Annotated in this window: 110 protein-coding genes and 3 rRNA genes (2 of these 113 running past the window's edge); 85 read left to right on the plus strand and 28 right to left on the minus strand. The window is 62.0% G+C overall.

The features are described 5' to 3' along the window. On the minus strand, window positions 1-1,066 hold the 5' portion of the coding sequence (locus tag ACYU0X_RS05550; RefSeq protein WP_461902375.1) for an MFS transporter. It extends 254 nt beyond the left edge of the window; 1,066 of the gene's 1,320 nt are visible here — the first part of the coding sequence; its start codon is at window positions 1,064-1,066; its stop codon lies beyond the left edge, outside the window. Between the two features lie 9 nt (window positions 1,067-1,075). Next, window positions 1,076-2,293: a M20 metallopeptidase family protein gene (locus ACYU0X_RS05555; protein ID WP_461902783.1), complete on the minus strand. Its 1,218-nt coding sequence runs from the start codon at window positions 2,291-2,293 to the stop codon at window positions 1,076-1,078. A 144-nt stretch (window positions 2,294-2,437) separates the two neighbouring features. On the opposite strand from ACYU0X_RS05555, the gene ACYU0X_RS05560 reads away from it, so the two are divergent. From ACYU0X_RS05560 to ACYU0X_RS05570, 3 genes are all read left to right on the plus strand, one after another. Next, the gene (locus ACYU0X_RS05560) at window positions 2,438-3,451 is read left to right on the plus strand and encodes an Lrp/AsnC family transcriptional regulator (RefSeq protein WP_461902376.1); all 1,014 of its coding nucleotides are present in this window, start codon (window positions 2,438-2,440) and stop codon (window positions 3,449-3,451) included. Window positions 3,452-3,529: 78 nt separating this feature from the next. After that, complete coding sequence (dapB, locus tag ACYU0X_RS05565; protein WP_461902377.1) at window positions 3,530-4,288, plus strand: 4-hydroxy-tetrahydrodipicolinate reductase; 759 nt, start codon at window positions 3,530-3,532, stop codon at window positions 4,286-4,288. Beyond that, on the plus strand, window positions 4,288-4,746 hold the full coding sequence (locus ACYU0X_RS05570) for a hypothetical protein (RefSeq protein ID WP_309408097.1): 459 nt from the start codon (window positions 4,288-4,290) through the stop codon (window positions 4,744-4,746). Before dapB ends, ACYU0X_RS05570 begins: the two co-directional genes overlap by 1 nt. Before the next feature lie 61 nt (window positions 4,747-4,807). Here ACYU0X_RS05570 and ACYU0X_RS05575 read toward each other — a convergent pair whose 3' ends face one another. Further along, complete coding sequence (locus ACYU0X_RS05575; protein WP_461902378.1) at window positions 4,808-6,001, minus strand: heparan-alpha-glucosaminide N-acetyltransferase domain-containing protein; 1,194 nt, start codon at window positions 5,999-6,001, stop codon at window positions 4,808-4,810. Window positions 6,002-6,067: 66 nt separating this feature from the next. Here ACYU0X_RS05575 and dapA point away from each other — a divergent pair, with 66 nt between their 5' ends. The 9 genes from dapA to ACYU0X_RS05620 all read left to right on the plus strand — a co-directional run bounded on the left by dapA (window position 6,068) and on the right by ACYU0X_RS05620 (window position 15,576). Next, window positions 6,068-6,979, plus strand: coding sequence for a 4-hydroxy-tetrahydrodipicolinate synthase (gene dapA, locus ACYU0X_RS05580; protein ID WP_461902379.1), 912 nt, complete (start codon window positions 6,068-6,070; stop codon window positions 6,977-6,979). A 19-nt stretch (window positions 6,980-6,998) separates the two neighbouring features. Next, complete coding sequence (locus ACYU0X_RS05585) at window positions 6,999-8,705, plus strand: ribonuclease J (RefSeq protein ID WP_309408091.1); 1,707 nt, start codon at window positions 6,999-7,001, stop codon at window positions 8,703-8,705. A gap of 258 nt (window positions 8,706-8,963) precedes the next feature. After that, entirely contained in the window at window positions 8,964-9,635 is a 672-nt protein-coding gene (locus ACYU0X_RS05590; RefSeq protein ID WP_459275768.1) for a fasciclin domain-containing protein, read from the plus strand. A gap of 134 nt (window positions 9,636-9,769) precedes the next feature. Continuing rightward, window positions 9,770-10,363: an ECF RNA polymerase sigma factor SigK gene (gene sigK, locus ACYU0X_RS05595; RefSeq protein WP_461902380.1), complete on the plus strand. Its 594-nt coding sequence runs from the start codon at window positions 9,770-9,772 to the stop codon at window positions 10,361-10,363. After that, window positions 10,363-11,202: an anti-sigma factor gene (locus ACYU0X_RS05600; RefSeq protein ID WP_461902381.1), complete on the plus strand. Its 840-nt coding sequence runs from the start codon at window positions 10,363-10,365 to the stop codon at window positions 11,200-11,202. Before sigK ends, ACYU0X_RS05600 begins: the two co-directional genes overlap by 1 nt. A gap of 102 nt (window positions 11,203-11,304) precedes the next feature. Beyond that, entirely contained in the window at window positions 11,305-11,739 is a 435-nt protein-coding gene (locus tag ACYU0X_RS05605) for a DUF4383 domain-containing protein (RefSeq protein ID WP_461902382.1), read from the plus strand. Between the two features lie 68 nt (window positions 11,740-11,807). Beyond that, window positions 11,808-13,394 carry a molybdopterin-dependent oxidoreductase gene (locus ACYU0X_RS05610; protein WP_461902383.1) on the plus strand — a complete coding sequence of 529 codons (1,587 nt, stop codon included), beginning with the start codon at window positions 11,808-11,810 and terminating at the stop codon, window positions 13,392-13,394. A 145-nt stretch (window positions 13,395-13,539) separates the two neighbouring features. Further along, window positions 13,540-15,102, plus strand: a complete 1,563-nt coding sequence (locus tag ACYU0X_RS05615; RefSeq protein ID WP_461902384.1) for a molybdopterin-dependent oxidoreductase — start codon at window positions 13,540-13,542, stop codon at window positions 15,100-15,102. A 168-nt stretch (window positions 15,103-15,270) separates the two neighbouring features. Next, on the plus strand, window positions 15,271-15,576 hold the full coding sequence (locus ACYU0X_RS05620; protein ID WP_418908808.1) for an XRE family transcriptional regulator: 306 nt from the start codon (window positions 15,271-15,273) through the stop codon (window positions 15,574-15,576). Window positions 15,577-15,586: 10 nt separating this feature from the next. On the opposite strand, the gene ACYU0X_RS05625 is transcribed toward ACYU0X_RS05620, so the two are convergent. Then, entirely contained in the window at window positions 15,587-17,824 is a 2,238-nt protein-coding gene (locus ACYU0X_RS05625; protein WP_461902385.1) for an NHL repeat-containing protein, read from the minus strand. Window positions 17,825-17,992: 168 nt separating this feature from the next. Here ACYU0X_RS05625 and ACYU0X_RS05630 point away from each other — a divergent pair, with 168 nt between their 5' ends. Next, on the plus strand, window positions 17,993-18,409 hold the full coding sequence (locus ACYU0X_RS05630) for a hypothetical protein (RefSeq protein ID WP_461902386.1): 417 nt from the start codon (window positions 17,993-17,995) through the stop codon (window positions 18,407-18,409). Between the two features lie 19 nt (window positions 18,410-18,428). Here the strand turns inward: ACYU0X_RS05630 and ACYU0X_RS05635 are convergent, their stop codons facing one another. After that, window positions 18,429-18,791 carry an iron chaperone gene (locus ACYU0X_RS05635; RefSeq protein WP_461902387.1) on the minus strand — a complete coding sequence of 121 codons (363 nt, stop codon included), beginning with the start codon at window positions 18,789-18,791 and terminating at the stop codon, window positions 18,429-18,431. A gap of 336 nt (window positions 18,792-19,127) precedes the next feature. Here ACYU0X_RS05635 and ACYU0X_RS05640 point away from each other — a divergent pair, with 336 nt between their 5' ends. Continuing rightward, window positions 19,128-20,570, plus strand: coding sequence for a YfcC family protein (locus ACYU0X_RS05640; RefSeq protein ID WP_418908812.1), 1,443 nt, complete (start codon window positions 19,128-19,130; stop codon window positions 20,568-20,570). Window positions 20,571-20,585: 15 nt separating this feature from the next. Here ACYU0X_RS05640 and ACYU0X_RS05645 read toward each other — a convergent pair whose 3' ends face one another. Genes ACYU0X_RS05645 through ACYU0X_RS05655 form a run of 3 tightly spaced genes read right to left on the minus strand, consistent with a single transcriptional unit; the run spans window position 20,586 to window position 21,480 of the window. Next, window positions 20,586-20,750 (minus strand): hypothetical protein, encoded by a 165-nt coding sequence (locus ACYU0X_RS05645; protein WP_461902388.1) that lies wholly within the window; start codon window positions 20,748-20,750, stop codon window positions 20,586-20,588. 38 nt (window positions 20,751-20,788) lie between these two features. Then, a complete protein-coding gene (locus ACYU0X_RS05650; protein ID WP_461902389.1) occupies window positions 20,789-21,109 on the minus strand; it encodes a DMT family transporter in 321 nt (106 codons plus the stop codon). Next, complete coding sequence (locus ACYU0X_RS05655) at window positions 21,109-21,480, minus strand: DMT family transporter (RefSeq protein ID WP_418908814.1); 372 nt, start codon at window positions 21,478-21,480, stop codon at window positions 21,109-21,111. The genes ACYU0X_RS05650 and ACYU0X_RS05655 overlap by 1 nt, the downstream gene beginning before the upstream one ends. 126 nt (window positions 21,481-21,606) lie before the next feature. Here ACYU0X_RS05655 and ACYU0X_RS05660 point away from each other — a divergent pair, with 126 nt between their 5' ends. Genes ACYU0X_RS05660 through ACYU0X_RS05670 form a run of 3 tightly spaced genes read left to right on the plus strand, consistent with a single transcriptional unit; the run spans window position 21,607 to window position 25,726 of the window. After that, window positions 21,607-24,621, plus strand: coding sequence for an FtsK/SpoIIIE family DNA translocase (locus tag ACYU0X_RS05660; RefSeq protein ID WP_461902390.1), 3,015 nt, complete (start codon window positions 21,607-21,609; stop codon window positions 24,619-24,621). 4 nt (window positions 24,622-24,625) lie between these two features. Further along, window positions 24,626-25,228: a CDP-diacylglycerol--glycerol-3-phosphate 3-phosphatidyltransferase gene (gene pgsA, locus ACYU0X_RS05665; protein WP_309408063.1), complete on the plus strand. Its 603-nt coding sequence runs from the start codon at window positions 24,626-24,628 to the stop codon at window positions 25,226-25,228. Window positions 25,229-25,231: 3 nt separating this feature from the next. Beyond that, window positions 25,232-25,726: a CinA family protein gene (locus tag ACYU0X_RS05670; RefSeq protein ID WP_461902391.1), complete on the plus strand. Its 495-nt coding sequence runs from the start codon at window positions 25,232-25,234 to the stop codon at window positions 25,724-25,726. Between the two features lie 141 nt (window positions 25,727-25,867). On the opposite strand, the gene ACYU0X_RS05675 is transcribed toward ACYU0X_RS05670, so the two are convergent. After that, window positions 25,868-27,739: an HNH endonuclease signature motif containing protein gene (locus tag ACYU0X_RS05675; protein ID WP_461902392.1), complete on the minus strand. Its 1,872-nt coding sequence runs from the start codon at window positions 27,737-27,739 to the stop codon at window positions 25,868-25,870. Window positions 27,740-27,926: 187 nt separating this feature from the next. On the opposite strand from ACYU0X_RS05675, the gene ACYU0X_RS05680 reads away from it, so the two are divergent. From ACYU0X_RS05680 to dapF, 9 genes are all read left to right on the plus strand, one after another. Further along, window positions 27,927-28,388, plus strand: a complete 462-nt coding sequence (locus ACYU0X_RS05680) for an SRPBCC family protein (RefSeq protein WP_461902393.1) — start codon at window positions 27,927-27,929, stop codon at window positions 28,386-28,388. 297 nt (window positions 28,389-28,685) lie between these two features. Then, on the plus strand, window positions 28,686-29,114 hold the full coding sequence (locus tag ACYU0X_RS05685; protein ID WP_309408056.1) for a helix-turn-helix domain-containing protein: 429 nt from the start codon (window positions 28,686-28,688) through the stop codon (window positions 29,112-29,114). A gap of 103 nt (window positions 29,115-29,217) precedes the next feature. Then, window positions 29,218-29,439, plus strand: coding sequence for a DUF3046 domain-containing protein (locus ACYU0X_RS05690; RefSeq protein ID WP_459275752.1), 222 nt, complete (start codon window positions 29,218-29,220; stop codon window positions 29,437-29,439). 200 nt (window positions 29,440-29,639) lie between these two features. Then, entirely contained in the window at window positions 29,640-30,695 is a 1,056-nt protein-coding gene (gene recA / locus ACYU0X_RS05695; RefSeq protein WP_309408052.1) for a recombinase RecA, read from the plus strand. Window positions 30,696-30,850: 155 nt separating this feature from the next. Continuing rightward, window positions 30,851-31,558 carry a regulatory protein RecX gene (locus ACYU0X_RS05700; RefSeq protein WP_461902394.1) on the plus strand — a complete coding sequence of 236 codons (708 nt, stop codon included), beginning with the start codon at window positions 30,851-30,853 and terminating at the stop codon, window positions 31,556-31,558. Window positions 31,559-31,612: 54 nt separating this feature from the next. Beyond that, window positions 31,613-32,263 carry a pentapeptide repeat-containing protein gene (locus ACYU0X_RS05705; protein WP_461902395.1) on the plus strand — a complete coding sequence of 217 codons (651 nt, stop codon included), beginning with the start codon at window positions 31,613-31,615 and terminating at the stop codon, window positions 32,261-32,263. A 121-nt stretch (window positions 32,264-32,384) separates the two neighbouring features. Continuing rightward, window positions 32,385-33,893 carry a tRNA (N6-isopentenyl adenosine(37)-C2)-methylthiotransferase MiaB gene (gene miaB, locus ACYU0X_RS05710; protein ID WP_461902784.1) on the plus strand — a complete coding sequence of 503 codons (1,509 nt, stop codon included), beginning with the start codon at window positions 32,385-32,387 and terminating at the stop codon, window positions 33,891-33,893. A 4-nt stretch (window positions 33,894-33,897) separates the two neighbouring features. Continuing rightward, window positions 33,898-34,824, plus strand: coding sequence for a tRNA (adenosine(37)-N6)-dimethylallyltransferase MiaA (miaA, locus tag ACYU0X_RS05715; protein ID WP_461902396.1), 927 nt, complete (start codon window positions 33,898-33,900; stop codon window positions 34,822-34,824). Continuing rightward, window positions 34,824-35,756: a diaminopimelate epimerase gene (gene dapF / locus ACYU0X_RS05720; RefSeq protein WP_461902397.1), complete on the plus strand. Its 933-nt coding sequence runs from the start codon at window positions 34,824-34,826 to the stop codon at window positions 35,754-35,756. Before miaA ends, dapF begins: the two co-directional genes overlap by 1 nt. Window positions 35,757-35,766: 10 nt before the next feature. Here the strand turns inward: dapF and ACYU0X_RS05725 are convergent, their stop codons facing one another. After that, the gene (locus ACYU0X_RS05725) at window positions 35,767-36,378 is read right to left on the minus strand and encodes a class I SAM-dependent methyltransferase (RefSeq protein WP_461902398.1); all 612 of its coding nucleotides are present in this window, start codon (window positions 36,376-36,378) and stop codon (window positions 35,767-35,769) included. Between the two features lie 427 nt (window positions 36,379-36,805). On the opposite strand from ACYU0X_RS05725, the gene hflX reads away from it, so the two are divergent. From hflX to ACYU0X_RS05740, 3 genes are read left to right on the plus strand one after another with little or no spacing between them, the layout of a single operon-like run. Continuing rightward, window positions 36,806-38,377 (plus strand): GTPase HflX, encoded by a 1,572-nt coding sequence (gene hflX / locus ACYU0X_RS05730; RefSeq protein WP_309408041.1) that lies wholly within the window; start codon window positions 36,806-36,808, stop codon window positions 38,375-38,377. After that, window positions 38,370-40,361: an ATP-dependent DNA helicase gene (locus tag ACYU0X_RS05735; protein ID WP_418908825.1), complete on the plus strand. Its 1,992-nt coding sequence runs from the start codon at window positions 38,370-38,372 to the stop codon at window positions 40,359-40,361. Before hflX ends, ACYU0X_RS05735 begins: the two co-directional genes overlap by 8 nt. An 18-nt stretch (window positions 40,362-40,379) precedes the next feature. Further along, a complete protein-coding gene (locus ACYU0X_RS05740) occupies window positions 40,380-41,414 on the plus strand; it encodes a glycoside hydrolase family 76 protein (RefSeq protein WP_418908826.1) in 1,035 nt (344 codons plus the stop codon). On the opposite strand, the gene lexA is transcribed toward ACYU0X_RS05740, so the two are convergent. Beyond that, the gene (lexA, locus tag ACYU0X_RS05745) at window positions 41,411-42,127 is read right to left on the minus strand and encodes a transcriptional repressor LexA (protein ID WP_418908827.1); all 717 of its coding nucleotides are present in this window, start codon (window positions 42,125-42,127) and stop codon (window positions 41,411-41,413) included. The two genes, ACYU0X_RS05740 and lexA, sit on opposite strands and share 4 nt — an antisense overlap. A gap of 261 nt (window positions 42,128-42,388) precedes the next feature. On the opposite strand from lexA, the gene ACYU0X_RS05750 reads away from it, so the two are divergent. The 9 genes from ACYU0X_RS05750 (at window position 42,389) to ACYU0X_RS05790 (ending at window position 49,057) form a co-directional block, all read left to right on the plus strand. Beyond that, window positions 42,389-42,739 carry a LysM peptidoglycan-binding domain-containing protein gene (locus tag ACYU0X_RS05750; RefSeq protein WP_461902399.1) on the plus strand — a complete coding sequence of 117 codons (351 nt, stop codon included), beginning with the start codon at window positions 42,389-42,391 and terminating at the stop codon, window positions 42,737-42,739. 76 nt (window positions 42,740-42,815) lie between these two features. After that, window positions 42,816-43,922: a histidinol-phosphate transaminase gene (locus tag ACYU0X_RS05755; RefSeq protein WP_461902400.1), complete on the plus strand. Its 1,107-nt coding sequence runs from the start codon at window positions 42,816-42,818 to the stop codon at window positions 43,920-43,922. Between the two features lie 27 nt (window positions 43,923-43,949). After that, entirely contained in the window at window positions 43,950-44,570 is a 621-nt protein-coding gene (hisB, locus tag ACYU0X_RS05760; protein WP_309408029.1) for an imidazoleglycerol-phosphate dehydratase HisB, read from the plus strand. 2 nt (window positions 44,571-44,572) lie between these two features. Continuing rightward, window positions 44,573-45,208 carry an imidazole glycerol phosphate synthase subunit HisH gene (gene hisH, locus ACYU0X_RS05765; protein ID WP_461902401.1) on the plus strand — a complete coding sequence of 212 codons (636 nt, stop codon included), beginning with the start codon at window positions 44,573-44,575 and terminating at the stop codon, window positions 45,206-45,208. A 1-nt stretch (window position 45,209) separates the two neighbouring features. Beyond that, window positions 45,210-45,359: a hypothetical protein gene (locus ACYU0X_RS05770; protein ID WP_309408025.1), complete on the plus strand. Its 150-nt coding sequence runs from the start codon at window positions 45,210-45,212 to the stop codon at window positions 45,357-45,359. Window positions 45,360-45,382: 23 nt separating this feature from the next. Next, complete coding sequence (gene priA, locus ACYU0X_RS05775) at window positions 45,383-46,120, plus strand: bifunctional 1-(5-phosphoribosyl)-5-((5-phosphoribosylamino)methylideneamino)imidazole-4-carboxamide isomerase/phosphoribosylanthranilate isomerase PriA (RefSeq protein WP_461902402.1); 738 nt, start codon at window positions 45,383-45,385, stop codon at window positions 46,118-46,120. A 159-nt stretch (window positions 46,121-46,279) separates the two neighbouring features. Further along, a complete protein-coding gene (locus ACYU0X_RS05780) occupies window positions 46,280-47,161 on the plus strand; it encodes an SseB family protein (RefSeq protein WP_418908833.1) in 882 nt (293 codons plus the stop codon). 23 nt (window positions 47,162-47,184) lie between these two features. After that, entirely contained in the window at window positions 47,185-48,519 is a 1,335-nt protein-coding gene (locus ACYU0X_RS05785) for an MFS transporter (protein WP_461902403.1), read from the plus strand. A 172-nt stretch (window positions 48,520-48,691) separates the two neighbouring features. Further along, window positions 48,692-49,057: a hypothetical protein gene (locus ACYU0X_RS05790; protein WP_309408019.1), complete on the plus strand. Its 366-nt coding sequence runs from the start codon at window positions 48,692-48,694 to the stop codon at window positions 49,055-49,057. An 84-nt stretch (window positions 49,058-49,141) separates the two neighbouring features. Here the strand turns inward: ACYU0X_RS05790 and ACYU0X_RS05795 are convergent, their stop codons facing one another. Further along, window positions 49,142-49,507 (minus strand): DUF1844 domain-containing protein, encoded by a 366-nt coding sequence (locus ACYU0X_RS05795; protein ID WP_309408018.1) that lies wholly within the window; start codon window positions 49,505-49,507, stop codon window positions 49,142-49,144. Between the two features lie 310 nt (window positions 49,508-49,817). Between ACYU0X_RS05795 and infC the strand changes: the two genes are divergently transcribed. From infC to ACYU0X_RS05850, 11 genes are all read left to right on the plus strand, one after another. Continuing rightward, window positions 49,818-50,477 (plus strand): translation initiation factor IF-3, encoded by a 660-nt coding sequence (gene infC / locus ACYU0X_RS05800; RefSeq protein WP_418909314.1) that lies wholly within the window; start codon window positions 49,818-49,820, stop codon window positions 50,475-50,477. A gap of 170 nt (window positions 50,478-50,647) precedes the next feature. Next, complete coding sequence (gene rpmI, locus ACYU0X_RS05805) at window positions 50,648-50,842, plus strand: 50S ribosomal protein L35 (RefSeq protein ID WP_309408017.1); 195 nt, start codon at window positions 50,648-50,650, stop codon at window positions 50,840-50,842. 96 nt (window positions 50,843-50,938) lie between these two features. Continuing rightward, entirely contained in the window at window positions 50,939-51,619 is a 681-nt protein-coding gene (rplT, locus tag ACYU0X_RS05810; protein WP_309408016.1) for a 50S ribosomal protein L20, sunset domain variant, read from the plus strand. Window positions 51,620-51,711: 92 nt separating this feature from the next. After that, on the plus strand, window positions 51,712-52,608 hold the full coding sequence (locus tag ACYU0X_RS05815; protein WP_418908835.1) for a TrmH family RNA methyltransferase: 897 nt from the start codon (window positions 51,712-51,714) through the stop codon (window positions 52,606-52,608). Then, complete coding sequence (locus tag ACYU0X_RS05820) at window positions 52,605-53,033, plus strand: (deoxy)nucleoside triphosphate pyrophosphohydrolase (protein ID WP_461902404.1); 429 nt, start codon at window positions 52,605-52,607, stop codon at window positions 53,031-53,033. The genes ACYU0X_RS05815 and ACYU0X_RS05820 overlap by 4 nt, the downstream gene beginning before the upstream one ends. Before the next feature lie 144 nt (window positions 53,034-53,177). Beyond that, entirely contained in the window at window positions 53,178-53,834 is a 657-nt protein-coding gene (locus tag ACYU0X_RS05825; RefSeq protein WP_461902405.1) for a hypothetical protein, read from the plus strand. A gap of 128 nt (window positions 53,835-53,962) precedes the next feature. Beyond that, window positions 53,963-55,042 carry a phenylalanine--tRNA ligase subunit alpha gene (gene pheS / locus ACYU0X_RS05830; protein WP_309408006.1) on the plus strand — a complete coding sequence of 360 codons (1,080 nt, stop codon included), beginning with the start codon at window positions 53,963-53,965 and terminating at the stop codon, window positions 55,040-55,042. Window positions 55,043-55,045: 3 nt separating this feature from the next. After that, window positions 55,046-57,586 carry a phenylalanine--tRNA ligase subunit beta gene (pheT, locus tag ACYU0X_RS05835; RefSeq protein ID WP_461902406.1) on the plus strand — a complete coding sequence of 847 codons (2,541 nt, stop codon included), beginning with the start codon at window positions 55,046-55,048 and terminating at the stop codon, window positions 57,584-57,586. A gap of 165 nt (window positions 57,587-57,751) precedes the next feature. Further along, window positions 57,752-58,432, plus strand: coding sequence for a cyclase family protein (locus ACYU0X_RS05840; protein ID WP_461902407.1), 681 nt, complete (start codon window positions 57,752-57,754; stop codon window positions 58,430-58,432). Window positions 58,433-58,457: 25 nt separating this feature from the next. Beyond that, window positions 58,458-58,955, plus strand: coding sequence for an aminoacyl-tRNA deacylase (locus tag ACYU0X_RS05845; RefSeq protein WP_461902408.1), 498 nt, complete (start codon window positions 58,458-58,460; stop codon window positions 58,953-58,955). A 96-nt stretch (window positions 58,956-59,051) separates the two neighbouring features. Beyond that, the gene (locus ACYU0X_RS05850; protein WP_461902409.1) at window positions 59,052-60,341 is read left to right on the plus strand and encodes an MFS transporter; all 1,290 of its coding nucleotides are present in this window, start codon (window positions 59,052-59,054) and stop codon (window positions 60,339-60,341) included. Window positions 60,342-60,400: 59 nt separating this feature from the next. On the opposite strand, the gene ACYU0X_RS05855 is transcribed toward ACYU0X_RS05850, so the two are convergent. Next, on the minus strand, window positions 60,401-60,922 hold the full coding sequence (locus ACYU0X_RS05855; RefSeq protein ID WP_418908842.1) for a phosphoribosyltransferase: 522 nt from the start codon (window positions 60,920-60,922) through the stop codon (window positions 60,401-60,403). Window positions 60,923-60,982: 60 nt separating this feature from the next. After that, window positions 60,983-61,357, minus strand: coding sequence for a PH domain-containing protein (locus ACYU0X_RS05860; protein ID WP_418908843.1), 375 nt, complete (start codon window positions 61,355-61,357; stop codon window positions 60,983-60,985). Window positions 61,358-61,450: 93 nt separating this feature from the next. Here ACYU0X_RS05860 and ACYU0X_RS05865 point away from each other — a divergent pair, with 93 nt between their 5' ends. Together ACYU0X_RS05865 and ACYU0X_RS05870 are read left to right on the plus strand one after the other, a co-directional pair. Continuing rightward, window positions 61,451-62,971: a DUF5129 domain-containing protein gene (locus tag ACYU0X_RS05865; protein ID WP_461902410.1), complete on the plus strand. Its 1,521-nt coding sequence runs from the start codon at window positions 61,451-61,453 to the stop codon at window positions 62,969-62,971. Window positions 62,972-63,050: 79 nt separating this feature from the next. Next, entirely contained in the window at window positions 63,051-63,554 is a 504-nt protein-coding gene (locus tag ACYU0X_RS05870; protein WP_461902411.1) for a hypothetical protein, read from the plus strand. Here the strand turns inward: ACYU0X_RS05870 and ACYU0X_RS05875 are convergent. Then, entirely contained in the window at window positions 63,468-63,776 is a 309-nt protein-coding gene (locus tag ACYU0X_RS05875; protein WP_461902785.1) for a GNAT family N-acetyltransferase, read from the minus strand. The two genes, ACYU0X_RS05870 and ACYU0X_RS05875, sit on opposite strands and share 87 nt — an antisense overlap. Window positions 63,777-64,018: 242 nt before the next feature. Here ACYU0X_RS05875 and ACYU0X_RS05880 point away from each other — a divergent pair, with 242 nt between their 5' ends. After that, window positions 64,019-65,224, plus strand: a complete 1,206-nt coding sequence (locus tag ACYU0X_RS05880; RefSeq protein WP_461900383.1) for an IS110 family RNA-guided transposase — start codon at window positions 64,019-64,021, stop codon at window positions 65,222-65,224. Window positions 65,225-65,229: 5 nt separating this feature from the next. Here the strand turns inward: ACYU0X_RS05880 and ACYU0X_RS05885 are convergent, their stop codons facing one another. The 5 genes from ACYU0X_RS05885 to ACYU0X_RS05905 form a co-directional block, all read right to left on the minus strand. Further along, window positions 65,230-65,400: a GNAT family N-acetyltransferase gene (locus ACYU0X_RS05885; protein ID WP_461902412.1), complete on the minus strand. Its 171-nt coding sequence runs from the start codon at window positions 65,398-65,400 to the stop codon at window positions 65,230-65,232. A gap of 42 nt (window positions 65,401-65,442) precedes the next feature. Beyond that, window positions 65,443-65,853, minus strand: a complete 411-nt coding sequence (locus tag ACYU0X_RS05890) for a hypothetical protein (RefSeq protein WP_461902413.1) — start codon at window positions 65,851-65,853, stop codon at window positions 65,443-65,445. A 108-nt stretch (window positions 65,854-65,961) separates the two neighbouring features. Then, window positions 65,962-66,060, minus strand: a complete 99-nt coding sequence (locus tag ACYU0X_RS05895; RefSeq protein ID WP_461902786.1) for a hypothetical protein — start codon at window positions 66,058-66,060, stop codon at window positions 65,962-65,964. After that, window positions 66,038-66,376 (minus strand): hypothetical protein, encoded by a 339-nt coding sequence (locus ACYU0X_RS05900; RefSeq protein WP_461902414.1) that lies wholly within the window; start codon window positions 66,374-66,376, stop codon window positions 66,038-66,040. Before ACYU0X_RS05900 ends, ACYU0X_RS05895 begins: the two co-directional genes overlap by 23 nt. A gap of 1,048 nt (window positions 66,377-67,424) precedes the next feature. Beyond that, window positions 67,425-68,393 carry a quinone oxidoreductase family protein gene (locus ACYU0X_RS05905; protein ID WP_461902415.1) on the minus strand — a complete coding sequence of 323 codons (969 nt, stop codon included), beginning with the start codon at window positions 68,391-68,393 and terminating at the stop codon, window positions 67,425-67,427. A gap of 174 nt (window positions 68,394-68,567) precedes the next feature. Here ACYU0X_RS05905 and argC point away from each other — a divergent pair, with 174 nt between their 5' ends. Genes argC through ACYU0X_RS05935 form a run of 6 tightly spaced genes read left to right on the plus strand, consistent with a single transcriptional unit; the run spans window position 68,568 to window position 74,470 of the window. Further along, entirely contained in the window at window positions 68,568-69,599 is a 1,032-nt protein-coding gene (gene argC / locus ACYU0X_RS05910; protein ID WP_461902416.1) for an N-acetyl-gamma-glutamyl-phosphate reductase, read from the plus strand. Further along, window positions 69,596-70,786 (plus strand): bifunctional glutamate N-acetyltransferase/amino-acid acetyltransferase ArgJ, encoded by a 1,191-nt coding sequence (gene argJ / locus ACYU0X_RS05915; protein ID WP_461902417.1) that lies wholly within the window; start codon window positions 69,596-69,598, stop codon window positions 70,784-70,786. Before argC ends, argJ begins: the two co-directional genes overlap by 4 nt. A gap of 28 nt (window positions 70,787-70,814) precedes the next feature. Continuing rightward, the gene (gene argB, locus ACYU0X_RS05920) at window positions 70,815-71,738 is read left to right on the plus strand and encodes an acetylglutamate kinase (RefSeq protein WP_461902418.1); all 924 of its coding nucleotides are present in this window, start codon (window positions 70,815-70,817) and stop codon (window positions 71,736-71,738) included. After that, the gene (locus ACYU0X_RS05925) at window positions 71,735-72,991 is read left to right on the plus strand and encodes an acetylornithine transaminase (protein ID WP_461902419.1); all 1,257 of its coding nucleotides are present in this window, start codon (window positions 71,735-71,737) and stop codon (window positions 72,989-72,991) included. The genes argB and ACYU0X_RS05925 overlap by 4 nt, the downstream gene beginning before the upstream one ends. Beyond that, entirely contained in the window at window positions 72,992-73,966 is a 975-nt protein-coding gene (gene argF / locus ACYU0X_RS05930; protein WP_461902420.1) for an ornithine carbamoyltransferase, read from the plus strand. Next, window positions 73,967-74,470, plus strand: a complete 504-nt coding sequence (locus ACYU0X_RS05935) for an arginine repressor (RefSeq protein ID WP_418908854.1) — start codon at window positions 73,967-73,969, stop codon at window positions 74,468-74,470. A gap of 66 nt (window positions 74,471-74,536) precedes the next feature. Here ACYU0X_RS05935 and ACYU0X_RS05940 read toward each other — a convergent pair whose 3' ends face one another. Further along, entirely contained in the window at window positions 74,537-75,094 is a 558-nt protein-coding gene (locus tag ACYU0X_RS05940; RefSeq protein WP_461902421.1) for a macro domain-containing protein, read from the minus strand. A 201-nt stretch (window positions 75,095-75,295) separates the two neighbouring features. On the opposite strand from ACYU0X_RS05940, the gene argH reads away from it, so the two are divergent. The 9 genes from argH to ACYU0X_RS05985 all read left to right on the plus strand — a co-directional run bounded on the left by argH (window position 75,296) and on the right by ACYU0X_RS05985 (window position 88,407). Next, window positions 75,296-76,723, plus strand: a complete 1,428-nt coding sequence (gene argH / locus ACYU0X_RS05945) for an argininosuccinate lyase (protein WP_461902422.1) — start codon at window positions 75,296-75,298, stop codon at window positions 76,721-76,723. A gap of 77 nt (window positions 76,724-76,800) precedes the next feature. Continuing rightward, the gene (locus tag ACYU0X_RS05950; RefSeq protein ID WP_461902423.1) at window positions 76,801-77,541 is read left to right on the plus strand and encodes a maleylpyruvate isomerase family mycothiol-dependent enzyme; all 741 of its coding nucleotides are present in this window, start codon (window positions 76,801-76,803) and stop codon (window positions 77,539-77,541) included. Window positions 77,542-77,584: 43 nt separating this feature from the next. After that, window positions 77,585-78,127: an adenine phosphoribosyltransferase gene (locus tag ACYU0X_RS05955; protein ID WP_418908858.1), complete on the plus strand. Its 543-nt coding sequence runs from the start codon at window positions 77,585-77,587 to the stop codon at window positions 78,125-78,127. Window positions 78,128-78,228: 101 nt separating this feature from the next. Further along, on the plus strand, window positions 78,229-80,520 hold the full coding sequence (locus tag ACYU0X_RS05960; RefSeq protein ID WP_461902424.1) for a HelD family protein: 2,292 nt from the start codon (window positions 78,229-78,231) through the stop codon (window positions 80,518-80,520). 85 nt (window positions 80,521-80,605) lie between these two features. Further along, on the plus strand, window positions 80,606-81,925 hold the full coding sequence (tyrS, locus tag ACYU0X_RS05965) for a tyrosine--tRNA ligase (RefSeq protein WP_461902425.1): 1,320 nt from the start codon (window positions 80,606-80,608) through the stop codon (window positions 81,923-81,925). Between the two features lie 529 nt (window positions 81,926-82,454). Then, window positions 82,455-83,982, plus strand: a 16S ribosomal RNA gene (locus ACYU0X_RS05970). A 540-nt stretch (window positions 83,983-84,522) separates the two neighbouring features. Then, a 23S ribosomal RNA gene (locus tag ACYU0X_RS05975) occupies window positions 84,523-87,653 on the plus strand. A gap of 139 nt (window positions 87,654-87,792) precedes the next feature. Beyond that, a 5S ribosomal RNA gene (gene rrf, locus ACYU0X_RS05980) occupies window positions 87,793-87,909 on the plus strand. Together the 16S, 23S and 5S rRNA genes form the textbook arrangement of a ribosomal RNA operon. 174 nt (window positions 87,910-88,083) lie before the next feature. Continuing rightward, entirely contained in the window at window positions 88,084-88,407 is a 324-nt protein-coding gene (locus tag ACYU0X_RS05985; RefSeq protein ID WP_461902426.1) for a hypothetical protein, read from the plus strand. 261 nt (window positions 88,408-88,668) lie between these two features. On the opposite strand, the gene ACYU0X_RS05990 is transcribed toward ACYU0X_RS05985, so the two are convergent. Further along, the gene (locus ACYU0X_RS05990; RefSeq protein ID WP_461902427.1) at window positions 88,669-89,553 is read right to left on the minus strand and encodes a hypothetical protein; all 885 of its coding nucleotides are present in this window, start codon (window positions 89,551-89,553) and stop codon (window positions 88,669-88,671) included. Window positions 89,554-89,643: 90 nt separating this feature from the next. On the opposite strand from ACYU0X_RS05990, the gene ACYU0X_RS05995 reads away from it, so the two are divergent. The 11 genes from ACYU0X_RS05995 (at window position 89,644) to ACYU0X_RS06045 (ending at window position 100,443) form a co-directional block, all read left to right on the plus strand. Then, on the plus strand, window positions 89,644-90,468 hold the full coding sequence (locus tag ACYU0X_RS05995) for a tetratricopeptide repeat protein (RefSeq protein ID WP_418908863.1): 825 nt from the start codon (window positions 89,644-89,646) through the stop codon (window positions 90,466-90,468). A gap of 15 nt (window positions 90,469-90,483) precedes the next feature. After that, complete coding sequence (locus ACYU0X_RS06000) at window positions 90,484-91,491, plus strand: HAD-IIA family hydrolase (RefSeq protein WP_461902428.1); 1,008 nt, start codon at window positions 90,484-90,486, stop codon at window positions 91,489-91,491. Further along, complete coding sequence (locus ACYU0X_RS06005) at window positions 91,488-91,670, plus strand: hypothetical protein (protein ID WP_461902429.1); 183 nt, start codon at window positions 91,488-91,490, stop codon at window positions 91,668-91,670. The genes ACYU0X_RS06000 and ACYU0X_RS06005 overlap by 4 nt, the downstream gene beginning before the upstream one ends. Further along, the gene (locus ACYU0X_RS06010) at window positions 91,667-92,461 is read left to right on the plus strand and encodes a TlyA family RNA methyltransferase (protein WP_461902430.1); all 795 of its coding nucleotides are present in this window, start codon (window positions 91,667-91,669) and stop codon (window positions 92,459-92,461) included. The genes ACYU0X_RS06005 and ACYU0X_RS06010 overlap by 4 nt, the downstream gene beginning before the upstream one ends. Window positions 92,462-92,549: 88 nt before the next feature. Beyond that, window positions 92,550-93,593, plus strand: a complete 1,044-nt coding sequence (locus ACYU0X_RS06015) for an NAD kinase (protein ID WP_461902431.1) — start codon at window positions 92,550-92,552, stop codon at window positions 93,591-93,593. A gap of 9 nt (window positions 93,594-93,602) precedes the next feature. Then, window positions 93,603-95,333 (plus strand): DNA repair protein RecN, encoded by a 1,731-nt coding sequence (gene recN, locus ACYU0X_RS06020; RefSeq protein WP_461902432.1) that lies wholly within the window; start codon window positions 93,603-93,605, stop codon window positions 95,331-95,333. Window positions 95,334-95,611: 278 nt separating this feature from the next. Next, entirely contained in the window at window positions 95,612-97,297 is a 1,686-nt protein-coding gene (locus ACYU0X_RS06025) for a CTP synthase (RefSeq protein ID WP_418908867.1), read from the plus strand. A gap of 90 nt (window positions 97,298-97,387) precedes the next feature. Beyond that, window positions 97,388-98,053, plus strand: coding sequence for an NUDIX domain-containing protein (locus ACYU0X_RS06030; RefSeq protein ID WP_418908868.1), 666 nt, complete (start codon window positions 97,388-97,390; stop codon window positions 98,051-98,053). 17 nt (window positions 98,054-98,070) lie between these two features. Further along, window positions 98,071-99,060 (plus strand): site-specific tyrosine recombinase XerD, encoded by a 990-nt coding sequence (locus tag ACYU0X_RS06035; protein ID WP_461902433.1) that lies wholly within the window; start codon window positions 98,071-98,073, stop codon window positions 99,058-99,060. Between the two features lie 45 nt (window positions 99,061-99,105). Then, window positions 99,106-99,597: an 8-oxo-dGTP diphosphatase gene (locus tag ACYU0X_RS06040; protein WP_461902434.1), complete on the plus strand. Its 492-nt coding sequence runs from the start codon at window positions 99,106-99,108 to the stop codon at window positions 99,595-99,597. Window positions 99,598-99,681: 84 nt separating this feature from the next. Beyond that, the gene (locus ACYU0X_RS06045) at window positions 99,682-100,443 is read left to right on the plus strand and encodes a VOC family protein (protein ID WP_461902435.1); all 762 of its coding nucleotides are present in this window, start codon (window positions 99,682-99,684) and stop codon (window positions 100,441-100,443) included. A gap of 54 nt (window positions 100,444-100,497) precedes the next feature. Here the strand turns inward: ACYU0X_RS06045 and ACYU0X_RS06050 are convergent, their stop codons facing one another. From ACYU0X_RS06050 to ACYU0X_RS06075, 6 genes are all read right to left on the minus strand, one after another. Further along, on the minus strand, window positions 100,498-101,631 hold the full coding sequence (locus ACYU0X_RS06050) for a bifunctional 2-methylcitrate synthase/citrate synthase (RefSeq protein ID WP_461902436.1): 1,134 nt from the start codon (window positions 101,629-101,631) through the stop codon (window positions 100,498-100,500). Window positions 101,632-101,645: 14 nt separating this feature from the next. Further along, the gene (prpB, locus tag ACYU0X_RS06055) at window positions 101,646-102,575 is read right to left on the minus strand and encodes a methylisocitrate lyase (protein ID WP_418908873.1); all 930 of its coding nucleotides are present in this window, start codon (window positions 102,573-102,575) and stop codon (window positions 101,646-101,648) included. Next, a complete protein-coding gene (locus ACYU0X_RS06060) occupies window positions 102,576-104,093 on the minus strand; it encodes an MmgE/PrpD family protein (protein WP_418908874.1) in 1,518 nt (505 codons plus the stop codon). Continuing rightward, entirely contained in the window at window positions 104,090-104,743 is a 654-nt protein-coding gene (locus tag ACYU0X_RS06065; RefSeq protein WP_418908875.1) for a GntR family transcriptional regulator, read from the minus strand. The genes ACYU0X_RS06060 and ACYU0X_RS06065 overlap by 4 nt, the downstream gene beginning before the upstream one ends. Window positions 104,744-104,836: 93 nt before the next feature. Then, the gene (locus tag ACYU0X_RS06070; RefSeq protein ID WP_418908876.1) at window positions 104,837-105,562 is read right to left on the minus strand and encodes a response regulator; all 726 of its coding nucleotides are present in this window, start codon (window positions 105,560-105,562) and stop codon (window positions 104,837-104,839) included. Then, window positions 105,559-107,280 carry an ATP-binding protein gene (locus ACYU0X_RS06075; RefSeq protein WP_461902437.1) on the minus strand — a complete coding sequence of 574 codons (1,722 nt, stop codon included), beginning with the start codon at window positions 107,278-107,280 and terminating at the stop codon, window positions 105,559-105,561. The genes ACYU0X_RS06070 and ACYU0X_RS06075 overlap by 4 nt, the downstream gene beginning before the upstream one ends. Window positions 107,281-107,462: 182 nt before the next feature. Here ACYU0X_RS06075 and ACYU0X_RS06080 point away from each other — a divergent pair, with 182 nt between their 5' ends. From ACYU0X_RS06080 to ACYU0X_RS06110, 7 genes are all read left to right on the plus strand, one after another. After that, window positions 107,463-108,758, plus strand: coding sequence for a cation:dicarboxylate symporter family transporter (locus ACYU0X_RS06080; RefSeq protein WP_461902438.1), 1,296 nt, complete (start codon window positions 107,463-107,465; stop codon window positions 108,756-108,758). 136 nt (window positions 108,759-108,894) lie between these two features. Further along, complete coding sequence (locus tag ACYU0X_RS06085; protein WP_461902439.1) at window positions 108,895-109,377, plus strand: cytidine/deoxycytidylate deaminase family protein; 483 nt, start codon at window positions 108,895-108,897, stop codon at window positions 109,375-109,377. Between the two features lie 113 nt (window positions 109,378-109,490). After that, window positions 109,491-110,387: a ParA family protein gene (locus ACYU0X_RS06090; protein ID WP_309407925.1), complete on the plus strand. Its 897-nt coding sequence runs from the start codon at window positions 109,491-109,493 to the stop codon at window positions 110,385-110,387. After that, a complete protein-coding gene (locus tag ACYU0X_RS06095) occupies window positions 110,387-111,283 on the plus strand; it encodes a segregation and condensation protein A (protein ID WP_461902440.1) in 897 nt (298 codons plus the stop codon). The genes ACYU0X_RS06090 and ACYU0X_RS06095 overlap by 1 nt, the downstream gene beginning before the upstream one ends. Continuing rightward, window positions 111,276-111,866: an SMC-Scp complex subunit ScpB gene (gene scpB, locus ACYU0X_RS06100; protein WP_418908881.1), complete on the plus strand. Its 591-nt coding sequence runs from the start codon at window positions 111,276-111,278 to the stop codon at window positions 111,864-111,866. Before ACYU0X_RS06095 ends, scpB begins: the two co-directional genes overlap by 8 nt. A 56-nt stretch (window positions 111,867-111,922) precedes the next feature. Further along, window positions 111,923-113,011, plus strand: a complete 1,089-nt coding sequence (locus ACYU0X_RS06105) for a pseudouridine synthase (protein ID WP_461902441.1) — start codon at window positions 111,923-111,925, stop codon at window positions 113,009-113,011. A gap of 2 nt (window positions 113,012-113,013) precedes the next feature. After that, window positions 113,014-113,435: the start of a prephenate dehydrogenase gene (locus ACYU0X_RS06110; protein ID WP_309407920.1), read on the plus strand. Its footprint extends 682 nt past the window's final position; 422 of the gene's 1,104 nt are visible here — the first part of the coding sequence; the start codon lies at window positions 113,014-113,016; its stop codon lies beyond the right edge, outside the window.

A 113,435-nucleotide genomic window follows, 5' to 3' on the forward strand; every position in this document is an offset into this window, starting at 1 on the left:
CGAATCCGGCGATGAAGATCAACATGATCGACATCGACACCGCCAGCTGCACCGCGGAGTTCTGCAGGATCGCGCCGGCCGGGAAGTAGCACGCGATCGTGCCGATTGCACTAATCAGCAGCACCGGGCGCCGGCCGATCTTATCCGAAAGCCGACCCCACAACGGAAGCGCGGCGATAAAGACCAGGTTCGCGACCACACCGGCCCAGAGCGCGCCCTTGGCGTCGATCCCCAGCACGTTGATGGCGTAGGCCGGGGTGGAGACGCCCCAGACGTAGTACACGACGGTCAGGCCGATGGTCAGGCCGATCACCTGCAGCGCCTGGCGCCAGTGCCGGGCCATGTCGGTCAGCAACTTCGGCTTGGCGGCAGCCGGTGCCTCGGGGCTGCGCAGTTCACCTTCGAAAACGGCCGACTCTTCCATCCGCGAGCGCATCAGCAGGGCCACAAACCCGAACAGCGCACCGATGGCAAAGGGGATACGCCAGCCGAAGCTGGACATCTGCTCGGCGCTGAGCACCGTGGAAAGAACCGCACCAAGCAGCGTGCCGAAGAGAATGCCGGTGGTGCCGGAGACGTAGATCAGCGAGGACCACAGGCCGCGGCGCTCACGCGGGGCCATCTCGGAGAGGTAGGTCTGCGCGCTGGGCAGTTCGCCACCGTGCGCCAGCCCCTGAATCAGGCGGGCGACCACCAGCAGGACCGAGGCTCCGGCCCCGATGCTCGCGTAGCTCGGGGTCAGCGCAATGGCCAAGGAGCCCAGGGAAGCCAGCGCCACCGACAGCGTCATCGACGCCTTGCGTCCGACCTTGTCACCGATCCAGCCGAAGAGGAATCCACCCAACGGTCGGGCGACGAACCCCACGGCAAACACCGCCAGCGTCATCAGGAACGCACTGGAGGGGTCCGCCGGGCTGAATAGTTGCGAGGCGATGAAGGAGGCGAAGGTTGCGTAGACCGCCCAGTCGTACCATTCCACGGCGTTACCGGCGCCGGTGCCGATCAGCGTGCGGGTGACGCTGTGACGCTGCTGGGTAGGCGAAGAAGTCGCAAGTGTGTTGCTCATGTCGAATCCTTAGTTTGAGGCGGCGAGGTTGAGTCGGTCGAGGGCAAGCCGTGCGTAGGTGGCCGCACCGTCGGGCAGCACGGCGTCGTCGAACACGGCATAGGGGGAGTGGTTGTAGGGGCTCTGCCGGTAGTCGGTCCCTTCGGGCACCGCGGAGAGGAAGAGGAACGCGCCGGGCACCTCTTGCAGCACGCGTGAGAAGTCCTCGGAGCCGGCCAGCGGGTGGGCCATCTGCTGGTGGCGGTCCTCGCCGAAGAGCTCACGCACCGTGGACTGCGCGAAGTTCGTTTCGACGGCGTCGGTCACGGTCAGTGGGTACTCCTCGATATATTCGACGCTGGCCCAGAGTCCGTGCGCGGCGGCAATGGATTCGATCAGCTGCGGAATCGCGGACTTCAGCCGTTCCTTGGCCGCCGGGGAGAAGGAGCGGATGGTGGCCTCCAAATGCGCGGTCTCCGGAATGACGTTGCGCTTGGTACCGGCCCGGAGCACACCGACGGTCAGCACCACCGGGTCGAAAACATCGAACTGGCGGGTCACCATGGCCTGCAGGGCCGAGACGATTTCCGCGACCACGGGGACCGGGTCCTTCGCGGCGAAGGGCGCCGAACCGTGCCCACCGGCGCCGTGCACCGTCACCACGAGACCGTCGGAGGAACTCATGGTGGCCCCCGGGCGGGAGAGGAAGGACCCGCCATCGGCCATCGAGCTCATCACGTGCAGGCCATAGGCGGCGGTGGGGCGCCGACCGGCCGCGTCAAGGACTCCCTCGCGCAGCATGACACCGGCACCGTCGAACCCTTCCTCACCGGGCTGGAACATGAACAGCACGTCGCCGGTGAGTTGATCGCGGCGGGCCGCGAGCAGTTGCGCGGCGCCGACGAGCATGGCGGTATGCAGGTCGTGGCCGCAGGCATGCATGGCCCCATCGATCCGCGACGCGTAACTCACCCCGGACTTCTCCTGCACCGGCAGCGCATCCATATCGCCGCGCAGCAGGACGGTGTGGCCGGTGGCGCCGCCGGTGTTCGCCGTGCCGCGCAGCACCGCGGTGACCGAGGTGGTGTCGGTGCCCGTGGAAATTTCCAGTCCGAGCCCGTCGAGCGCCTCGAGGACCTTTTGCTGAGTGCGCGGCAGCTCGAGTCCGATTTCCGGCTCCTGATGCAGGCGGTGGCGCAGGTCGGTGATCTGCTCGGCTAGTGCGCTCGCGTCGTCGCGTAGCGACACCGTCAGATCGGCGGAGGATACGGAATGTGTCATCGCGGTCCCTTCGTTTATGTGATGCTCTACATATCGTGAAGTGACCCACTTCACTGCGTCGCATAAACTAAGAAAACTGTTAAAGCCACCCCGAAAACCGAAGGATCCTGCATGGAGCTGCCACAGGCCGACCTCGAACTGGTGCACGCCCTTCAGATTTTTCCGCGTGCTTCCTGGGCTCAGCTCGCCCCCATACTGGGACAGCATCCCACCACCCTCGCCGCGCGGTGGGAGCGGCTTCACGCAGAGGGCAAGGTCTGGGTGACCGGCCACCTCGGGGCCATCTCCACCAGCGGCACGGCCACCTTCATCAGCATCCAGTGCTATCCCGAGATGCGCGACGAGGTCATCGCCCGCATGTGCGCTATTCCGGAAATTGGCAATGTGGAGGAGTCCGCCCGGTCCTGGGATGCCCGGCTGACCGTGTTGACCGACGACTGGTCGCAACTAACCCACGAAATCCTTCCCGTGGTCCGCGCCGACCCGGGCATTATCCGTGTGCACGTCTCGGCGATGACCGGGTTGTATGCCACCGGTGGGCATTGGAGGCTCGATGTGCTCTCCCCGCAGCAACAAGAGCGGCTACGCGAGATGAACCCGACGAATGCAACCCATGGCGCCGAACTCGGTCCCACCCACCCGCAACTACGGCGCCTGCTGTCCATCGACGGACGCATCTCCGCCGCCGCGATCGCCGCCGAACTGGGCATCCACCCGACCACGGCCGCACGTCACCTGCGCCAACTGCTCGACTCGCGCACCATCTTGCTCCGTTGTGAACTCGCACAGGATTACTCGGGGTATCCGGTCTTCTGCCACTGGTACGCCCGGATCCCGCCCTCGCAGCTGGAATCGGCCGTGCGGCACCTGCGTTCGCTACGCACCCTGCGCCTGTGCGCCACCATCACCGGAGACGCGAATCTCACCTTTGCGCTCTGGCTGCGCAACCCGGCGGATATTGCCGAGGTCGAACGTCAGCTGCAACACGCGGCGCCGGGGCTGCAGATTATCGAATCCGACGTGGGGGTACGCACCCATAAGCGGATGGGCTGGATGCTGCGGGCCGACTCCACGGCCACCGGGGAAGTCATCACCCACCCGGCCGACCACCCAAGCCACCACTAGTTTCAACCTGCCCGCGCACGGTCATATGCGTCGTTATCGGTTTCTGCCTCTTACCGCCATGGCGCTAGGCTTAAAGTCATGAGTTCTACGATCAAGGTCGCCGTTTTGGGCGCCAATGGACGAATGGGGTCCGAAGCGGTCAAGGCGGTGCGAGCGGCCGAGGGTATGGAGCTGGTCGCCAGCCTCGGGCGCGGCGATGACCTTGAGCAGATTCTGCAGGCCGGAGCCACCCACGTGGTGGATCTGTCGGTGCCCTCGGCTACCGAAGACAACGTGCATTTTGCCGTCTCCCACGGGCTGCACGCGGTCATCGGCACCACCGCGTGGGACGATGAGCGACGCGCTAACCTGCAGTCCCTGCTGGCCGAGCACCCCGAAGTGGGTGTGCTGATCGCCCCGAACTTTGCCTTGGGGTCCGTGCTGGCCAGCGCCTTTGCGGCCACCGCCGCGAAATACTTCGAGTCAGTGGAGATCATCGAACTGCACCACCCGAATAAGGTTGATGCCCCCTCGGGCACCGCGGTGCGCACCGCCGAACTGATCGCCGACGCCCGCGCCCAGGCCGGCGTTCCGGCGAGCCCGGACGCCACCGAAACGCAGATCGACGGGGCGCGCGGCGCCGATATTTCCGGCGTGCATGTGCACTCGGTGCGCTTGCGCGGCCTCGTAGCCCACCAGGAGGTGCTGCTCGGCGGCGAAGGGGAGCAGCTCACGCTACGCCACGACTCCTATGACCGTGCCTCCTTCATGCCCGGTGTCCTGCTGGGGTTGCGCACCGTAGCCTCGCGTCCCGGACTGACCTATGGCCTAGACGGCTACTTGGAGCTGGGGCAGTAGTGAAAACCAAGCTTTGGGTCGGCGGCATCCTGCTGCTGTTCGTCCTGTATATCGCCATGGCCTTTACCCAGGCCTGGCGCTTTATGCTTACCGAGGAGCCCATCGCGAAGGTTATGGGCGTGGCGATTCTGGTCATTCCCGCCCTGGGCGTCTGGATTCTGATTCGCGAGATACTCTTCGGTTTGCGCACCGAACGCATGGGCAAGGAACTCGAGGCGCTGGGTGAGCTACCGGAGGATAACCTGCCGCGCACCCCCTCGGGACGATTCGTGCGTGAGGCCGCCGACGCCGACTTCGTGAACCACCAGCGCGATGTCGAGCAGCATCCGGAGTCCTGGAAGTCGTGGTACCGCCTGGCCCTTGCCTATGAGGCCTGTGGGGATAAGCGTCGTGCCCGCAATTCCATGCGCACATCCATCGGCTACTGGCGTGCCGAACAGCGCTCGATAAGCCGTTAGGCACCGCTCAACCGCACACGATGAGGCGCCGGTCAGGACATGAGGTCCTTACCGGCGCTTTTTAGTCCCGCGCGGAGCGTTCGGCCGCCGTCGCGTCGCCCGGTGCATCTCGTGTAACCCCGCTGAGCCACCGCAGGAGAGCTTCGAGCGGACCTTGCGCCCCCGAGTAGTTCAGCCAGGCACCCGTGCCCAGCAGGCCGGCCACCAACACCCACCACGTGGCCGTCGTCGGCAGAAGCTCCAGCAAAATCGGCAGGATGAGCAGGTGCCCGACGTACAGGCTTAGCGGGGCGCGCCCCGCCGCGGAGAGCACCCTGCCGAACCAGCCAAGCCGCGGGGTCAGCCACAGGCAGAGCCCGATGATGGCCAGCGCGCAACAGGCGGCATGCAGTGTGAAGAGCAAGGAGTTGCTATGCGGCATCGGCAACCACGCGAAGACCGGATGCCCGCCGAGCGCGTTCTCGACCGCGGCACCGTACCGCCCGGTGACCAGCGCGGCCGGTAGCCTCTCGGATAGCTCCGGCACCAGGCGCTGCAGTTCATCGCCCAACCCGGCCACCTTCCACCAGCCCGCGGCGAGGCTGGACGCCGCACCCAGCAGGCCTGCGGCCAGTAACCCTAGCTGTGCCCCCAGACGCCTGAGCGGTAGTGTACCTAAGGCCATCCCGAGCAGCCCGAAGCCGAACCAGACCAGCAACGGGTAATAGCCGGTGACCCATAGGTCGGCCATGAGCCTCGCCGGGTCCAACAGGTCGGTGGGATTTGGGTTGTGATCCAGACGCAGGCCCTCCAACGAGGTGCTCAGCGGAAGTCGCAGCATAGGCATGGCCATTAGCCAACCAAGGGTAAGCAACCAGCGCGCTACCGGGGGTAGGAAGAGTGCCAAGGGCAAGAGGAGGAATAACATCGCGTAATGCACCAAAATGTTGGCTATGCCTTCGTTGGTCAAGCCGGTGATAAGCCCAAGTGCCGCTAGGGCTAAAGCGCGGCGCAGGTAAATCAACGCCCGCCGTCGCACCGGCACTCCGCGGGCCCGCAACGAGCGGTCGAAAAGCTCCAGTGAGAGCCCGGCCACCACCATGAAAAGCACCGAGGCTCGCCCCGAGGCCACTGATCCCGCGAAAGTTGGCTCCGCGCCACCAATCGAGGTGAGGACCAACAAGGGTAGCGCGTGCGCCGCAAACATGCCCAGCACGGCGACCGCGCGGGCGGTGTCCACGCCGGGCAGGCGCGTGGGGCGTGGTGCGGGTCTCATGCACTCATCCGATCACAAGGGGCCGTCGATATGCCACGACGACACCTGCGCGTGTAGATTTGGACTATGGCACTACGCGACACCGATCAGCAGGCATTCCCCTTTGGAACCGTTTTGACCGCCATGGTCACTCCCTTCACCAATGAAGGCGAGGTCGATTACGAGGCCGCGGCCAAGGTAGCGCGCAAACTGGTTGATGACGGTTGCGACGGCCTGGTGGTTACCGGCACCACCGGTGAGACCTCGACGCTCACCGACGAAGAAAACGTCGGCATGTTCCGCACCGTCGTTGAGGCGGTCGGCGATCGCGCGGCCGTGCTGGCCGGGTCGACGACGAACGACACCCGCCACTCGATCCACCTGAGCCTGCTAGCCAAGGAAGCTGGCGTCGACGGCATTCTGGCCACCACCCCGTACTACAACAAGCCGAGCCAGGCCGGGATCATCGCCCACATCGAGGCCATCGCCAACGCCACCAAGCTCCCGATCATGCTCTACGACATTCCCGGACGCACCGGTATCGCGCTGAGCCCGGAGACCATCATTCGGCTGGCCGAAATCCCCGAAGTCATTGCGCTGAAGGATGCCAAGGCCGACTACCAGTCGACCACCACCGTGCTGGCCAACACCGACCTGCACGTGTACTCCGGCGACGACGGACTGACCCTGCCGCTGATGGCCGCCGGCGCCGCCGGCGTGGTCTCCGTGACCGCCCACGTGGCCGCGGCCACCTACCGCAAGCTGGTCGACGCCATGCACGCCGGAGACCTGGCCACCGCGCGCGCCGCACACTTTGAGCTGGACCCGATCCAGCGGGCTCTGATGAGCCACATTCAGGGGTCCGTTGCCTCCAAGTACGCACTTCACTGGCAGGGTGTCCTGCCGAACACCGTCGTTCGACTGCCTTTGCTGGAACCGTCGGACGCTGAACTCGATGCCATCCGCGCGGACCTGCGTGAAGGCGGATGGGATCTCTAACGAAAGGGATTAACCGCATATGACCGAAACGTCAGTGGGTAAGGCGGATACCGCCCGCCTGCAACAACCCAAGAAGCTGAAGAAGGACACCCTGCGGGTGGTTCCGCTCGGCGGCCTGGGCGATATCGGACGCAACATGACGGTCTTCGAGATCAACGGCAAGCTGTTGATTGTCGACTGCGGCGTGCTGTTCCCGGAGGAGCACCAGCCGGGCGTGGACTTGATCCTGCCGGACTTCTCCTACATCAAGGACCGGATCGACGACATCGTCGGCCTGGTCCTCACCCACGGTCACGAAGACCACATCGGTGCCGTGCCGTACCTGTTGCGCATGCGCGAAGACATCCCGATCTACGGTTCCAAGCTGACCTTGGCATTCATCGAGGCGAAGCTTGCCGAGCATCGCCTGAAGGCCAACAGCACCGTCGTCGTCGAGGGTGAAGTGCGTGAAGTGGGGCCCTTCGAATGCGAATTCGTGGCCGTTAACCACTCGATTCCCGACGCCCTGGCCGTTTTCCTGCGCACCGACGCGGGCACCGTGCTGCACACCGGCGACTTCAAAATGGATCAGCTGCCGCTCGATGGGCGCATCACCGACCTGCGCCACTTCGCCCGCCTCGGCGAAGAGGGCGTGGACCTGTTCCTCTCGGACTCGACCAACGCCGACGTCCCGGGCTTCACCATGCACGAGAAGGACATCGGACCGGTGCTCGAGGCGAAGTTCGCCAAGGCTCGCCGACGCATCATCGTCGCCTCCTTCTCCTCCCACGTGCACCGCGTGCAGCAGGTGCTGGACGCCGCGGCAATCCACGGGCGCAAGGTGGCCTTCATCGGGCGTTCCATGGTGCGCAATATGGGCATCGCCGAACGTCTGGGATACCTGCATGTGCCGCAGGGCGTGATTGTGGACATGAAGGAAGTCGACAAGCTGCCCGAGCATAAGGTCGTGCTGATGTCCACCGGTTCGCAGGGCGAGCCGATGGCTGCCCTGTCCCGGATGGCCAACGGCGATCACAAGATCCAGGTCAACCCGGGGGACACCGTGATCCTGGCGTCGAGCCTGATCCCGGGCAACGAGAACGCGGTCTTCCGCGTGATCAACGGCCTGATGCGCCTGGGCGCCGAGGTGATCCACAAGGGCATGGCCAAGGTGCACGTCTCCGGGCACGCCTCGGCCGGTGAGTTGCTGTACTGCTACAACATCCTGCGCCCGAAGAACGTGATGCCGGTGCACGGCGAAACCCGTCACCTGATCGCCAACGGCCGCTTGGCCGCACAGTCCGGTGTGCCGGAGGATAACGTGCTGCTCACCGAGGACGGCTCGGTGGTGGATCTGAAGGACGGCAAGGCCGAGCTGGTTGGTCAGGTCGACTGCGGTTACGTCTATGTCGACGGCTCCAAGGTCGGCACCGTGACCGACTCGGACCTCAAGGACCGCGTCACCCTCGGCGAAGAGGGCTTCATCTCGGTCATCACCGTCATCAACCGGCAAAACGGCACCATCATCTCCGGGCCGGATATCCACGCCCGCGGTGTCGCCGAGGACGATAAGGTCTTCAACGAGATCAAGCCGAAGATCGCCGCAGCGATCGTGGAAGCGGTGGGGAATAACCCCTCGCACACCACCCATCAGCTGCAGCAGATCACCCGCCGCGTCATTGGTTCGTGGGTCTCCCGCAAGCTGCGTCGCCGCCCGATGATCGTTCCCGTGGTGCTCGAGGCCTAACCCGCCTGCCACACCACTGGTCCCCACCTCAATCATGTTGAGGTGGGGACCGCTGCTTTAACCCCACGCCACAGCGGCATAGCAGGTGTTGCTCTCGAGGCCGCGGATTCCATGGTGTGCCCGTTCGAGCGCCGACGCGCGAAGCGGAGAAAAATAATCCAATCCACTCGCGCCACCGCTCCGAACCTTCGATGACAGCCCACACCACGGGTACACCATTCGCGGTCCATCAGGTCCGCAGATCGAAGGAGCAACACCATGAAGAAGATTGCGCGCACCGCATTTGTTGGCCTGAGCCTCACTGCACTGTTTGGGCTCGCCGCCTGCAGCACCGGTGGCACCACGACCTCCCCGCAGAGTTCCTCGCCGGCCGCAACGGCTTCCACCCCGGCCAGCGAGTCCAGCGAATCGCCGAGCATGGACCCTGCGCAGTACCTGGTGGGTTCCGGATGTGCCAACTACGCCGAACAGGTTCCCGATGGCGAGGGATCGGTGGCCGGGATGGCGCAGGACCCCGTGGCCGTTGCCGCCTCGAACAACCCGCTGCTGACCACCTTGACCGCTGCGGTTTCCGGGAAACTGAACCCCGAGGTCAACCTGGTGGACACCCTGAACGGAGACGAGTTCACCGTTTTCGCCCCGGTCGACGAGGCCTTTGCCGCGATCCCCGAGAAGGACCTCGAGGCCGTGGTGCAGGACGCCGACACCCTGAGTACCGTGCTGACCTACCACGTTGTTCCCGGCCAAATCCTGCCTGAGGACCTGCCCGGGAAACACGCCACCGTGCAGGGCGAAGATGTTGAGGTCACCGGTTCCGGGGATGAGCTGAAGGTCAACGGCGCCAACGTCATCTGCGGTGGCGTGCAGACCGCCAACGCCACGGTCTACCTGGTGGATCAGGTGCTAATGCCCTCAATGAAATCCGAATAACGCACCACCGGGGCCGTCGATGGGCCTCGGGCTGAGACGAACGAGGTGGGGCGGGGTAGCGGCAGCTACCTCGCCCCATTTTTGCCCCACGCGTCGGCGGAGTGGGAACAGGGCCAGGCTAAAGGAGACGTGAGATGCTGATGCACATGGAGGAATCGGAAACTGGGCAGCGCTCTGCCGCACTCGATGCGACGCCCGAAGAGTTGCTCACACGCACCGCGCAGGGCGATGGGGCGGCCTTCGAAGCGCTGTACGACGCCGTCTCACCGATGGTGTACGGTGTGGCTCGGCGCATATTGGTCGATCCGGAGCTCGCCTCCGACGTGGCCCAAGAGGTATTCGTCGAACTCTGGCAACATGCCGCTCGCTACGATCGGACGCGCGGTTCGGCCCTGCCCTGGATCGCAACAATCGCGCACCGGCGAGCGGTGGATCGAGTACGCTCGGCCAACGCGAGCCGGAACCGGGATCTTCGAGAAGGCATCCGCGACTATCAGGAGTCGCACGATGATGTTGAAGACCTTGCCATAGTGCATGCCGATGCGCAGCGCGCCCGGCAAGCGCTGGAAACGCTGCCGGATGCGCAACGACAGGCGATTTCACTGGCCTACTACGAGGGCCTGACGCAACATGAAGTTGCCGAACGGCTTGGCGTTCCACTAGGCACGGTGAAAACACGAATACGTGATGGACTGAAACGACTACGAAACGGAATGGGGGTGGCCTGATGGAACAGCGGAAGAACTCTGAACACGCGGATGCCGCCGCCGCGTATGCGTTGAACGCCATGTCCAACACCGAACGAGCCGACTTTGAACGGTTGCTGGCCACCGATGAAGCCCTAGCGCAGGATGTGCAACAGCTTTCTGAGGGTGCCGCCGTTCTTGGCTACGCGGCCAGCGAACAGCCACCGGCGCAGCTAAAACGCAATGTGCTCGACGCGATTCGTGACTTGCCGCAGCAGCCCGCCGCAGATCCCACCTCGCCCACGTCCGCGGCCCAGGAACCCGCTAGCGGACCGGAAGCGGCGATGACCTCGGCACCAACGCCGGGGCCAGCCCGCGAAGAGCGGGTAGCGACCGAACCAGCACCGAGGGCACGACGAGGCCGAACCGCTTTTGCCTTGGCCGCGGCCACACTGCTGGTGGCAGCGCTCGGCCTTGGTGGCATACTCGTCGCCGAGCACCGGCAAGGCAACGAGCTGCGCGAGCAACTCAACGCAGCGCAGAATGAGGCGCAAGGGCTACGCTCGCTATTGCAGGCCCCGGATTTGCGGACCGTGCAGGCCCGCACCAGTGACGGCGCCACGGTGACCCTTGCCTACTCGAGCGCCTCCGGCCTGATGTCCGTCTCGGGGGAGCAACTGCCCAAGGCACCGGAGGGCCACGGCTATGAACTCTGGCTTATCGGGGACAGTGGCGCGACGCCGGCCGGGATGCTGGCCTCCGGAGAGGTAAGCCTGGTTGAAGGCAGCATGGACGGCGTGACGCATCTGGGAATTACCGTCGAACCGGCAGGCGGTTCTCCGCAGCCCACCACCGACCCGATCCTCGTTCAGGAGCTCTAGAAATTTTTCCCCCATCCGGCAATCCAGATGGGGGAGTGCTCCGAACCTCTTGTGTCAGCGGCGGCCAATACGTGGTCGCCGCCCAGCACGAGGGAGCACATCATGAGCGCGCAAACCACCGTTAAACGAAGTCCGCTGCAACTGGCCGCCGGCCTCTTTGGCGCAACTTTTCTACTCGTCGGGATCCTCGGCTTCGTGCCGGGTATCACCAGCGGGATCGAACATCTGGGCTTCGCCGGACACCACTCCGAGGCGATGCTCCTCGGCGTCTTTCAAATCTCCACCCTGCACAATTTGGTACACCTGATATTCGGTGTTCTGGGACTTGTCGCTGCCACCGCGGCACCAAGGTCCAAGATGTTTCTCGTGCTTTCCGGAGCCGTCTACCTGGTCTTGTGGATCTACGGACTGGCCGCCGGCTCTGGGCCGGCGAACTTCATCCCGCTGAATATGGCCGATAACTGGCTGCACTTCATCTTAGGTACCGTCATGCTGCTCAGCGGCCTGCTCCTGGGCCGCAAGGCCACACGCCACTAAAGCAGGTGCAATGCGGCGCCGCTACCTTCGGGCCGGCGCCGCATCGACGGCACGGAAAGTAGGCCATCATGAAGAAAAACCATGGGCTTGATAGCCGGCAGACGATACGCCGATGGCCGTTCGCCCTGGCCGGTATCGTTTCCGCCGCCCTGCTCTTTGGCGCGGCGGAACTCATCTCAGTGTTCTTTGCAGCAGCTGCCTCACCGGTCGTGGCCATAGGAGCCTGGCTGATCGATTTCTCGCCACCGGCAGTCAAGGACCTAGCCATTGCGTTATTTGGCGTTCACGATAAGGTGGCACTGTTCGTCGTCATCGGCTTGGTGTCGCTACTGATCGCCACGGCCATTGGACGGTTGGCTGCCGCTCGGCTACCGGCCGCACTTACTCTGGTCGCCGCATTGGGGCTGTTGCTGGTGGCCGCCGTGCTCACCCGCGCCTCCACCGGCCCGAGCGACATGCTACCCACGCTGTTCGGTGTAATGCTCGGCCTGTGCACATTGACTTTATTGACGGGCCGGGCGCGACGAGTCGCTAATGGCGCGCCGGTGGGGAACGCCGCGGAACAAACGGCGGGCCGAGGAGCGCACACTCGTCGCGACTTCTTGCGGTTGAGTTCACTGGGTCTGGTGCTCGCTGGGGTGATGGCAGCTTCGGGACGGGCTCTTTCGTCGGCGCATTCGACCTTCCGGGCCGCCGTCGACCAGGTGAAGCTTCCAGCCCCCGCTCGACGCGCTGCCGCATTCCCCGATGACGTGGCAGTCAAGCTGGCAGGGATGCCGCCCTTCGTGACCCCCAATGAGGAGTTTTACCGCATCGACACGGCGCTATCGATACCCCGGATTGATCCAACAACCTGGAGCCTGCGAGTCCACGGCTTGGTCGAACACGAAATCACCATGGATTTCGACCAACTGCTGGGCCAAGAGCTGGTCGAAAGCTGGGTCACGCTCACCTGCGTCTCCAACCCGGTCGGCGGTGACCTCGTCGGCCACGCCAAATGGCTGGGCTACCCGATCCGTGAGCTCATGGCCCGCGCCAAGCCGCTCCCGCAGGCAGATATGGTGCTCTCCACCAGCCACGACGGGTTCAGCGCTTCCACACCCCTTGCGGCGCTGACCGATCAGCGCGACGCCTTACTCGCCGTGGGGATGAACGGCGCACCGCTGCCTGCCGAACACGGATTCCCGGTGCGCATGGTCGTTCCCGGACTCTACGGATATGTTTCGGCCACAAAATGGGTGATCGACCTCGAAGTGACACGTTTTGCGGATAAACAGGCCTACTGGACAACGCGCGGCTGGTCGGCTCGTGGACCGATCAAATTCTCGTCGCGGATCGACGTGCCTCGCGGATTTGCCCAAGTACCGGCCGGAGACCTCATGCTCGGCGGCACCGCGTGGGCACAGCGTAGTGGAATTACCCGTGTTGAGGTGCAACTCGACGGAGGCCGCTGGCACGCAGCGCAACTAGCCGCGGCGGCAGGTATAGACAGTTGGAGACAATGGTCGTTACCCGTGCGCGGCCTGGCCCCGGGGACTCATACCGCCCGCGTGCGCGCCTACGACGGCTTGGGGCGATTACAGAGCGAACAACGCGCCAACCCTGTGCCTAATGGCAGCTCCGGCTGGCACGAAGTCTCCTTCCGGGTCACCTAGGAGCCGGGCACCGCTCGCCGCGTTCCGGTATGCGTCTCTCCAGCGGCGCAGAGGTCGAGTGCGCAGAACATTACGGTTCCGTTAGGAACCGGCCACGGGATTTGCTGCCTGCCTATGATGGGAGCCCAAGCCCGAGGAGTAGGACATGAACAGCACCGCATCACCGAACGTCCAGCGCTGGCGCTACGCGCTTGCCGGGGTGGTATCGGCCGGCCTTTTCTTCGGCGTGGCGGAGTTGGCCTCGGTGCCTTTCACGCGCGCCTCCTCGCCCTTGGTGGCCGTCGGCGCGTGGTTTATCGATATCACCCCGCCGTGGCTGAAAGATTTCGCCATCGCGGCCTTCGGCACGAACGACAAGCTGGCGCTATTCATTTCTATGGGGATTGTGGCCTTGCTCGCCGCCGCGCTGCTCGGGATTCTGGCGCGGCGGGCAAGTGCCTTTGCCGCGGGGCTAATTATCCTGCTGGCGATAGCCCTCGGCATGGCGGTCTGGTCTCGCGCAGCCACAGGAATCCTGGATTTGGTGCCCACCGCCGCGGGAGCCGTGGCGGGAATACTCGCCCTGAACTATACGGTGCGCGCCGCCGAAGCAACGGAGGGGAGCAACTCGTCGCATACGGCGCAAGAGGTGCCGCGCAGTTCGCGCCGTGAATTCCTGCGGGCTGTATCGGTTACCGCCGCCGGGGCCGTACTCCTAGGTGTTGGCGGCAGGGCCCTATCTTCGGTGCGCAATGTCGCATCTGCTATTCGGGAAGCGCTACGACTGCCGCGCGCTGCAACACCGGCCGCGGCGGTTCCCGCTGGAGCCCAAGTCAACGTCGCCGGTATGCCGCAGCACGTGACACCCAACGTCGAGTTCTATCGCGTCGACACCGCCCTGCGGGTGCCCGAGATCGACCCCAAGAATTGGCGGCTTCGCGTCCACGGGATGGTCGAAGAAGATCTGGAAATCGACTTTGCCGAGCTCCTTGCGCAGCCGCTGGTTGAAAGCCGGGTGACCTTGGCTTGTGTCTCGAACCCGGTCGGCGGGGAATTGATCGGAAACGCCAAATGGCTGGGCTACCCGATTCGTGAGCTACTGGCCCGCGCCCGGCCGTTACCCGAGGCCGATATGGTCCTGTCCACCAGCCACGACGGGTTTACCGCTTCCACGCCCTTGGAAGCGCTCACCGACGACCGCGACGCACTGCTCGCCGTCGGCATGAACGATGAACCGCTACCGCTCGAACACGGCTTCCCGGTGCGCATGGTGGTTCCTGGGCTTTACGGATACGTCTCGGCCACGAAATGGGTGATTGACCTCGAGGTGACACGCTTCGACCAAGCCTTGGCCTATTGGAGCACTCGTGGTTGGTCCACCCATGGTCCGATCAAGTTGTCCTCGCGGATTGATGTTCCGCGGGCCAAGGCCACGGTGTCTTCCGAGAAGCTCGCCATTGCCGGTACCGCGTGGGCCCAGCACACCGGAATCTCCAAGGTCGAGGTGCGTCTCGACGACGGTCCGTGGCAGCAAGCCGAACTGGCGGAGCAGGATTCGGTCGATACCTGGCGGCAGTTCGTGCTCCGTGTGGATTCCTTGGCGGCAGGGGAGCATACAGCCACTGTGCGGGCCTATGACCGTGAGGGCAAGCTACAAATCGAGGAGTCGATGAGCCCGGCCCCCAACGGTGCGACCGGCTGGCATCGGGTGAGCTTTACCGTCAAGTAGGGGAGCTCATTCCGGCCGAAATGCTGCCTCGAGGCGATATATTACGTGCTTTTCATTCTTGTTGGGCACGGTTCACTCGCCGTTCGGTGTCAGGACGTACGATAACCACAGCCCTCGGAGAACCTGTGCCGGAGGCCGAAGAAACGCCGACCCCGAGGAGTGGCTGCGATGCGACATGGATCCGATGACCTGAGCTCACTACATGAGGTGAACCGCGAATCGATTGTGGCTCACCAAAAGCGCATGAAGAGCGCGAACCGCACCCGGCAACTCTCGGATTTCCGGCAGGCCCACGAGATCACCCGCGAGCAGATGGCCGAGCAAATCGGAGCCAGTCTGGCGGAGGTCATCGACTTGGAAAGGGGCGCGCTCGACGAGGTATCCGTCGGCACCCTGCGTCGCTACACCGAAGCCCTAGGCGGATCCTTGGAACTGCGCGCCGTGCTCGTCGAACAGACCCTAGAGCTGGACTAGCAACAACCGTCTATGCGGTGGGTGTTGGTTTAGCGCTGGGTTTGGCCGTCGCCGCCGGTTCTGGCACCGGCTCCAGATCCAGCTGGGCTACCGACGTATCGTTGTAGGTGGCAAAAACCCGTCCGTCGGGGAACGAGGCCAGGCGCACGCCAAAACGTCGTTTCGTTCCGGGGCCACCGATGCGGTGGTGTGTGCCGGTGCGGAAGTTCAGCACCGTGGTCGTTCCCGAGGCACTGTGCACCACACGCTCCCCGTCGCCCACTACTTCGAGGCCAGCCGAAGCCCATCCCGGGCGGCGCGAAGCATTAAAGTGGGCGCTGACCTTATGACGAGCCTCGAGTTTGCCATTGCGTGGGTCGATCACGTTGATGCCCTCAATATCAGCGGCAAGTAGCCAGCCGGCCACCAGCTGCGGAGAGTACAAGGCCCCGGCGGTCTCTACCGGCTCGCTTTGCCACACTAGCTTCTTGGTCTTCACATCGAATTTGAAGACCTGGGACGGTCCTTCGGTGTCGGGGATTCCGTACCCGTTGCGCACCGAGGTGGTTCCATACACGTAGTCCTCGTCGGCCACCAGGCCGATAATAGAGTGGCCCGGAATGAAGCCCTTGCCGTTGCCATCAAGCACCCACGCCACACGGTCTTTTTCCGGGTCAATCATCCCGAACACGCCACCGGCCAACCCGTAATCCGGGACGGTGCCGAAGTACACCTGCGTGGAGTTCGCCGCCCACCCGTACGGGCGCGACTGATGGTACTCATAGCTCAACCGCGAGATCCGGCGGTAACTGTTGTCGTCGTCCTTTTGCGCGCTGTCCCAGCTGATCAAGTCCGCGGCACCATAGGAACCTAGGTAGCAGCGCGTAGGGGAGAACTCGATCATGTTCTCCACCTGATGGATGACCTGGCCGCCCTCCGGCGAGCGCCAGCGGTCGCCGGTCACCGGATTGAGACCGGAGAGCCCCGAACCCATGAACCCGCCGATATAGAGGTTGCCATCGGAAAGAGCGAGCAGGCTGTGCGCATCGAATAGGCCTTCGGTCAATGTCACCGCATGCTGCCCGACGGATTTGCGTGCTTTCAGGTCGAAGTGCTCGGTCCGGTAACCGGTAGCGGTTTCGCTGAAGACCAGAACGGAATTCGCCGTGGCGTGCAGTTCGATCGGGGCATTGGTGCCAATCGCCCCGAGGTCCAGGGCCGAGGCCGCCCCCGGCTTGTTGGCCGTGAGCCGACCCTTGACGACGGTGTAGTAGGTGTCGCGGCCGGGCAACCAGTTTGACGCGTTGCGCGAGGAGCCCTTCAAGTCCATCGGCGTGAGCCACTTGCGGGTCTTGGTATCGAGCACCAGCTGGTCGACGTGTCCGCTGGCGGTCACGAGCAGTTGCGAACCTCGGGCACGCAGCACCGAGACGAAGCCGTTCTTTTGCGGCGTCGGAAGTTGCACCTCGGTCCGGTCGCTGGGATCGGTGGTCGGGAAGGTGAAAATGCGTGGGTTCCGTGAGCCGGTGCCGACCCAGAGCCTGCCGGTGGGATCCAGTGCGAGCCGACGCACGTAGTCGCTATCCGCGGCCATGCGTGGGAAGACACGAATTTTTTGTGTGCCCGGGGTGTAGTTGAAGACCGTTCCGGTGGGGTAGGTTCCGCCCCACACCACGGAGTTCTCGTCGACGACGAGGTCGTAGAGGGTACTGGCCTTGGGGACATCTCCGAGCTTGGCCAAGGATTTGGGGGCGGCGTGACGCCATGCCCACAGTCTTCCCGAGACGGAGAGATACAGCGTCTTGCGTTTCGCGTCCCAGGTCATGGACAGTATTTCACCTTGAGCGTCCTCGGGAATGCTCAAGGTGTAGGCGGGGGTCGAGGCCCCGGACGGGATGATCTGAAGCTGATGGGAAGGACCGATGATGGTCGCCGCTACCCAAGGATCCTCGGCGGTTCCTAACCCGATGAGCGGAACGACATCACGCAGTGTGAGCGCGGGGAAGACACCGGTGTATTCGCGGTGCATCCCGCCGGTGTCCCTCCCGCGGGTGAGCTCGGCCAGGAAGTGTGGATCGCGTTCTTCCCAGATCGGTTCGGGGCTGGGCGTGGGGGAGGGCGAAGGCGTGGACTCGGGGACCGGCGCGGAAGCCCCTTCGCGGTTCGCCCAGAGCGCCCCGCCGGCAAAACCTCCTGCGGCGACGACAGAGAGGGCAAGGACGGAGCGTCGCGTGATGGACTTCGAAGGTTGCGTGGAGCCTTCTGGCACTAGCTCTCCTGGAGGTGGTCGGCACCGGAACGATCTACCAGCCTACCGTTTAGGCATGAGTAAACGCTGAAGATGCCTCGCGTGCCTGTCATCTCCACGCTCGGGCGTTCGCCGGCCGCGTCCTCTGGGGCCTTGAACTGTCCAGAGAGTACCGATAGCTTACCTTTCATGCGTATCCGCGGACCTCTTGGTCGTTTTGCAATCTCGGTGATGATTCTCGCCCCCATCGCGCTCGGCGCCACCGGGTGTGCTGGCGGAACGGAGATTCGTCAGGTGCAGGCCGGCGGACAGCGCACTTTTCTCTCCGACGCGAGTGGACAGGCTAAGTCGACCGCTCACCTTGAGGGGACGTTGGAAGTTGGCGATGGGGGCTGCTGGCTAGCGCGGCTATCCGACGATACGGCTGAGGTTCTGGTGATCTGGCCGCAACGTACCTCGGTGTCCGATGGCCACCCCGCGTTGCAGCTAGATGGCGATGAGTACTCGCAGGGTTCGCCGATTGCATTCGGTGGCGGCTATCGCGAAATTGCCGAGCGGGAACCGGCCGCAGAGTGCGGGGCGAAAGAAGCCTTCATCATCAACTGAACGTGGCGTACGCGTGCGATCAGTCTAGGTCGGCGTCAATATGCCGCCGGTGGATGAGCACCAAGTCTCGGACTAAAGCATCTGGTAGCGGCTTGTTGAGGGTAAACCGAATGGCGTGTTTGGTGCACTGGTAGTCTCCGAGCCGATCTTGGCACTCTTCGATGGCCCACGACGATGGGTAGAAGCTCAAATGCTTCTTCGAGGCCGTGAAATACACCAGAGCCCGACCCCGATACGTCAACGTGGGCATGCCGTAACTGATCGATTCGGCGACGTCGGGAACGGTTTCGGTGACGAGTGCCCGTAGGCGTTCGAGTTCATTTCTCGCCTCGGGGTTGATCCCCTGCAGGTATTGCTCGATGCTCGTTGCCTTCTCATTCATGGGGTCACCCTTCCGTTCCAGCTAGTCTTCTCCACGAACGCTTGCCGCGCAAGTATGGGGGACTCCTCTGTACCTTTGCAAAGACCGACGCCAATCACTGGCTGAGAAGGCTTTTCGCTGCCGGTGGGAGTTGACTAGACCCGTTGGTCCCACGGCGCTTCACAATTCGAGACAGACCATTGACAGCCAGCATGTGACCCTCGACACTTGTAGACATTCTAATGAAAAAAGTTTTCATAATGCGGAATTTGCGGAGAGTGCTTGGTTGACGAGGGTCGACTTGGCGGATCCGCGTATCAATCAATCACTCGTTCCGAGCCCATGAAGGTATAGACAATGGCAGAGCAAGAAGTCGAGAACGCAGAACCTGCGACGCGCAAACGCCGAAAAATCGGTGTACCCCACATCTACATCATTCTCTTCGCATTCATCGCGCTGGCCGCACTGGCCACCTACCTCGTTCCGGGCGGTCTGTATGAGCGCATCGACGGCCCCGATGGGCGAACCACCATCGACCCGGATAGCTTCACCTTTATTGACGCCCAGCCCACGACCCCGGTCGATTTCATGCTCGCGATTCCGCGCGGCATGGTTTCCGCGGCAGAGGTCGTCATCTTCACCCTGATGATTGGTGGACTCTTCGGAGTCTTGAAGGCAACCGGCCTGGTCGAGCACGCCGTGGCAGCGCTAAGCAAGCGATTCGCCCGTCGCGGCCCGGTACTCATCGCCGTGCTCATGGCGGTCTTCTCCACGGTCGCCACGCTCATCGGCACCCAGGAACTCGCCTTGGTCTACGTACCGGTGATCCTGCCCTTGATCATTGCGCTTAAATACGACTCGATCGTGGCCGCCGGTGTGGCACTCTGCGCGACGACGGCCGGATTCGCGGCCGGCGTGCTCAACCCGATTAACACGGGACTGGGCCAGAAGCTGGCCGGGGTTCCCCTATGGTCGGGTCTGGGGCTGCGCGCGGCAATCTTTGGTGTAACCGTCGCCGTGGCGATCTTCTTCGTCATCCGCTACGCCAACAAGGTCAAGCGCGACCAAACGGCCAGCTATGTGCACGGCAATCCAGCCGAGACCGAGAAACGCCGTGTGTACATCGAAACCGCACCGGGCGCGGTGAAGCACGTAATGACCGTGCGCCAACGCATTGCTGCCTTCGTTGCCCTAGCCTTCTTTGCGCTCCTCGTCTTTGGTGTGCTGAAGCTGGGCTGGTTCATGCTGGAAATGGCTGGACTGTTTATCGTCATTGGCGCAGTCGTCGGCGTGATCGCCGGGCTACGAGGCGAGGAACTGGCGGAATCTTTCAACGACGGTTTCCGCGCCGTACTCGTCGGCGCCCTGATTGCAGGTATCGCCCGCGGTGTCGCCGTCGTGCTGGAAAACGGACAGATCCTGGACACCATCGTTCATGGTTTGGGGGAGGCAATCGGTGGACTGCCACCGGCACTGGCCGCGGTAGGCATGTTCATTGGCCAGATGCTGCTGAACTTCATCATCCCTTCGGGTAGTGGGCAGGCGCTGGTGACCATGCCGATCATGGCCCCGCTCTCCGACCTGCTGGACGTCACGCGACAAACCGCGGTGCTGGCCTACCAGCTGGGTGATGGCTACGGAAATATTCTGTTCCCCACCTCGGGTTACTTCATGGCTACCCTAGCCATCGCCGGCGTGCCATGGCAGAAATGGGTGCGCTTCTTCTTCCCGCTGTTCCTGACCTGGCTCGGTATCGCCCTCGTGGCGCTCGTCTTCGCGCAAATTATCGGCTGGTCCTAGGCTTCATAGCCGTTCTCAGAGCGCGTCGTCGTCGACCATCAGGGTCGGGGGCGGCGCGCTCGCCGTGTGTTGGCTCGCCTCACCACCTTCGCTCGTCGCGTCCATAGATTTGATCTGCCAGTAGATATCGTCCGGTAGACAGAGCACGCCGAGAACGATGCCAATGGTGTGCTGTCCCACGCAGTCAAAGCGTGCGGCTCGAGTCCGTTCGTGGCAATTTAGCCATGTGGTGTGCCGAGTTCGATGAGCAGTACCCCGCCAGCGATGAGGACGATCCCCAGCGACATTAGCCAGGTGAGCGCTTCGCCGAAAAGAAATTTGCTGCAGATCGCCGTGAGCGCCACTCCACAGGCGGCCCACACCCCGTATGCCACACCCAGCGCCATACCTTGGGCCAATGCCCCCGAGAGGCAGCTAAAGGCAGTTACATAGCCTGCGACGACCGCCAGATACCATCGTTTGTTGGTCAACGACATGCGTAAGGACAAGGTCCCCGCAACCTCGCACACAATGGCCAGCGCCAAAAGCACGACCGACATTAGGAACCTACCGGCTGATTGGCGGCACGGGAGTGCTCCGCGGATTGACTGCCAAGTTCGACGCAGAGCACGCCAATAATGACGATCACGATTCCAAGAAGCATCACCGGAGTAAGCGCCTCACCCAAAAGCAACCACGAAAGGAGCGCCGTCAACGCCACTCCACTCGCGCCCCACACGCCGTACGCTACGCCCAGCGGAATTCCGCAACGCAGGACAAACGCGAGTAGGGTAAAAGCGGCTGCATACCCGAGGACAACCAGCAGATACAGCCACGGCGATTCGAGGGCCAGTTTCAGACTCAGCGACCCGGCAACCTCCGCGAGGATGGCCCCCGCCAAGAGCCACCACCCGGTGCGTAAGCGCTTCATGCTGCTTCTCCCTCCGTACTAGTCAGCCAGAAGCCCTGAGTATACCGGCCGGCGCTACGGGCCGGCGTGACCCGTATGACCGTGTAAATTCGGGTCCCTTCCAGCCCGGCGGGATACCCTTAACCTATGGCTGAAGCTTCCTCCAAGCAGGGGACGAAGAAGGCGGCACCGCGTAAACCGCGGGCTACCAAATCGTCATCCGGCAAGAAAACACCACCCAACCCCGAAGAGGAGTTGGCCCTTCCACTGCGCCTACTGCGTAGCCTCTGGATGGGCATCGCCCGGGTCGTGGGTGGCGCTTTCCGTAAGCTGGGCCCCAACGTACGCCCCGACTACGAACTGCGCCGCGACGGCACCGGACTATTTTTGGTGCTCGTCGCGGTTCTTGTCGCCATCATTGAATGGTGGGGCCTACGCGATGTGGGATGGTTTGGGCGCGGAGTACATGCGGTGGCTGGCGGTAGCCTCGGCTTCATGGCCACGGTGCTACCGGTCATCTTGCTGATCGGCGCCACCCGATTGTTCCGTCACCCCGAGGACGAACAGGCTAATCAGCGTATCGGCATCGGCCTGAGCATACTCACACTGTCCGGTGCCGCCTTGGCCTCGTTGATCCAAGGCTCGCCCGCGGTCTCTGACGAGTTCGAGGTGCTTTGGGCAGCCGGTGGTATGGCCGGGTCCATTCTGGGCACCCCGCTGGGCTTGCTGATCACCGTGCCCGGGGCCATGGCGGTCTTCATCTTCCTGATCTTCATGTCGCTTCTGATTATCACCGCCACCCCGGTGATGCAGATTCCGCAACGTATTCGCGCCGGGTACAACAAGCTGCTGGGCCAAGACCCCAATCAGCCTCGCGCGCAACAGAAGCCTGCGGCCAGCGCCCCGGCCACCGTGAATCTCGACCCGAACGCCCCGGAGCACGACCAGTCTTACCTTTACCCCAAAGAGGAGCCTGCCGCGGCGAAGCCGAAGAAGCGCGGCTTCTTCGAACGCCGGGCTGCGGCCAAGAAGGTCACCGAAGTGTTTGACGTGGACGGTGCCGAGAGCACGCCACGCCCCGGCGACGTGGCCTACGACAAGGCCGTGATCGACGCTAAGGACGCCGCAACCGACGATGAAGCCAGTCAGGCCGCCGCCGCGCGACTTGCCGCCGTACGCGGTAATCGCGGAGAGATTTACGACGTGGATGCCACCGAGGCTGCCACCCAGGCGATCTCCCGCCCGGAACAGCCGGCCGCCTTTGACTTTGACGCCTCCGAGCAACCCACCAGTGCCATGCCTTCGGCAGCAGACCGTGCCCCGGCACCAAGCACCGACGACGCTCCGACGACCGCTTTGCCCTCCGGCCCGCCTCCAGGCGTTAAGCGACCCACCGCGGAAGAAGCCAAGCGCGCCGCCATCATGGACAGCGTAGGACTGGCCGCGAAGTCTGAGCCGGAAGCCAGCACCTCGGCCATGCGTGTGGTGGCACCGCGTTCCGAACAGCTCACCGTCGCCGGAGACGTCACCTACACCCTGCCCTCCAGTGACTACCTGCCAGCCGGCCCTCCGGCTAAGGAAGCCTCCGCCGCCAATGAGGCAGTGGTGGCCGCCCTCACCGATACGCTCGCCCAGTTCAAGGTCGATGCGCAGGTAACGGGCTTCTCCCGCGGTCCGACGGTGACTCGCTACGAGATCGAGTTGGCTCCGGGCACCAAGGTGGAAAAGGTCACCGCCCTGTCCAAGAACATTTCCTATGCGGTGGCCTCCTCGGATGTGCGGATCCTTTCGCCGATTCCAGGCAAATCCGCTATCGGTATCGAGATCCCGAATACCGATAAGGAGATCGTCGCCCTCGGCGACGTCTTGCGCAGCAACAACGCCACGAAGAGCGAACACCCGATGGTGATGGGTGTCGGCAAGGACGTCGAGGGCGGTTTCGTCGTGGCCAACTTGGCCAAGATGCCACACCTGTTAGTGGCCGGTGCTACCGGTGCCGGTAAGTCGTCCTTCGTGAACTCGATGATCACCTCGATTCTGATGCGCGCTACACCGGATGAAGTGCGGATGGTCATGGTGGACCCGAAGCGCGTGGAACTTACCGCCTATGAAGGCGTGCCGCACCTGATCACCCCAATTATCACCAACCCAAAGAAGGCCGCCGAGGCCTTGGCCTGGGTGGTGCGGGAGATGGACACCCGCTACGACGATCTGGCGAACTTCGGTTTCAAGCACATCGATGACTTCAACAAGGCAGTGCGGGCCGGCAAGGTGCAGGTTCCGGCCGGATCGCAGCGTGTACTCAAGCCCTACCCTTACCTGCTGGTGATCGTTGACGAGCTCGCCGACTTGATGATGGTGGCTCCACGCGACGTGGAAGACGCTATTGTGCGTATTACTCAGCTGGCTCGTGCCGCGGGTATTCACCTCGTGCTGGCGACCCAGCGCCCCTCCGTGGATGTGGTCACCGGCCTGATCAAGGCCAACGTGCCTTCGCGCATGGCCTTCGCAACCTCGTCGGTCACCGACTCGCGCGTGGTGCTGGATCAGCCGGGTGCGGAGAAGCTGCTTGGCCAGGGTGACGCGCTCTTCCTGCCCATGGGTACCTCGAAGCCCATGCGTGTTCAGGGTGCCTGGGTCACCGAGTCCGAAATCCAGCGCGTCGTCGAACACGTCAAGTCGCAATTGCAACCCGAATACCGCGACGACGTGGTGCCGGTTGCCGAAAAGAAGAAGATCGACGAGGACATCGGAGACGATCTGGATCTGCTGTTGCAGGCCACCGAGCTTGTCGTGACCAGCCAGTTCGGTTCCACCTCCATGTTGCAGCGTAAGTTGCGCGTGGGCTTCGCCAAGGCCGGACGCCTCATGGACCTGATGGAGTCCCGCGGCGTCGTGGGGCCTTCGGAAGGTTCCAAGGCCCGCGATGTCTTGGTCAAGCCCGATGACCTGCCTGCAGTGTTGGCGACCATGCGTGGCGAGGATCCCAACGCGCATCAAGCTTCGGCGACCGAATCCGCGCTCGTGGAAGAGGCCAATGTGAATCATGCTCCGGTAATTGACGAGGTGGCCGCGGACCTCGATGCCCGTGAACAAGCGGTCGACTACTATGACTCGGACGACTCGAGCGAGGACGCCTGGGACCTGACAGGAAGAGGCTAAGCTCATGGCGGCAAATAATGAACAGGCGCCGGTACCGACGCTGAACATCGCCAATGTCCTGACCACCATCCGTATCCTCATGGTGCCCTTCTTCATTTGGGCGCTGGTGGCGGATGAAAATCACTATGGCGCATGGCGTTGGGTTGCTCTGGTGATCTTCGTACTGGCGATGTATACCGATAAGCTCGACGGCGACCTAGCCCGTAGCCGCGGCTTGATCACCAACTTCGGTAAAATCGCCGACCCCATCGCCGATAAGCTACTTACCGGTTCGGCGCTGGTGATGTTTTCCATTTTGGGTGAATTGCCCTGGTGGGTGACCATCGTGATCCTCGTGCGCGAGTGGGGGATCACCCTGCTACGCGTGGTGGTAATTCGGTATGGGGTTATCGCCGCCAATATGGGCGGCAAGATCAAAACGGTGATGCAGGCCGTGGTCATCGGGCTGTACCTATTGCCCTTTACGCAGACCATTTCTTGGCTGAACACCACCGCGTGGATCCTCATGCTGGCCACCGCAGCGGTGACCGTGGGCACCGGTCTGGAGTATGTGTACAAGGCCATCGTGTTGCGCCGACAGGCCCGACGCGACACTCAGGAGCAGTAAGAGATGACCACAACTCAGCGAGCCGGTCAGGTCATTGAGCGCGCCATAACCCAACACCTGAGCATCGCCACCGCGGAATCACTCACCGCAGGACTCATCGCGGCGGAACTAGCCACCGTGCCGGGGGCATCTGCAGTGCTTCGGGGCGGGGTTGTTTCCTATGCCAGCGAGGTGAAGTCCGCGCTTCTTGGCGTGGACGAAGAACTGCTGGCTACAGCCGGTTCTGTCGACCCTCAGGTGGCGGAGCAGATGGCTTTGGGCGCACGCCGTGCCTGTGGTGCGGATCTAGCAGTTTCAGCCACCGGAGTGGCCGGACCCGAACCGCATGACGGGAAGGGCGTGGGTACCGTCTATATCGGCTGGGCCTATGCCGGCGGAAGCGGAGCTCAGGCCCATCACTTCGTAGGTGGACGCGAAGCGATCCGCGCCCAAGCCACTCAGGCGGCATTGCAGCAATTGATTCAGCTCCTTGAGCAGTCCGGTGGCCACGCCGATTAATAGATTCGGTGCTGATTTCTTGCCCCCAGTGCCGGATTCTCAACGCACCTTCGACAAGTGATCTTGCAGGCACATTCCATTGCTCGGCCCATTGGGCTGGGTGATGTTTGTAGCCGGCAAGCGCGGGGGCGAGTCCTCAACTTATCTCGGGGTGAAATTGATCGTGTTCCGTCGCAATCGTTGCTCCGGATCCACATGCTTTGGAAATCGCACCCACGGGATGCCGTCTTTCATCACCACCTCAAACAATCCTGCATGCCGATCCACGTGATGCCCCGGATGCAGCGTGGCCCCATTGCCGACACTGGTCACCCCGCCATACTCCCATTCCTGCACATGATCGATTTCGCAGTTTTCGGCCGGGACCGTGCACCCCGGCACAATACAGCCCCGGTCACGAGCGAGGATCGCTCGTTTCATCACTGTCGGGAAATAGCGTTGCGAACGACCCACATCCAAAATCTCTGAGGCACCCCCGAGCACTAACGGGATAATGTTCGCTTCACACAACATCCGACGTAACGCCCCGGAATCGATCGCTAGGCCGTGTGCGGTAATCCCACCCACTGCCGGTAACCCCTCGATGATAGGTGGGGCCCCGGCCCCAGAGGTTTCCGGTAACGGGAGCCCGTGGCTTTGGGCGAGGCCGACCAGTTCGCGAAGCGGCATGTGCACGATGATGGTCGGCCGGAAAAGGCCTTTCGGTTTCCCCGTTCCAGCACCAGCACTAATGTGAGTTGCCTCGCCGGTATTGGCCTCGGCAACGGAGTTTTCCTTGGTGTCGGTCTCGGCGTGGGGATTAGTTTGGGTTGGCGGGGTGGCTTGGGTGCGCAGGAGATTGATCAGCCCCGCGAGGCGGCGTTGCGCCACCGTGGGCTCGGGGGCGTCGAGGGTGTCGGCGCGGGCGGTGGCAGCTTCCTCGGCGGTGAGGAAGTCCGGGAACACCTCACCGGCGCCCGGGTTCTTACCTTCTGCACCAGGAGCGTCGTCACTTGTACTGGCAGAGGCCATGCTACCGGCCCGGCTGGCGGTGGATTTCGCGGACTCGATCGCGTGGGCATGCGCCTGGGTTTTCGGGTGATCTACGTGTCCGAGTAGCGATTCGATTAGTTCGCTATCTTCTGCGGCCGCCTTGAATACATAGGTGGTGATCCCGTGCTGGGTACCCTTACGGAACAACCCCGTCATGCTCATCGGATCACTGCGTTGCGCGGTGGTTGCCGCGTGACGGAAGAACCGGTTCAGTCCCTCAGTGCGCGTGCGTGGGTTCTCTTCGGTGAGTAGGTTCGCGGCCTGGGTTTCTAACCCAGTGTCTCCGAGGGCGGCCGCACCCTCGGATGCGGTGTTCGGGTTAGTAAGTTTTTCGAGGCGGCGGGCCGCGTTCAGCACGCTACGCACATCCTGAGTGGTGGTGAAGTGCGTGGCAAGTTCCGGAAATACGGGCTGTGCGGGAATGTCGGTGCCTGTGGGACGGGCGATGAGCCGGTGCGCGTCGGTGACCCGGGTTTTGGCGGTGAAGTAGTCCTGATTCAGCCAGCTGGCCAGGAAGCTGGCCGCGTCGCGGTAGGTCGGCCGCCCGGAGACCGGTTCACAGGGATGCTGAAGAAGCTCGATGACCCGTCCGAACCCACCACGACCCATACCGTCTTCACTATCGCGATCGTCGTCGTTGTTAGCGGTGGTCCCGTTCTTCCCGGTGATGGTGCCGGTAGCGTTCTTCATAGCATCCAGAACAGGACTCGGCAGGGTGTGGGCGGCGGTTGCTTCGACTTGATGTGCTGCGTGGAGTTGGTTCCGCAGAAGCTGGTTGGCTAGGCGCTCGGTGGCAAGCGCGATCAGCGCGGCGGCACGCGGGTCGGTGTTCGTGGCCAGCAAGGCGGGTAGCTCTGTGAGGTAGGTGTTGATTTGGGTGAGGGCGTGCAGATGTGAAGCGACGGCACCCAATGAGGTGGTGTCGTGCTCCCGGTATTCGGTGGCCCGGTGCAGCGCGGTGGCCAGGTCGGTGATCTGCATGCCCACAGTTTGCACGCACGGGTCGTCGGGCAGGGGTAAACACCCACCAGCTGTGGACAACGACCAAGGAGACAGGACGAACGGTACTTCCGTCGTTTGAAATATGCGAGCACGCGGCACAAGGTGGGCGCATAATATGGAGATGGTTCATCCACGGAGCCAGCATTCGTTACCCGAGGAGGCCGGTATGGCTGAATTCAGAGTCTCGCGTCAGATAGATATCGCGGCGCGTCCGCGTGACATCGCCTCGGTACTTTCCGATTTTCGACGGTGGCCCGAGTTTTCAGCTTTCGAAACCACCGAGTCCGACATCGACCGCGAATTTCGCGGTGCGCCTCGCGGCGTCGGGGCCGTGTATGAATACAACAGCAATGAGGAACGTAGTGCAGGCATTATGGAAATCACCGAGGCTCGCGATGATCTCGTCGCGGTGCAGCTTCGTTTTCTGAAACCCTTCAAGTCCCAGATGGATCATCGTTTCGAGCTTACGGCCAAAGCGCCTGACCTCACGGAGGTGCGATGGGTGATGCACGGGGAACACAGGGGCCTGCTTGGGGTGCTCGCTAAATACCTGCTGCCCATGGAGAAGTTAATGGGTCCGCAAATTGAGCGGGGACTGCAGCGATTGAAGGACTTGCTCGAAGGGTAGAGCGCATCGGATGACCACCTTTGGCGAAGCGCTTGCTTAAGCCAACACTGCCTGTGGGCGATTTGACACGACCGGTAAAGTATCTTCACAGGTTGACCACTCACACTGGTCGAACGTAGTTTTCGGCAACATTCCTGAGAAATTTCTCCCGAGTGTGGCCTAGATCGCAGATTTGTGCATAGGGTAAAGGCATCGGGAACAAAATTTCCGGATACGCCGTTGTAACTATCGAGAGTCCCACCTAAGGGGAATCTCGAACCGAATATTTTCGAGAAGGACCAGGAGTAAGGCTCGCACATGGTGAAGCAACCCGTGACCGTCAATGGTGTTATCCGTTGGCAAGAGATGGGCGACGCGAACACGGTCCAGCCCGAGAAGGAGGAGCACAAAATGGTAGTACTCCGTCACGAAATTGGAGACGTGCTGCGTGACGTCCGTCAGCGTCAGGGACGTACCTTGCGCGAAGTCTCGCACAGTGCCCGTGTTTCCCTCGGATACCTCTCCGAGGTTGAGCGCGGACAGAAAGAAGCATCCAGTGAATTGCTGTCCTCGATCTGCGCGGCTCTCGATGTCCCACTCTCGCTAATGCTCCGCGAAGTTTCTGACCGCGTTGCTCTGGCTGAGGGCGTTGTCATTCCGGATACCGTTCCCGTCGACCTGACTAAGGAATTTTCCGGAGATGTTCCTAGTCATCTGAACAAGCCACTGGCTTCGGCCGCTAACTAATTGCTAACGCAGACCCCGCGACGGGGTCCGTTTGACACTAAGGGGTCCTGAAGTTGCGTCAAGCAGCTTTAGGACCCCTGTGCCGTGCAAGGAAGACTCAAAGTTGAAGAACTCAGATTTTTGGCGAAATATGGACGCCGAATTTGGTGCCAATTACTCGCGGATGCTCGCCGATACGTTAGCGCTGACAGAGCTGGAAAGCATGACCGCTACTGAAGCGCTGAACAAGGGCGTCAAACCCAAAGAGGTCTTTGCCGCGATATGCCGCGCGCAGGACGTGCCCGAGAATCGCTGGCTTGGCGTGGATATCGAACCAAAGCCGTAGCGGCAACACGGGTATTCGAAGTCAACTTGGACTTCGAATATCTGTTCGGATACTCTGGTCTATGAAACGATGACACCGGGCATGAACTCCACAGTGCGTGCGAGGCAACGCAAAGTGTCGGTAGACGCTCGTACTGTTTAGAGCAGTACAACAGATCCACTGGCAGGTCCGACAATGGCTTGCATGAACAAAGGTTGAACATGGCTGCTAACAATGATCGGGAAAAGGCGCTCGAGTCCGTCCTGGGCCAAATCGACAAGGCCTTCGGCAAGGGTTCGGTAATGCGCTTGGGTGACGATACCCGCGCACCTATCGAAGTTATCCCTACTGGTTCTGTCGCCCTTGATGTTGCATTGGGTATTGGCGGCCTGCCGCGCGGTCGCGTGATTGAGATCTACGGTCCCGAATCTTCGGGTAAGACCACCGTCGCCTTGCACGCAGTGGCTAGCGCTCAGCGCAATGGTGGCATTGCCGCCTTCATCGACGCGGAGCACGCCTTGGATCCCGAATACGCGAAGAAGCTCGGCGTGGACACCGATGCTCTGTTGGTATCTCAGCCAGATACCGGCGAGCAGGCGCTGGAGATCATGGATATGCTCGTCGGTTCGGGAGCATTGGATATTATCGTCATCGACTCCGTTGCTGCCCTGGTTCCCCGCGCCGAAATTGAAGGCGAAATGGGCGATAGCCACGTGGGTCTACAGGCACGCTTGATGTCCCAGGCGCTCCGTAAAATTACTGGTCGACTGAACTCTTCGAAGACTACGGCAATCTTCATCAACCAGCTTCGAGAGAAGATCGGTGTATTTTTCGGTAGCCCAGAAACCACCACCGGTGGTAAGGCTCTAAAGTTCTATGCTTCGGTTCGAATCGACATCCGACGGATTGAAACCCTCAAAGAGGGCACGAACCCCGTCGGTAACCGAACCCGAGCCAAGATTGTTAAGAACAAGATGGCACCTCCTTTCAAGCAGGCGGAATTCGACATCCTTTACGGTGTCGGAATCTCCAAGGAAGGTAGCTTGATTGACATGGGTGTAGAGCACGGGTTGGTCAAGAAGTCCGGTGCGTGGTTTACCTATGATGGCGACCAGTTGGGGCAGGGCAAGGAGAATGCCCGACGCTTCCTGCGTGACAACCCGGACCTTGCCAATGAACTCGAGCGTCAGATTTTGCAGAAGCTCGGCGTCCTCTCCACCGAGGAAGAAGTGGACGAGGAAGGCGAGACCGAACTGCGCGTTGTCGAAGGTGAGTAGTTTTCGTGAGCGGCAGGTTTAAAGGACGTAGCGTTCGACCCGGATCAGGATCCGGGGCGGACGCTACGTCCATTTCCAACGAGTTTCTTGGCGACCCGGCAGAGATGCCGGACTGGGCAAAGCCAGACCCAACGGACGTTGAAGAATCTGAGATCGTGGTCAGCGGCGAGAGGCTTGACCCGTCAACGGTGTCATTTGAGGACGAAAGCACCGAAACCAATCCGCCGCGATCGGTAGATGAGTTGCGCGAAGCCATGCGCCAAATCATGGATCAGCCGCCGACGCCTCGAAAGACAAAGAAGGAGCTCAAAGAAGAGCGGAAGGCGCAGCGCCAGGCGCAACGGGACCTTGAGCCCGATGAGTTGACTGACGATCAATGGAGGGAAAAGGCTCGCGCCATCACGCTGCGCCAACTGACCGGCAGTGACAAGACTCTCAAGCAGCTCAAGGATAAGTTGCTCGAGAAAGAATGTCCCGAAGCGATCGCTGATGAGGTACTAGAGCGCTATGTCGAGGTGAAGCTTGTAGACGATGAACGTTTCGCTAAGGGGTGGGTTACAGCCCGTGCGCGTTCGCGCGGTCTAGCCCGAGGTGCAATTCGTCGCGAGCTACGTACCAAAGGGATCGATGACGAGTTGGCTGCCGAGGCTTTAGAGCAGATCGACGATGCTGCAGAGGAAGAACGCGCACGTGAGATAGTGCGCGCAAAATTGCGACCTGCGGCAATGGGCGATAACCGAGACAAAGCGCTACGTCGCCTAGTGGGAATGCTGGGGCGTAAAGGTTACAACGGGGGATTGGCTTTTCGAGTGGCCCGTGAAGAGTGGGACGCACGATTCGGAGAGCAGCATGGCCACTACTGACCTAGGTTTCGGACAGACCACGTTACTGTAGGGCGCTAGTCCTAAGCTGGAACCATGTCGATCATCTCGCCACGCATAAACATTCCTGACCTACCGGACCTTGATGAAGGTAATCTCGATTTCCACTCCATCGGAGGCTTTGAGGAACTAACTCTGTTCTCGGATGAATCTCTTGATCGCGTGAACCTTACTAGGAGTACGTTCAGCGAATGTGCACTGAACAATTTGTCTGGCACGGATCTTGCATGGGCCGATGTGCGAATCTCCGAGTCTTCCATCTCACGACTTGGTGCTTCAGTCATTGAAGCGCCGGGGCTTGTCATGCGACAAACTCGGATATCCAGCAGTCGAATTGGAGTGCTCCACGCCTCGGAGAGCACAATTTCCGAGACGGAAATCGAGCACAGCAAACTTGATCTTCTTGCGCTGCGTCGTGCAAAGGTCACCGATTTACGGTTGAGTAATTGCACGATTGGGGAGCTCGATTTGTCTGGCGCCACAGTTAACCGCGTGGCACTGGTTGACTGCCGCATCGACAGCTTGAGGTTGAGTCAGAGCACGCTCAAGCACCTCGATCTACGTGGCGCACATCTCGGCGATCTTGACGAAGTTTCGGCGCTGCGCGGAAGTCTGCTGAGCTACGAGCAACTCCTCCAGTTTCTGTACCCGATCGCTGCGCATTTGGGAATTGCCGTCGAGGACTAACTGGGCTAACCAGCCTTAGTTTCTTGGCCGCTGGGTAATGTGCTCATTTCGGCCAAGCCAAGGCTAAGATGTTGGGCCTTGGAAAATTCGCTACCATTTATAGGTGACTGAGCGCGAACCGATGACCCTGATCGACGACGAAAACCTTCCGCAGACCTACGAGGTGCGGACCTTCGGCTGTCAGATGAACGTGCACGACTCCGAACGCCTTTCCGGATTGCTGGAAGACGCCGGCCTGAGCCGCAAAGACGATGCGGATACCGAGGTGGCCGACGTCGTGGTGTTCAACACCTGCGCCGTACGTGAAAACGCAGACAATAAGCTCTACGGAAACCTAGGGCAGTTGGCGCCGCTGAAGCGTGAACGTCCAAACATGCAGATTGCTGTCGGCGGTTGCCTCGCGCAAAAGGACCGCGACACAATCTTGAAGAAGGCCCCATGGGTAGATGTGGTCTTTGGTACACACAACATCGGCTCACTCCCGACGCTTCTGTCGCGCTCCCGGCACAACAAGCAGGCAGAGCTGGAGATTCTCGAGTCTCTTGACGTCTTCCCCTCCACGCTACCGACCCGACGCGAGTCCGTATACGCCGGGTGGGTGTCCATTTCTGTGGGCTGCAACAATACGTGTACTTTCTGCATCGTTCCTTCGCTGCGCGGTAAGGAACGAGACCGCCGCCCGGGCGAAATCCTCGCTGAAATTCAAGCGCTGGTCGATGACGGCGCCATCGAGGTGACATTGCTGGGGCAGAACGTGAACTCCTATGGAGTTGAATTCGGTGATCGTCTCGCCTTCGGCAAGCTCTTGCGTGCCTGTGGTGAAATCGAAGGGCTAGAACGTGTGCGTTTTACTAGCCCACACCCGGCGGCCTTTACCGACGACGTCATCGAAGCCATGGCCGAAACCCCGAATGTCATGCCGCAGCTGCATATGCCGCTGCAGTCAGGCTCGGACAAGGTACTCAAGGACATGCGCCGTTCGTACCGTTCGAAGAAATTCCTTGGCATTCTGGACAAGGTGCGCGAACGTATCCCACACGCGGCCATCACAACCGACATTATCGTCGGATTCCCCGGAGAAACCGAAGAAGACTTCCAAGCTACTCTCGACGTGGTCGAGGCGTCGCGTTTCTCGTCGGCATTTACCTTCCAGTACTCGCAGCGTCCGGGTACTCCGGCCGCAACCATGGACGATCAACTGCCGAAGGCCGTGGTTCAGGAACGTTATGAACGACTCACTGCACTACAGGATCGGATTGCAAAGGAAGAGAACGCCAAGCAGGTTGGACGCACCGTTGAAGTCATGGTCACGGAGCAAGCTGGCCGTAAGGCTGAGGAAACTCATCGGCTCTCCGGCCGTGCGCAAGACCAGCGCCTCGTGCACTTCTCGGTGCCAGAGGGGGCCGAGGTCCCGCGCCCTGGTGATCTAGTGACCGTACCGATCACAGAGGCAGCGGCATTCCACCTGATCTCGGATCCGACTAAGGATCAGTATTCGGTGCGCCGATCCCGTGCGGGCGATGCTTGGGACCGTGCACAGGCCGACTCTTGTGGCGTTCCGACGACGGGGACCGGCGGCGGCAAGGGTAAAACTAGCCTAGGTATGCCGACCTTGATGGTGCGTAAATAACGCGATGACTTCCTCGCTTCCGATCCTTGCGATCGTGGGTCCTACCGGAACAGGGAAGTCGGATTTGGCGATCGCGCTTGCTCAGGAGCTGGGCGGCGAAATCGTCAATGCCGATGCATTGCAGTTCTATCGTGGCATGGACATTGGAACTGCAAAGCTGGCCCCGAACGAACGCGGTGGGATCGACCACCACCTGCTGGACATCATGGATATTCGTGAAGAAGCGTCTGTGGCCCAGTTTCAAGCGCAGGCCCGCGAACGATTCGAGGTCATCCGCGCCCACGGTAACGTACCAATTCTGGTGGGTGGATCTGGATTGTACGTTCGTGCTGCATTGGACGTGATTGACTTTCCGCCGACGAACCCAGAGGTCCGCAACCAGGTCGAGGCGCAAATGGCTGCTGCGGGGGAGAGCGACTTACGGCGCGAACTGGCAGAGGTCGATCCAATATCCGCAGCGCGGAACTTGGATGTTCGACGTGTTATTCGAGCGCTAGAGGTCTACCGCATTTCGGGACGTGCCTTCAGCTCGTACATGCCAGAACGAGAGTACATGCAGCCGACCATACAATTGGGGCTGAACTTTGAGCGGGCGGCATTGCACGAACGTCTAGCCTCTCGCGTCAAGCGGATGGACGGTATGGGACTCGCCGAGGAGGTCGCTGGCCTGCTCGAACGAGGTCTACGTGAAGGTAAGACGGCGTCACGTGCTATCGGATATCAGCAATACACTGATTATCTTGATGGCAAGATCGACAGGGCTCAAGCCATTGAGCAAACTGTCGTGGCCACCAGAAAGTTTGCGCGGCGACAAATCACCTGGTTCACCGCAGACCCACGAGTGACATGGTTTGATCCGACCCGGGCGGGAATGCTCGGCGATGTCCTCGCACATATCGACAACACCCACAGCCAACCTGAGGCGGAGTAATGACAATCAGTGCACTGAACGAATTGGAGGGCTTGTCCTTTGCCAAGGGGCATGCCACCGGCAACGACTTTGTGCTGATCTCGGACCCGCAGGGCCACCATGACCTTAACGCTCAGCAGGTGGCGGCATTGTGTCATCGCCGATTCGGCCTCGGCGGAGACGGGCTCATCCGCGTCGTGCCAACCTCGATGGTCTCTGGATACGAAAGCCAGGTGGCCGAGAATCCGGAGGCCCAGTGGTTCATGGACTACCGCAATTCCGACGGTTCGATAGCTGAAATGTGCGGCAACGGTGTGCGCGCCTTCGTTCATTTCCTCGTGGCCGAGGGGCTGGTGGATCTCGAGGTCGGTCAAACATTGAGCATCGGTAGCCGCGCCGGCGTAAAGAAGGTGCAACGTACAGCTAACGGCTACGCGGCAAATCTGGGGCCTTGGGGGCTGATTCATGAAGACAAGGCAACCGCTGAATCGGTAGATTCACTGGTTTTGGCTTCCGGATGGAATCAGCACCGTCCGGCTCTCAGCATTACGATGGGCAACCCCCACACCGTGGTTGCGCTCTCAGACCCGCAGGAGCTCGAGGCGCTGGATCTTTTTCATGTGCCGGAAGTGGAGCCTGTGCCCGTGAACGGGACGAATGTCGAGTTTGTCGTTCCCGCGGAACCATTGCTAAGCAACGGGGTGGCCACGGTGCGTATGCGCGTGCATGAGCGCGGCGTGGGTGAAACGCTGTCGTGCGGTACCGGAGCCTGCGCTGCCGCGGCTGCCATGCGGTATTGGGCGCGCAGCCAAGCCACCATTGACCATTGGATCGTGCAGATCCCCGGTGGGGAAGTGGGCGTCGACTTCGTGCCCGTTGCCTCCGGGCGTGAGGAAGTGGTGCTTTCTGGTCCGGCCATGTTGGTGGCCCGTGGGGTATTGGGCTCCGACTAACTGAGATCGGCTAGTCGTCTGACGGCCGATTCACTTGCAGGATGCGGAAGCCCTTGGAAGTTGCCGCACGTGTCACGTTCCAGTGATTTGGTAGCTGTTCGGCCAACCACTTTTGCAGCGAGTCACTTCCAAGGTTCTTCTGCACGACGAGTAGGGCCTCCCCACCCGGGGCAAGCCGCGGCAGCCAACGTAGGAGCAACTCATGTAGGGCTTCTTTACCGATACGAATCGGAGGGTTGGACCAGATAGTGTCGAATTCGAGGTCCTCGGCAATGTCATCCGGCGTACCTACCTGAACGCGGTCAAGGTTCAACGCCTTGGCATTGCGCCGCGCCAAATCAATAGAGCGCTCATTGACATCTACGGCAAAGACCTCGCTGTCGGGGGCGAGCAGTGCCGCAGTAAGCGTAATGGGTCCCCAGCCACAACCGATATCCAATACGCGTCCACGTGGTGGCGCCACATATTCCAGCAATACCGCAGTACCTTTGTCGAGACCACCGGGGGAAAAGATCCCTGGGGCAGTCATCACTTCGCGTTCGGCGCCGGCGAGGGTGACGCGTAGCGTCCGTCGTTCATCGTTTGAAGCCGGCGACGCGCTGAAATAGTGATCCGAGGTCATGATGGAAGATTATCGGTTGGCACGGTGGTGGCCAAACATAGTGAGCCACACAATATAGATCGACGGCGACTCAAGTGATAGAGTTTTCTCTATGACTCTGATCTACAGCTAATTAAGCCGCCGATAACGGTAGCCGCTCCGCCAGTTTTTGGTGCACCTCTCTTTGGTGCGCGCTGGTACTTGATGAGTGCGCGTGGACAGAGTCATTAGCTATAGGTCGTCACCGAACGTGGCACCTAGACATCTTGTGTACTTGGACACTGCACCCCTTCCGGCAGCCGTTGGCATATCTCTGCAACTCCTCACCATTGTGCTGAACAACCGGAGGCTCATAACCATGACCGAACATCTCGATGCCACAACTGCCACCTCGCAAAATCAGGGGCAAGCACACTATTCTGTAAAGCGACAAACTTCTAAGGGGAACATGACTAACTCTCAGTCGCACGATCACGAATCCGCGCCGATGGATGACGCGCAGATTCAGGCGGCCATTGATCGTATTCTTGCCGCCGATAGCGCCGATGCGCCGCAGGTGCACCACTTCGGGCAAGACGAATCGAAAGATGTGCTCGGCGGTCGTGCCACTGCGCTGAACCGATTCTCGGTATCGCGCTCGACCTTCGACGGCGAACAGGACGACCTTGCCGATCGCCATGCTCTGCGACGCGTGGCCGGATTGTCCACCGAACTCGAAGATGTGACGGAAGTCGAATACCGCCAGCTACGCCTGGAACGGGTTGTTCTGGCGGGGATCTGGACCGAAGGGTCGGTTCAAGAAGCGGAAAATTCCCTACGCGAATTGGCCGCGCTGGCTGAGACCGCGGGCTCCGAGGTGCTCGACGGAATCGTGCAACGTCGAAGCAAGCCCGATCCCAGTACTTTCTTGGGCTCCGGCAAGGCTGCCGAACTGCGCGACATTGTCGCCTCTACCGGGGCAGATACCGTGATTGTCGACTCCGAGCTGGCACCCTCGCAGCGCCGCGCACTCGAAGACATCGTCAAGGTGAAGGTCATCGACCGGACCGGACTGATTCTTGATATCTTCGCGCAACATGCCAAGAGCCGCGAAGGTAAAGCGCAGGTCGAACTTGCGCAGCTTGAGTACCTTTTGCCGCGCCTGCGTGGTTGGGGCGATTCCATGTCTCGGCAGGCCGGTGGCCGTGTCGGTGCTGCGGGTGGCGGCATCGGTTCACGCGGTCCTGGTGAAACCAAGATTGAACTTGATCGTCGTCGCATTCGTGACCGCATGGCGAAGCTGCGGCGTGAAATCAAGGCGATGAAGCCCGCACGTGAAGCCAAGCGCGCAAGCCGTAAACGTAATGAAGTGCCGGCCGTCTCTATCGCCGGTTACACCAACGCGGGCAAATCTTCCTTGCTCAACCGCCTGACGAACGCTGGGGTCCTGGTTGAAAACGCGCTGTTTGCGACCCTGGATCCCACTGTGCGCCAGGCCCAAACCGCCGACGGGATGGGCTATACGCTCGCCGACACGGTGGGCTTCGTCTCCAACCTGCCGACTCAGTTGGTCGAAGCATTCCGTTCAACGCTCGAGGAAATCGGCGACTCGGATCTGATCCTGCACGTGGTGGATGCCTCGCACCCGGACCCCGAAGCGCAGATCCGTGCCGTACGCACCGTGCTTTCCGAGATTGACGCGTTGAATATCCCGGAAATCATCGTGCTGAACAAGGCTGACGTCGCCGATCCGTTTGTGATCGAACGGGTACGCAATCGCGAATCGAATTCGATTGCGGTTTCGGCCCACACTGGCGAAGGCATTGATGCGCTTCTCGAGTTGATTAGTGCCTCGATTCCGCGGCCCAGTGTGCAGCTTGAAGTCCTGATCCCCTATGACCGTGGTGATTTGGTCTCGAAACTGCACCGCGACCAGTCGGAAATTTTGGAAAGCGAGCATCGTGAAGACGGCACTCGCATGATCGTCAAGGTTCGCGAATCCCTCGCGGCGGAATTGGAGCCGTACAACCTTCATGGATAAGCAAGAGCAGGCCCTTGGGCTGCTGCAAGCCGCCGTGGAATCCATGGGTGGGCAGGTTCGCCCCGGTCAGCAGGAGATGGTCAAACACGTCGTTGAGGCGTTGGACGAAGAACGTCATCTGCTGGTGCAGGCGGGTACCGGAACGGGTAAGTCGATGGGCTACCTGATTCCGGCGCTGGCTTATGCACAAACCTCGCCAAAACCCGTGATCGTCTCCACCGCCACGTTGGCGTTGCAGTCTCAGATCGTCGGACGTGATGTGCCGCGTCTGCTCGAATCGCTCAAGGGCAAGCTCTCGCGCCCCATGGATGTGTCCTTGCTCAAGGGACGCTCGAACTATTTGTGCCAATATAAGCTCGGCGGCGGCTACCCGGATGAAGACGAGGGCGCGCTGTTTTCCATGGATGAGAAACCCGCGGCCTCTGGCACGGTGTACTCGCCGCTGGCTAATGAAGTCATGAAACTTCGTGAATGGGCCGAACGCACGGAAACCGGGGATCGCGATGAGTTGGTTCCCGGGGTCAGCGATAAGGCCTGGCGGCAGGTCTCCGTCTCCGCCATGGAGTGCCTAGGGTCGCAAAAATGCCCGATGGCAGACGAATGTTTCTCGGAAATGGCGCGCGCCCGTGCTTCGGAAGCGGATGTGGTGATTACCAACCACGCCCTGCTCGCCGTCTCGGCCTTCGAGGGGCTGAACGTGCTTCCGGATTTCGACGTGGCCATCATTGATGAGGCACATGAGCTTCAGGACCGCGTGACTTCTTCGGTCGCTGGCGCGCTTTCTGCTCGCATGGTGCTGACCGCCGCTGGCGGGGCGAAGCGTCACTGCGCGGTGAACGTCGATGAACTCACCAAGGCGGCCCACAAACTTGAAAAGTCGTTGACTGGCATCCCCACCGGCCTGATGGATAAGGGATTGCCGGAGGAGATGGGCATCGCGCTGAACGACATCGTCGAGCAGTCCCGCTTGGTTCTCGCCTTGACTAAACCCGAGGCTAACGCCCCGGCCGACGGCGGGCGACAGACGGCTCGTTCCCAGCTGCAGGCCATTATGGATGATGCGATTCGCATGTTGGAGACCGAAGAGCGACGCGAAGTGCTCTATACGACCCGTCCCCGTGAGTTCGTGGATGGTCGCGGCTACGTAGAATCTGACCCGGGCACCCCGGCCACCCTCAATGTCGCGCCGTTGTCGGTGGCTGGCAAGCTCCGTGAAGGGTTGTTCGACGGACGCACCGTGGTTTTGACGAGCGCCACCCTAGCCATTGGTGCGCAGTTCGATTCCGTTGCCGGATCATTGGGGTTGATGGGTGCCGGTGCCCCGAGCTGGGAGGGCGTGGACGTCGGCAGTCCTTTCGATTATCCCAAACAGGGCATTCTCTACGTGGCGAAACACCTGCCCAAGCCTGGTCGCCAGCTCTCGGCCGAAACCCTCGACGAGATCGAGGACCTCATCGCCGCCTCGGGCGGTGGGGCATTGGTGCTCTTTACTTCTAAACGGTCCGCCGAGGAAGCAGCCGAGATCCTACGCCCTCGTTTGGACACTGAGATCCTCTGCCAGGGTGAAGGCAGCATGAAGTCGCTCGTGGAGCAATTTGCCGCCGACCGAGATAGTTGCCTGTTCGGCACGATGACTCTCTGGCAGGGCGTCGACGTCCCGGGCGACTCCTGTCGACTGGTGATTATCGACAAGATTCCTTTCCCACGCCCCGACGACCCCATCTCCAAGGCGCGTACCGAGGATATTGCCCGGCATGGCGGGAATGGGTTCATGCAAGTCTCGGCCACCCACGCGGCCATTCGTCTCGCACAGGGTGCCGGACGTTTGATCCGTTCGGTTAACGACAAGGGTGTTGTGGCAGTGCTCGACTCCCGTATGGCCACCGCACGCTACGGAACCTTCCTGAAGGGCTCGTTACCGCCGATGTGGCCTACCGTCGATAAGAAGACGATCCTCGGTGTGCTGAAGCGCCTCAAGCCCTAGAGAAACGGTGAGGTTCCAGTGGAGTCCTTTCGATCACTTGCCGCCGGCGCGGCCCGCGATACACACGCGCGCTTTGGACGTCACCTCGCCGGACTACCCGGTACATTCATTGGACGAAGCCACGATAGGCAAGACGATACCCGGCACATTCGCGACTTAGGGCCCTGGAACTACTGGTGGCAGGCGCACTATTTGGATGCGATCGTTGACGATGCCGAGCTGTGGCTTGCATCAGGGGAGCGGCTCCGGGCGATGCAGGAAATCCGGCGGGCTAAGGCGTTGCTACGCGGAATCTTCTTGCGTAATCTCGGCAAATTCCCGAATGCCTTCTACGACGACATGGCGTGGCTTGCGTTGGCGGCGCGTCGTCTGGAACGCCTCACCGCAGCTCTTCCGGGGCAACGGGCCCCGTTGGCTTCCCTGGCGGTCCATCAGCTGGGTCGGGTTCTAGCAGCGGCCGGAGATGACCGTTTGGGTGGCGGAATTTACTGGAATCGCTCAAGAGACTTCAAAAATACGCCGGCCAACGGCCCGGCCGCGCTTTTGTTTGTTCGTACCGGACGCTATACGGCGGCCCGCGCGCTGATGCAGTGGCTCAATGAGCATCTGTTCGACACGGCTCGCGGCCTCTACTTCGATGGTCTGCGTCTGAAGGATGACGCCGTAGATCTCGAACCGGCTATTTACACCTACAACCAGGGCACAACTCTGGCCACGCTGTGTGCCTTGGGTATGCCCGAGGATCTGACGCGTGCGGCCGACTTGATTCACGCGATTCGTCGTGAATTGGCTGACGAGCACGGCTCCTTGCCGATCTCGGCGGCCGGCGACGGTGCACTATTTACCGGCATCCTGTGCCGCTACTTGGCACTGTCCGCAGGTGACCGGCGACTTCCCTCCGAGGTGCGCGATAAGGCGGCGCAGATGGTGCGCAGCACCGCGCAAACGCTGGTGGAACGGCAGGAGATTGAACTATCTGCGGTCGTGCAGCGCTGGATGATTTTCAACGCCGCGTGCCGGTTGAGCCCGGCGACCTCGATACCGAACGCCTAGAGCGAGCGCATCACCGAAACAACGCGGCCCATAATGGCGGCACTGTCGCCCAGAATTGGCTCGTAACGGGAATTCTGCGGCAACAGCCACGTATGCCCATCGCGCTGCCGGAAGGTTTTGACCGTTGCTTCCTCGTCGAGCAACGCCGCCACAATGTCACCGTTTTCGGCGGTCTGCTGCCGACGCACGACAACCCAGTCGCCATCGCAGATGGCAGCATCAACCATTGAATCGCCCGAGACTCGCAACATAAAGAGTTCGCCATGACCGACCAACTGCCGAGGGAGCGAGAAGACGTCTTCTACGGTCTGCTCGGCCAGGATCGGGCCACCGGCGGCGATACGCCCTACTAGCGGAACCATAGTGGTATCAGCCGAGGTACTGAGCTCGATGACCTTGGACTCTTCTGCCGGGCTGGGTTCCTCGGCTGCCGGTGCAGGTGCCGATCCATCTTCGCTTAGCTGCAATGGAAGGAGGATCTCCATGGCTCGCGGACGACGCGGATCACGTCTGATGTAGCCCAACTTTTCCAACTGCCCCAGCTGATGCGTCACGCTTGAGAGGCTTGCCAGTCCGACCGAGTCGCCAATCTCACGCATTGATGGCGGGTAGCCATTCTTCCCGATAGCGCGCTGAATTGTTTCGAGAATCTTCTTCTGACGAATAGTCAGGGATCGAGCGTTGGATCGCGGAGTGCGTTGCGATGCTGACATGAGTTTCTGCCTTCCCTAAGCCTTCTGATCCCGCCGGTGAAAGACAAACTGTCGGGGCCGAATGCTGTGATGTTTCCATTGCTCGATTACTTCGAAATCTTAGTAGAAGATGACTCCTCTTTCAAAGATTTGTTCGAAGGTGTCTGGACAACGTCGATCGAGCGGTGTTAGAACAGATGTACTACTTCCGAATACATGTTCGAACTAGTTGTTCGAATTCGAACTCGGATCACTCGTAGCCACACATGAGGAGAAAACATCATGGGTACTCTTGCGTTGGACGCCACCACCAAGGCCGCTCCCTTGAAGATCAAGATCAATCGTCGCGGTTGGGCCGTGCTGGTAGGAATCCCCGTATTTGCGCTGACCGTCGCCGCGGCATTCTTCGTGGCCATGTTCTTCAATTCCGCACAGGCCAGTTCCGCCGCGCCGCAAGGGCAAGAGTTCGTTGAAGTGACCGTGATTCCTGGAGACACGCTATGGGGTCTGGCTCGTGAACACGCCGGAGAACACGATATTTACTCCGCCATGCAGTACATCAGCGAGATCAACTCCATCGAGTACGGCGAGATTCAGGCGGGCGACACCCTGCAGATCCCCGTTCTCGACTAGCCTGTTGAAGTGCGGTTTATTACCTAGTAGCGACCTCGATTGAAGCGGGAGGTCACTACGCGACTAGAATTAAACCGTGAATGACCGCAGTGAACTTTTGAGTCAGCTGCCCTTACGCGAGAATCTCCGAGGGCTTTCTCCCTATGGCGCGCCACAGATCGACGTGCCCATTCAGCTGAACGTCAACGAGAACACCCATCCATTGCCCGATGCAGTAGTTCGGGCCATTAGCGATGAGGTAGTGGCTGCGGCAACCACACTGAACCGATATCCAGACCGGGAATTTACCGAACTCCGCGAACGTCTCGCCGACTATCTGGGTCACGAGTTAGCCGCCGACAATATCTGGGCGGCCAATGGGTCCAACGAGATCCTTCAGCAGATTCTGCAAGCATTCGGTGGTCCAGGACGTAGCGTAATGAGCTTCGTTCCGACCTATTCGATGTATCCGCTGCTTGCTAGTGGCACCGACACCACTTTCATCGCCGGGACCCGTGATGAAGATTTCGAACTGACCGCCGCATCGGCAGCAGCCCAGGTGCGCGAGCACCGACCCAATATTGTCATCCTTTGCTCGCCGAATAATCCAACTGGTACGGCGTTGGGGCTAGATGTCATCGAGGCTGTATATGAGGCGTGCTCCGAAACCAACGCCATGGTCGTCGTCGACGAAGCCTATGCCGAGTTCTCCTTGGCTGGTACTCGTTCGGCGCTGACCCTGCTTGCCGATCGCCAACGGCTGATCGTAACGCGTACCATGTCGAAGGCTTTCGCCCTTGCCGGTGCTCGACTGGGCTATCTTGCGGCCGCGCCCGAGGTTACCGATGCCATCCGTCTGGTACGTCTGCCGTACCACCTTTCCGCGGTCACCCAAGCTACTGCCATTGCTGCGCTGAAGAACGTGGATCTACTTTTGGCGGAAGTCGAAGCCATCAAGGTCCAGCGCGACCGGATCGTGGAACGACTCAAAGAACTTGGGCTCAAGCCATCGGTGAGCGACTCGAATTTTGTGTTTTTCGGCGGGCTCGACGATCCAGAGGCCATCTGGCAGGGACTTCTGGAAGCAGGCATTATCGTGCGAAACAACGGGATCCCCGGAACTTTGCGCGTGACGGCCGGTACCGAAGCCGAGACGACGGCCTTCCTCGACCGACTGGCCGAGCTGTTGGACGCAGCGAACTAGCGAGAACGAACTACCGCAAAGGAAATAATGACTGCCGAACTGATTGGCGCACGTCGGGCACGCATGGAACGCGTGACTAGTGAATCCTCCGTGTTTGTGGAACTGGACCTCGATGGGACCGGCACCAGCGAGATCTCCACCAGCGTTCCGTTCTATGACCATATGCTCACCGCGCTGTCCAAGCACTCGCTGATCGACCTGACAGTCCGCGCGACCGGGGACACGCATATCGACGTGCACCACACCGTCGAGGACGTTGCGATCACCATCGGCGAAGTTTTGCGCGTGGCCTTAGGCAACAAGGCCGGTATCCGTCGCTTCGGTACCGCCTATGCGCCCTTGGACGAGGCGCTGGCACGTGCCGTTGTAGATGTCTCCGGGCGCCCTTACCTCGTCCACGGGGGCGAGCCGGCCGGTCAGGAGTACCACCTCATCGGCGGGCACTTCACTGGTTCCATGACGCGCCATGCCTTTGAAGCGATTACCTTCCACGCCCAGATTTGCGCGCATATCGAGGTACTTTCAGGTCGCGACCCGCACCATATTGTCGAGGCACAGTTCAAGGCCTTTGCCCGGGCGCTACGCGAGGCAACTGAACCCGATGCCCGCATGGGTGACCAAATCCCGTCGACGAAGGGTGCACTGTAAGCATGACTGCAAAGAAGGTCGTCGTACTCGAGTACGGTTCTGGCAACGTTCGCTCCGCGGTCCGTGCATTGGAGGCCGCCGGGGCCGACGTCGAACTAACCGCTGACCCGAAGGCGATTCAGGACGCCGACGGTGTGGTGGTGCCCGGGGTGGGAGCCTTTGCCGCCGTGATGGACGCACTGAAGGCCAGCGGGTCATTGCGTTGGATCGGTCGGCGCATTGCCGGCGGTAAGCCGGTACTTGGCATCTGCGTGGGACACCAGGTGTTCTTCGAACGGGGCGTCGAGCATGGGGTGAAAACCGAGGGCCTCGGTGAATGGCCTGGCGTGGTCGAGCGTCTGAAGGCCGATGTCATCCCGCACATGGGCTGGAACACCGTGAAGGCTGCCGAAGGGAGCAACCTTTTCAAGGGCATCGAAAACGAGCGTTTCTATTTCGTTCACTCCTATGCGGTGCTGGACTGGGCGTTTGACGTAACGCAGCCGGCGATGACTCCGCCGAAGGTGACCTGGTCAAACCACGGGAGCGATTTCGTGGCCGCGGTAGAAAACGGCCCGCTCTCGGCTGTGCAGTTTCACCCGGAGAAGTCCGGAGAGGCCGGCCAGAAGCTACTGCGCAACTGGTTGGCGAGCCTCTAATATGTGGTCCGTAGTACTTCTCGGACTCGCCGGATTCCTCGGCGGTGGAGCGCTATCGCTACGTAAGCAGAGCGCACATATTTCTTGGCAGATTGCCCTTTGGGTGCTGGCCGTGACCGCAGTTGTCGCCGCCTGGGCCCTGACGTACTAAGAACTTCAAGGAGAAGACAAGCAATGAGCGAGCTACCCATTCTTGAGCTGTTGCCCGCCGTAGACATCGCCGGGGGACAGGCGGTGCGTCTGGTGCAGGGTGAAGCCGGCTCCGAAACCGGCTACGGCGACCCACTCGAGGCCGCATTAGCTTGGCAGAACGACGGGGCACAGTGGCTGCATCTGGTGGACTTGGATGCCGCTTTCGACCGAGGGCATAACACCCAGATCGTGCAGCGTATTGCCGAAGAGCTGAAGATCAACGTCGAACTATCCGGCGGCATCCGCGACGATGCCTCGCTGGAGCGCGCCCTGGATTTTGGGGCTACCCGCGTCAATCTGGGTACCGCAGCGTTGGAAAACCCGGAATGGACCGCCCGCGCCATCGAGCGCTTCGGTGACAAGATCGCCGTGGGGATGGACGTGCGCGGCACGACCTTGGCCGGACGTGGCTGGACCAAAGAAGGCGGAGACCTCTGGGAGGTGCTGGCGCGTTTGGAGGATGCCGGATGCGCGCGGTACGTAGTCACCGACGTGACCAAGGACGGCACCCTGCGCGGACCGAACGTCGAGCTGTTGCGTGAACTCTGCGCCAAGACCGATAAGCCCATCGTCGCCTCCGGCGGTATTTCCTCGCTGGAAGATCTGCGCGTGCTACGCGAACTCGTTCCTGCCGGAGTTGAAGGCGCGATTATGGGTAAGGCCCTCTATTCGGGGCAGTTCACCTTGCCCGAGGCGCTCGACGTCGCCGGACGAGCCTAGCTTCAGAGGGGAATTCCCCAGCATTTCGGCTCAGGCCGACAGCGCATGACAGGTGCGCTGTCGGCCTGAGCCGTTCTTAGGACCGTGCGTGGCGCAGCGCACTATGAGTTCAGCCGCAAGGACAACCTCGCCGCTTGCCCCGACCGATAGCATGGAGCCATGAGCAGTCACAACCCAGAGCAAACCCCGCAGCGACACCTGCCCGGACATATCGCGGCGGCCCTGGCCAGAGCCGGTGAACCGAGCGATTCTGCGGGACAAAGCTGGGAAGGTCGAGACCTCAGCGGCGAGGGAAACCCGCTGCACAATTTCGATCAGGATGACGGACTCGCGAACCCGGACGTGGTGGCCGCAATACAGGCGCTTCGTGCCGGAACCGGTGATGAAGCGGGCGTGCATGCGGCGCTGGCCAACGCGCGCGTCTTTGTTGCCGTGGTGGCTCAGCTCGGCGAGGAAGCGATGACCGAACACGGATTCGCGTCCGATAAGGAAGCCGATATGGCGCTGGTGAAAATCAAGGCGCCCGACGGACGTATGGCACTGCCGATCTTTACCACGGTGGACGACCTGCAGGCATGGCACCCGCAGGCGCGTCCGGTCGCAGTCTACGCACCTCGGGCGGCGCTCTCCGCGGTCAGCGAGGAAGCTCAGCTCTTGGTGATGAACCCCGGTAGTGAATTCACGTTCGTGCTGCGCCGTCCGGGTGTGTGGACGCTGGCGAAACAGGTGCCCTGGGTGCCAAGTTATCGCGACGAATCTCTGGCGGAGGTCATCGGCCAGGTGGTTGCCGAGCATCAGACGATTGATTCGGTACGCCTGGGCCCAGGCCGAGGTGTAGCCAGCCGCGACCGTGATGGCGCGGTTGTCGGCGGCGGGGGAGTTGGCCCCGAACTGAACGTACAACTGGTTTTCCGACATGGAACACCGAAGGAACTGGCCGAAGCTACGGCCCGCCAGATCCATACGGAACTTGCTCAAGATGTTCACTTCGCCGAAGCAGTGGACTCGATGGAACTGAGTTTGATGAGCACGGCACACTAAGAAAGGACAAAGATAGTGTGGGCATGAAACGGTACTGGCAGATCCTAAGCCAGCCTAAGATCGCGACCCTACTAGTTATCGGAATGGTCGCTCGCCTACCTCATTCCGCGCTCAGCATGCTGCTGTTGCTGCATCTGGTGCTCAACCTCGATCAAGACTGGACGACCGCAGGTCTCGCCACCGCGCTGATGACCATCGGTATTGCGATCGGTGCTCCGTGGCGTGGTAGCCGGGTAGATACCTGGGGCTTACGCAGAGCCCTCTTGCCCTCGGTCATTGTCGAAACCGCAGTGTGGTGCACCGTGCCACATGTGTCGCTGCCCTTCGTTTATCTCCTAGCCTTCATCGGCGGCCTGTTCGCGCTGCCGGTTTTCTCTGTGGTCCGTACCGCCTTGGGCATTATGACCACCGGTGAAACGCGCCGTTCGGCTTTTGCCCTAGATGCGATGGCTACCGAACTGGTATTCATCGTCGGACCAGCATCCGCCGGACTGATCGCCACCCAGATCAGTACGACCATCGGCCTGAGCGTGATCGGCATCAGCACCTCGCTGGCCGGGCTCGGTCTCATGTGGCTCAACCCGCCCACCCGGAGCGAGAGCACAGAAGGTGAAACTACGGCCAGTGCCCACGAGGAATGCCTCGGCGCCGAGGCGAGCCTGCTAGCCTCGGCTCCGGCCGGTGTGCACGAAGTGGAAGGCGAACTGATTTTCGCCGGTGCGAAGTCCACCAAGGCACGGATCAAGGCGCGCGGACGGGCCTTTAAGAGCCGCTTTAGCTGGATGAGTGCCACCGTGCTGGCCGTCTTTATTGCCGCCGGCGGGGCCGGGGCGTTGCTGACCGGAACCGAAGTGGGGATCGTGGCCGATCTGGAACACCGCGGTGTTCCCGCAGATCTCGGGATCGTCTTCTTCTTCTGGTGTGCTGCCTCGCTGGTCGGTGGGTTGTTCTACGGCATGATTGAACGGCAGATCTCCCCACTGTTCCTCCTTTTGGCCATGGGCGTGCTGACCATCCCGATGTACTTCGCCACCGATACCTGGTCACTGGCGCTGCTGTCGATTGCCCCCGGCTTGCTCTGTGCACCGACCCTTTCGGCAGCCTCCGAGTGGCTTACCGACCTTGTGGCCGAAAAGCGACGCGGTGAGGCGATGGGTTGGTACGGCACGGCGATGACCACCGGCACCGCCTTGGGTTCGCCGCTGACCGGTGCCATGGTCGATGGCTACGGGTCCGGACCGGCCTTCGCTGGCATCGGCATTCTCGCGGTGTTCGTCGTGCTCGTGGCCCTTGTCGCACAGCAGATTAGGCGGCGCATTCGGGGGCGTCGACGTTCGGCGTTGAATCAAGTCCACTAGGTTGCTTATGGCGCCATAACTTACCGGCTGGGTCGCTTTGGCGGCCCAGCCCTCCTACTTAAGTACAATGGCGCGGCCGGTCACCGGCTGATAGGTTCGACGTGATCGGCGATCATGACGACGACGGCGCCGATAGACGACTAGTAGGCGAACCGATGGAAGTGATATCCGCATGTTGATCGATCCAGTCCGTGGGTGGAGATTCGCTCTCCTTGCGGTGATCTATGCGGGCTTCTTGCTGGTGGTTGGTGAACTGGGCGTGCCCCTGATCTGGTGGGCCATAGCGGTCGTTGGCCTGCTAGGGGCCGCGACGGGTATTTGGGTGTATCGCCGAGAGCATTGGAACTTTAGAGCCCGTGGGAGCAGCCTGTACTGGGGCGGCATCCTGATCTATACAGCCCTAGTGTTCTACACCCGAACATTGGGAGGAATCGCAGGACTCATTCCTGCAATCGCCGTAGTGTGCGGCGGATTCGTCTGGCTGTATCTGGCTAAGGTCTGCGTATCAGACGACGAGCTCGTCGACAGCCCGATCTGATGTCCGCAAGAACAAAGGGCCCGCATGCGTAGACGCATCCGGACCCCATGACTTTAATCTCTTAAATTTGTACCTAAATGCCGCTTAGTTCACCGGGCCGGTGAACTTTTCGCCCGGACCCTTCCCCGGCTCGTCCGGAATGATGGACGCTTCGCGGAAAGCTAGCTGGAGGCTGCGCAAACCGTCGCGCAGTGGAGCGGCGTGCTGTGAACCGATCTCCGGTGCACCGGCGGTGACTAGGCCTGCTAGTGCAGTGATGAGCTTACGGGCCTCGTCGAGATCCTTGAGCTCATTGGCGTCGTCGCCCTCGGCGAGACCGCATTTAACTGCGGCGGCGCTCATCAGGTGCACGGCGGCGGTGGTAATGATTTCAACGGCCGCGACCTCGGCGATGTCGCGAACCTCCTGGGCCACGTTGTGCTCGTGCGAGTTGGTGTCTTCGGTACTCATACTGCTAAGCTTGTCACAGACCGACTCGATGCAGGTACTTGAGAGTGTCCGGAATCCTCCGGATGTGATCAACGGACCAGCGTTGAGCCCAGCAAGTGGAGGCCATCTCCCACCCGCTGTCGCCGACTTCAGGCTTCCGGGTTTTTCGGCAGGATGTCAATGCATCCCTTAAGAGATCCTTTGGGTTCTCACGCCGATGTCGTTATGGCCTTCACCTGCGAACTCGCAGATGGAGGCCTTCTTTATTTGCGGGACACGGACTTTCGAACATCAGGAGTAACACATCAGCGATCCACGCATTAACGAGCGCATTCGCGTACCAGAGGTACGTCTCGTTGGCCCTAACGGTGAGCAGGTCGGCATCGTCCGCATCGAGGACGCATTGCGACTGGCTCATGAGTCCGATCTGGACTTGGTCGAGGTGGCGCCTAACGCCAAGCCTCCGGTGTGCAAACTGATGGACTTCGGCAAGTACAAGTACGAAGCCGCGGTCAAGGCTCGTGAAGCTCGTAAGAACCAGACCAATACGGTGCTGAAGGAAGTTCGCTTCCGTTTGAAGATCGACACCCACGACTACGAGACCAAGGTTGGCCACGCGCTACGCTTCCTGGCCGCTGGTGACAAGGTCAAGGCCATGATCCAGTTCCGTGGGCGTGAACAGCAGCGTCCGGAGATGGGCATTCGCCTGCTCGAGAAGTTTGCTGACGATGTCGCCGAAGTCGGTGCAGTGGAGTCCGCTCCGCGTATCGATGGCCGCAACATGGTCATGGTGGTTGGCCCATTGAAGAATAAGGCTGAGGCTCGTCGCGAGCAGCAGGCGAAGTCCGGTGGCCGTAGCCGCCGCGGTGCTAGCAAGGTGAACACCGAAGCGCCGCAGGAGACCGAAGGTCAGTCCGTTGCTTCCGCCATGGACGATGAGGCTCGAGCCAAGCTGGAGCAGGCCCGCGAAGCAGCCGAGGGCGACGCCTAGCCACGCCTGTTGGGTTCACAGCAGCCTGTCACCGTCCAACGGTGGGAGATCTTCTTCGCGAAGATCTAACTATAAGAGAACAACAGCGATCCTCTCCCATGGGAGGGCCGCTTCGGATGATCCCTCGGTGGTTTACCGACCGCCGAGAGCACGTAAGGAGAACGGCAGCTATGCCGAAGTTCAAGACTCACAGTGGCGCCAAGAAGCGCTTCAAGCTGACCGGTAGCGGCAAGCTCAAGCGCCAGCAGGCTAACCGCCGCCACTACCTGGAGCACAAGTCCTCGCGTCTGACCCGTCGCCTGGCTTCCGACCAGATCGTGGCCAAGGCCGATGTGAAGACCATCAAGCGGATGCTGGGTCTCTAAGCCTCCCTTTTGCAATTCGGGGAAGCATAACCCCAACAACCATAGTTTTCCCTTCACCCCACCGGGCGAAGGAAACCGACTTGAAGGAGTACACACGTGGCACGTGTGAAGCGGGCAGTCAACGCCCACAAGAAGCGTCGCGTCGTAATGGAACGCGCAAAGGGTTACCGCGGTCAGCGCTCGCGCCTGTACCGTAAGGCCAAGGAGCAGCTGCTCCACTCGTTCGTATACAGCTACAACGACCGCCGCAAGCGCAAGGGTGACTTCCGCCGCCTGTGGATCCAGCGCATCAACGCTGCATCCCGCGCCAACGGCATGACCTACAACCGCCTGATCCAGGGCCTGAAGGCCGCTGAGGTCGAGGTTGACCGTCGTATGCTGGCCGAACTGGCCGTCTCGGACGCCAACGCTTTCGCCGCGCTGGTCCAGGTTGCAAAGGGTGCCTTGCCGGCTGATGTCAACGCCCCAAAAGCGCCTGAGGCAGTAGCCGCCGCACCAAAGGCAGCAACCAAGAAGGTTGAAGCCAAGGCTACTGTCGCTGCTGAGTCGACCCCGGCTGAAAAGGCCGAGGCCGTCGGTGCATACAAGGCTGTTGACGGCGCCGATGTCCCGGAAGGGTTCATCATCAAGGGCAACGCCGGCTCCAACAAGTACCACGTACCGGGCTCGACCTGGTACGAGCAGACTGTTGCTGAGTACTGGTTCAACTCGGTTGAGTCCGCCAAGGCCGCAGGCTTCGAGCCTGCCGGTGGCGAAGCTCGCCAGAAGATGAAGTAGATCTGACCGTATAGGACAGATCACAGCTAACAGGCGGTGTTCACGAACGCGTGAACACCGCCTGTTTGCATGTCAGCTAGTATCCTCGAATCATGACCAGCTACGCCGATGAGCTCCTGAGCAACCCCAAAGCCGACCGGGTCAAGACCGTCGCACGACTCGCCAGCCGGCAGGGACGCAAGAGCACCGGCAACTTTCTGGTCGAGGGTCCGCAGGCGGTGCGCGAAGCCCTCAAGGCTTCCCAGCACAATCCTTCATTGGTCACTCAGGTCTATGCGGCCGAAGGATTCCTCGAGGCCAACCCCGAGTTCGTAGAGATGCTTTCCGGTACACGGGTATTCACCCGTACGGTCACCGGGCAAGTTCTGCTGGCCATGGCCGACACCATGACCCCGCAGGGCATCATCGCGGTTGCCAGAATCACCGAGCCCACGCTCGAGGAGATCTTTGCGCAGCAGCCAAAGCTCATCGCCGTTCTCTGCCAAGTGCAGGACCCTGGCAACGCCGGAACGATTCTTCGGGCGGCCGACGCCGCTGGGGCCGACGCTGTGGTGCTCTCCAAGGGAAGCGTCGATATTTACAACCCCAAGGCGGTGCGATCCACCGTCGGCTCGCTGTTCCATTTGCCGGTGCTCAGCGCGGTGGACTTTGCCGAGCTTGCCCAGTTGGCTCGTGCGAACGGGGTGCAACTGCTGGCCGCCGACGGCTACGGAGCCCATGACCTGGATGCACTACAGGATGCCAGCGTGCTGCGAAGGCATGACTCCGGCGCCGGTGCAACGCAGGACGAACCGGCTCTTGAACAGCCCAGCGCGTGGCTCTTTGGCAATGAGGGGCAGGGGCTAAGCGATGAGGAAAAGCACGCCAGTGACTATGGTGTCGCCGTTCCGCTCTATGGTGCCGCCGAATCGCTAAACGTGGGCACCGCGGCCACGGTGTGCCTCTACGCTTCGGCTCGCGCCCAGAACCGGATGGGAGCTGGAGCGTGAAACAGATCGTTGCTGTCGCCATACTTGATTCGCTGACCGCTCCGACCCGCCTTTTGGCCGCACGCCGCACCTACCCGGAGCATCTGGCCGGACAGTGGGAATTTCCCGGCGGAAAAGTTGAGCCGGGGGAGGAGCTTGTCCAAGCGGTGCACCGTGAAGTGCGTGAAGAACTGGGCGTGGACGTAACCCTTGGCGAGGAGCTGGTCGGACCCACCGCCATGGGCTGGCCACTGCATGAAACCGCCGCGATGCGCGTGTGGTTTGCCGTAGTCAACGACGGGGTTCCGGAACCTATCGAAGGACACGATGAGCTGCGCTGGTTGCCGCTCGACGCGGATCTGGCAGAGCAGGTACCGTGGATCCCAGCCGATGCGCCGATTGTGGCAGCCCTCCTGGAACGCGTCGCACGCCGTCTACCTGACTAAATACCCCGTGCAGGATAATCTCGCTCACCGAAATGTGAGGTGAAAGGCGAGTTACCAGCGCGTAAGATATAACGGTGCCCGCGGGCAGGGCACCTCGCAATGGCTTCGGCCGCCTCATAAGAACGTTGTTTGGGAGACTACTCCGTGAAGAAAATTCTCGGCACCATTATGCTTGCCGTGGTTGCAGCGCTATCGATGGTCGGCTGCGCAAATGTAGATGCGCAGATCAACATCAAGAATGCAGACTCGGCCAGCGCACAGGTCAAGGTGACCGCCGACAAGTCGTTGGTCGACGGGGCCAGCTTCGACGAGCTCACGACCCCCAGCGGCGTGCCGCTCTCGCAGATCCTCACCGTCGAAGACGATGAGTGGAGCATCGCCAAGGTCGACACCGCAGATGAGGTTGGTCTGGAATTCAGCACCATCGGCACGCTGAACCTGGTGCAGTTGCAGGACGCCCTGTCGAACCTGCTCGGCGTCGATGCCCAGTTGGTCAGTGAGGGCGAGGACATCAAGTTCTCGATGCCGGGTATTGCCGACGCTCTTGGTGGCGGCGTGCTCAGCTCCGGTCACCTGTCGGTTACCTACTCCGGGCACGTGGTGAGCCACTCCGCCACCGGTGTGCAGGAACATAACACCGTGACCTTCGACCTGCTGCAGCCCACGGCCGAGTATCAGGTCACCGGCACCGCCTCACACGCGCTGTTTTACTCGGTGGTCTTTGGCGGGGCCCTGCTGGTTCTGACCTTTATCTTTGCCCTGGCCTTCGCGCCCAAAGGTGTCAAGGAGCACACGCACTAAGCTGCTGCGGCAGCCGTGAGCACATCAGCACAGCTTTGGGGCCCGTCATCGTTCAAACGATGGCGGGCCTTAGCTAATAGAATGGGACTTAAGAATCCCGCGAGAGAAGAGAAGGATCGATCGATCCCATGTCTGATCAGACAATCCAGGAGGAACACACGTTGCAGCCTCCCGTGCCCCATCCCACCGATGAAGCGGCCGTAACCGCCGCCGTCGAGGCAGCCCTAGCGGCCATCGAAAGCGCCTCCGACCTAGCCCAGCTGAAGGAGGCCCGGCTGGCGCACACCGGCGAGAAGTCCCCACTCTCGTTGGCCAACCGCCAGATCGGCTCGCTGGACAAGTCCGAGAAGGCCGTGGCCGGCAAGCTCGTGGGTGCCGCCCGCGGCCGGGTCAACAAGGCTCTTGCCGCCCGCACCGTCGTGCTGGAAGAGGAAGAGGCCGCCCGCATCCTCGTCGAGGAGACCGTCGACGTCACCGCTGCACCACGCCGTCGTCGTGCCGGTGCCCGACACCCGCTGTCGGTGCTGCAGGACCGCGTCTCGGACATCTTCGTCGGCATGGGGTGGGAAATTGCCGAGGGGCCCGAGGTGGAATCCGAGTGGTTCAACTTCGACGCGTTGAACTTCAAGCCGGATCACCCGGCCCGCGAAATGCAGGACACCTTCTTCATCGAGCCTGCCGACGCGCACCTGGTGCTGCGCACGCACACCTCCCCGGTACAGGTCCGTTCGATGCTCGAGCGCGAGGTGCCCGTCTATGTGCTCTGCCCGGGACGCACCTTCCGCACCGATGAACTGGACGCCACCCATACCCCGGTCTTCCATCAGTTCGAGGGCCTGGCCGTGGACAAGAACCTGACCATGGCCGACCTGCGCGGTACGCTGGAGCACTTCGCCCGGCAGATGTTCGGCGAGGAAGCGAAAATTCGTCTGCGTCCGGCCTACTTCCCGTTCACCGAACCCAGCGCGGAGCTGGATTTGTGGCACCCGACCTTCAAGGGCGGGGCACGCTGGATCGAATGGGGTGGCTGTGGCATGGTCAACCCGAATGTGCTGCGCGCCGCGGGCATCGACCCGGAGGTTTACTCCGGCTTTGCCTTCGGCATGGGCATTGAGCGCACGCTCATGTTCCGTAACGATGTCCCGGACATGCACGACATGATCGAGGGCGACATCCGTTTCAGCCAGCACTTCGGGATGGAGATCTAAGCAATGCGTATTCCACTGTCTTGGCTGCGCGAGTACGCGCAGGTACCGGCCGATGCCACGGCCGAAGACGTCATGGCCGACCTGGTCAAGGTCGGCCTCGAAGAAGAGGACGTGCACCGTCCCTCCGACGAGCTCTCCGGCCCGATCGTCGTCGGTCAGGTGCTCTCGCTCGTCAAGGAGGAAGCCTCCAACGGCAAAACCATTAACTGGTGCCAGGTGCGCGTGGTGCCCGAGGGTGCCGAGCAAACCCTGACCGGCAAGGGGATCGACCCCAGCGGTGTACAGGGGATCGTGTGCGGTGCGCACAACTTCGTCGAGGGCGAAAAGGTCGTGGTGACCCTGCCCGGCGCGGTGCTGCCCGGTAACTTCAAGATCAGCCCCCGCAAAACCTATGGTCACGTATCGGCCGGCATGATCGCCTCGAGCCGTGAGCTGGGTATTGGCGAGGACCACGACGGCATCATGGTGCTCTCCACGCTGGGCCTCGACCCGGAACTGGGCACCGACGTGATGGAACTGTTCGGACTGAACGACCAGGCCGCGGAAATCAACGTCACCCCGGATCGCGGCTACTGCTTCTCGATCCGTGGGGTGGCTCGCGAATACGCGCTGGCCACCGGCACCGAGTTCGTCGATCCGGCCTCGAAGGTCACCGTCGCCGAGGCGCAGGCCCCGGGCTTGGACATTACCCTGGCCGACGAGGCGCCGATCTATGGCGTGCCCGGTTGCGACCGTTTTGTCACCCGCGAGGTGACCGGCATCGACGCCACCGCGCCGACTCCGCGCTGGATGGCTTCGCGGCTGCAGCTGGCCGGCATGCGCTCGATTTCGTTGCCGGTGGACATCTCGAACTACGTGATGCTTGAACTCGGCCAGCCGCTGCACTTCTACGATGCCGATAAGCTCAACGGCGGCATCACCGTGCGCCGCGCGACGGCGGGGGAGAAGCTGGTCACCCTCGACGAGAAGGAACGCGAGCTGTCTCTCGAGGACCTGCTGATTACCGATGACTCCGGGCCTATCGGTATCGCCGGTGTGATGGGCGGGGCCTCCACCGAGGTTTCGGACACCACTACCCGCGTGCTGATCGAAGCGGCACATTTCGATGCGGTGTCCATCGCCCGCTCGCGCCGTCGCCACAAGCTGCCTTCCGAAGCGTCGAAGCGTTTCGAACGTGGCGTCGACCCGCAGGTGGCCGCCGTCGCCGCACAGCGCGCCGTCGACCTGCTCGTCGAGCTGGCCGGTGGCACCGAAACCCGCAACATCACCGATGTGCAGGATGTGGCCCCAGCGGCACAGGTACTGCTGCCCGAGGGCTTCGCCCAGCACCTGATTGGCGTGGACTACAGCGACGCGCAGATCACCGAGGCGCTGACCGGTATCGGTGCCAGCGTGACGCGCACCGCCGAGGGCTTCGCCGTGCAGGTGCCAAGCTGGCGTCCGGACCTGGCGATTAAGGAAGACCTTGTCGAAGAGGTCGCTCGTATCGTGGGTTACGACCAGATTCCGGCAACCCTGCCGGTGGCCCCTCCCGGCCGCGGGCTGACCCGAAGCCAGTCGCAACGCCGCCGCGTGCTGCAGGCCCTGGCCGACGCCGGTTTGACCGAGGTGCTGTGCTACCCCTTCGTGTCCACCGCGCAGAACAACACTTTCGGTACCGCGAACGCGGGCACCGAGGTGCCCTCGGTGGCGCTGGCCAACCCGATCTCCAAGGAGTTCGGCTTCCTGCGCACCAGCCTGTTGCCGCAGCTGCTGGAAACCGCACGTCGCAATAACGGCCGCGGCTTCCGCGACCTGGCCCTCTACGAGGGTGGCCTGGTGTTCCTGCCCAAGGAACAGATGGGTTCGTCGGTACTGCCTCCGCTGGGTGCTAAGCCCAGCGAGGACGTGCTCGCGAACCTCTTCGACGGGGTACCGCACCAGCCATGGCATGTGGCCGCCGTGTTCACCGGACATGAAGCTGCTGCCGGGGTGGACTTCACCCCGCGCGCCTGGGACTGGGCCGACGCGATCGACGCGGCACGCACCGTGGCCGATGTGCTCGGCGCCCCGCTGCAGGTTGCCCAGGGCAGCCACCAGGCCTTCCACCCGGGCCGCGTGGCGGCACTGAGCGTGAACGGCACCGTGATCGGTTACGCCGGTGAACTGCACCCGCAGTTGCTCAAGGACGCCGATTTGCCGGCCCGCACCTGCGCCATGGAGCTGGACGCCGAGGCCCTGATGGCTGCGGCACCCGCCGTGGTCGTGGCCCAGGCGCTGTCCACCCAGCCGCTGGCTACCCAGGACGTGGCCTTGGTCGTGGATCAGGAAGTTGTGGCCGGTGACGTGCTGGCCGCACTGCGCGAAGGCGCCGGGGAGCTGCTCGAAGACATCGCGCTCTTCGATGTGTACACCGGGACCGGCATCCCCGAGGGGAAGAAGTCGCTGGCCTTCGGTCTGCGCTTCCGCGCCGCGGACCGCACGCTGACCGCCGATGAGGCCTCCGAGGCGCGCGCCGCTGCGGTCTCCCTGGCCGCGGAGCGCTTCGGGGCCACCCAGCGCTAGACCGCGTAAGCGCACCTAACTGCAACGGGTCGGTAGTTCAGCACGAACTACCGGCCCGTTGTGTGTATCCAGCGGTTCATCGCCCACAGCGTACGCCGTCAAAGCCGTGCAGGCCCAGCGTTATACGATGGGCTCTATGACCCGGAACCATGTACAGGTAACGCCGTGAGCCAGGAGCTGATCGACCTCAGCCATCCCATCCACACCGGCATGCAGGTCTACCCCGGTGACCCGCAGGTGACGCTGCGACGGGCCGCGGAACTGGAAACCGACGGCTTCGAGGTCGCCGAGCTACACCTCGGCTCACATAGCGGCACGCATATGGATGCACCGTTACATCTGATCGCCGACGGGTCGCCGATCGATCGGATCCCGCTGGAGCACTGCACCGGCCCGGCACGTATCGTGCACCTTGATACGCCACCCGCGCAGTCGGTAATCAGCCTTGCCACGGTGCGAAGTCAGCTCAGTGGGCTCCGTCCCGGAACCGTCGTCCTCTTTCACACCGGATACTCTCGCCACTTCGGCACCGACGAGTATTTACGCCACCCGAGCCTCGCGGTAGAGATCGCCGAGTTTCTGCTCGAACACGGCGTGCGTCTGCTCGGTGTCGATACGCTCAGCCCAGATCCGACACCGGATTCCGAACAGTCCGAACCGGTACAGCTGCCGGTGCATGAGGTTTTCCTCGGCGCCGGTGGGCTGATCGTCGAAAATCTTACCCAGTTGCATCGGGCCTCGGGAACAGGCTGGTGCTTCAGCGCGTTTCCCCTAAAGCTACGCGGGGTCGATGGGTCGCCCGTGCGCGCGGTATTAACGCGACAGGGTGCAGCGGCCGACAATTAAACGCGCGTCGCAGAGAGGAGCATCAGTGGGTACGGACGCTAAGACCCCACAGAATCCGGCAATCGCCGCGGTGCAGGCCGCGGGCATCGAGTATTCGGTGGCGCGCCATGGGCCGGTCGCCAGCTTGCAGAAAGCGGCGCAGGCACGCGGCGTCAGCGCCGCAGATCTACTCAAAACCCTCGTGGTGCGTCGCGCCGCCGAGGACTACGTGTTGGTTCTGGTGCCGGGGGATCGCCGCTTCTCCTGGACCAAACTGCGGGCCTTGTTGGGCACCAACCGCCTGTCCATGCCGGATGCGGCCGAAGCCCAACGAGTTACTGGCTATGAGCGTGGCACGATCACTCCCTTCGGCACCCGTACGGTCCTTCCGGTGATTGCCGATGCACATATTGTCGGGCGGCACATTTCGCTTGGAGGCGGTGAGCACGGAGTCGGGTTGAACGTGGCGGCCGATGATGTGATCCGTCTCTTTGAGGTCACCCTGGCCGATATTTCGGATCAGGCACCGGGCTCGGCTTCATAGTTCGCCTGCCGCTCATGGGAGCGCCGCCGCGGGCATTAGCATTGACCGGTGGGTCGGCATAGCGGCGGCGCATGACAGCTGGAAGGTAAGAGCAGAATGAAACGACAAGGGCCCGGGGCGGGCGTGCATCCGAAGCGTGGACCGCGCCCGCGGGAGACCGGAGCCCTGGCCGCACTGCACAGTCGGCCCTTTCGCATCTATGCCGCCGGTCAACTGGCGGCGACGATTTCCTTGTGGATTCAGCGCATCGTGCAGGATTGGCTGGTGTTCGAACTGACCGGCAGCCCGGCGATGGTCGGTGCCCTGGTGCTGATCCAGTTCGGCCCCACCCTCCTGTTGGGAATGTGGGGTGGGGTGATCGCCGACCGTTGTGCCACCGGACGGCTGCTGTTATTCACCCAATCCGGGGCCGCGGCGGTGGCCCTGCTCATGGCGGTACTCGGTTTGACCGGTGGGTTAGGGGTCGCCACCATCTTCATCGCTGTGGCGGTGCTGGGCGTGCTCTCCGTGGTCGAACGTCCGGCCCAGCAGGTTTTCGTTGGCGAGCTGGTGGATGCCGCACGCTTGCCCAACGCGATCAGCATGAATTCCACGATCTTTCAGACCGGCAGCATGCTGGGGCCGGCGGTCGGCGGGCTGATGATTCCCCTCGGTCCGGGGTGGGCCTTCGGGGCGGCGGCCCTGCTCAGTGCCGGCAATGTGCTGGCGCTGAAGCAGATTGCCGCCCGTGCGGAGGCGCGGCAGGCGGCGCCCAAGGCGAAGGGGCAGATTGCCGAGGCACTGCGATACTGTGTGCAACGCCCGCCGATCTTTTGGACGCTGTTGCTGCTGTGCTTCGTATCGTTGATCGGGCTGAACTGGCCGGTGCTGCTGACCAGTATGGCCGAGGCGGTGGGGGCCGGCGGTGTGGGATACGGGCTTTATACCTCGGCCCTTGGAGCCGGTGCCCTGATCGGGGCCCTGCTTGCGCTGCGCCGTAGTGTGGTTCGGCTACGCAGCGTCTACTTGGCCACCGTCGGATTCATGATCTTCAAACTGATCGCCGCCTTCGTGGGAAACCAATGGATCTTCGTGTCGCTGATTGCCGCGGCCGCGGCCTGCAGCATCCTGATGTGGACGGCAGCGAACACCACCTTGCAACAAAGTTCCGAACGCTATATTCGCGGGAGGGTGATGTCTCTTTACATTCTCATCGCGATCGGTGGCCAAGCCTTGGGTGGTCCGCTACTTGGCTGGGTGATTGAATTGACTGGCCCGCAGGGGGCGATGGCTCTTTCCGCGGGTATTCCGTTGGCCGCGGCGCTGTCCATTGGTTCGCTGGCGCTACTGCGGCAGGGGCGCGCGCGGCACCAAGCAAGCGCCGAGGCCCAGGGCAAGAGGCTTTAACGAGAGATGGTGGCGGTGCCCGCGGGCACCGCCACCATCTGCTGTGGGGCTAGAAACGATTAGGCTTCGGTGGCTGCGGTCACCGGCGGCAGTGCCGACCACGGGAAGGTGATCCACTTGTCGGTCCGACGCCACTCGAAATCCGGGGCCAGGATGGTCCGCGGCTTGGTGTAGAGGCAGACGGTCTTAACTTCGGCGCCCCAGTTGCCGATGAGGTCAACGACCTTGGCCAGGGTGCGGCCCGAGTCGGAGACGTCGTCGACCAAAAGGACCTTCTTATCGCGCAGGTGTCCCTCGTCGAGCATCGGAGGCAAGACCACCGGCTCGGGCAACACGGTGCCGATACCGGTGTAGAACTCGACGTTCAAAGCACCGCAGGCCTTGACGCCCAGTGCATAGGAGATGGAACCGGCCAGCAGCAATCCACCACGGGCGATGGCCACCACGACGTCGGGTTCGAAGCCACTGTCAACAACGGTCTGCGCAAGTTCACGGGATGCTTCGCCGAAGGTGTCCCAGGTGAGCACCTCGCGCTCTGGCTCTGGAAGGACGTCGATACCGGAATCGTCAATGCTAGTCATTCTCCCAATAATACCGTGAGCCGCACAGGGCGGTGTATCGATGTTGTGCAGCTAACGGTGCTAGAGAACCTTCGTGGCGATCAGCTGTGCCAAGGCACGAACGTCCACCTTCCCCTTGAACTCGAAGCGCACCATTCCCAGCCCGCTAAACCACAGGTCGAGCTCCGAATCCAGGTCGAAGGTTCCGGCGGTCTCGACACTAAAGGACTGGATCTTGGAGTACGGCAGCGAGGTGTAGTCGCGTTTCTTGCCGGTCAAGCCCTGCACATTAATGGCGATAATGCGCTTGTCGGTGAACGCCACCGAGTCGCGCACGCCCTTGAAAGCGGCCAGTACTTCCTCGCCGGGCACGAGCAGGGACGCGACCTCTTCGGCTAGATCGGCTGGGTTAGTCGGACCGAGCTTCAGCAAAGACGCATTCGAAAAGTCAATCATTGACTCAGCATAGCCCGGCTGCCAGCGGCTAGGATGACAACTAAGCTAACGTCCGGATTTATTCGACGTGCTTCGGCACGCAGAAGGGGCCCGATGAACCGTCTGTCAAAGATCACCCGGCTGGGCTCGGCCGCTGCACTCCTGGTGTTCAGCTCCGTGGCGGCGCTACCATCCGCCGCGGCGCAGAGCACCTCGGAGCAGTCCGCCGCCAACAACCTCGTTTCGGTCTCCATCGATGATGAAGCCCTGGTACTCAACGACGAGAAGCTGCGCGACGCGCTCGCCGATATCAGCTTCTATGAACCGACCAAGGTCGCCATCTATACCCGTGAAGGGGAGTATTCCGACGACATCAACACCGAAACGCTGAATTACGCCAAGAGTACGCACCCGGAGTGGATTTCGGCCGACCCGGAAGACTACGGCGATTACTGGGCCGATGGGTATTTCATTATTACCCTCTCGGTCGAAGGCCCCGGTGACGGGCAGATTGGCACATATTTCGGTGAGGACCGTAAAGTTAGCGACGGCCAAATGCAGTCGATTCACGAGGCGGGCTACGAGGATTTCAATCAGGCGAGGTGGACCGACGGGGTGATTGCCGTCGCCGGCAAGGGAGCGGCGGTGATGAACCGCCCTTGGTATAAATCCCCGGCGCTTTGGATCACCACCGGAGTACTTGGCGGCGGCGCGGGCGTGACCGCCGGGGCGGTGCTCCTGGTGCGGGCACACCGTCGGCAGAGCTTCGCCGCCGAACTGTCGGCTGGCAGTGAGCACCTAACGCGCGTCACGATGGATTTGGAAGTCACCGAATTATCGGCCCGGACGTTGCCTACCGGCTCGCGGCACGCCGCCGATCTGGAGCGTCGTTTCGCCGACTTCACCGAGAAGTACCGCACGAGTTTCGATCAGCAACAAGACCTGCAAGCCATGGATAAGAAGGCTCGATCTTCTAGCGCCGCGGTGCAGCGCGCCAAGAAGTTCCGCGAGACAGCTCAAGAATTGGATGCCACGGATGATGCGATCACCGCCGCCGCGGCACTTTATACCCGCTCGGCCACTTGGGAAGACGCGTGGCGCGCCCAAACGGCGCCGATCCTGGAGGATCTTGACGAACTCGGCAACCTGCCTTCCGAGGGGGAAGAGAAACTGCAAAGCGCGTTCGCGGCCCTGCAATCCTTTGGTGAAGAAGCGCGTGCGGTCGTTGAACGGACCGGCACCGACCTGAAAGCCGAGCGTATCGACGTGGATACGGCGTTGGACCGGCTGCGGGAGTTGCGTGAGCGACTGACCTCGCGGCTCGACGAATACGCCAAGGTGCAGATCGAAAGCTATGCCGAAACGGAATCCGAGCGCCAGCAAATGCGCGACAAGCTGCGTGAGGCACGCAGTGCAAATTACCGGTCACGAACACGTGGCGGCGGATCCATTCTTGACGTCATTTCACCGGCTGATCTGTTCTGGCGGGTTCAGGCTTACAACGTTGGATACAGTTCCGGAGTCAGCGCGGTGGAGAGCTCGCGGCAGTCGGCCAGTTCCTCCAGCGGGGGTATTTCCCATGGCTACTCCGGGGGAGGCAGCTTCTCGGGATCGGGCGGATCGTCGCGGTTCTAGGAGGCATTATCTCGTCGGCCATCGTGGATGAACGGTGAAATCTATTGATTAACGATAGGTTCATGCTGATAATCGATGTATGAGAGAGTTTCTTCATGCCCTGATGTGGCCGTTGATTGCTTCGCTGTGGATCCTACTGGGCGCCATGGAAGTACTGCTTCCGGGCTTGGCGCGGCAGATGTCCGCGGGGTTGTGGGAGGTCGAGCATCTCGCTGTGCCGTACAGCGTTGCAGGGGTGATCGCGTTGGCCGCGTTGCAGGTCATGATTTTGGCCCTAGGCGTACTAGCTAGGAAGCGGTTGCAGGGCCGGGTCGTGGTCCCCGCTGATCGACTTTGGGCGCGACTGGCCCTGACTTGCGCGGTCCTAGCCACCACTCTTCCAGCGGCCACCATCGGGCACCTGTTGTTCGTGGTGTCGGTTGGTGGCCCGGGATTCTTGTTGCTTGCCGCCGCAGATCTTGCCGTCGGAGGGGCGGTGTGTGGAATGTTGTGGCGGCTATGCGCAAGGTTGCGCCGCTCGGTGCAGGGTCATGATGCGTTGATCATCGGTGTGCCCACGCCGAAACCCGCGACGTTCGAGTAGCTTCAGTGAGGCGGTGTTCTGTTCGTGCACCCGCGCCAGCAAGTCCGTATCGGGGAAGCGGTCTGCGACGAGCGGCAGCCCGGCATCCAGCATGCGTCCGGCCACTCCTTGCCCCCAGTTCTCGGGGCGGACCCAATAGCCGACTTCCACTCCGCTACCGGTGTCACTTGCGACGAAAAGCCCAACAGGGATCCGATTGACGAGAGCCAGTAGCCAACAGATGTGCTCATTACCTTTCTTGTATGTGGATTAGGAGCGCTGGTAAGTTCCTGAACACTCCGGGGATGCTGGGTATGGCTTTCATGTGCCACCCGCCAAGTGCATGGGCAAGGATGATTGGCCGCCCAGCATCCCGCAACGGCTCGACCGCTGATTGAGAGATGCGAACCAATCGCTGTGTAATGACATGACGGCGCGGCTGTTGATCACGGAGTGACCCACCGGGCAACGGAAGGACACTAATCATGCCGCGACTGTGGGCCGGTATCGATGCCGGCAAGACCAATCACCACCTCGTAGCTATCGACACCGAGGGCAAACGCCTGATCTCGAAGAAATTCAGCAACGATGAAACCCTCATCCTCGAGATCATCGCAGAAGTCAATGAACTGGCCGACGGCGACGCGGTCACCTGGGCCACCGACCTGAACCGCGGCGGTGCTGCCTTGCTGATCGCGTTGATGCACGCTCATGACCAAACCCTGCTCTATATCCCGGGACGCACCGTGTTCAACGCGGCCCGCACGTACCGGGGTGATGGGAAAACCGACGCGAAAGACGCCGGAATTATCGCCGACCAAGCCCGCATGCGCCGGGATCTGACCCCGGTACGGCTGAGCGATGACATCGCCACGGATCTGCGCTTGTTGACCGCGCACCGCACCGATCTGGTCACCGACCGTACCCGGGCGATCAACAGGATGCGAGCCACGTTGTTGGAGTTCTTCCCCGGTTTGGAGCGGGCTTTTGACTACGCTAAATCCAAGGCTGCACTGACGCTGTTGACGGGCTACCAGACCCCGGAGGCGATCCGCCGACTTGGTGAGAAACGCTTGACGACGTGGCTGCGCAACCAGGGGGCGCGTAGCGCAGCCAACACGGCCGAACGTGCGGTGGCGGCGGCGAAGATGCAGCATACTACGGTGCCCGGCCAGGAGGCCGGGGCGAAGATCGTGTCCCGGCTGGCCACAGAGATCCTGCGCCTGCATGAGGACATCGATGATCTGGATCGGCAGATCGAAACCCGGTTCAGGCAGCATACCGATGCGGAGGTCCTGCTCTCGATGCCTGGGTTCGGGCCTCTGCTGGCCTCCGAGTTCCTCGCGGCCGTCGGGGGCTCGATCACCCAGTTCGATAGCGCGGATCGCCTGGCCGGTGTGGCCGGCCTGGCCCCGGCCCCGAGGGACTCGGGCCGGATCAGCGGCAATCACCACAGGCCGAAGCGTTATGACCGCAGGCTGCTGCGCGCCTGCTTCCTCGCTGCCCAAGTCGCGGCAAAGTGTTGCCCGATCTCCAAGGCGTACTACGAACGCAAACGCGCTTCGGGAAAGAACCACAAGCAGGCGGTTCTCGCACTGGCCCGCAGACGTCTGAACGTGCTCTGGGCGATGCTGCGTGACCATACTGTGTTCGGTCATGGCCTGGCCTCAACTACGGCGTCTGCCGCTTGACAACTTCATTGAGATTCATCCTGTACCGCCTGGTTCAGGCGTTTCATCGTGAATTCTTCGCTCCACGGTTGCCCGTCGCCCACGAAGGCGGTCACCCGGGCATCGGAGGCTAACGAGTAAATGAAGTCAGCATCCGAAGGCGTAATTTCGCGCAGGGTCAGTTCGCTCTGGGACATGTCACCTAGCCTAGTGGTAAGTGAAGCGAAAGGCCGCCGAGATTATGTCAGAGCCGCATCGATGGCACCGATGCCCGATGCGGCCAGCCCGACGGTGAGTGCGACTGCACCGGCCAATATCAGGTAGCGCCATTTATTTGGTGTCTTCGGGTCGGTGCCCAAGACGCTGAGGAAGAAGCCAGCAGGCATTAAAATCGCGGCTAACGGCACCCCAATGCGGGCAAGCAATAGCGCGCCACCCTCGAATGTGTAGTGCTCTGTATACGGCAGGATTGCCAGTGATAGCACGAGCAGTACGGCTGCATGGGCGTGCCCTGCCCGAAAAAAGGCGCGTTGTAGGGCGTTCGCAGGGCGGTTCCCGCTACCAATGCGCAATAACAGCAGGCCACCGGATTCCACAGTGATTAGCGACAACAATAGGATTCCGGCAAGTAGCAAGGTACTCGGTTCCATAGCGCTCCCTATGGTCGCTCCTGCGACGCTCACTCCCGGCGTCCTCAAGTCTAGGCTAGTTGCGTTGCCGGCGTCTCGCCATGGCCCGCGGGTAGACAGTTAGCAGTATTAGGGAAGTAGCAGTACCTTGCCGGTGGTGGACCGGGATTCCAGCGCTGTATGTGCGGCGCCGGCCTCGGCCAGGTCAAAGCTGACCCCGATGCGCAGGCAGAGGGTGCCGCTGGCCGCCCAGCCGAAAACATCGCCGAAACCCGCGACGTTCGAGTAGCTTCAGTGAGGCGGTGTTCTGTTCGTGCACCCGTGCCAGCAAGTCCGTATCGGGGAAACGGTCTGCGACGAGCGCCAGTAGCCAATAGATGTGGTCATCCTGTACCACCTGGTTCAGGCGCTGCATCGTGAATTCTTCGCTCCACGGTTGCCCGTCTCCCACGAAGGCGGTCACCCGAGCATCGGAGGCTGGCAAATAAATGAAGTCGGCATCCGACGGCGTAATCTCGCGCAGGGTCATTTCGCTCTGGGACATGTCACCTGGCCTACGGGCTTCATTGCGTTTTTCTCACCCTTGGTCCCATGTGTCGATCGGCCATGGTGCGCGACGCTTCGAACAATACTGTTGAGCGCATCGGTTGTCGTTGAATCGGGCTCGAATAGCGAGCGGCGGATGCATGGACAACGCAAGGGTTCATCTAGCTGGACTCTTCTGCGGCGGCTTCCTTAGTCTTTCTCAACCTCGAAAACTGACACAGCGAGCTCAACGTGGCCCAGTGACTCTAGGGTGTCCGGCCATTCGGTCGGGCTCAATGCTCTGGTGGTGAACATTTCAACTGAATTTTCTGTGCAAGCTTCTGACTGGATGCCTGAGTGCAAGGGTTCAGAATCGATGGTGAAGTCAACGCCCCACCGGCTCCCTGGTTCATCTGACGAGCGGCATATGTACGAGACAAGTAGTGATTTTCCGTCCGTTCCCTTAATCTTCGGGATGCTCAATGCCCTATCAGGCCCGAGCAAACCTTGGGCAACGAAGACCAAATTCGCGGCATAAGATTCTTCATTGCGTTTCTCGGTGAATTCGGTGAGTCGGGCGGGGTCAAAGGCTTCGTATACTGCTCGGACCTCGGAATAGCCATCAGAGCTTCCCGGTGTTCCGTTGCTGGTCGAACTGTTAACTGAGGGATCGTCTGGGGTGGCCGTGCATGCGACGAGGAACAATGGTAGGGCGCACGCCAACGCCGTATACACGGCCTTCGTCCCGACCAGTTGTGAAAGCCTTGATTCCATGACTCATCTCTGCCTCAAATTTACAAAATATGAGTAAGAGACTACACAAGAGCACTGCGCATTGACGGTAACTCAGGGGAGCGTCGCAGGATGCGGCGAGGGTCCCCACGGTACTTCAGTGCCCGCGTGATCGAGTCCGCTAAATAAGTGTCCGACAGCTCGCCGACCGGGCATTCTCCGCCCGATCGGCACACATCGGACTGCGTGGCCGGATAACCTCGTTGGATTGATCCGGCCAGCAGTCAGCTAGGGTGGCGTCCCGCGACGGCCAGCGGGTAGACCGTCAGCAAGTATTAGGGGAGTAGTAGTACCTTGCCGGTGGTGGCCCGGGATTCCAGGGCTGTATGTGCGGTGCCGGCCTCGGCCAGATCAAAGCTGGCCCCGATGCGCACGTCGAGGGTGCCGCTGGCCGCCCAGCCGAAAACATCGCCGAAACGCCACGCGTGCTCGTGCGGGTCCTCAATGAAATGGTTCAGCGAGGGGCGGGTGACCTTCAGCGAGCCGCCGGTGTTTAGGCGTTGCAGGTCGAAGGGCGGGACCTGACCGCTAGCTCCGCCGAAGAGCACCAGGGTGCCGCGGGTGCGCAGTGCCGCTAGGGAGGTTTCGAAGGTGTCCTTGCCAATGCCGTCATACACGGCATGTACCCCGCGCCCGTCGGTGACTTCGGCGACGGTGTCGGCGACCTGATCGTAATCCACCACGTAGTCGGCTCCGGCGGCCTTGGCCAGGTCCTTCTTCTCTTGCGTGGAGGCGGTGGTGATTACCGTGGCGCCCTTGAGTTTGAGCATCTGGGTAAGAAGCAGTCCCACGCCACCGGCCCCGGCATAGCTCAGTATCACGTCGTCCTGACGCACCAAGTAACTCGAGTGCACCAGGTAGTGTGCGGTCATTCCCTGCAGCGGTAGAGCGGCGGCCAACTGCAAGTCCATGCCTTGCGGGACCTTGCCAACATGTTCGGCCTTGACCACTGCATATTCGGCATAACCGGCCACAGCTCGCGAGGTGGCCACGGCCTCGCCGATGCTGAGTCCCTGCACGCCTTCGCCGAGGGCGGCGACGGTGCCGGAGATTTCTGATCCTGGGGTGAAGGGGTAGTCCACCGGGTAGACGCCGGAGCGCTGGTAGGTTTCGATGAAATTAACCCCGATAGCCGCGACCTTGACGAGAATCTCGCCGGGCCCCGGGGTCGGCGCCTGCGTGCGGGTTACCTTCAGCACCTCTGCTCCGCCGGGGACGCTGACGACAATGGCGTTTTGCTGCATGCTCACTCCTGAATCCATCTCGAGGCTGCCGGGCAGGCTTCCGACTGGAAGCCGGTGGCCCGTCACCGCTACAACGTTACTCTTCGGGGGCCCGCATCCGTGGTGCGCAAGGCACCGCCGTGTCATAGTGAATATTTATTAGGTTTCATGAATATGCAGCGGTAGAGTGAGGTCATGACGATTTCAGTAGCAGTCTCCGGCGCCAGTGGATACGCCGGTTCAGAGGTGTTGCGCCTGTTGGCCAACCACCCAGAGGTCAGCATCGGCACCATCACCGCGCATTCGCAGGCCGGGCAGCGACTCGGGGCCGTGGCCCCGCACCTGCATTCACTGGCCGACCGCGAACTGGTCGAAACCACGGCGGAGAATCTGGCCGGGCACGATGTCGTCTTCCTGGCGTTGCCGCACGGAGCCAGCGCTCAGCTGGCCGCCGAACTGCCCGCCGAAACCCTGATTATCGACGCGGGCGCCGATCACCGGCTAGAGTCCGCGGCCGCGTGGGAAAAGTTCTACGGCAGCGCGCACGCCGGGCACTGGCCCTATGGCCTGCCCGAATTGCCCGGCGGACGCCAGGCGCTGCGCGGCACCACCCGTGTGGCGGTTCCCGGCTGCTATCCCACCGGAGCCCAGCTCGCGTTGGTGCCCGGCTTTGCCGCGGGCCAGCTGGCCCCCGAAGATGTTGTGATCGTCTCGGCCTCCGGCACCTCCGGCGCCGGTAAGGCGGCCAAGGCTCACTTGCTTGGCGCCGAGGTGATGGGTTCGATGAGCCCCTACGGCGTAGGCGGCGTGCACCGGCACATCCCCGAAATGGAACAGGGCTTCTCCAAGGCCGCCGGCGAGGCAGTGACCGTCTCCTTCACCCCGACGCTGGCCCCCATGCCGCGCGGCATCCTCACCACCGCGACCGCCCGGGTGCGCCCCGGGGTCAGCGCCGCGCAGCTACGCGAGGCGTGGGCCGCCGCCTACGCCGAGGAACCCTTCATTCATTTGCTTCCCGAGGGCCAGTGGCCCACGACCGGCGCGGTGCTGGGCAGCAACCATGTGCAGTTGCAGTTGGCGCTGGATGAACACGCCGGACGCGTGATCGTCAGCGCGGCACTGGACAACCTGACCAAGGGCACCGCCGGTGCCGCCGTGCAATCGATGAATATCGCCCTCGGGTTGCCCGAAACCCTGGGCCTGAGCCAGCAAGGAGTGGCCCCGTGAGCCAGCCGACCGAGAATTCCCCCGCCACCGAAGGCATCACCACTCCGGCCGGCTTCAGTGCCGCTGGCGTTGCCGCGGGACTGAAGTCCACCGGTGCCAACGATGTGGTGGTGGTGCGTAACCAGGGTCCACAGTTCGCCGCCGCCGCGGTGTTCACCTCGAACCGCGTGGCCGCCGCCCCGGTGCACTGGTCGCGTCAGGTGATCGCCGATGGGCGCGCCGATGCGGTGGTGCTCAACTCCGGTGGTGCCAACGCGTGCACTGGCCCGGAAGGTTTCGCCAACACCCACCGCACCGCCGAACATGCCGCCGAAGCGCTGGGCGTTTCGGCCGGCGACGTGCTGGTCTGCTCCACCGGCCTGATCGGCGAGCAGCTCCCCATGGACAAGCTACTGCCTGGGGTGAGCGCCGCCGTGGAGGCGCTGGCCGCAACCCCCGAGGCGGGTTTGTCTGCCGCCACCGGCATCATGACCACCGACACCGTCCCGAAGCACGGGGCACGTCACGGATCCGGCTACGCCATCGGCGGGATCGCCAAGGGGGCGGGCATGCTGGCCCCGGCGCTAGCCACCATGCTCGTGGTGCTCACCACCGACGCGGAACTCGACGCCGCGGAACTGGATGGTGCCCTACGCGCCGCCACCGCGCTGAGCTTTGACCGCGCCGACTCCGATGGATGCATGTCCACCAACGACACCGTGGTGCTGCTGGCCTCCGGGGCCAGCGGCGTGCGCCCGGATCTTCAGGAGTTCACCGCGGAACTGACCGGGCTGTGCCAAGAGCTGGCCAAGGGGCTGATCGACGACGCCGAGGGCGCGCAACACACCATCACGGTGCGCACCTTCAACGCGGCCAGCGAGGCCGACGCACTTGAGGTCTCCCGTGCGGTCTCCCGCTCCAACCTGGTGAAAACCGCCATCTTCGGCCGCGACCCGAACTGGGGCCGGGTGCTTTCCGAGGTGGGCACCACCGCCGCAGCATTCGAACCCGAGCAGCTGAACGTGTCCATCAACGGGGTGCAGGTCTGCCGCAACGGCGGGGTCGGCGAGGACCGCTCGCTGGTCCAGTTCAGTGGCCGCGAGGTCGCCATCGACATCGACCTGAACGCCGGGTCGGCCGAGGCAAGCATCCTCACCAACGACCTGACCCACGATTACGTGCATGAAAATTCCGCCTACTCCAGTTAGGTCGGCCAGAGCAGAACAGGCAGAGACGATGAGCGAGAGAAACCCCACCGATACCGCACTGGCCCAGCGCAAGGCCGAGGCACTGATCGAGGCGCTGCCCTGGATCCAACGCTTCACCGGAACCACCATGGTGATCAAGTACGGCGGCAATGCCATGGTGAACGATGATCTGCGTCGCGCCTTCGCCGAAGACATCGTCTTCCTGCGCCACGCCGGAATCAAGCCGGTCGTCGTGCACGGCGGGGGACCGCAGATCAATAAGATGCTGAAGACCCTGGGCATCGAATCCGAGTTCCGCGGCGGCCTGCGGGTAACCACCCCCGAGGCCATGGATGTGGTGCGCATGGTGCTCACCGGTCAGGTGCAGCGCGACCTGATCGGGCTGATCAACTCGCACGGTCCCTACGCGGTGGGCCTCTCCGGGGAGGACGGGGCCACGTTGCAGGCGGTCCGCACCGGAACCATCGTCGATGGATTGCCGGTGGATCTGGGGCTGGTCGGTGAGGTCACGCGGGTACGCACCGATCAGGTCGATTCGCTCGTGGCGGCCGGAATGATCCCGGTGATCTCCACCGTCGCCCCGGAGTTCGACGAACGCGGCGAACCCACCGGCGCGGTGCTGAACGTCAACGCCGACACCGCCGCGGCCGAACTGGCCGTGGCCCTGGGCGCCTCCAAACTCGTCATCCTCACCGACGTCGAGGGTCTCTACGCCGCGTGGCCGGATAAGTCCTCGCTGATCACCTCGCTGAGCAACGAAGAACTGCGCGCGCTGTTACCGTCGCTGGAATCGGGCATGATCCCGAAGATGGGCGCCTGCCTCAAGGCCGTGGATGCCGGGGTGCCGCGCGCCCACATCGTCGACGGACGCCAACCACATTCGATGCTGCTCGAGGTGTTCACCACCGCCGGTGTGGGCACCCAGGTGCGGCCCGAGGGGGAGAACCAATGAACCAGCCAGCACCACAGCCTTCCGATGCGCTCGCCGCGCTCGGGGCACTGCCATCCACCGCGCTGACCGAACGCTACACCGGTAGCCTGCTGGGAGTGTTCGGTACCCCGCAGCGGGTGCTCGTGCGCGGTTCCGGCGCCCACGTGTGGGACGCGGATGGCAAACAGTACCTGGATCTGCTCGGCGGGATCGCGGTCAACACCCTGGGCCATGGCCACCCGCTGCATACCAGCGTGATCTCCTCGCAGCTTGCCACCTTGGGGCATGTGTCGAACTTCTTCACCTCGCCCGGGCAGATCGCCCTGGCCGAGTCGCTGCTGAAGATCGCTAGCGCCCCGGGCGGTTCGAAGGTGTTCTTCACCAACTCCGGCACCGAGGCCAATGAGGCGGCGCTGAAGCTCGCCCGGCGCAACAGCGGTAGTGCCGAGAGCCCGCGCACCAAGGTGATCGCCCTAGAGAACGCCTTCCACGGCCGTTCCCTCGGCGCCCTGTCGCTGACCTGGAAGAAGGCCTACCGCGAGCCCTTCGAACCGCTGCCCGGTGAGGTGCAGTGGGTGCCGGCCGGTGATATCGAGGCCCTACGCGAAGCCGTCGATGAGCACACCCAGGCGGTATTTATCGAACCAATTCAGGGCGAGGCCGGGGTGCATGAGCTGAGCACGGAGTACCTGCGTGCGGCCCGCGCCATCACCCACGAAGCCGGAGCGCTACTGATTTTCGACGAGGTGCAAACCGGTATGGGGCGGACCGGAAGCTACCTGGCTAGCGCCCCGGTGCTACCCGATGCCATCACCTTGGCCAAGGGGCTGGGCGCCGGGTTCCCCATTGGCGCGTTGATCACCCTGGGCCACGAGATCTCGGACCTGTTGAAGCCGGGGGATCACGGCACCACCTTCGGCGGGAACCCGGTGGCCACCGCCGCCGGCTTGGCCACCTTGCACGTGCTGGAAAAGGAGAACCTACTCGAGCACGCCGCGAGTACCGGTAGCTGGCTGCGCGAGCAGTTGGCCGAACTATCGGGGGTCACCGAGGTGCGCGGCCGCGGTCTGCTCATCGGCTTCGACCTGGCCGGCGACTACGCCCCCGAGGTGGTCAAGGCCGCGCTCGAGGCCGGCTTCATCATCAATACCACCGGCCCACGCACACTGCGTTTGGCCCCTCCGTTGATCATCACCCGCGAGCAACTGAGTACATTTATCGACGCCCTGCCCGGCCTCATCGGCCAGGCGATGGCACACCGCAAGGAGCATTAAATGGCCACCACCCGTCACTTTTTGACCGACCTCGACCTGAGCCCCGGCGAACAGCGCGAGGTGCTAGACCTGGCCCTGGCCATGAAGGCCGACCGCTTCGGCTATCGTCCCTACGCGGGGCCGCAAACGGTTGCGGTGTTCTTCGATAAGACCTCAACCCGCACCCGGGTGTCCTTCCACGCCGGCATCGCCGAACTGGGCGGCAGCCCGCTGATCGTGAACTCCGCGGAATCCCAGCTCGGACACAAGGAGTCCATCGCCGACTCGGCCCGCGTGCTCGAGCGCATGGTCTCCACCATCGTGTGGCGCACCTACGCCCAGTCGGGCTTGGAAGAAATGGCACAGCATTCAAAGGTGCCGGTGATCAATGCGCTCTCCGATGACTACCATCCCTGCCAACTACTGGCCGACCTGCTCACCATCCGTGAACACAAGGGCGAGCTAAAGGGGCTGAAGCTGGCCTATCTGGGCGATGCGGCGAACAATATGGCCAACTCCTACCTGCTGGCCGCGGTCAACGCAGGAATGCACGTGGCCATCGCCGGACCCGAGGGCTACCACCCCGAGCAACGCATCATTGCCGCCGCCCAGCTGCGCGCCAATGAGACCGGCGCGAAAATCACCATCACCTCCAACCCCGCCGAGGCGCTGGCCGACGCCGACGTGGTGGCCACCGACACCTGGGTGTCGATGGGACAGGAGGAGGAAAAGGCCGAGCGGCTCAAGCTGTTCACCGACTACCAGGTCAACGCGCAGGCCATGGCGGCGGCCAAGTCCGATGCCATCGTGTTGCATTGCCTGCCGGCCTACCGCGACTATGAGATCACCGCCGAGGTGATCGATGGGCCACAGTCGGTCGTGTTCGACGAGGCGGAAAACCGTGTGCACGCGCAGAAGGCCCTGATGGCCTGGCTGATGGCGGCCTCGGGGTTGAGCGCCGGCCCGGCCGGTGCTCCCCGAGAAAGCGGGGACTAAATGGTCGGCCAGCCCAGCACCAAAACCGCCCGTCAAGCACGAATCCGTAGCTTCCTTGCCGCGCATTCGGTGCGATCCCAGGCGGAATTGCTCGCACTCCTCAAGGACGATGGGCTCGAGGTCACCCAGGCCACGCTCTCCCGGGATCTGGTGGAGATCGGGGCGGTGCGGGTCCGCGACACCACCGGGCAACTGATCTACGCGATTCGCTCCGAGGGTGGGGACCGCAGCCCGCAAACCGTGCTGACCCAAGAGGTGCTCGACGCGCGACTGGCGAAGATCTGCCAGGATCATCTGGTCACCGCCGAAGCCTCGGCCAACATTGTGGTGTTGCGGACCCCGCCCGGGGCGGCCAACCTGCTGGCGTTGTCCATCGACCATTCCCAGTTGCCCTCGGTGCTCGGCTGTATCGCCGGTGACGACACCGTCATGGTGATCACTCGCGATCCGGCCGGCGGCGCCGAGGTGGCCTCCCGTTTCCTGCGGTTGGCCGAAAGCAGCTAACCAGAGTCTGAACAGTACGGCGGGCCGATGCATGAGCATCGGCCCGCCGCTGTCATCTATCGCCTCCTAGGCGGCAACCTCCTGCGTTGAGGGGAGCCCGAAAGCCTGCTCAAAGGCCTGCTGCACCTGATCGGTGTGCGAAACCATGATGATTTTGTGAATCGGCGAAATGTGCAGGTTTGTCTGCACCCAGCCCCCAATGGCTTCCGTGGCGATTTCGGCCACCTGCTGCGGATCCCATCCGAAGGCGCCCGCGCCGATGGCGGGGAAGGCGATGGAATGTGCGTCATGGCGCGCGGCCACATAGAGCGAGTTGTTGAAGCAGTCGGCCAGAATCTTCGGGTTCGGCTTCGCGCCGGGCAGGCTCAGGTTGGGTGCCGCGGTGTGCACAACCCACTTCGCATGCAGATTCCCGGCCTTGGTGGCCACGGCAATGCCGGAGGAGATTCCGTCGGGATAGTTCCCGGCTCGTAGTTCGCGACAGGCGGCCAGGAGCTCGGGTCCCGCTGCGGCGTGAATGGCACCATCTACACCACCGCCACCAAGCAGTGAGGGGTTGGCTGCGTTGACAATTGCGTCGACGTGCAGCGTGGTGATATCGCCACGGTACAACTGGATTTCCATGGGTGAACCTCCAATGAAGCATCCGCTTTCTACTGTTGCCCTTTACCTTACGACTACGTGCGACGTGGGGGAAGAGCTTCATCATTGTATATTTATGAGTAACAATGAATATTCCTCTGTTACAGTGGAGGCAACGCAAAAGCGCGACGACTACCGATCAAATATCAAGCCACGCACACGCGGGTTCGAAAGGATGAAGCCATGTCCTCAGTAGAGCAGGGATCGACCAACCAGGGTTCGCTGTGGGGCGGTCGCTTCTCCGGCGGACCGGCCGATGCCATGGCGGCACTGAGCAAATCAACGCATTTCGACTGGCGACTGGCCAGCTACGATATCGCCGGTTCGCGGGCGCACGCCAAGGTGCTGCACCGCGCCTCGCTGCTGAGCGACGACGAACTCGACGGCATGCTCGCGGCCCTCGACCAGCTCGATGCCGACGTGGCAAACCAGGTGTACGTCGCCGCCGAGTCCGACGAGGACGTGCACGGCTCCCTCGAGCGGGGACTGCTTGAACGCGCCGGAGCGCAACTCGGCGGCAAGCTTCGCGCCGGGCGCTCCCGCAACGACCAGATCGCCACCATGGGACGCATGTTCCTGCGCGATCACGCGCGGATCATCTGCGCCGGTGTGCTCGACGTAGCCGAGGCCCTGCTCGCCCAGGCCAAAGCCCACCCCTATGCGCCGATGCCCGGCCGCACCCACCTGCAGCATGCGCAGCCGATCCTGCTCTCGCACCTGCTTCTGGCCTACGCCTGGCCGCTGGTCCGCAACGTGCAGCGCTTCATGGACTGGGATAAGCGCGCGGCCATCTCGCCCTACGGCTCCGGGGCGCTCGCCGGGCAGACGCTGGGCCTGGACCCTAACTTCGTCGCCGCCGAACTAGGCTTCGAATCGGCCGTACACAACTCCATCGATGGCACCGCGGCCCGCGATGTGTTCGCCGAGTTCGGCTGGGTGGCCGCCATGACCGGTGTAGACCTCTCGCGCATCAGCGAGGAAGTGATCCTCTGGGCCACCAAGGAGTTCTCCTTCGTGACCCTGCACGACGCCTACTCCACCGGTTCCTCGATCATGCCGCAGAAGAAGAACCCGGATATCGCCGAACTGGCTCGCGGTAAGGCCGGCCGCCTCATCGGCGACCTGACCGGCCTGCTGGCCACACTCAAGGCGCTGCCGCTGGCCTACAACCGCGACCTGCAAGAGGATAAGGAGCCGGTCTTCGACGCGGCCGACACCCTGGAACTGCTGCTTCCGGCCGTGGCCGGCATGATCGCCACGCTGAGCTTCAACACCGAGCGGATGGCCGAGCTGGCCCCACAGGGGTTCGCCTTGGCCACCGACATCGCCGAATGGCTGGTCCGTCAGGGGGTGCCGTTCCGCGAGGCGCACGAGCTGTCGGGTGCGGCCGTGAAGCTTGCCGAGTCCCGTGGCGTCGAACTGTGGGATCTGAGCGACGAGGACTACGCCGGGATCTCCGAGCACCTGACCCCCGGGGTGCGCGAGGTGCTCTCCACCGAGGGTTCGCTCAACGCCCGCAACGGCCAGGGCGGTACGGCCCCAAGCGCCGTGGCCGCGCAGATCGAGGCCTTCGAAGAGCAGCTGAACGCCGCACGTCAGTGGCTTAGCTAAACCCGTGCGCGCACCGCGCCACGGCAACCCGTGGCGCGGTGCGGCAATGGCCCATCCGCGGTATTAGAGTATGTGGCATGACACGTCTACTGCCGCCAAGTGAGCTACTGGCCTTGGTCGAAACCTCGATCGACGAGCTTGTTTCGCAACTGCGCGCCACCGACCTTGCCCGCTATCCGCATCCCAGCTCGCTGCCCGGATGGAGCACCGCCCAACTGGTGGCCCACCTGCACTCCCTGGCACGGGCCGCGGTGCGCCAATTTGAGCACGCCGGTAGCGAGAACCCGCCGGAAATGTACGACGGCGGCATGGCCGGCCGCGTTGAGGCGATCAACATGACGGCGCTGATGCGTCCCGAAAAACTTGCCGAGCTGACCATTGAGTCCCTTGGCGCACTCCGGGAGAGCCTGCCCGGCCTCGAGGAACGGTGGGAGCAGCCCGTGGGCTACCGGCCAGGAGCCACCGTGGCCGACATGGTGTATGCGGTATGGCGCGAAATGCTGATTCACGCCACTGATCTCGATGCGTCGGTACGCCCGGCCGCTAGCTGGCCGCAAGCCTTCACCGATCACCTGTTGCGGGCCCTGAAGGCTCGCGTTGCCCCCGGTGATCGGATTGTCCTGCAGCCTCACGGAAAGCAGCCCATGGTACTCGGTGGCGGCGATCGCTCGTGGGTGCTGACCGGCACCGACTACGATTTGGCCGCATGGCTGGCCGGTCGCCCCAGCACCGGGGTGGTGCAGGCCACCGCCGCGGCAGACTCTGCGGACTTCCCGAACCTCGACCCGTGGCCGTCCACGGTACTGATGGATCGCTAGGAGCAGGTCCACGCGTAGGTTACGGCCGTAGTAAACGGTAGACTTGAGCCTCGTGGCTGAGAATGAAAGCATCATCGACCTGTTAGATCGTCTCTGTGCAGTTGTGCCGGACTACCCGTCGCCGGGCATCTCCTTTAAGGACCTGACGCCGGTTTTTGCGGACCCAACCGGGCTACGGCGGATCGTCGACGAACTGATCGCCCCCTTCGCCGGCACCTTTGACCTGGTGGCCGGGCTCGAAGCTCGGGGCTTTGTCTTGGCAGCCGCCGCGGCCTACGCATCAGGTACCGGAATGCTCACCATCCGAAAGGCCGGTAAGTTGCCGCGCGAAACCTTCCGCGACGACTACAGCCTGGAATATGGCTCCGGGTCTCTGGAGATCCATCGCGATGAGTTCAAACCGGGCACCCGGGTGCTGGTGCTCGATGATGTCTTGGCCACCGGTGGCACGGTTGGCTCGGCGCTGCGTCTGCTGGAACTGGCCGGCGCGCAGGTGGCCGGCATTGGCGTGGTCCTCGAGCTGGAAGAGCTCAACGGACGGGCGCAACTGCCGGAAACTAAGTTGGTGTCCTTGCAAAAGGTCTAGTGAGTACGTCGTTCGCTAGGGGCGATTACCCACCGGTACCGCAGAGGGCGTAGGATGATCTGTCCGGAATTAACGGCAGGTCAGTGCGGGAGGGAGCCTAGATGGCGGGGTCGATCGAGAAGGATTTGCGGTCCGAATCGGAATATGTCGGCAAGTTATACGCGCGGTTAGATGAGCTGCGTGCCGAGAAAGTTGAACAGCTCGAACGCACACGCGCCACCGGCGCCGTTGGTAGCTTCCAGAACCAATCAGAGCGTGACTCCTTTGCCACGCTCTACGAGGATCGCATTGCCCAGCTCGACGCCGTGGAAGATCGTTTGGTTTTCGGCCGCTTGGACCTCGACGCAAAGGCCGCGCAGAACGGTGGCACCCCACGGTATATCGGTCGTATCGGCCTGACCGATGAGGAGCTGAACCGGTTGCTGGTCGACTGGCGCGCCGCCGAAGCAGCCCCGTTTTATCAGGCCACCGCGCTCAACCCGCGCGGGGTACGCCGGCGCCGTCACCTCATCCTGAAATCGCGCGCCGTGGCCGGGATCGAAGATGACGTTCTGGACGCCACCTGGCTGGATGAGGGTCACACCTTCCACGGCGAGGGTGCCCTGCTCTCGGCGCTGCGCGAGAAGCGCACCGGGCGCATGGGAGATATTGTCGGCACGATTCAGGCCGAACAGGATGCCATCATCCGCCGTGAGCTCGCCGGAGCGGTAGTCGTTCAAGGCGGGCCGGGTACCGGCAAAACCGCCGTGGCGCTGCACCGTGCGGCCTATCTGCTCTACGAATACCGCGAGCGTCTGCGCAATGCCGGCGTGCTCATCGTCGGCCCCTCGCATTCGTTTATGCGCTACATCGAACGTGTGCTGCCCTCGCTGGGTGAAACCGGCGTGGTAATGTCCTCGCTCGCGGATCTGTTCCCCGGCGTTCAGGCGATCCCGGAAACCGACCGGAGCGTCGCCCGCATCAAGGGCCGCCTCGAGATGCGTAAGGTGATCGCCGCCGCGGTGCGCAACCGACAGCGTCTACTGCACGCAGATCGACTGCTCAACGTCGAAGGCACGCTGTTGACCCTCACCCCGCGGATGGTGCGGCACGCCCGCGAGCGGGCACGGCATAGCCGCAAGCCACATAACCAGGCCCGTGAGATCTTCGTGAAAACCCTGGTGGGGGAGCTGGTCGAGCAGCTGCAAACGAAACTCGAGGAGTCCTCGGGCAACGGCAACACCGCCGACCGTTCCTACCTGCCACAGGAGGTGCGCGAGTCCGCCGACGTGCGGGTGGCGCTGAACCTCTGCTGGATGCCGCTAAGCCCGCAGCGACTGGTCTCCGAACTGTGGGCGCAACCGCATCTGTTGGCCGCCGCCGCACCGCATTTGACCGAAGCCGAACGCGACGCGCTGTTCCGCCCGGTCGGTGAACCCTTTACCGAAGCCGACGTGCCCTTGCTCGACGAGGCCGCCGAGCTGTTGGGCGACTACATCGATCCCAGCAGTCTGCCGGACGAAGAGCAGTACGGTCGCGACGTCGAGAACGCCAAGGCGGCACTGCAGAATATGGACACGATGCTGGCCAATGCCGGTATTGATGGAATCGTCGATGCCGAGATGCTCGCCGGGATTAATCAGGAGACGGCGGCTCACCTTTCGGCCGCCGACCGGGCGCTCTCGGACCGGACGTGGGCCTACGGCCATATTGTGGTGGACGAAGCGCAGGAGCTCTCGCCGATGCAGTGGCATCTGCTGATGCGTCGTTGCCCCATGAAATCGCTGACCATTGTGGGGGATATTGCGCAGACCTCGGCCGCCTCTGGTGCGCAATCGTGGGCGCAGGCCCTGGAGCCATTCCTTCAGGACCGGTTCCACCTCGAAGAGCTCACGGTCAACTACCGCACACCGGCGCAGATCGCGCGGGCCGCGGAGTCGATGGCGCGTGCCGCTGGCCTGCAAATCACCAAAACCAGTTCCGTGCGTGAAGGCGACTTCAGCCCGGTGTTCACCAGCGTGGACAGCGAAGATGAGATCGCGCCGACCAAGACCCTTGCCAACGCGGTCCTAGGTGCCCTGCCCGGCGAACTTGAGCACACGGCGGGCGGGTTGCAGGCGGTTATTGTCCCGGCGCATCGATTGGTCGAGTTCCGTCAACGGATCGCCCAGGAGTATGGCTCGCGCGTAGGCACTGGCTCCGGTGGGCTCACCCAGGATCTCGTGGTGATTTCGGCCCGTGAATCCAAGGGCTTGGAATTCGACGGCGTGCTGGTGGTCGAACCGGCCGAACTGGTAGCCGAGGTGGATGGGACCGTCGGTGACCTGTATGTGGCGATGACTCGAGCCACCACCCGGTTGCACGTGCTGCACTCGCAACCATTGCCTGCCGGGCTGCAGCCGGTGCGTAGTTAGCATCCCGCCGCCGCTTGTTATCCCACCGTCGTCATGCTGCCTAGTGGTGGCGTTGGCGGCGGTGGGATTTTGCTACTCTTGAAGAGTGTCTGAGCTGAAGCAGAATCCCGTTCTTGCGGGACAAAGTAATGATCCGTCGTTCGAGAATATCTGGCAGGAATTGAAGTGGCGTGGACTGGTCCACGTTTCCACCGATGAAACCGCGCTGGAGAAAACCCTTGCCGAGGATTCGATCACTTACTATTGCGGCTTTGACCCCACTGCGCCGTCGTTGCATCTGGGCAACCTCGTACAGCTTTTGAATATGCGCCGACTGCAGCTGGCCGGTCACAAGCCATTGGCCCTCGTCGGTGGTTCGACCGGTCTGATCGGCGACCCGCGGCAGACTGCTGAGCGTACCCTGAATACCAAGGAGACCGTCGCCGAATGGGTGGCGAAGCTTCAGGATCAGGTCTCGCGCTTCCTGTCGGCCGAGGGGGATAACGCCGTACGTCTGGTCAATAACCTCGACTGGACCGCAAACGTGAGCGCCCTGGACTTCCTGCGCGATATTGGAAAGTACTTCCGTGTTGGCACGATGATCAAGAAAGAGATCGTCGCCGCGCGCCTGAACTCCGAAGAGGGAATTAGCTACACCGAGTTCAGCTACCAGGTGTTGCAGGGCTACGACTACTTGCAGCTAAACCGACTCTACGACTGCACCTTGCAGACTGGTGGTTCGGATCAGTGGGGTAACCTCACCAGCGGCACCGAGCTGATTCGCAAGGTGGACGCCAAGCACGTGCATGCCTACGGTACTCCGCTGATTACCAACTCGGATGGCACCAAGTTTGGTAAGTCCGAGGGCAACGCGATCTGGCTGGACGCGGAGATGTGCAGCCCGTACACCTTCTACCAGTTCTGGCTGAACACCGCCGACGCCGATGTGATCGATCGCCTGAAGGTCTTTACCTTCATGACGCGCGAAGAGATCGAGGCCTTGGCCGTTGAGGTTGCCGAGCGTCCGCACCAGCGCAAGGCGCAGCGCGAATTGGCGTGGGCCGTTACTTCGCTGGTACATGGAGAGGAAGCAACGCAGAAGGTTATTGATGCTTCGGCAGCTGTTTTTGGCAATGGCGAATTGCAGAGTATTGATCTGGAAACCTTGCAGTCGGTAATTGCTGAATTGCCACGAGCCACCGTAGAAGCCGAAAGCCTGAATATTCTTTCGGTGCTCACGACCTCGGGTTTGAGCAAGTCGCAGTCTGAGGCACGGCGAACCGTGTCCGAAGGCGGCGCCTACGTCAACAACCAGAAGGTTGAGGGCATTGACAGTGAACTGTCGGCCGATGATTTCTTGCACGGTCGGTATGCACTGGTTCGGCGCGGTAAGAAGAACATGGCCGTCGTTGAACTGGCCGGCTAGAGCGCCCGAGTAGCAACAAAACCCGCTAGATTTTGTGAAGCAGCACACAAAATCTAGCGGGTTTTTACGTCTCATCGGATAAACGCCTAGTCAGCTCGGATTTATCGAGCTCAAAGGCGGGAGTTGACCGGTTTTGCGTTGCTCTGGAATCCGTGTATAGTTTTTCTCTGTCGCCGGAACGGCCACCACGGATTTCACGAGGTGTTCACCGGTTGATGAGCTTCCAGTCAGGAACTGCTCACCGGTTCGGATTTGCATCCGGAGGGTGGCGGTGGTAGGCTAGGAAAGTTGCTCCGAAGCGAAGCAGTCGCCCGTGATAGTGGGTGGGTGTGGTGTCGAGAGTGTTTGTTGTTTGAGAACTCAATAGTGTGCCAAGTTTGTTGATACCGAATGTTTATTTATTTGGTGAATACATAACATTTTGCTTGGAATGATGCACCCCCGTGTGTTGTTCCGAGTGTTTTTTATTCGCCAGGATGTACGCTGGTTCGCCTTTATTTTCCGAAGGGTTCTAGCGGCTTTTTATTTTTTTATGGAGAGTTTGATCCTGGCTCAGGATGAACGCTGGCGGCGTGCTTAACACATGCAAGTCGAACGATGAACCAGGTGCTTGCACTTGGGGATTAGTGGCGAACGGGTGAGTAACACGTGAGTAACCTGCCCCTGACTCTGGGATAAGCCCGGGAAACTGGGTCTAATACCGGATATGACTGTTCACCGCATGGTGGGTGGTTGAAAGATTTATCGGTGAGGGATGGACTCGCGGCCTATCAGCTTGTTGGTGAGGTAATGGCTCACCAAGGCGACGACGGGTAGCCGGCCTGAGAGGGTGACCGGCCACACTGGGACTGAGACACGGCCCAGACTCCTACGGGAGGCAGCAGTGGGGAATATTGCACAATGGGCGAAAGCCTGATGCAGCGACGCCGCGTGAGGGATGACGGCCTTCGGGTTGTAAACCTCTTTCAGTAGGGAAGAAGCGAAAGTGACGGTACCTGCAGAAGAAGCGCCGGCTAACTACGTGCCAGCAGCCGCGGTAATACGTAGGGCGCAAGCGTTATCCGGATTTATTGGGCGTAAAGAGCTCGTAGGCGGTTTGTCGCGTCTGCCGTGAAAGTCCAAGGCTCAACCTTGGATCTGCGGTGGGTACGGGCAGACTAGAGTGATGTAGGGGAGACTGGAATTCCTGGTGTAGCGGTGAAATGCGCAGATATCAGGAGGAACACCGATGGCGAAGGCAGGTCTCTGGGCATTTACTGACGCTGAGGAGCGAAAGCATGGGGAGCGAACAGGATTAGATACCCTGGTAGTCCATGCCGTAAACGTTGGGCACTAGGTGTGGGGGACATTCCACGTTTTCCGCGCCGTAGCTAACGCATTAAGTGCCCCGCCTGGGGAGTACGGCCGCAAGGCTAAAACTCAAAGGAATTGACGGGGGCCCGCACAAGCGGCGGAGCATGCGGATTAATTCGATGCAACGCGAAGAACCTTACCAAGGCTTGACATGTGCCAGACCGCCTCAGAGATGGGGTTTCCCTTCGGGGCTGGTTCACAGGTGGTGCATGGTTGTCGTCAGCTCGTGTCGTGAGATGTTGGGTTAAGTCCCGCAACGAGCGCAACCCTCGTTCCATGTTGCCAGCACGTAATGGTGGGGACTCATGGGAGACTGCCGGGGTCAACTCGGAGGAAGGTGGGGATGACGTCAAATCATCATGCCCCTTATGTCTTGGGCTTCACGCATGCTACAATGGCCGGTACAATGGGTTGCGATACTGTGAGGTGGAGCTAATCCCTAAAAGCCGGTCTCAGTTCGGATTGGGGTCTGCAACTCGACCCCATGAAGTCGGAGTCGCTAGTAATCGCAGATCAGCAACGCTGCGGTGAATACGTTCCCGGGCCTTGTACACACCGCCCGTCAAGTCACGAAAGTTGGTAACACCCGAAGCCGATGGCCTAACCACCTTGTGTGGGGGGAGTCGTCGAAGGTGGGACTGGCGATTGGGACTAAGTCGTAACAAGGTAGCCGTACCGGAAGGTGCGGCTGGATCACCTCCTTTCTAAGGAGCTAAACCATTATGGTTGCCTGTTTCTGTCACGAGTGTTGGCAGGCGGGTTGCTCATGGGTGGAATATCAATGAATCGCGGCATCCTGTGGCGCCCCGTTGGTGGGGTGGTGTGGGGTGTTGGCTGTGCTTGGTGCTGTTGGTTGATGCGTGCGTAGTACGCCGTGCCGTTGCTTCGCTCCACTGTGGTGGGGTGTGGTGGTGGTGTGGTTGGAATCGTGGTGTTGGCCGGTGGTGCTGGTGTGGTTTGGCATGCTGTTGGGTTTTGAAGCAACAAGCCTTTGGGTTTGGTGTTTCGGTGTTTCCTGTGTCTGTTGGACGCGTACCCCTTGGTGGGTGTGTGGTCGGTGGGTGTGGGGTTGTTGTTTGGGAACTGTATAGTGAACGCGAGCATCTTATAAGATGACCCTTTTTCCTGCCCCCTTTGTGTGGGTGGGTTGCTGATGGCACTGTTGTCCTGATGGTGTTGTTGGTGGGTTGTTTTGTGATTTTGTTGATTGTTTTTGTTGCTCATTTTTGAGGACTTTGATTTGTGTTGAAGTTTTTAAGGGCGCACGGTGGATGCCTTGGCATCAGGAGCCGATGAAGGACGTGGGAATCTGCGATAAGCCTGGTGGAGTCGATAACCGGACGTTGAGGCCAGGATTTCCGAATGGGGAAACCCCGCACCATGTTATGTGGTGTGACCTGCAGCTGAATGTATAGGCTGTGTGGAGGGAACGCGGGGAAGTGAAACATCTCAGTACCCGCAGGAAGAGAAAACAATAGTGATTCCGTTAGTAGTGGCGAGCGAACGCGGATGGGGCTAAACCGGTTGGTGTGTGATAGCGGATAGGCGTTGCATCATCGGTGTTGTGGGGTCCGCACGTTACCAGTTCTATCTACGCTGGTGGGATGAGGTGCAGGCGTATAGGTGAATCGGTTGGAATGCCGGACCATAGAGGGTGATAGTCCCGTAGGTGTAATGCGTGCTGCCGTTCTTGTGTGGATGCCCGAGTAGCACGGGGCCCGTGAAACCTTGTGTGAATCTGCCAGGACCACCTGGTAAGCCTGAATACTACCTGATGACCGATAGTGAATCAGTACCGTGAGGGAATGGTGAAAAGTACCCCGGGAGGGGAGTGAAATAGTACCTGAAACCGTGTGCTTACAATCCGTTAGAGCAAACTTGTTTTGTGATGGCGTGCCTTTTGAAGAATGAGCCTGCGAGTTAGTGCTGTGTCGCGAGGTTAACCCGTGTGGGGTAGCCGTAGCGAAAGCGAGTCTGAATAGGGCGTTTGAGTGGCACGGTCTAGACCCGAAGCGAAGTGATCTACCCATGGCCAGGTTGAAGCGCGTGTAAGAGCGTGTGGAGGACCGAACCCACTTCAGTTGAAAATGGAGGGGATGAGCTGTGGGTAGGGGTGAAAGGCCAATCAAACTTCGTGATAGCTGGTTCTCCCCGAAATGCATTTAGGTGCAGCGTTACGTGTTTCTTGCCGGAGGTAGAGCTACTGGATAGGCGATGGGCCCTACAAGGTTACTGACCTTAGCCAAACTCCGAATGCCGGTAAGTGAGAGCGTAGCAGTGAGACTGTGGGGGATAAGCTTCATAGTCGAGAGGGAAACAGCCCAGAACGCCAACTAAGGCCCCTAAGCGTGTGCTAAGTGGGAAAGGATGTGGAGTTGCTGTGACAACCAGGAGGTTGGCTTAGAAGCAGCCACCCTTGAAAGAGTGCGTAATAGCTCACTGGTCAAGTGATTCCGCGCCGATAATGTAGCGGGGCTCAAGCACACCGCCGAAGTTGCGTCATTCAAATATTTGCTTGGTTTCGATCGAGCGTTTGGATGGGTAGGGGAGCGTCGTATAGCGGGTGAAGTCGCGGTGTAAACCAGCGGTGGACGCTATACGAGTGAGAATGCAGGCATGAGTAGCGAATGACGGGTGAGAAACCCGTCCGCCGAATGATCAAGGGTTCCAGGGTCAAGCTAATCTGCCCTGGGTTAGTCGGGACCTAAGGCGAGGCCGACAGGCGTAGTCGATGGACAACGGGTTGATATTCCCGTACCGGCGAAGAACCGCCCATACCGTAGCGACGGATGCTAACCACCTCTGAGACCGTGCTCAGTGCCTTTCGAGGTGCTGGTGTGGTGGATGGGCTGGGAACCGATGTTGTGAGGTCAGCGTATTAACAGGTGTGACGCAGGAAGGTAGCCGAGCCAGGCAATGGAATTGACCTGGTCCAAGGGTGTAGGAAGAGTGGTAGGCAAATCCGCCGCTCATTGATTCTGAGACCTGATAGGCGCCCCTTTGGTGGGGTGATTCGGTGATCCTATGCTGCCTAGAAAAGCATCGGCGCGAGGTTCAAGTCCGCCCGTACCCTAAACCGACACAGGTGATCAGGTAGAGAATACTAAGGCGATCGAGAGAATCATGGTTAAGGAACTCGGCAAAATGCCCCCGTAACTTCGGAAGAAGGGGGGCCTGCCTCGTGACGGAGATTTACTCTCTTGAGCGGGTGTGGGCCGCAGAGACCAGGGGGAAGCGACTGTTTACTAAAAACACAGGTCCGTGCGAAGTCGCAAGACGATGTATACGGACTGACTCCTGCCCGGTGCTGGAAGGTTAAGAGGACTCGTTAGTGCTTTGGCGCGAAGCGGAGAATTTAAGCCCCAGTAAACGGCGGTGGTAACTATAACCATCCTAAGGTAGCGAAATTCCTTGTCGGGTAAGTTCCGACCTGCACGAATGGAGTAACGACTTCCCCGCTGTCTCAACCATGAACTCGGCGAAATTGCAGTACGAGTAAAGATGCTCGTTACGCGCAGCAGGACGGAAAGACCCCGAGACCTTTACTATAGTTTGGTATTGGTGTTCGGTGCAGCTTGTGTAGGATAGGTGGGAGACTGTGAAGCTCAGACGCTAGTTTGGGTGGAGTCATCGTTGAAATACCACTCTGGCTGTATCGGTCACCTAACTTCGGACCATGATCTGGTTCAGGGACAGTGCCTGATGGGTAGTTTAACTGGGGCGGTTGCCTCCCAAAATGTAACGGAGGCGCCCAAAGGTTCCCTCAGCCTGGTTGGCAATCAGGTGTTGAGTGTAAGTGCACAAGGGAGCTTGACTGTGAGAGTGACAGCTCGAGCAGGGACGAAAGTCGGGACTAGTGATCCGGCGGCACCTCGTGGAAGGGCCGTCGCTCAACGGATAAAAGGTACCTCGGGGATAACAGGCTGATCTTGCCCAAGAGTCCATATCGACGGCATGGTTTGGCACCTCGATGTCGGCTCGTCGCATCCTGGGGCTGGAGTAGGTCCCAAGGGTTGGGCTGTTCGCCCATTAAAGCGGTACGCGAGCTGGGTTTAGAACGTCGTGAGACAGTTCGGTCCCTATCCGCTGCGCGCGTTGGAAATTTGAGAAGGGCTGTCCTTAGTACGAGAGGACCGGGACGGACAAACCTCTGGTGTGTCAGTTGTACTGCCAAGTGCACCGCTGATTAGCTACGTTTGGAAGGGATAACCGCTGAAAGCATCTAAGCGGGAAGCCTGCTTCGAGATGAGATTTCCATGCACCTTGAGTGTGTGAGGCCCCCAGCTAGACCACTGGGTTGATAGGCAGGATGTGGAAGCAAGGACTAAAGACTTGTGTAGCTGACCTGTACTAATAGGCCGATGACTTACAACACACAACATAACGATCCTTTGAAAAAGACAAGGTTTTGTTCGCGTTCACTATACGGTTACGAGACAACAACCCCCTCAAACACACGCGTGTGCGTGTGTGGGGCAGGTTGTATCGGTAACACATTTTTGCTTCGAGACTGTTACGGCGGTCATAGCGTGGGGGAAACGCCCGGTCCCATACCGAACCCGGAAGCTAAGGCCCACTGCGCCGATGGTACTGCACTCGTGAGGGTGTGGGAGAGTAGGACGCCGCCGGACTAAACTTATGATGTGGTTTGAGGCCCTAACACACAGTGTGTGTTAGGGCCTCACCCGTTTAACCAACAGAAATAACGTGCTGCTAGGTCTATTGCCAGTTGTTTTTAGAGCGTGATCGCTTGCGGGTATGTTGGCTCGCGGAACCGTGGGTTGTTTATTCGGCATACTGAACGTATGAAGATTCACGTGCTGTACACCCCCGATTGCCCGAACTACCAACTGGCGATTGCGAACGTACGTGCCGCGCTGGCGCAGCTGAACCGCTCTGATGACGTAGCTGTTATTGAAGAAGTGCAAACAGGAAAAGCGTCGGTACACTCAACGCCGCGAGTGGCGTCTCCCACCATTCTTCTTAACGGAATCGATCTGTTCGACATGGATACGTCCGTTGAAGGCCTGACCTGCCGTCTGTATCAATCAGACTCTGGTCTAAAGGGGGCACCTTCAGTAGCGGAAATAGTAAGCGCCCTTCTGGCCAAGGGTATTGACGAGTTATGATGATGCACTTGCACTGGCTCGAAGAGTCTTTCATCTCGGCGTTGAGAGTCTAAGGTTCTGAGTGTCTGCACACACTTTAGCCAGATCTGTTTTTCAACCGGGCTGGCCCCCGTAGACTGGAATGAGTGCTTGGCGCAATGCGCCATCAGAGATTTATGAATAGGGAAGCGACCGGCCAAAGCCGGAAGCGAACGTTTGCGGGATCGTCTTTTACCCGCTGAGAGGAATTCAAAGGGTATGGCTAACGATTATCGCGACAGCTCAGGTAAGGGACGAGGGGAGGCCGGCAAGTCCGGTTTCCGCCGCAACGATAATGGCGGAGACTTCCGCCGTAATGACCGTCGAGATGGTGACTTCAAGCGTCGCGATGATCGCGGTGAGCGCCGTGAGGGCGGCTTCAACCGCGACCGCCGTGACGACAACCGTGGCGGGGACTTCCGTCGCAATGACCGTCGTGATGGTGACTTCAAGCGTCGTGATGATCGCGGTGAACGTCGCGAAGGTGGCTTCAACCGCGACCGCCGTGACGACAACCGTGGCGGAGATTTCCGTCGCAACGATCGTCGCGACGACAATCGCGGTGGTGACTTCAAGCGTCGCGATGACCGAGGTGAGCGCCGCGAGGGCAGCTTCAACCGCGACCGCCGTGACGACAACCGCGGCGGCGACTTCCGCCGTAACGACCGTCGTGACGGTGACTTCAAGCGTCGCGACGACCGCGGTGAGCGCCGCGAAGGTGGCTTCAACCGCGACCGTCGCGACGACAACCGTGGTGGCGATTTCCGTCGGAACGACCGTCGTGACGGTGACTTCAAGCGTCGTGACGACCGAGGTGAGCGCCGCGAGGGCGGCTTCAACCGCGACCGCCGCGACGACAACCGCGGCGGCGACTTCCGCCGTAACGATCGTCGCGACGACAACCGCGGCGGAGACTTCAAGCGTCGTGACGACCGCGGAGAGCGCCGCGAGGGCGGCTTCAACCGCGACCGTCGTGAGGACAACCGCGGCGGAGACTTCAAGCGTCGCGATGACCGCCGTGATGGCGGGTTCAAGAAGCGCGATGGCCAGCGCGGCAAGGACGGCTTCAAGCGCTCGGCTGGACGCCGCGACGATGAGACTCCGGCCACCGAGCAGTACCGTGCCCACAACCCAGGCGACCTGCGCATTTCCAACCGCGCAGACCGCGATGCATCCCCGGATATCGATGAGGATGTCACCGGCAAGGAACTAGACAAGGTGACCCTGGCGCAGTTGCGTTACCTCGATGACCGCAACCGCGGTTGGGTGGCCAAGCACCTGGTGATGGCCGGCCGTCTCCTCGACGTCGACCCTGAGCTTGCCTACCAGCACACGATGGCTGCATCCCGTCGCGGCGGTCGCGTGGCAGTAGTTCGTGAAGCAGTGGGCATTGCCGCGTACCACGCCGAGCGATTTGCCGACGCTGTGCGCGAATTGCGCACCCACCGCCGCATCAGCGGTTCGAATGAGAACGTAGCGTTGATCGCCGATGCATTGCGCGGCATGGGTCGTCCGCAGAAGGCCATTGAAATGGCCCGCGAGGAAGACCTCAGCGAATTGCCGGTGGCGATGCGCGTCGAGATGCATATGGTGGTCGCCGGTGCCTACGCCGACCTCGGACAGCTGGATAAGGCCGTGGCCGAGCTTGAAGCACTGCCGCAGCTGGACTTCAACCGCGCCTACAGCTACAGCCCGCGCCTGTTCACCGCCTACGCCGACCTGCTTTCGACCGTCGGTCGTGCCGAGGAAGCAAAGCGCTGGAACGCTCAGGTCGCCGTGGCCGAAGAAGCACTCGGCGTGGATAACTCGATGGACTCCTTCATCATCGACCTTGCTCCGGAAATGGACGAGGAAGAGCAGACTCCGCGCGCCAAGGATCTGGTGGAAGCTGAGGAGTCTGCTAACGACGCCGATGCAGCGGCGGAGCAGTCCGCCGACGAAGATGATTTGGTAGCCTCGGACAAGACTGGCGAGCAGGGGATTGACGAGGAAGACGGGCTGAACGAAGTTCCGTCAACCGACGAGCAGTCCGAGACGAACTAAGAGGTATGAGCACGCATGCTGATTTCGGGGTATGACGCGGTCCTGGCCGACCTAGATGGTGTGGTGTATGCCGGCCCGCAGGCCATTGATGGCGCAGTGGAGGCGTTGAATACGCTCGCGGAGATCGAAGTTTCGTTGGCCTTCGTGACGAATAACGCGGGACGTTCGCCGATGTCGGTAGCGGTTCACCTGCGCCAGCTCGGGGTGAATACGACCGCCGAGCAGGTGTTTGGTTCGGCCGATGCCGGCGCCGAGATGCTCGCTCGCGAGCTCAACCCGGAAGCCAAGGTGCTGGTTGTCGGCTCGCCCTACCTGCGCGAATGCGTATCCATTCGTGGCATGGAGGTTGTCGAGTCGCACACCGATGAGCCGGACGCGGTCATCCAGGGTTTCGACCCCGACGTGTCTTGGCGGCACCTTTCCGAAGCCAGTTTTGCGATCGCGCGCGGTGCCCGTTGGGTGGCGACGAATACCGACCTGACCATTCCGCGTGCCGAGGGCATTGCCCCGGGCAACGGTTCGCTGGTGGCGTGCGTGCAGCGCGCCACCGGGGTGAACCCGCTCGTGGCCGGCAAGCCGGAGCCGTACCTGTTCCGGCGAGCAGCCGAACGCACCGACTCGCGTCGTCCCCTGGTGGTTGGCGACCGGTTGGACACCGATATTTTAGGTGCCAACCGGGCCGGTTTTTCCTCGGCACTCGTGCTGACCGGGGTCGATTCGCCGCGTGAAGCGCTCGGCGCCCCGGCCGAGGAACGTCCAAAGTATCTGATTCGCTCCTTGTCTGAGCTCTATCAGCCATACCCCACCATCCAGGTGCTGGGTCATGGCGTACAGGTGGGCGAGGCAGTGGCCCGCGTGCAGGATGACCGCGTCTTGGTCACCGGAAACGACAGCGACCTCGACTCCTGGCGCGCGGCGTGCAACGCCTGGTGGTTGGCTCATCCGCATAGCGCTGAGGCGAATGACCCGACCGTGGAATTCACCAGCCAGTCGCTGTCCACTCTGCGGGCGGGCGCCCGATGACTAGCGTGCCCCCGGTGCCCGGCCTACCCGGGTCGGGTGCCGAGACGCCAAGCGATGCCTCGATTGAGCAACGCCTTCAGGAACTTGCGGGATTGGATGTGACCGAGCATCCCGCCCGCTACGAGCAACTCCTCACCGGATTGCAGCAGGCACTGAAAAGCACGGAGCGTGGGGCATGAATCGGCTCGATATGGAGTTGGTGGCGCGCGGTCTGGCACGCTCCCGGACCGAGGCCGCCAAACTCATTGAGGCGGGTCTCGTGCAAGTCGACGGGCACCCGTCCACCAAGGCGTCCAAAAAGATTGCCGCGCAGATCCCGATCAGCGTCGCGCAGGATAGCTCCACCCAGTACGTTTCACGAGCCGGTCATAAACTCGCCGGTGCACTGGACCATTTCGGCTCATTGAATCCCGCCGGGGTTCGCGCGCTGGACGCAGGGGCCTCCACGGGTGGATTTACCGATGTACTGCTTCGTCGCGGAGCCGCCCACGTGGTGGCGGTCGATGTCGGACATGGACAACTTGTCGACGAAATTCGTTTTGACGAGCGCGTGAGCGTGCACGAGGGGCTGAACGTGCGCTACCTGGACCCCGCGGATATCGGCGGTGAAGTCGATTTGGTGGTTGCAGACCTATCCTTTATTTCCCTCCGGCTCGTGCTCGAGGCGTTAGCCGGGGCCACCCGGGCAGGCGGTGACCTGCTGTTGATGGTCAAACCGCAGTTTGAGGTCGGCAGGGAACATGTGGGTAAAACCGGCGTGGTGAGCTCGCCGGAGTTGCGCCGTAGTGCCGTGGAGCAGGTGGTACAGGCAGCGTTGCAGGTCGGGCTCGGCTTGGCCGGGCTGGGACGCAGCCAGCTACCCGGGCAGGACGGCAACGTTGAATTCTTCGCCTGGTTCCAAAAAACCACGGCACCAGGTCCACAGACGGGCTTAATGGAACAAATGTTCGGTTCCGTTGACTATTCTTAGTGATGAACTGCTTGGCGATGGCTGGCCACGGACGCTCCGCGGCCTGGCTATCTGTCGGGCGTAACCAGACTGAGAGGGGCCCCGCGCCGTGCGCCGCATTCTAATCTTCACCCACACGGGACGAAAAGACGCGATTGCCGCCGCCATCGAGACCAGCGCCCTGCTCTATGAAGCCGGGGTTGTCCCGGTGATGCGCAAGGCCGACCAAGAGGCCGTGATGGCCGCCGCGGCCGACCACGATGCCGAACATATCCCGGTGCATATCCTCGATGAGGATTGCACCCTGGACGATGTTGACCTCGGCGTGGTGCTCGGTGGCGATGGTTCGGTGCTGCGCGCCGCTGAAATGGTGCGTTCCGCAGACTTACCCCTCGTGGGCGTCAACCTGGGGCACGTGGGATTCTTGGCCGAGGCCGAATCCAGCGAATTAGCCAGTACGGTCCGCCAACTGGTGGCAGGGGACTACACCGTCGAGGAACGCATGGCCATCGAGGTCAGCGTGTGGCGCGAGAATGTCTGCCTCGGACAGACCTGGGCGCTGAACGAGGCAGCGGTGGAAAAGGCCAACCGCGAGCGCATGATCGAAGTGGTGATCGAGGTCGATGGCCGTCCGATTTCCACCTTCGGCTGCGATGGCGTGGTGATGGCGACCCCGACCGGATCGACGGCCTACGCCTTTTCCGCCGGCGGCCCGGTGGTCTGGCCGGAGGTCTCGGCTTTGATCATGATGCCGATTAGCGCGCACGCACTCTTTGCCAAGCCGATGGTTATCGCCCCGACCTCGATCATGGCCGTGGAAATTCTTACCCGCACCGACGCCGAAGCCGTGCTCTGGTGCGACGGCCGCCGTACCGTGGACCTGCCGCCCGGAGCTCGTGTCGAGGCAACCCGCAGCGACACTCCGGTGAAACTGGCCCGCTTGAGCACCATCCCGTTCTCCGAGCGACTGGTCAACAAGTTTGAGCTACCCATCCAGGGGTGGCGCGGCCCAGCTCGCGGAGATCTGCGCCGTCAGGCCACGCAGTCCTTGCCGTTCCTGTCCCCGGCGGTCCACGTGGTGGAACCGCAGCATAAGGACGAGCCCGGCCCACCTTTGATCGTGCACGACGATTCGACGCGCACCAGCAACTAGGAGCACGCCTTGATTCAGGAAATTTCGATCTCGAACCTGGGCGTGATTTCCCAGGCGACCTTGCCGCTTGGACCCGGGCTGACCGTTGTCACCGGTGAAACCGGCGCGGGTAAGACCATGGTCATCACCGCACTTGCCTTGCTCTTGGGGCGCCGCGCTGACGCCGGCGCCGTGCGCACCGGGGCCAAGCACGCCTTGGCCGAAGCTGTCATACACCTCGAGCACGATCACCCGGTGCTCGAAGCGGCCAGCCATGCCGGAGCGTTTATCGACCAAGACGAAGCCCACAGCGAACTGCTGTTAACCCGTTCGTTGTCCGCCACGGGACGTTCCAAAGCCACCATCGGTGGACGTAGCGCCCCGGTCGGCCTGCTCGCGGAGCTTGGCCAAGAGTTGGTGGCGGTCCATGGCCAGTCGGATCAGATCCGACTCAAGGAGCCCGCCGCGCAACGTGACGCCCTGGATCGCTTCGCCGGAACCGGCTTCGGACGTACCCTGAGTCGTTACCAGCGCGCCTACCGGCAGTGGCGTTCCTCCAGCAAGGAACTGACCACCCTGAAACAGGAGTCCCGTGACCGGGTGCGTGAGGCCGAGAATCTGCGGTTGGCGCTGGCCGAAATTGAGGCGGTCGACCCACAGCCGGGGGAGGACGAATCGCTACGCGAGATGTCCATCAAACTGGGCAATGTGGAATCGTTGCGAACCGCCGCCACACAGGCTCGATCGCTTATCGACTCGGAAGACTTCGAGAACCCAGGGATCTCCACTCTGATTGAGTCGGCGCGCGGCGTTCTGGCGCAGGCCAGTGGCGATGACGCGGCCTTGGCCGGATTTGCCGAGCGGGCCGCCGAGCTAGGGATTCTCGCCTCGGAGCTTTCCAGCGATATGTCTGGCTATCTCGCCGATCTGGACGAGGAAGGGCCCGAACGCTTGGCCCAGATCGAATCGCGGCGTGCCGAATTGAGCAAACTGGTCCGCAAATACGCACCGAGTGTTGATGAGGTGCTCGCCTGGGCCGAATCCTCGGCTCGCCGTCTCGAGGAGCTTGGCGACGACTCGAACCGGATCGAGGAGTTGGAACTCCAAGTGACCGAGCTGGAGCAGACCGTAGGCTCGCTGGCCGCGGAACTCAGCGCGGCTCGCGCCAAGGCCGCGGCAACGCTGTCACGTCGAGTCAGCGACGAACTGACCGCATTGGCGATGCCCGATGCCAAGCTGGTCATCGAGCTCACCGAACTCGAGGAGCCCGGTGCCTTCGGGCAGGACGCGGTGAATATGATGTTGGCGCCGCATCCCGGGGCCGCCCCACGCGCCCTCGGTAAGGGAGCCAGCGGCGGCGAGCTGTCCCGTGTCATGCTGGCCATCGAGGTGGTGTTGGCCGCCGTGGATCCGGTGCCTACCTTCGTCTTCGATGAGGTGGATTCCGGAGTCGGCGGCAAGGCCGCGGTGAGCATCGGGGAACGACTGGCGATGCTGGCTAAGCACGTGCAGGTCATCGTGGTCACGCACCTGCCTCAGGTGGCGGCCTACGCCAACAATCACATTCGGGTGATCAAGAGTTCCGGCAAGGGTGGCGCCGGGGAAGCGGGCTTCACCGCTAGCGATGTGGTGCAGTTGGCCGACGACGAACGGGTCCAAGAGCTCGCGCGCATGCTCGCCGGCCAGGAGGACTCCGACACGGCCCGCGCCCACGCCGAAGAGCTCCTCGAATCGGCCCGCCAGCTGGTGGCCGCGCTGTAATATCCGGCACCTTCTGGGCTGCCACCCGGAGCGGAATCCATGCTCACTGCCGGAGGGCACATGCGTTGCTCCCCGGCAGTCGGTGCCATCACCCATGGCGAGACACCCCAGTGTTTCCGCGCCAAATGCGAGGAACGGGACCGTGCTCGGCCGTCGCTGAGCGATCCCGTGTCCGCCGCGTCGGGTGCCGGAATGTGAAGTTTGTTCTCCGCCATGGCCGAGGTGCCGTAGAGTTTCTCGTAGTGTTCGAATCCAAGTTGGTGATAGGATGAAATCCCGTGGTGCAGCGTAATACTTCTCGTGATTCCCGGTCGTCTGAAACGACAAAGCATATCTTCGTCACCGGCGGTGTGGCCTCTTCCCTGGGTAAGGGATTGACGGCATCCAGCCTTGGACATCTTCTTCGAGCCCGTGGTCTTTCCGTGACTATGCAGAAGCTCGACCCCTACTTGAACGTGGACCCGGGGACCATGAACCCCTTCCAGCACGGCGAGGTCTTCGTGACCGACGACGGTGCGGAAACCGACCTCGACATCGGACACTACGAACGCTTCTTGGATGAGAACCTCCCCGGTAGCGCCAACGTAACCACCGGTCAGGTGTACTCCACCGTTCTCGAACGTGAGCGCCGCGGCGAATACCTGGGCGACACCGTTCAGGTCATCCCGCATATCACCGACGAAATTAAGCGTCGTATGCGCTTGGCAGCCACCGAACCAGGGGCCGGCAAAACCGCCCCGGATGTGATCATCACCGAAATTGGTGGCACCGTCGGCGACATCGAATCGCAGCCATTCCTCGAAGCCGCCCGTCAGGTCCGTCAGGACATTGGGCGCAAGAACGCATTCTTTGTGCACGTTTCGTTGGTGCCGTTCATTGGCCCGAGCCACGAGCTGAAGACCAAGCCGACGCAGCACTCCGTTGCCGCGCTGCGTTCCATCGGTATCCAGCCCGAGGCGCTAGTGATCCGCTCGGATCGTCCGATCCCGGACGAGATGCGTGCCAAGCTCGGCCGCACCTGCGATGTGGACGCAGAGGCAGTCATTAACTGCCCCGACGCCCCGAGCATCTACGACATCCCGAAGGTTATTCACGCCCAGGGCCTCGACGCCTACATCGTGCAGACCCTCGACATGAAGTTCCGCGACGTGGACTGGGACGATTGGGACCGCCTGCTCGATGTGGTGCACAACCCGAAGCACCATGTCACCGTGGGGCTGGTCGGCAAATACATCGACCTGCCCGATGCCTACCTATCGGTGACCGAGGCACTGAAGGCCGGCGGCTTCGCCAATGACGCGAAGGTGGAGATCCGTTGGATCCCATCGGATAATTGCGCGACCGAGTCCGGCGCACGTACCGAGCTCTCCGACGTCGACGCCATCTGCGTGCCCGGCGGCTTCGGCATCCGCGGCCTCGAAGGTAAGCTCGGCGCTCTCAAGTTTGCCCGTGAGAACAAGATCCCGACCCTGGGCCTGTGCCTTGGCCTGCAGTCCATGGTGATCGAGTACGCCCGCAATGTGGCCGGACTCGAAGGGGCCTCGTCCACGGAGTTCGATCCCCAGAGCCCGGTTCCGGTGATCGCGACCATGGAAGAGCAGCTGGCCATCGTCGATGGTCAGGGCGATTTGGGTGGCACCATGCGTCTGGGTCTCTACGACGCAAAGCTTGCCGAAGGGTCGGTGATCGCCACTACCTACGGTCGCACCGAGGTGGCCGAACGTCACCGTCACCGTTATGAGGTCAACAACGCCTACCGTGAGCAGCTGGAAGAAGCCGGTCTGGTCTTCGCCGGTACCTCTCCGGACGGTAGCTTGGTCGAGTTCGTTGAACTGCCCGCCGAGACGCACCCGTACTACGTCTCGACGCAGGCTCACCCCGAGCTGTCCAGCCGCCCGACGCGTCCGCACCCGCTGTTCGCCGGTTTGGTGAACGCGGCGCTGGAAGTACGCGGCGCGAAGTAGCAAATGTCTAGCGGCCCGTCGAAGTTCTCTTCGGCGGGCCGCCGTGCTTTCTAGGCCCATTGAATGTGCCCTCACCCCGCGAAAAGGAACATGATGCAGTCACAGCAAAACTCGGAGGCAACCGAGAACGTCTTCGGTGACGAGATCTCGGAACGTCAGGTACTGGCGCGTGAAACCGTCTATGAGGGACGTATCTGGAACGTGCTCCACGACTCCGTGGAGCTTTCCGAAGACGGCCCGGTTATCGAACGAGACTACATCGAGCATCCCGGGGCCGTGTGCGTGGTCGTACTCGATGACCAGGACCGGGTCTTGCTCATCAACCAGTACCGCCATCCGGTGGGCATGCGGTTATGGGAGCTTCCCGCCGGACTGCTTGACGTGGCCGGAGAACCACCGTTGGCTGCGGCGCAGCGTGAACTTTGGGAAGAGGCCGACCGCACCGCCGGACAGTGGTCGGTGTTGACCGACCTGTTCCTTTCTCCGGGGTCTTCCTCCGAAGCGATACGCATCTTCTTGGCCCGCGAACCGCAGTTGGTGGCCGAAGATCAGCGTCATGAGCGCACCGACGAGGAAGCAGAAATGCAATTCGCGTGGGTGCCCCTGGAGCAGGCCGTCAAGGCGATACTCGACGGGCGCATCCACAACCCGGCCGCCATCGCCGGAGTGCTGGCTGCCAGTGCCGCACGCGATGCAGGCTACGCATCCCTGCGCCCGGCCAACGCAGAGTTCACCGCACACCCGAACTACCGTTAAGCGTTTTCGTGACCCCCATGCCGTCCGAACCTGCCTCCGAGGGTTCCGCCTTCGCCGCGAGAACTAGCTGGCGCCTGGAAGACCTGCCGGCTGACCATGCCTCCGCGCTACGTGAGTACCTGCAACATGTGGGCATTGAACGCGGTCTGGCCGCGAACACCTTGGCCTCCTACCGCAGGGACCTGGTTCGTTATCTCGGGGCATTGACCGAGCGCGGCATTCGCAGCCCCGGCGGCATCACGCCGGAGGCGGTCACCGGTTATTTGCAGCAGCTGGCCCGTGGCACCGCGGAGCAGCCGGCCCTCTCGGCGCGCTCTGTTGCTCGTCATACCGTGGCCTTGCGCCAGCTTCACAAGTTCTGGGAACTCGAGGGTACCTGCCTGCCGAATCCGGCCCGCGAGGTCCAGCCCCCGGCCTACCCCCAGGCCCTGCCTAAAGCTATCGACATCGATCAGGTCACCGCGCTGCTCGAAGCAGTGACCGGCGATACGCCGGCGGCTCTTCGGGACCGGGCCATTGTCGAACTGCTGTATTCCACCGGGGCTCGCATCACCGAGCTGATCGAGCTGGACGTCGACGATCTGCATTTGGCCGAACGCGGCGTGGTGCGCCTGACCGGTAAGGGATCGAAACAGCGGCTGGTGCCGGTGGGCAGCTACGCGCGCACCGCCCTTGACGAGTATCTGGTCCGGGCCCGACCCGGGCTGGTGGCCAAGGGCAAAGGCACTCCGGCGCTCTTCGTGAATCAACGCGGTGGGCGGCTCTCGCGCCAGTCGGTGTGGTTGTTGCTGAACAAGGCCGCGAAGCAGGCCGAACTCGGGGTGGAAATCTCTCCGCATACCCTGCGTCATTCATTTGCCACCCACCTCTTGCAGGGTGGGGCCGATGTGCGTGTGGTTCAAGAACTGTTGGGGCACGCTTCGGTCACCACGACCCAGCTTTACACTAAGGTCACCATTGCCACGCTGCGCGACGCTTACCTACAGGCACATCCCCGTGCCCGCTAAGGTAGCACCGCAGATCAACCCGAGCACCGAGGGGGAGTACCGCCGATGACCCGGCCGCCGCAGCCTGTTGCGCTGACCTTGTTGACCCGCGACACCACTCGGGGGCGCCAAGAAGTGCTCCTTGGCCTCAAGCTCCGTGGGTTTGGCGCCGGGAATATGGTGGCCCCAGGCGGGAAGCTGGAACCCGGCGAACTGCCGGTACAGGCCGCGGCCCGCGAGCTACAGGAAGAAACCGGCTACCAGGTTTCCACCGAGGACCTGACTCATGTGGCCACCATTCGGTTCCGGTTCCCCGCTCAACCGCTGGCCGACATGGACTGCCAGGTCTTTGCGGCCAGCCGCTTCGGCGGCGAGCTGACCTCCAACGTGGAATTGCGCCCCCAGTGGTTCGGCACCGATGAGTTGCCGGTGCAGCGCATGTGGCAGGACGCCGCCCGATGGCTGCCACGGATCCTGGCGGGGGAGCGCTTCACCGCCACCGTGCAGATGGCCACCGATAACGTGCAGGTCGATGCGGTCGACTTCGAACTCTGGTAGTTCCGCGGCGGGCGGCCCCTAGCCAAGCTATCTCTGCCGGTGCATGATGGACGGAGCACACAGCACTGCGTCGAGGGAGAGAAGATGGCACGCGTCGGCGACCCAGTATGGATCGATCTTGCATATCGTGACCCCAAGGAATTTGCCGAGTTTTACGCGGGGCTTTTCGGCTGGCGTAGCGAGGACATGGGCGAGGATTTCGGCCACTACCAGATGCTGTCCACGCCCGATGGCACGATGATCGGCGGTGCCGCGGGACCGCAACCCGGCGCCCCGCAGGAACCCGTGGGCTGGAATGTGTATTTGGCCGCGGAGCACCTCGAGGAGCTTCTTGCGCAGGTCCCGGCCGCCGGCGGCATGGTGCTCGACGAGGCCATGCCGGTTGGCGAATTAGGCACCATGGCACGGGTAGCGACCCCTTCGGGGGCCAGCGTGGGATTGTGGCAGCGGGACGAATTCGCCGGTTTCGGTGCCGAAGCAACCCAGGGCACCCCGGTCTGGTTCGAACAGATGAGTCAGGGGTACGCGGCCGATGTGGAGTTCTACCGGCAGACCCTGGGCTGGGAGCCTGCCGAAATCGAAGGCGGCTTAAACTATGTGACGAATCGACCGGAACGCGAAGCCACCGCCGGGCTCTGCGACGCCGCCGGTTTCCTGCCCGCCTCGGCCGGTTCCTACTGGCGGGTCTATTTCCAGTGCGACGATGTCGACACCGGGGTGGAACGGGTGATCGAACTCGGCGGCGCGTTGTTGGATGGCCCTATGGATTCCCCCTTTGGGCGGCTGGCCACGGTGGCCGACCGTGAGGGCGGTTCCTTCCAAATCATCGCCTCCGCCGCGCGTTAAACAGATGTGGCCCGCACCCCGAAGCAGGGGCGCGGACCGCATCTGTCGGAGCGGTTAGAACGAGCGCTGCTCCGGACCGTTATAGGCCGAGAGCGGACGAATGAGCGCATTTGACGTCCGCTGCTCCATGATGTGGCTGGTCCAGCCGGTGATGCGCGCGGCGATGAACAGCGGAGTGAACATCTCGGTGTCGAAACCCATCAGGTGGTAGGTCGGACCGGCCGGGTAATCCAGGTTCGGCTGGATTCCCTTGGCCTCGTCCATGGCCACCTGCAGCCCGTCGTAGAGACCGAGGATTTCGTCGCGCGAGTAGTACTCGATCATGCGGTCGAGGGCGGCCTTCATGGTCGGCACCCGGGAATCGCCGTGCTTGTAGACGCGGTGGCCGAAGCCCATGACCTTCTTCTTTTCACTCAGCGCCTTCTCCATCCACGCCTTGGCGCGGGCGGCCGCCTCTTCACGGGATTCGTTCTTATCGATACCGATCTCGTCGAAGGTGTGCATCACCGCTTCGTTGGCCCCGCCATGCAGCGGGCCCTTCAAGGCACCGATGGCGCCGGTGACGGCCGAATGCAGATCCGCCAGCGTCGAGGTGATGACACGGGCCGCGAAGGTGGAGGCGTTAAAGGAGTGCTCCGCGTAGAGCACCATCGAGACGCGGAAGGCGTCGACAACCTCTTCGGCGGCCTCCTCCCCGAAGGTCATCCACAGGAAGTTCTGGGCATAGTTCAGATCCTCGCGCGGTTCGACGAGCTCGAGCCCGCGCCGCCGGCGCTGATCGTAGGCGACCACGGCCGGGAAGGCCGCGAACAGTTCCTTGGCCTTGCGCAGTTCGGCTTCCGGGGAGGAATCCGAGGCCAGCGGGTGGTTCGCCCCGATGACCGACACCGCGGTGCGCGCGGTATCCATGGGGTGGCAGTCTACCGGCAAGAGGTCGATCGCCGCCTTGACGCGCGAGTCCAGGGCCCGGTTGGCGCGCTCGAAGGCGCAAAATTCCGAGCATTCCACTTCGCTGGGCAATTCACCGTTCCACAGCAGTAGCGCCACTTCTTCGAAGGACTTAGCCGCGGCCAGATCCTGTACCGGGTAGCCACGGTAGAGCAACGAGTTGGTCTCCGGGTTGACCTTGGAAATCGCGGTGTAGTCCACCACGACGCCGGCCAGTCCCTTTTTGATGTCCTCGGTCATTGTGCGTGCCCCTCCTACAGGTTGGCGTTGTTGGTGTCGATGTCCAGCCCGGGTACCTGAAAGTTGAAGATGCCCGTGTCGAACCGGTTGTAGGCTTCGTAGTCGACCAGCTCGTATAAGCGTGACCTAGTTAACATGCTATCCACTTCGCGCTGCTGTGTGCCCTCGGCACTGATCGCGTCGAGCACTCGTTCGGCGGCACCCATGGCGCTGCGCAAAAGGGTCACGGGATAAATGATCATCGCCACCCCGGCTTCGGCGAGCTGCTCACGGGTGAACAGCTCGGATTTGCCGAACTCGGTCATATTCGCCAGCACGGGGACGTCGACGGCCTTGCAGACCGCTTCAAACTCCGCGAGGTCCTTCATGGCCTCCGGGAAGATCGCGTCGGCACCGGCGTCGACCATGGCCTTGGCCCGGTCGATCGCAGCCTCAAGCCCGGCGACGGCCCGAAGGTCGGTGCGCGCCATGATGAGGAAGTTTTCGTCGATACGGGCATCGGCGGCCGCGGCGATGCGTTTGAGCATGGTGTCGGTGTCCACCACGTTCTTCCCGTCGAGATGCCCGCAGCGTTTCGGATTGAACTGATCCTCGATGTGGCAACCGGCCAGACCCGCGTACTCCAGCTCCTGCACGGTGCGGGCCACGTTCATCGGTTCACCGAATCCTGTGTCGGCATCCACGATGGCCGGCAGATCACTCATTCGTGCGATCTGCCCGGCCCGGGTGGCCACCTCCGTCAGCGAGGTCAGCCCGATGTCGGGTAGCCCCAGCTCGTTGGCCAGCACCGCGCCCGAAATGTAGATCCCGTCGAAGTTTTTCTCGGCAATCAGTTTGGCCGAGAGGGGGTTGAACGCGCCGGGGAACTGCCGGGCCGCACCCGGGGTGAGCATCTCGCGCAGCGCCCGCCGCTTGGCGGCCGGGGTGGTGGTCGTATACAACATTTAGAACAGTCCCTTGGGGGCGTTGTTCACGTCGACGACGCCGGGAGCGGCGAGGATGTTCAGCGCGTCCAGTTCGCCGGCGCCCAAGTTCTCCAGGTTCTCGACCGCGGCGAGGAAGCGCTCGATTTCGGCCTCTTCGACCAGACCGGCGGCGAGGGTGCGGAACTTGTTGATGTATTGTTCGCGGGCGAACGGCCGTGCCCCCAGCGGGTGGGCGTCGGCGACCGCAATTTCATCGGTAATCACGCGCCCGTCGGACAGAGTGATCTCCACGCTGCCGCCGAAGGCCTTCTCGGAAATATCCAGCGAGTGGTAGCGCCGGGTCCACTCGGGGTCTTCCTCGGTGGTGACCTTGTGCCAGAGTTCCACGGTATCCGGCCGGGCGGCGCGCTCCGGGGCATAGGAATCGACGTGGTGCCAGGCGCCGTCCTGCAGGGCGACGGTGAAAATGTAGGGAATCGAGTGATCCAGGGTCTCGCGCGAGGCCCGCGGATCGTATTTCTGCGGGTCGTTCGCCCCGGAGCCAATCACATAGTGGGTGTGGTGGCTGGTCTTGATGAGGATCGAGGTGACATTGGCCGGGTCGGTCAGCTCAGGGTGCTGCCCGTGCAGCTTGCGGGCCAGATCGATCCAGGCTTGGGCTTGGTACTCCGCGGAATGCTCCTTGGTGTAGGTGTCCAATATGGCACGCTTGGCCTCGCCGGGCTCCGGCAGGGGTACCTCGTAGGCGGCGTCGGGTCCGTCGAGCATCCATGCGATCACCCCGTCTTCGCCTTCATAGATCGGCACCGGGGAGGTCTGTCCGCGTAGCGCGCGATCGGCGGCCTCGACGGCCATCTTTCCGGCGAAGGCCGGCGCATGCGCCTTCCAGGTGGAGATTTCTCCCTTACGCGACTGGCGGGTGGCGGTGGTGGTGTGCAGGCCCTGGCCGACGGCTTGGAAGATGGTTTCGACGTCCATCCCCAGCAGCGTTCCGATGCCGGCCGCCGCCGAAGGGCCCAGGTGCGCGACGTGGTCGATCTTGTGCTTGTGCAGGCAGATGGCCTTGACCAGGTTGACCTGGATTTCGTAGCCGGTGGCGATGGCGCGCAGCAGCTGTTCCCCGGAGGCGCCGGTGTGCTGGGCGACCGCCAGAATCGGCGGGATGTTATCGCCCGGGTGCGAGTAGTCGGCCGCGAGGAAGGTGTCGTGGTAGTCCAGTTCGCGTACCGCTACACCGTTGGCCCAGGCCGCCCATTCGGGGGAGACCTTCTGTTCGATGCCAAAGACGCTGGCCCCGGCCCCGCCAGTGGACGGAGCGTGGGTCAGCGCCTGCGCGCGGGCCGCAACAATCGGGGCACGGTTCAGCGAGGCGATAGCCACCGAGGCGTTGTCGATGATGCGGTTGATGATCATCTCCTTGACCTCCTCGGTGAGCGCGACCGGATCGGCGGCGACCCGGGCGATCTTATGGGCCAGTTGTTCTTCGCGAGGCAGGTTCTCTTCCGAGCGGTAAACGCGGACGGGGTGCTTGATCATTGGCTTCCTTCCATGACGGTGGCGTGGCTAGAAATATGGGTCAGTGAGCGGTGTAGATGCACCGTGGTACTCGCCGCGGCTAGGGTGTCATCTCCGCTGGCGATGGCACGAGCGATGGCTTCATGTTCGCGGGCCGATTCGGTCAGCCGCGGTAGGTGGTCCTTGGCCATGCGGCGCACGCGTTGCAGGTGTACGCGCAGGGAGCGGAGGGCCCCGGTGAGGTAGTGGTTCGCGGCGGCCGCGTCGATGTGCGCATCGAGGTCGGCAACGAGCTTGTAGTAGGTTTCGCGGCCCACCCCATCGGGCAGTTCTTCGGCGGCGCGGGCGAAGAGTTCGGCCAATTCGCCGAAGTGGGGCCGGTGCTCGTCGTTGCGTGCCGCGAGCCGGGCGGCTTCGCATTCGAGCAGTCGGCGTAGCGCGAATAGGTCGTGCAGGTGTTCGGCGGAGACCTCCGAGACCACGATGCCGCGGCCGCGCTGGGGTGCGGCCAGTCCGTCGGCCACAAGTTTGGCCAGTGCCTCACGGACCGGAGTGCGCGAGACGTTGAAGCGTTCGGAGATATCCACCTCGGCGAGCATGGTGCCTGGTTCGAGCGCCCAGTTCACGATGTCTTCGCGTAGTGCGGTGTAAACCTTCTCGCTGGCTCTCATAGGGCCAGTGTATACACAATATGGCAGCTTGCGAGGATTTTCCCGGATTTTCTCGCCGAACGATCCGGTTTTGTATACACCGTGGGCGGGGCGTCAGTTTTTCCGGGCGCGATATTGGTACTCCGGGCGCCCCCGTGAACCGTGCCGTGGCTCCTTCAGAGCCTGGCCGGTATCGGTGAGATACTCCAAATAGCGGCGCGCGGTCACCCGACTTTGCCCCAGCTCTTCGGCCAGTTCGGCCGCCGAGTATGCCTCGGTGCTCGCACTGAGGCGCCCGAGCACCTGGGCGAGGGTTTCGGGGATGAGTCCCTTGGGCAAGGTGCTGGCGACCGGCGTGCTGCGCAGGGCCGAGAACGCCGAATCCACCATCCGCTGATCGGTGTCCGACCGCGGAGTGCCCAGCGCGGCGCTAAAGCTGCGATGGTTCTCCAGCTTTTCTGCAAAGGCCGCAAAGCTAAAGGGCTTGATCAGGTATTGCGTGATCCCGGTGGCCACCGCGGAACGAACGACCGCTACATCGCGTACCGCCGTGATCGCAATGATGTCGATGGTCAACCCCAGGCCCCGGATGCGCCGGGCCACGTCGATGCCATGCAGATCCGGCAAGGTCATATCCAGTAAGACCAGGTCGAAGTCAGCGCCCGAATCCGCCAGTAGCGTCAGGGCCTGTTGCCCGCTGGTGGCAACGGCCGCCACGGTAAATCCGGGGACCCGTTCGACGTAGTCCCGGTGGGCGGCCGCGGTCTGCGCGTCGTCGTCGACCACAAGCACCCTGATCGCAGGGGTATCGCTAGCGGAGGGGTGTTTATCGGGGTTCATGGGTTCCTGCGCTCGGTGGGCTCGGCGGGGTGGTGGGGAAGTGGCAAGGTGACCGTGAAGATCGCCCCGGCATCATTGTCGATATGTAAGCTGCCGCCCAGCCGGGCGACCGCTTGCTGCACGAGCGCCAAGCCGAAACCCCGTGGGCGCTCGCCGGGTTTCGAACTAACACCGAGACGCAAGACGCGGTCGATGAAGGCCGGGTCGATTCCGGCACCGGAATCCGCGACCTCGATCATAACCTCCGTGGCCAGCGTGGTGACTTCGAGGTAGACGGTTGCTTCGGCGGTCCCCACCGAGGCATCGAGCGCATTATCGAGCAGGTTGCCCACGATGGTAATCAGGTCACTGGCGTCGAGCAGGTCCGGTGCCAGTGTGCCACTGGTGGTGATGCGCAGCGACACTCCTCGCTCGTGGGCCTCGGCGGTTTTGGCCACCAGCAGACTGGAGAGATAGGAATCGTCGATTCCGCCCACGAGCCGGTCGGTGAGTGCCTGAGCGTTACTCTGATCGAGCAGGGCAAAGTCGCGGGCCTTTTCGGCCTGGCCGTTCTCGATCATCGTGACAATAGTGTGCAGGCGGTTCGCATGCTCATGGGTTTGGGCGCGCAGCGCCAAGGTGAGGGTCTGCAGGGACTGGACCTGACCGGTGAGTTCCTGGACTTGGCTCAGATCGCGCATGCTCACCACGTACCCGATGCGCAGCGGATCGTGCCGGGTCACTAGTGCTCGACGGCGCCGCCTGCGTTTGCTGAGCAGTTCGGCCTCGACGGTCGCCGCCGCCTGCGAGGTGGCAATCGCTCCGGTGTCGGTGAGCAGGAGTTCGTCGGTGGCGGCACGGCCGGTGAGCATCAGGTCGAGCAGCGGTTCGGGTACCGATAGGGTTCGCGGATCAAGTCCTTGTGGTGGTAGCGGCTGTGGCAGATTGAGAATGCGCGCGGCCTCGTCGTTGTTCAGCACAATCCGATGGCGGTTATCCAACAGGACTAGTCCTTCGCGGACCGAATGCAGCGCGGAAAAGTAGAAGGCGTAGAGCCGCTTCAAGCCACCGGGGCCAAAGCCCAGGGTTGCCCGTTGGACATACCGCGAATAGGCCCAGGCTAAGAGTGCGGCCAGTGTGAACACCGCCAGACTGACCACGATCAATTGCGGCACCGTGTCGTAGTACAGGTCGCGCAGTGACTGTAGCGTCACTCCCACTGCCACCATGCCCACAATCTCGCCACTGGCACTATGCACCGGGGTGATCGCCCGCACCGAAGGACCAAGCGTGCCGGTGTATTGCTCAACCTGAGTTTCCCCGCGCAGCGCCTGCTCGATGGACCCAATATAGGGTTCACCGATCCGCCGTGGATCCGGGTGGGTCACGCGTAGCCCTTCCGGGGTCATCACGGTAATGAAATCCACCGTGCCGGCGCGCTGACGTAGCCGTTCCACATAGGGCTCGAGACGTCGGGACGGGTCGGGCTCTTCCAACGTTTCTCGGATGAATGGATCGTTGGCCAAACTTAGCGCCACGGTGGCAACCAGCGCCTTACGATCCTCGGTGACCGTATGGCGTTGCCGGTCGAAGGAGAGCACACCCAAGACGCCGACGGTGAGAATCGCAATGACCAATTGCAGGGCAAAGATACGTGCGGCGAAATTCCACGATTCGCGGGTCAGACCGGCGTGACGTTGCAGATGGGCCATCGGTGCCCGGGGATTACGAATTTTCACCTGTCCGCCGCCTTCCTGATCGCTAACCGCGTGCTCAGACGCCGCCATGTTCAATATGAACGCAAATGAGACCCTGATCACCTTAGCGCGCAGGATAGGTGACGAACTACTTGAGTCCGCCGTGACGACCACCGAGTCGACACCGGCGCCTCACATCATCGTGTAGCACCAAGGAGCACGCTATGGCCCAGACCATGACTCGGAACCCCGAGCCGCAACAACCCACCAAGCGCCGCAAGGATCGCACCCACTGGCTGTATATCGCGGTGATTGCCGCAGTGGTCCTCGGGGCCACGCTTGGCCTCGTGGCTCCGGAAGTCGGTAAGGCGCTCAAACCGCTGGGTACCGGCTTCGTGGCCTTGATCAAGATGATTATCGCCCCGGTCATTTTCTGCACGATTGTGCTGGGCATTGGCTCTATCGCCAAAGCAGCCACCGTGGGGAAAGTCGGCGGTCTGGCGATGCTGTACTTCTTGGCCATGTCCACCCTTGCACTGGGGATCGGTCTGCTCGTGGGTAACGTGATCCACCCGGGTGAGGGGCTGGAGCTTTCTCCGTACCAGTCCGGAGGTGGCCAGGAAAATGCGACCGTTGCCTTCCTGCTCGAAATGATCCCCGGTGACATTCCGGTGCTACCCACTTTGGTTCTGGCGATCCTCGTGGGCTTCGCCTTGCAGTCCATGGGGGAAGCCGGCAAGCCGGTGATCACCGCGGTGAAGAACATTCAGCTGGTTGTTTTCAAGATCATGATGATGATCATGTGGATCGCTCCGATCGGTGCCTTTGGTGCGATCGCCGCCGTGGTGGGTGCCACCGGATGGGCCGCAATCGGCTCGATGGCCATTCTGATGGGCGCGTTCTACCTCACCTGCGCCCTGTTCATCACCGTCATCCTCGGCTCCCTGCTGCGTCTGGTGACCGGCCTGAACATTTTCGCCTTGCTGAAGTACTTGGCCCGGGAATACCTGCTGATCTTCTCGACGTCCTCCTCCGAGTCCGCCCTGCCGCGGCTCATCGCCAAGATGGAACATGCCGGTGTCTCCAAGCCGGTCGTAGGTATCACCGTGCCCACCGGTTACTCCTTCAACCTCGACGGCACCGCGATCTACCTGACCATGGCCGCATTGTTTGTCTCGACCGCGATGAATATGCCGATGAACCTCGGCGAGCAGATCGGTCTGCTGGTGTTCATGATCATCGCCTCCAAGGGAGCGGCCGGTGTCACCGGCGCGGGACTGGCGACCCTCGCCGCAGGCTTGCAAGCGCACCGTCCGGAGCTGCTCGGCGGGATGGGCGTCATCGTGGGTATCGACAAGTTCATGTCCGAGGCTCGTGCGCTGACCAACTTCACCGGCAACGCGGTGGCCACCTTGCTCATCGGCAAGTGGACCGGCGAGCTGGATATTGCTCAGGCTCGTGCCGTGCTTGGCGGAGAGCGGCCCTTCGACGAAACCAGCATGGACGTGACGGCCCACTAGAAGGGAAGAACGTCGTAATAACGCTGCTACACGGTGCCTCGCACCGTGCAGCAGCGTTATTGTGTGTGGGCGATCGGTCCATTACTGGTCGCCGTGCGCAGTTCTGTGCGGAGTCGTGGAGGTCTACGATCCTGTCATGAACGAAAACTTGCCGGCCTCGGCCCGCGAACTGACCGACGATGACTGGGCCCTGCTCGCGCTCGCCGAACACACCATCGAGAGCAACACCGATGCTGATCCCGGGCAAGACGGGCGGCACACCATGGCCGCGGCGCTGGTTGCCGGCGATGGATCGCGACATAGCGCGGTAAACCTGTACCACTTCACCGGGGGACCCTGCGCGGAGCTTGTCGTGCTCGCCGCCGCGCGGGCCGCCGGGGCTCGCGATCCGCAAGTGATCGTGGCGGTGGGCAATCACGGTCGCGGCGTCAAAAGTCCCTGCGGCCGGTGCAGGCAGGTAATCGCCGATGCCTACCCGACGATCCGGGTGATTGTGCCGACTTCCTCGGGCCCACGCAGCGTGGCCGCTGAGGACCTGTTGCCGTTGGCTTTCGATCACGCGGCCGAGCAAATTTCCGCCGCCGCACCACATTCAGCTGACCCCCAAGCTTTGAGTTAAGGTTCAAGGTAAAGGCTCGCCGTGACGGGCAAAAACGACGAATCTTGTCGTACTCACGCCATAAACTTGAGGGTAAGTACGTACCAACCGAGCCGGAAGTGTGGTCTTCGATCGTGAGTGAGCAACAAGCTGGGAAAATCCGCGGCGCCGGGCTGCTGAAAGAGCCCAAGCCCGTTGGTCCCACCGGCAAACCCCTGACCATTTTCCCGGAGCCGGCACCGTTGCCCTCGCATGGCCCGGCCCGCGTCATCGCCATGGTGAATCAAAAGGGCGGGGTGGGTAAAACCACCTCGACCATCAACCTGGCCGCGGCGCTAGCCGAGTACGGACGCAAGGTGCTACTGGTCGATTTCGACCCGCAGGGCGCACTCTCGGCTGGTTATGGGATGAACCCCCACGAACTCGAGCTGACCGTCTACAACGTGCTGATGGATCGCAACACCGGAATTCGCGATGTGATTCGCAATACCGAGACCGAGAACATCGATCTGGTGCCGGCCAACATCGACCTGTCGGCCGCCGAAGTCCAGCTGGTCAACGAGGTCGCTCGTGAGCAGGCACTGGAACGTGCGTTGCGCGATGTCATCGATGATTACGACGTGGTGCTGATCGACTGCCAGCCTTCCTTGGGACTTTTGACCATCAACGCGCTGACCGCCGCACACGGGGTCATCATCCCCTTGACGGCCGAGTTCTTTGCCCTGCGTGCGGTCGCCTTGCTGATGGAAACCATCGACAAGGTCAAGGACCGCCTCAACCAGGTGCTCGAGGTCGACGGTGTGCTGGCGACGATGTATGACGCACGCACCCTGCACAGCCGCGAGGTCATCACCCGACTCGACGAGGCCTTCGGGGAGAAGCTTTTCGAGACCGTCATCAAGCGCACCATCAAGTTCGCCGACGCGAATGTTGCCGCCGAGCCCATTACGTCTTATGCGGCGAACCACCCGGGGGCCGAGGCCTACCGCAACTTGGCGCGTGAACTGATCTACCGTGGTGGCGCCCCCTAATGAATACGATGCTCGCCGAACCGGTCAGCGTGCCTCCGGAAATTCCCGGGCCGCAGACCGCGTCGCCCGAGCAGTCCGCGGGCTTTCGTCTCGCGCTGGAGAATTTCTCCGGCCCCTTCGACCTGTTGCTACACCTGATTACCAAGCGCGAATTGGAAATCACCGAAGTGGCTTTGGCGGAGGTCACCGATGAGTTCATTGGTTACATCAAGCAGCTGCAGGCCGCCGCGGATGACAGCAGTCTGCGCGTGCTGGATGAAACCACCGAATTCCTTGTGGTCGCCTCGACCCTGCTGGATCTCAAGGCCGCTCGGTTGCTACCGCGCGGCGAGATGGCCAGTGAGGAAGACTTCGAGCTACTCGAGGAGCGCGATCTGCTCTTCGCTCGCCTGCTGCAGTACAAGGCCTTCAAGGAGGCGGCCGGGTGGATCGCCGATCGCTACGATGCGTTGTCCTCGCGACACCCACGCGATGTGGCCCTCGAGGAGCAGTACGCCCAGCTTTTGCCCCCGCTGGTCTTCGACCTGTCACCGGACGCGTTAGCATCCTTAGCCCAGGCGGCGCTGGCTCCGAAACCCGAGCCGGCCACCGAGGTGGGGGTCGGGCATTTGCACGGGGCGGCGGTCACCATTGCCCAAGAAGCGCAGGCCATTGAGGCGATGCTGGTTGAGCGCGGGCGGGCCACCTTCGTCGAGCTGGTCGCCGACGCCGATACCCATCTGGTGCGGGTGGTTCGTTTCCTGGCGCTACTGGAAATGTTCCGCCAGCGCAGTGTGAGTTTCCTGCAGGAGCATGCGCTGGGGGAGTTAACCGTCGAACTGCACCGTGAGGTGAGCTTCGATGCGCAGGCGCTGGAGGATGAGTACGAGGCGAAAGGTGAGCAGGATCATGAGTGAGGTTCCCCGCATCGACGAGCTGCCAGGAGGCCTGTCGGCCGGGCTCGAAGCGGTGCTGATGGTGGCCGACTCGCCGGTGTCGGTAGGGCGTTTGGCGCAACTCTTTCAGGTCCCGGAAGCCCGCGTCAGCCAGACCCTAGAGGCGCTGGCTAGCGAGTATGATAGTACCGATCGCTTGCGCGGATTTGAATTGCGACGCGTTGCCTCCGGGTGGCGTTTCTATTCGCGGCGCGATTACGCCGAATTCGTCTCCAGTTATGTGCTCGACGGGCAAACAGCACGCCTTTCGCAGGCGGCCCTAGAAACCCTGGCTGTCATCGCCTACCGACAGCCGGTCTCGCGTGGACGTATTTCGGCGATTCGAGGTGTCAACGTCGATTCCGTGGTGCGCACTTTGCAGACCCGCGGGCTCATCGCCGCCTATGGCGAGGTGGGTGAAGGCGGGGCCACCCTGTATGTGACCACCGAGTACTTCCTAGAACGGCTCGGGCTGGATTCGCTAGACGAACTTCCGGCATTGGCTCCCTACCTGCCCGGTGTGCAGGACCTCGAATCGCTGGACTCGGCAACCGACCTGGCCTAAGCGCCAAGGCGAGACAATAGGTACGCTCAACGACTGACCAAGGGGATACCCACAGCATGAATAACCGTTCCTCCTCCGGCCGTCCGGCCCGCGGCGGCAAAAATTTCGGGGCCAAGAACAGCGGCGCAAAGAATTTCGGCGCCAAGGGCGGCCCGCGCGGCGGCAAGCCCACCGGCGGTAAGCCTTCCGGCTCCGCCGCTGGCAAGGGATACGCCAAGGGGGCGGCCTCCGGGTCGAAGCCCGGTGCCCAGCAGGGGCGCAAAAAGTCCGAGAGCGCGGCCCCGGCCCGCAAGTCCGAGCGCGCCTTTGCCAAGGAGCGTTTCGGGAAGTCGGTGCCCAGCAACTACGCCCGGCCGACGCAGCGCGCCCGGGCTCAGGCCCGTGCCGCCAGCCAGGCCGCGGCGAACAACGAGCAGGACGGCGTACGCCTGCAAAAGGTGATGGCTAACGCCGGGGTCGCCTCGCGCCGCGTCTGCGAACAGATGATCACCGAGGGTCGCGTGGAAGTCAACGGCCAGCTCGTGGTCGAACTTGGCGCCAGGGTGAACCCAGAACGTGACTCCATCCATGTGGACGGTATGCGTTTGCAGCTGAACACCGCGCTGAAGTACTTCGTCTTCAACAAGCCAAAGCACGTGATGTGCACGATGGATGACCCCGAGGGTCGCCGCACCATCTCCGACTACTTCAAGAACCAGCACCAGTCGCTTCGCCTGTTCCACGTCGGCCGCTTGGATTACAAAACCGAGGGCCTGCTGATCCTGACCAACGACGGTGAACTGGCCAACCGGCTCCAGCATCCCAAGTACGAGGTGCCCAAGACCTATCTGGTGCAGGTGCCCGGACCGTTGCCGCGCTCGGTGGGAAACACCTTGCGCCAGGGCGTGAAGCTCGAGGACGGCTGGGCGAATGTGGATGATTTCCGCATCATTGACACCACCCCGAAATCGGTGATGGTCGAGGTCACCTTGCATTCGGGACGAAACCGCATTGTGCGCCGCATGTTCGACGCCGTCGGTCACCCGGTTCAGCGTCTTGTACGCGTCGCCATCGGACCGGTTCAGCTCGGCGATCAGAAGCAGGGCACCATCCGTCAGTTGGGTAACCAGGAGGTCGGACACCTGATGGCACTGGTGGGGATGTAAGCATGGGATCGTCGCATCTGGCCGGACCGGTGCTGGTGATCGGCACCGGCCTGCTGGGAACCTCGGTGGGACTTGGCCTGCGCCAGAAGGGCGTGGATGTCTACCTGAGCGATATTTCCCCTACCGCACAGGGTATCGCCGTGGACATCGGGGCCGGGTATGCACTGGATACGGAGCAGCCCATCGCCCCGGAGCTCGTCGTTATCGGTGCGCCACCGGATGTCACCGCGGGGCTTGTGGTGCAGGCGCTCGAGGACTACCCGAGCGCCGTGGTGGTGGATATCGCCAGCGTCAAGGGCTCGATTCTCGACGCGGTCCGCGCCGATGAACGCGTGGAACCCGAAGCTCTGGCCCGCTACGTGGGCACCCACCCGATGGCCGGGCGTGAAAAGTCCGGCCCCTCGGCCGCGCGTGGGGCGCTGTT

Source organism: Glutamicibacter sp. X7, from assembly GCF_054889245.1.

Excerpts from the sequence above, each read along its gene's own strand:
- ACYU0X_RS05890 (WP_461902413.1), bottom strand. The coding sequence starts at position 65,853 with ATGGAACCGAGTACCTTGCTACTTGCCGGAATCCTATTGTTGTCGCTA.
- ACYU0X_RS05675 (WP_461902392.1), bottom strand. The coding sequence starts at position 27,739 with ATGCAGATCACCGACCTGGCCACCGCGCTGCACCGGGCCACCGAATAC.
- argH (WP_461902422.1), top strand. The coding sequence starts at position 75,296 with ATGTCCTCAGTAGAGCAGGGATCGACCAACCAGGGTTCGCTGTGGGGC.
- argC (WP_461902416.1), top strand. The coding sequence starts at position 68,568 with ATGACGATTTCAGTAGCAGTCTCCGGCGCCAGTGGATACGCCGGTTCA.
- pgsA (WP_309408063.1), top strand. The coding sequence starts at position 24,626 with ATGGCGGCAAATAATGAACAGGCGCCGGTACCGACGCTGAACATCGCC.
- ACYU0X_RS06085 (WP_461902439.1), top strand. The coding sequence starts at position 108,895 with ATGAACGAAAACTTGCCGGCCTCGGCCCGCGAACTGACCGACGATGAC.
- ACYU0X_RS05650 (WP_461902389.1), bottom strand. The coding sequence starts at position 21,109 with ATGTCGGTCGTGCTTTTGGCGCTGGCCATTGTGTGCGAGGTTGCGGGG.
- ACYU0X_RS05600 (WP_461902381.1), top strand. The coding sequence starts at position 10,363 with ATGGAACAGCGGAAGAACTCTGAACACGCGGATGCCGCCGCCGCGTAT.
- priA (WP_461902402.1), top strand. The coding sequence starts at position 45,383 with ATGAGCGAGCTACCCATTCTTGAGCTGTTGCCCGCCGTAGACATCGCC.
- lexA (WP_418908827.1), bottom strand. The coding sequence starts at position 42,127 with ATGTCAGCATCGCAACGCACTCCGCGATCCAACGCTCGATCCCTGACT.
- ACYU0X_RS06040 (WP_461902434.1), top strand. The coding sequence starts at position 99,106 with ATGACCCGGCCGCCGCAGCCTGTTGCGCTGACCTTGTTGACCCGCGAC.
- pheS (WP_309408006.1), top strand. The coding sequence starts at position 53,963 with ATGTCTGATCAGACAATCCAGGAGGAACACACGTTGCAGCCTCCCGTG.
- ACYU0X_RS05870 (WP_461902411.1), top strand. The coding sequence starts at position 63,051 with ATGAGAGAGTTTCTTCATGCCCTGATGTGGCCGTTGATTGCTTCGCTG.
- ACYU0X_RS06070 (WP_418908876.1), bottom strand. The coding sequence starts at position 105,562 with ATGAACCCCGATAAACACCCCTCCGCTAGCGATACCCCTGCGATCAGG.
- ACYU0X_RS05680 (WP_461902393.1), top strand. The coding sequence starts at position 27,927 with ATGGCTGAATTCAGAGTCTCGCGTCAGATAGATATCGCGGCGCGTCCG.
- ACYU0X_RS05790 (WP_309408019.1), top strand. The coding sequence starts at position 48,692 with ATGTTGATCGATCCAGTCCGTGGGTGGAGATTCGCTCTCCTTGCGGTG.
- hflX (WP_309408041.1), top strand. The coding sequence starts at position 36,806 with ATGACTAACTCTCAGTCGCACGATCACGAATCCGCGCCGATGGATGAC.
- ACYU0X_RS06080 (WP_461902438.1), top strand. The coding sequence starts at position 107,463 with ATGGCCCAGACCATGACTCGGAACCCCGAGCCGCAACAACCCACCAAG.
- ACYU0X_RS05935 (WP_418908854.1), top strand. The coding sequence starts at position 73,967 with ATGGTCGGCCAGCCCAGCACCAAAACCGCCCGTCAAGCACGAATCCGT.
- ACYU0X_RS05615 (WP_461902384.1), top strand. The coding sequence starts at position 13,540 with ATGAACAGCACCGCATCACCGAACGTCCAGCGCTGGCGCTACGCGCTT.
- ACYU0X_RS05815 (WP_418908835.1), top strand. The coding sequence starts at position 51,712 with ATGACCAGCTACGCCGATGAGCTCCTGAGCAACCCCAAAGCCGACCGG.
- ACYU0X_RS05860 (WP_418908843.1), bottom strand. The coding sequence starts at position 61,357 with ATGATTGACTTTTCGAATGCGTCTTTGCTGAAGCTCGGTCCGACTAAC.
- ACYU0X_RS05855 (WP_418908842.1), bottom strand. The coding sequence starts at position 60,922 with ATGACTAGCATTGACGATTCCGGTATCGACGTCCTTCCAGAGCCAGAG.
- miaB (WP_461902784.1), top strand. The coding sequence starts at position 32,385 with ATGACCCTGATCGACGACGAAAACCTTCCGCAGACCTACGAGGTGCGG.
- ACYU0X_RS05630 (WP_461902386.1), top strand. The coding sequence starts at position 17,993 with ATGCGTATCCGCGGACCTCTTGGTCGTTTTGCAATCTCGGTGATGATT.
- ACYU0X_RS06050 (WP_461902436.1), bottom strand. The coding sequence starts at position 101,631 with ATGACCGAGGACATCAAAAAGGGACTGGCCGGCGTCGTGGTGGACTAC.
- ACYU0X_RS05950 (WP_461902423.1), top strand. The coding sequence starts at position 76,801 with ATGACACGTCTACTGCCGCCAAGTGAGCTACTGGCCTTGGTCGAAACC.
- sigK (WP_461902380.1), top strand. The coding sequence starts at position 9,770 with ATGCTGATGCACATGGAGGAATCGGAAACTGGGCAGCGCTCTGCCGCA.
- ACYU0X_RS05685 (WP_309408056.1), top strand. The coding sequence starts at position 28,686 with ATGGTGAAGCAACCCGTGACCGTCAATGGTGTTATCCGTTGGCAAGAG.
- pheT (WP_461902406.1), top strand. The coding sequence starts at position 55,046 with ATGCGTATTCCACTGTCTTGGCTGCGCGAGTACGCGCAGGTACCGGCC.
- scpB (WP_418908881.1), top strand. The coding sequence starts at position 111,276 with ATGAGTGAGGTTCCCCGCATCGACGAGCTGCCAGGAGGCCTGTCGGCC.
- prpB (WP_418908873.1), bottom strand. The coding sequence starts at position 102,575 with ATGTTGTATACGACCACCACCCCGGCCGCCAAGCGGCGGGCGCTGCGC.
- ACYU0X_RS05865 (WP_461902410.1), top strand. The coding sequence starts at position 61,451 with ATGAACCGTCTGTCAAAGATCACCCGGCTGGGCTCGGCCGCTGCACTC.
- ACYU0X_RS05705 (WP_461902395.1), top strand. The coding sequence starts at position 31,613 with ATGTCGATCATCTCGCCACGCATAAACATTCCTGACCTACCGGACCTT.
- ACYU0X_RS05670 (WP_461902391.1), top strand. The coding sequence starts at position 25,232 with ATGACCACAACTCAGCGAGCCGGTCAGGTCATTGAGCGCGCCATAACC.
- ACYU0X_RS05795 (WP_309408018.1), bottom strand. The coding sequence starts at position 49,507 with ATGAGTACCGAAGACACCAACTCGCACGAGCACAACGTGGCCCAGGAG.
- ACYU0X_RS06045 (WP_461902435.1), top strand. The coding sequence starts at position 99,682 with ATGGCACGCGTCGGCGACCCAGTATGGATCGATCTTGCATATCGTGAC.
- ACYU0X_RS05750 (WP_461902399.1), top strand. The coding sequence starts at position 42,389 with ATGGGTACTCTTGCGTTGGACGCCACCACCAAGGCCGCTCCCTTGAAG.
- ACYU0X_RS06035 (WP_461902433.1), top strand. The coding sequence starts at position 98,071 with ATGCCGTCCGAACCTGCCTCCGAGGGTTCCGCCTTCGCCGCGAGAACT.
- ACYU0X_RS05850 (WP_461902409.1), top strand. The coding sequence starts at position 59,052 with ATGAAACGACAAGGGCCCGGGGCGGGCGTGCATCCGAAGCGTGGACCG.
- ACYU0X_RS05560 (WP_461902376.1), top strand. The coding sequence starts at position 2,438 with ATGGAGCTGCCACAGGCCGACCTCGAACTGGTGCACGCCCTTCAGATT.
- argB (WP_461902418.1), top strand. The coding sequence starts at position 70,815 with ATGAGCGAGAGAAACCCCACCGATACCGCACTGGCCCAGCGCAAGGCC.
- ACYU0X_RS05900 (WP_461902414.1), bottom strand. The coding sequence starts at position 66,376 with ATGTCCCAGAGCGAAATGACCCTGCGCGAGATTACGCCGTCGGATGCC.
- ACYU0X_RS05635 (WP_461902387.1), bottom strand. The coding sequence starts at position 18,791 with ATGAATGAGAAGGCAACGAGCATCGAGCAATACCTGCAGGGGATCAAC.
- hisB (WP_309408029.1), top strand. The coding sequence starts at position 43,950 with ATGACTGCCGAACTGATTGGCGCACGTCGGGCACGCATGGAACGCGTG.
- ACYU0X_RS05735 (WP_418908825.1), top strand. The coding sequence starts at position 38,370 with ATGGATAAGCAAGAGCAGGCCCTTGGGCTGCTGCAAGCCGCCGTGGAA.
- dapF (WP_461902397.1), top strand. The coding sequence starts at position 34,824 with ATGACAATCAGTGCACTGAACGAATTGGAGGGCTTGTCCTTTGCCAAG.
- ACYU0X_RS06005 (WP_461902429.1), top strand. The coding sequence starts at position 91,488 with ATGACTAGCGTGCCCCCGGTGCCCGGCCTACCCGGGTCGGGTGCCGAG.
- ACYU0X_RS06105 (WP_461902441.1), top strand. The coding sequence starts at position 111,923 with ATGAATAACCGTTCCTCCTCCGGCCGTCCGGCCCGCGGCGGCAAAAAT.
- ACYU0X_RS05655 (WP_418908814.1), bottom strand. The coding sequence starts at position 21,480 with ATGAAGCGCTTACGCACCGGGTGGTGGCTCTTGGCGGGGGCCATCCTC.
- ACYU0X_RS06030 (WP_418908868.1), top strand. The coding sequence starts at position 97,388 with ATGATGCAGTCACAGCAAAACTCGGAGGCAACCGAGAACGTCTTCGGT.
- hisH (WP_461902401.1), top strand. The coding sequence starts at position 44,573 with ATGACTGCAAAGAAGGTCGTCGTACTCGAGTACGGTTCTGGCAACGTT.
- ACYU0X_RS05575 (WP_461902378.1), bottom strand. The coding sequence starts at position 6,001 with ATGAGACCCGCACCACGCCCCACGCGCCTGCCCGGCGTGGACACCGCC.
- ACYU0X_RS05605 (WP_461902382.1), top strand. The coding sequence starts at position 11,305 with ATGAGCGCGCAAACCACCGTTAAACGAAGTCCGCTGCAACTGGCCGCC.
- ACYU0X_RS06000 (WP_461902428.1), top strand. The coding sequence starts at position 90,484 with ATGCTGATTTCGGGGTATGACGCGGTCCTGGCCGACCTAGATGGTGTG.
- recA (WP_309408052.1), top strand. The coding sequence starts at position 29,640 with ATGGCTGCTAACAATGATCGGGAAAAGGCGCTCGAGTCCGTCCTGGGC.
- ACYU0X_RS05725 (WP_461902398.1), bottom strand. The coding sequence starts at position 36,378 with ATGACCTCGGATCACTATTTCAGCGCGTCGCCGGCTTCAAACGATGAA.
- ACYU0X_RS05785 (WP_461902403.1), top strand. The coding sequence starts at position 47,185 with ATGAAACGGTACTGGCAGATCCTAAGCCAGCCTAAGATCGCGACCCTA.
- miaA (WP_461902396.1), top strand. The coding sequence starts at position 33,898 with ATGACTTCCTCGCTTCCGATCCTTGCGATCGTGGGTCCTACCGGAACA.
- dapB (WP_461902377.1), top strand. The coding sequence starts at position 3,530 with ATGAGTTCTACGATCAAGGTCGCCGTTTTGGGCGCCAATGGACGAATG.
- ACYU0X_RS05585 (WP_309408091.1), top strand. The coding sequence starts at position 6,999 with ATGACCGAAACGTCAGTGGGTAAGGCGGATACCGCCCGCCTGCAACAA.
- ACYU0X_RS05640 (WP_418908812.1), top strand. The coding sequence starts at position 19,128 with ATGGCAGAGCAAGAAGTCGAGAACGCAGAACCTGCGACGCGCAAACGC.
- ACYU0X_RS05610 (WP_461902383.1), top strand. The coding sequence starts at position 11,808 with ATGAAGAAAAACCATGGGCTTGATAGCCGGCAGACGATACGCCGATGG.
- ACYU0X_RS05960 (WP_461902424.1), top strand. The coding sequence starts at position 78,229 with ATGGCGGGGTCGATCGAGAAGGATTTGCGGTCCGAATCGGAATATGTC.
- dapA (WP_461902379.1), top strand. The coding sequence starts at position 6,068 with ATGGCACTACGCGACACCGATCAGCAGGCATTCCCCTTTGGAACCGTT.
- ACYU0X_RS06060 (WP_418908874.1), bottom strand. The coding sequence starts at position 104,093 with ATGATCAAGCACCCCGTCCGCGTTTACCGCTCGGAAGAGAACCTGCCT.
- ACYU0X_RS05620 (WP_418908808.1), top strand. The coding sequence starts at position 15,271 with ATGCGACATGGATCCGATGACCTGAGCTCACTACATGAGGTGAACCGC.
- ACYU0X_RS05880 (WP_461900383.1), top strand. The coding sequence starts at position 64,019 with ATGCCGCGACTGTGGGCCGGTATCGATGCCGGCAAGACCAATCACCAC.
- argF (WP_461902420.1), top strand. The coding sequence starts at position 72,992 with ATGGCCACCACCCGTCACTTTTTGACCGACCTCGACCTGAGCCCCGGC.
- rpmI (WP_309408017.1), top strand. The coding sequence starts at position 50,648 with ATGCCGAAGTTCAAGACTCACAGTGGCGCCAAGAAGCGCTTCAAGCTG.
- ACYU0X_RS05660 (WP_461902390.1), top strand. The coding sequence starts at position 21,607 with ATGGCTGAAGCTTCCTCCAAGCAGGGGACGAAGAAGGCGGCACCGCGT.
- ACYU0X_RS05780 (WP_418908833.1), top strand. The coding sequence starts at position 46,280 with ATGAGCAGTCACAACCCAGAGCAAACCCCGCAGCGACACCTGCCCGGA.
- ACYU0X_RS06065 (WP_418908875.1), bottom strand. The coding sequence starts at position 104,743 with ATGAGAGCCAGCGAGAAGGTTTACACCGCACTACGCGAAGACATCGTG.
- ACYU0X_RS05905 (WP_461902415.1), bottom strand. The coding sequence starts at position 68,393 with ATGCAGCAAAACGCCATTGTCGTCAGCGTCCCCGGCGGAGCAGAGGTG.
- ACYU0X_RS05885 (WP_461902412.1), bottom strand. The coding sequence starts at position 65,400 with ATGTCCCAGAGCGAACTGACCCTGCGCGAAATTACGCCTTCGGATGCT.
- ACYU0X_RS05925 (WP_461902419.1), top strand. The coding sequence starts at position 71,735 with ATGAACCAGCCAGCACCACAGCCTTCCGATGCGCTCGCCGCGCTCGGG.
- ACYU0X_RS05940 (WP_461902421.1), bottom strand. The coding sequence starts at position 75,094 with ATGGAAATCCAGTTGTACCGTGGCGATATCACCACGCTGCACGTCGAC.
- ACYU0X_RS06010 (WP_461902430.1), top strand. The coding sequence starts at position 91,667 with ATGAATCGGCTCGATATGGAGTTGGTGGCGCGCGGTCTGGCACGCTCC.
- ACYU0X_RS05985 (WP_461902426.1), top strand. The coding sequence starts at position 88,084 with ATGAAGATTCACGTGCTGTACACCCCCGATTGCCCGAACTACCAACTG.
- ACYU0X_RS05590 (WP_459275768.1), top strand. The coding sequence starts at position 8,964 with ATGAAGAAGATTGCGCGCACCGCATTTGTTGGCCTGAGCCTCACTGCA.
- ACYU0X_RS06095 (WP_461902440.1), top strand. The coding sequence starts at position 110,387 with ATGAATACGATGCTCGCCGAACCGGTCAGCGTGCCTCCGGAAATTCCC.
- ACYU0X_RS05770 (WP_309408025.1), top strand. The coding sequence starts at position 45,210 with ATGTGGTCCGTAGTACTTCTCGGACTCGCCGGATTCCTCGGCGGTGGA.